Raw genomic sequence first — 115,343 nt, 5'->3', positions numbered from 1 at the left:
CTCCCGATAAATCCTCCAACCGGAGACCGACACTGTTAGTCACATAGACCGGCTTGCCCGCTAATGTGCAATAATGCCCCAACGTTTCGCCAACAGCACCGCGGCGTAAGATTTCCTGCACGGTCTGTTTATCCAGTCCGCGGCGCAGGGCCATTTTTTCTGCCCGGCCGATACTGTGGACCAGAATATCCGCTTTTTTAATCATCTGCGCTACCGCCGGCAGATTGGAGTCACTGGTTAGAATAGCTTCCGCCACCTGCTCGCTGACCACTTCCGGCACATGCAGCAAGCGGTAACTGCCGCCCAGCTTGGCAGCCATTCTGGCGGCGATGGTGTTGGCCTGGTACTCCATTTTCTCGCCCAGACCGCCCCGGGCCGCTACAACCGTCGTCGTCGGCTGCTTGACGTAAATGCCTTCGGCAATCATCGCCATAGTCGAACCGCCGCTAACCGCAATGGTTATGTGATCTTTCAGATATTCTGCCAGCACACCGGCTGCCACCCGGCCCAGTTCACGCTGCACCATCGGTTCGGTGTCACTGTCGCCGGGGATGACAATCACTCGTTTGATACCCAGCTTTTGTGATAATTCCTGTTCCAGCGAAGAGAATCCGTGCAACAGACGCACATATTCGCCAATGTCCTGCAGACTGGCTTCCCCTTCCGGCGTCACCCGCATGCCCATCAGCGAAAATTCAACCAATCCTGCTTCTTTAAGAAAATCCACCTGAACCCGGACCGCCCGTTCGCCAATGCCCAGTATGCCGGCCAGCGCCCGACGGCCAATCGGCTCATTGTAGCGGATGTTACGCAGAATGTTGTACCGGTCTTCCATCGTGTGTATTAAATCAGGAGCAAACTTGCGATGCAGTTGCACAATTTTTTCCAAGGCCATGTCCCCTCCGGGACGTTTTCTGTCCCATAGGGGAATAATGCGTCCCATCATTATCAAAAAAATTTATCCAACCACATTTTCCATAGTATAACTTTTTCTCTTCACTTATGATCATTTCGCCATAAACTTAGCAAATCCTTCTTGTTTAAACAAAATTTTATAAGGAATCACTACTATTTTTTCCTGGATTTCCTGGCTTTATACAAGCAAACTGCAACAAAGGAAATGCCGCTATCCGCGAGGTCCGGCTGAACCTCAACCGGATAACGGCATTGTTCTTTATTACTTTATAATTTTTAAGCGATTGCCTGTTTGATGAGCGTAATCGGATGAACGGCTTTCAGTCCGGAGCCATGGGTAAGCTGCATCCGGCAGGTGCCGCAGTCGGAAGCCAACAGGTTGACTTTGCTTTCTTTGATCTTTTCAAACAAAGCGCTGCCGACTTTCATGGAAATATCGTATTTTTCTTCCTTCATGCCATAGCTGCCGGAAATACCGCAGCAGCCGGCATCGGCATCAATGACTTCCAGACCGGGAACAATTTCCATCAGATCAATGCTCGGCCGGCCAATTCCCTGGGCCCGCAAATGGCACGGCGCATGATAGACAATCCGTTCCTTGATCGGTTTGAATTTCAGGTTCAATTTTCCTTCATTGTATAGATCCAGCAAAAACTCAGTAGCATTGTACAGATATTGGGCAACTTCTTCCGTGCCCGGGATATCAAACAGCTCCTGATATTCCTGTTGCAGCATCAAATGACAGCTTGTGCAGCAGGTAACCACCGGAATCTTACGGTCAGCCCACTTCTTTAATTCGTTAACATTGACATGGGCATTTTTCTCCGCTTCAGCCAGGAACCCGCTGGCCACCATCGGCGTACCACAGCAGACAAATTCTTCCGGTACGATGACTTCATAGCCGGCAGCCTGCATGACGGCCACAAAATCCATACCGACCTGAGGATCATTATAGTTTATGAAACAGCCAGGATAAAAGACGACTTTCTTATCGCTCGGCTTCTGTTTCAGATTCTTAAACTGTTTGTAAAAGCTCTTGCTGGCATAAGCCGGCAAGGCCCGCTGGTCGGTAATGCCGATCCGTTTCATCAGCGCTTTGTTGATCGGGTTGGACAAGGCAAAGTTGGTCATGGAAGCAAACGGCGTCGCCAGTTTGCCCATCAATTCCCCATGAGCCAGCATCCAGTCACGAAGGCTGTGTTTATGGGTCTTATAGTATTCCGCTTTGGCCAATACGTTCAGCGTAGAAATCGGTACACCGCTGGGGCAGCTGATATCACAGTTTTTACAGTTGGAGCAATAATCCAGGGAAGGTTCCATATCCGTTTCGTCACCGGTGTAACGGAATCTTTGCAGGGCAGGGCCAACCAATTTCGGCCCACGGAATTTATTAGTAGCGGCCGTTACCGGACAATGCGCGACACAAGAAGTACATGAAATGCACTCGTCAGGTACATGTTGATTTTTTTTCATGATATTCTCTCCTTAATTTTTAGACCGACATGCCGGCGTGGTAGCCTGATGCCATTGCCACACCGTTGCCGGATTTTTCAAGGCAATAATCATAGCCTGGCAGATTACGTCCTGCCACAAAGAGATTGCTCACAAGCACGTTTCCATTATCATCTGCCGGTTGCAAATTATCATTCACTTTGATACCAATTTGAGCGAAAGGTTGACCGTGAGCAGCAAACAGCTTCGGGTCACCCCAGTTGCCCTGGTCCATATCACCGGCCAGCGGCAATTTGAAGATAGGCTCATAAGCCGTGCCAGGCTCGGAAATCAAGCCGCCGCCAAAGAACCCGCCCGTAGCCAGAATAAAGCTTTTGGCATAGAAGGTATGTTCCCGGGCCGCTGAACTGACGATAACTCCTTTACATACACCATTTTCCACAACCGAACCGGTAATATTCACCTGTTCGGCCACGGCAACACCCATTTTCTTAACATAACTCATGAGCAGGCTGCGCAAACGGTAACCGGTTACTCCCGGCGGCATGCCTAAGAGTTCCACGAGCTTGCATTTTAAAAGTCCTTCCAGTTCATCACGAACGGCATAGGTCGGTTTGCTGCCCAGAACCGGCGGCACCAGAACAACCGCACCCGGTTTCACCACACCTCTGAGCTGGCTGACAAACTGACTCCGGCCGGCCGGCGAATCCATCCAGCGGGCTACGTCAAGGGCGTTGAAGTCCCGTCCTTGTTCGTCCTGCTTAATGTCAACCATGACTACTTCATACTTTTTATCATAACCGGGAATGCGGGCCAAGCCTTTGGCAATGACCTGCGGATAATAATCTTTCAGTTTTTCGAAACCTACCACCACAACCTGCTCGGCTTGTTCAATCACCGAAGCATCCATGGTTTTCGGAATCAGGCCGGTCGGTTTTAACGTTCCGGCGGCTGTCGGCAAGAAGGAGTTTTTATCCAGACCGCCGGCATATTCAAAGCCTTCTTCTTTACAGATATCGGACAGGAACTGGGCTGCTGCTGCCACTTTTTCCGCTCCCAAACGGGCATACGGATGTGTCTTCGGCAATTGAGCCAGTCCGGAATTAAAATCAGTTACCATCGTTTTATCAGGCAAATACCCTAGCAAATCGACAGTGCCGCTACCAAAGGCAACAGCGCCTGTACCTTTAGCCATCAGCATGACCTTTTTACCGCGTTTAACGGCGGCGGCTGCGGCTACAAGACCGGACATGCCGGCTCCCATAACAATTACATCATATTCTTTCATGATGAAATCTCCCCATCTATGTTTAAAGTCGCTTGATAAATCCCGCGCATTAATTCCATTTCCCGCAGTTGGTTGCCCCACAGCGCAGCCCGGATGCCGCTCCAGCGGGATTGCAAGAAGCCCTGCAGCAATTCGGAAGAATTATCATTGTCCAAAAGATTATTGGTAACCACGACACCAACGCTGCGGAAGCCGCAGAATGAACCCTGGCAGGTTCCCATACCCATACGGGTCTTACGGCGAATATCGTCCAAATCATAGCTGGTATCCTCTGCCGCCATTTCTTCCACTTCGGCCAGCGTAACCATTTCACATTCACAGACCAATTGGCGGGTTTCCGGTTTCGCTTTCATACGGTTAACCACATTGTCGAACTTGGTTCCCAAACGGGACATAGCCACTTTGGTGCCATAAGAAGGGAAGTACTTCTTAGCCTCGGCAATTTTTTCCGCCGGCTGATCTTCCACCAACGGTTCCACCGCCGTACGGCACTGGGCCGTCACGTTAAGCTTCTTACAGACCACATCGGTCATTCTTTCCGCCATCAGACGATAGGTAGTCAGCTTGCCGCCAACGATAGTAACAAGGCCTTCCATACCTTCTTTGGCGTGGTCGATAATGGTGAAGTTACGGGAGGCATTCCGGCCTGCCGCTTCCGGATTGGCGCTGTACAGCGGCCGGGTACCGGAGAAGGCACGTAAAATACGGTAATGATAAATATCTTCAAACAGGCCTTCGCCAATTTTCAATAATTTGATAACATCTTCGGTCCGCGGAATGGTGTCGTCAGGACGTTCAGCCGCTTCGGAAGTTGTCCCCAAAATAGTAATGGAACCATGGGGCACAAAAATGTCGCCATCCGAAGGAGGACGCAGACGGTTAACCACCCGGCTGGTGAAACGATGGTTAAAAGCAACCAAAGTACCGCGGTCCGGTTTTACATTAACATGCAGTCCAGCCATGGCCACAATTCTTTCTACCCAGGAACCGGCTGCATTGACAATACATTCGCAGGCAATCTGATCTTCTTCGCCGGTCCTGGTATTGCGGATTTTCACCCCGGTAACCCGGCCATTGGCCTGTTCAATACCGATGACTTCGGTATAAGTCATCACCTGACCGCCATACCGTTTAGCCGACATGACATTTTGCCAGGCCAGACGAAAACCGTCAACCGCCGAATCAGGCACCCGGTATACCGACAAAGCCCGGCTGGTTAAGTTGGGTTCGAGGCGAACTGCTTCCTCCGGACTGATTTGAATGGTAGAGATACCTACTTTATTACAGGATTCCACCCATTTTGCTTCAAAGCTTGCATCATCTTCCGGCAGGCGAACGAAGAAACCCTCCGTTTCCTCCACACAGTGCCGGCCAATTTTGCGCAGAATCATATTTTCTTCAATACATTCTTGTGCCGACTCGGCATCCTTTACGGCATAACGGCCGCCACTGTGAAGCAGGCCATGGAACCGCGAACTGGTTCCATAAACTAAATCGCGTTGCTCCAGCAAAATGGCTTTTACACCGCGCATCGATAAGTCGCGTAACACACCCACACCGGTAGCGCCGCCGCCAATAACCACAACTGTCGTCTGCTGCATTAATAAGACTCCTTTCGTCTGTCTGACAAACATTAATAATATGATATGATTTATAAAAAAAGATTTTCAGCCATAGCACTAGCCTAGTACCTTGCGTCACTTAAATACACGGAGATCCTGCAGTCTTTTCTTTCCCTTTTCGTTGTCGTCGCCTTACATATGTCAGCTATGCACGCTCCGCCGCCTTGGGAGTCAAAAAATCCTTACAAGTTTTTCTCATGCTTTAAGTCACGCAAGGTACTAGCGTCATGACTCAATAATCTTTATTTCCATATAGTATAGTATAAACTTGTCTGAGAATAATAACCGGTTCTTCAGCTTGCCCTGTTTATGAACGTAATGATTTCATAACAAAAAAAAGTCCCAAAAGAAACTATGCCTCCATAGTGTATCTCCTGGACTTCTCTTCAACTCTCATGTCCCCAATATTATAGCAATAATTGTTGCTTATTGTAGTACTTGTTTCTATAAACATAATATAATAAAATTCGTCATCCTGCAATATAATATTTTTAACAAGTGTCAACCTTCAGAAAACTTGTAACAAATTTTAGAGGTATAAGGCAGCCCCTCACTCCACATGTATCGGGACCGCCTTATACCTTTTAGCTGTTACAAATTACTTAGAAGGTTTTCATTAATATAGGAAGGATTTTATTCTTCGTCCCAGTCCATCGAACGTTTTACTGCTTTTTGCCAGCCACTATAGAGTTTTTTAGCTTCTCTAACGTCCATAGCCGGAGCGAAGGATCTATCCAGTTTCCAGGTCTTCACAAGCTCCTGTTTGCTTTGCCACACGCCAACAGCCAAACCGGCCAGATAAGCGGCGCCCAGAGCGGTCGTTTCAATGATTTGCGGACGGTCAACCGGAACAGCCAGAACGTCAGCCTGGAACTGCATCAGGATATTGTTGGCAACGGCACCGCCGTCTACCTTCAAGGCCTGCAGTTTAATGCCCGAATCAGCTTCCATGGCGCTTAATACATCTTTGGTCTGATAAGCCAGTGAATTCAAAGTAGCGCGAACGATATGAGCCCGTTTTACACCGCGGGTCAAACCAAGAATAGCGCCTCTGGCTTTCATGTCCCAGTACGGAGCACCCAAACCAACAAAGGCCGGTACTACATAAACGCCTTCAGCATCATCTTTTACTTTGGCAGCTACATATTCGGAATCCGGAGCGTCTTCAATCATCCGCAAGCCGTCACGCAGCCATTGAATAGCCGAACCGGCTACGAAGATACTGCCTTCCAGGGCATATTCCACTTTGCCGTCAAGACCCCAGGCGATGGTGGTAACCAGACCGTTGTTCGATTTGAACAGCTTATCGCCGGTATTCATCAGCATGAAGCAGCCTGTGCCATAGGTATTCTTAGCCATGCCTTCTTCAAAACAGGTCTGACCAAAGAGAGCAGCCTGTTGGTCGCCGGCAGCACCGGAAATGGGCACTTCTGCACCAAGGAATACGCTGGGATCGGTTTTGCCATATACTTCACTGGAAGGACGAACTTCCGGCAGCAGGCAGGCAGGAACGGTAAGAGCTGCAAGCAGTTCTTCGTCCCATTTCAATTCCTTAATATTATACATCAAAGTACGGGATGCATTGGAGTAGTCAGTTACATGCACTTTACCGCCGGTTAATTTCCAGATTAACCAGGTATCCATGGTGCCGAACAGCAATTCGCATTTTTCGGCTCTTTCCCGCACGCCGGGCACATTGTCCAGAATCCATTTTACTTTCGTACCGGAGAAGTAAGCGTCAACAACCAGACCGGTTTTATCGCGGAAAGTCTGTTCCAGACCTTGCGCCTTCAAGTCGTCGCAGATGGAAGCGGTCTGACGGGATTGCCATACAATCGCGTTATAAACCGGTTTGCCAGTGGCTTTGTCCCAGATAACGGTTGTTTCCCGTTGGTTGGTGATACCGATAGCGGCAATGTCCGTCGGCTGCAGGCCGGCTTTAGCAACGGCTTCGGCAGCTACGCCAATCTGGGTGCTCCAGATTTCTTCCGCATTGTGTTCAACCCAGCCCGGTTTAGGGAAGATCTGAGTAAATTCTTTTTGCGACACGGCAACTATATTAGATTCATGGTCGAATATAATTGCTCTCGAGCTAGTTGTTCCCTGGTCCAACGCCATAACGTACTTTTTACCCATGTTCATCTACTCCCTTGTATTTATATTTTTTAGTTTGAACTAAAGATTATAAACCAGCATCATAAGGGTGTTACATTTATAAACAACTTTCTTAGATAAGACCAATGGCCTTAGCGAATACATAGGCAATTGCGGCACCAACGAACGGTCCTACAACCGGTACCCAGGCATAACCCCAATCGGAAGATCCTTTACCGGCAATCGGCAAAATAGCATGGGCAATACGAGGTCCCAGGTCACGGGCAGGGTTCATAGCGTAACCGGTAGGTCCGCCAAGGCTCAAGCCAAGAGCAAAGATTACCATGCCAGCCAGGTAAGGGCCAACTCCCGGAGGGATAGCACCTACTGCCGGGGAGAACAGAGCAAAGAAGCTGAACATCAACATAAAGGTAGCAATAATTTCTGTCAGAAGATTTGCTTTCAAGTCCCGAACAGCCGGGCCGGTAGCAAATACGCCTAATTTGAGACCGGGATCTTCAGTAATTTCCCAGTGCGGCAGGTAAGCCAACCAAACAACAACCGATCCGGCAATAGCGCCAACCGTCTGCACTACCATCGTCATGATCGCCTGATCCAGAGTATAAATTCCGCCTCTCAGATATTTAGCCAACGTAACCGCGCAGTTTAAGTCCGCCTGCGGAGCACCAAGGGATACAGCAGTGAAAACACCGGCAAATACAGCAAGAGCCCAGCCTGTGGTTATAACAATCCACCCGCTGCCTTGACCTTTGGAGTCTTTGAGCAACACATTTGCAACAACGCCTGCACCAAAAATAATCAGTACTGCAGTTCCAAGGAATTCGCCTAACAAGTTAGTCATCGTATTTCCTCCTCAATAATTTTTATAATTCCGACTTCCAAACCGTTATACCCAACTATCCTCCCTTCCTGTAAATTTGTATCAAAGAAGCTCTGCACAAAGCCGCTTCCCGTTACCTGAATTACATGCAACCTTCATATCCTTCTCAAATTTATCTTAACCAATTCAGTCAGATATTTTTTAAAAATCTTAGTAAAATTTCTTAAATACTTAATTTACCAGCTTTTCGAAAAAAGAAATCCGAAAAATAAGCATGGCGTAACCAAACTATTTTTCGGACTTCTCTAGTACTCTAGCGTCCCAGATATTAATATTGGTTCATACACTGAACAGACGTTCAGTCTTTCGGTCCTGCCTTTTCCCTGAACACATCAAAATGCACAAATGACATCTTTCTACTCAAAAATGTTCATTTTACCCCATTTTCTATGGCCTTTTTTTGAACAAACGTTCCAACAAACAATTTTAATTTTCAGAGAAAGCATTTTTTCAATACTAAGATTATTCTGTATACACTTTTGAATTCCTGCTTGAATTTTAAAAAAATTATAATTTTTTTATTTCTTTACAAAAAAGTCCCGGAAAAAGGTAATTTTAATGGCTTCCCGCTCTCCTCCCTCTCTCTTTTCCAACAGTAAGCGCCCACAAAAAACAAGGGAGACACTCTTTAAAACAGCTAACTATCTTAAGTGTTTTAAGAAGTGTCTCCTAGTGCATAAACGTACACAATATATATTTATTTTTTTGTTATGTATAAACTAATGATTCCAGATGACCGGGCAATGTCTTATTGGCCTTTGTCAGGATAAGTGAAGTTCCACAACTCCCGTTTACTTGTGCTGACAGCATAGACTCCGTTCTTGATCGCCTCAACGACTTCCTCTTCGGTTTGCATTAGGCCACCGGCCAAGACAGGACGGCCAACTTCAGACAGCAGCCGCTGAACAACCGAACGCGGCACCATCCCCGGCAACACTTCAATGGCATCCGGTTTAAGAGCCTTCGCCGCCTGAATTCCTGTGCGCACAGCCTCGGAGTCCATGCAAAACAGCCTTTGAATAACAATCATACCGTCTTCATGGGCCATTTTGCCAATTTGCGTTTTGGTGGTGATCACGGCCGAGACTCCCTGACGGGCCAGAAAATTAATACCCGGCTTATCCCTCCCAATTCCCTCCAGTAAGTCCAGGTGTAAGATCAACCGCTTTTTGTACTGTTTGGCCTGTTCCAATAGACTTGACACCGTATTAATATCCCCGAACAGCACAATAACTCCCGGAGCTGCGGTATTTGACATAGCGTACTTAAAATCCTGAATTGTACGAACTGCCGGAATAATAGGTCCATTGACAATCGTCTTTAAAATTCCAGGAACCTGCAATCCCATCCCCTCACATTCCTTCTTTGTGTAATAACATAGTGTTACAATAATAAATATGATTATTATGACGTTATTACACCCTTTCTCCAAAGGTGCACATTTTTCCTGCCTTCAATATCTCTATTTTTCACTTTGAACCGTCAATTGAGTGAATATACTGATAAATAACTGAGAAAGATTACATATAAAGGAAAAGTTCTTTGATAAAACGTCTTGACACCTCATATGTTAGATAATATTATCTAATTAATAGTGACTATGCTATGCAAATATTCCTAATTTTCCAAAACTACAGTCTGGATATCATACAAAAAAATAATGACCTGGCAAAACAGAGATAATCCAGGCTCCCGTTCTTAGTCCGGCATATAGCCCGTTAGTAGAAGGAGCTTGGATTTTGCATCTAAGCGTTGGGACTGGCTGCCAAAGGTTTTCCCCTGCGATTTATTTTTGTCTGGTTTGGTGCCGCTACGCCGGCACTTTAATTAGAGCATAACACAAAGTACGAGGAGGCCGTTCGCATGAAAAAAATCATTAATGTTCCGGAAGAAGTAGTACAGGACATGCTGCAAGGTATCACAGCCGCTCATCCGCAATATGTCAAGCAAGTGGAAGGAACCAGTGTATTGGTCCGCGCGGTAAAACCGGAGAATAAGGTCGCTTTGGTAAGCGGCGGCGGCAGCGGTCACGAGCCGGCCCATGGCGGGTTTGTCGGCAAAGGGATGCTGGACGGCGCTGTTGCCGGTGCCGTATTCACCTCACCCACTCCTGACCAGGTATATGAAGCAGTCAAAGCCGTCGATACCGGCAAGGGTGTCCTCCTAATCATCAAGAACTATACCGGCGACGTCATGAACTTCGAAATGGCCGCCGAAATGGCTCAGGCTGACGGTATACAGGTGGAAAAAGTCATCGTCAATGACGATGTCGCCGTAGAAAATAGCACCTGGACGATTGGCCGCCGCGGCATTGCCGGCACGATTTTGGTTCACAAGCTGACCGGTGCCAAAGCCGAAGCAGGCGCCGATCTGGCCGAAGTAAAACGAATTGCCGAAAAAACCATCGCTAATGTGCGCTCCTTTGGCATCGCCCTGTCAAGCTGCACCGTTCCGGCGGCAGGAAAACCGAGCTTTACCCTGGCCGACAACGAAGTCGAAGTAGGCATGGGTATTCACGGCGAACCGGGCACACACCGCGAAACGCTTCGTACGGCTGATGAAACTGCCACTTATCTGGTAGACAAAATTCTGCAGGATATGCCTGTCAAAGCCGGTGAGGAAGTTGCTGTACTCATCAACGGCCTAGGCGGCACACCGGCCATGGAATTATATATTGTAAACAAAAAAGTATCCGAAATTCTTAAAGACCAGGGTATTAAAACCGTCAAAACCTATGTCGGCAATTATATGACATCCCTGGAAATGGCCGGTTTTTCCATTTCCCTGCTCAAGCTGGATAGCGAATTAAAAGAGCTGCTGCTGGCTACGGCTGACACCCCCGCTCTTGTCCAAATCTAAAGGAGGCCCAAGGTACATGAATACTGCTATGTTAACGCTCATCGACGCAGCAAAAGAAAAAATACTTGCGCAAAAGGAATGGCTGACCTCGCTGGACGCCGCCATCGGCGACGGCGACCACGGCATCAATATGGCCCGCGGCTTTGAAGCGGTAGCAACTAAAGTCCGGACTTTGCCACCGGAAGCCGAATTGCCGGCTATCTTAAAAACGGTAGGAATGACACTAATTTCCACCGTAGGCGGTGCCTCCGGTCCGCTGTACGGCACAGCCTTTTTACGGGCGGCCGATCAGGCATCCAAAAGCGCCGGCCTGCCCGCCGCCGCTCTTCTCGGCAACATACTGGCCGGGGCACTGCAGGGAATCAAGGACCGCGGCAAAGCCACAACCGGCGAAAAAACAATGGTTGATGCGCTGGAACCGGCTTGCGTAGCCTATGACAGAGGCCTGACCGAAGGGAAACCCCTGCCTGTTTGCCTGGAAATGGCTTGCGAGGCCGCCCGCCAGGGCGTGGAGTACACCAAAACCATCATTGCCACCAAAGGACGGGCCAGCTATCTTGGCGAACGCAGCCTGGGACATCAGGATCCGGGAGCCACCTCTCTCTGCCTGCTTCTGGAAATACTGTCCGACTTTGTAAACCGGCAGGAGGTAAAATAATTTGGTAGGGTTAGTAATTGTGTCACATAGCAGCAAAATTGCGGCAGGAACTTGTGAAATGGCCTATCAAATGGCCAATCCCGAACAAAAAATCATTGCCGCCGGCGGTACGGCCGACGATGGCATCGGCACCGATGCTGTAAAAATCGCCGCCGCCATTGAAGCTGCCGACGACGGCAGCGGCGTCTTGATTACTGTTGACCTGGGCAGCGCCGTCTTATCGGCAGAAACGGCCCTGGAACTCATTCCCGAAGAGATCAAGGCGCGGGTTAAAATTGCCAACGCCCCGCTCGTGGAAGGGTCGATCACCGCCGCCATTCAGGCCTCATTGGGCGTATCGCTGGAAGAGGTATGCCAAACAGCCGAAGATGCCCGCCAACTGCAAAAGTTCTCCTAACGATTCAATAAAAACAACAAAGGCTTCGCCTAACCGGCGAGGCCTTTGTTGTTTTCTTCATATATTCATTCAGTATTTTTCTAAAAAAGTAAAGAATAACTTCGCGATAAAAATTTGCGGCGGTTTCTCTTCGTTCCCCTTCGGCCTTTTCCGGAAAAATACGTTCCGCAGGATGAAAAATTGCCGGCTTACGTTAAGAAAATCCGCGCTGTGCCCTTTGGGTATTTGTTTGAGCGAAGCGAGTTTACGGATTTTAGTAAGCCGGCAATTTTTCAAGTATTTTGGAGGACAGGCCTAGACCATTTGCTCCTTTTGGGTCAATGCCAAAAGGAGGCCCGTTCTATCATACAAACCGTACTGCAAACAAGCAAAATTCCCCTGGTATAACCGCTATCCGTCAAAAACATAAAGGGCATATTATCTCTTATTCTAACTCAATATAATTATTCAACGTTGAACCCGGCATGGCCATGGGGGTAACGAAATCGGTCTTTGCTATATTAGCCACGATGACATGGGGCCTCCGGGAGGCCAGCGCCTGGGCAAAGGCTCCTTTAAATTCCTGCGCCGTATTGACCGCCACACTGTCGACGCCAAAGCTTTTGGCATATAGCGTAAAATCGACCGTGGGCGGCAAACAGCAGGCAGAATACCGCTTATTATACAGAGCATGCTGCATCTGGCGGATCATCCCCAGCCCGCTATTATTGATAATGACGGAAATAATCGGCAAACAGTGCGCGGCAATGGTATACAGCTCATTGCCGGTCATTTTCATCCCGCCGTCGCCGGCAATATGGATAACCCGCTTGCCGGGAACGGCAAACTGGGCCCCCATGGCGGCAGGCAAACCGTAGCCCATAGCGCCCAGCCCGCCGGAAGTCAGCCAGGTCCGCGGCTTTTCCAGCTTCAGGTGCTGCGCCGCCCACATCTGATGCTGTCCTACATCGGTGGCGAAGACAAATTCCTGACCGGCCGTTTCTTCCGCCATATGCTGCATAATCCAGGGCGCATTCAGACTGGCTTCGGAATACACGGGGGCAAATTCCTCCTGCCAGGACCGGATGGTATTGAGCCATTTATCCACCGGACCCGGCTGGGCATACTCGGTAATACAGCTTAATATTTTCTTCAGATCCCCTGGCAGGCCGATATGAGTCATGACATTTTTATCAATTTCCGCCGGATCCACGTCAATGTGAATCACGCTTTTCTGCTCACCGTACCGCCGGCGATCACCGGTCACCCGGTCGCTGAAGCGGCAGCCGACAGCCAGAATGGTATCGGCATAATGGATGGTACTGTTAGCCGCCTTATGGCCATGAAGTCCGGTCAGGCCCAAAAAGCGCGGACGGGAAGCCGGAAAAGCACCCAGGCCCATTAAGGTGCTTACCACCGGCAACCGGCACTTTTCCGCCAGGGCCAGCACTTCGGCGCCCGCCTCCGCCTGGATGACGCCGCCGCCGACAATAATAACCGGCCGCCGGGCCTCCTGAATGATGGCACCGGCTTCCCGGAACTCTCTTTCCATCCCGCCGGGAACCTGCCACTCACGACCGGGTGACGGCGGGGCCTCGTAAAAATCCAGTTTGGCGCTCTGGATGTCGCGGGGAATATCAACCAGCACGGGACCCGGCCGGCCGCCGCGGGCGATATGGAAGGCATACCGGATGATTTCCGGCAGTTTCTGCACGTCTTTGACCTGAAAATTATGCTTGGTTATCGCCATGGTCATACCGACAATATCAATTTCCTGAAAAGCATCCTGGCCGATCACGCCGGTCGCCACCTGACCGGTGATGGCTACTACCGGAATCGAGTCCATATAGGCTGCGGCCAAACCGGTAATCAAATTGGTCGCCCCCGGCCCGGAAGTGGCAATACATACACCCACCCGGCCGCTGGCCCGGGCATACCCGTCGGCAGCATGGGCGGCTCCCTGCTCATGAACGGTAAGCACATGCTTCAGGGCAGGACTATCGCAGAGAGCGTCATACAGCGGGAGCACCGTTCCTCCCGGATAACCGAATACCGTATCCACCCCTTGTTCCAATAAGCATCTAATAACTGCCTCTGCACCGGATATTTTCATGCCAATCCCCCCTTGCCCGTTTACAGCAAGAGACGGTTTTCCAACCGCCTCTTTTTCAACTTGCATCCGGCCCTTACGGCGTCATCGGCAAGCTGTCGTCGTTCTTATTTCCAGCCGGATAGCTGTCCGGTCAGACCAAACGCGGCGTTGCGTTATTTTTTGTCTAGTTTGCTGCCGGTGACTACCGTATACCGGTTTCGTTACTTGTCTCCGGTACACCGCAGACAGCCAGCATTTTGTTGATGGCACCGACATAAGCCTTGGCGCTGGCCTCAATGACATCAGTGCTTAAGCCCCGGCCGCTGAAGGAACGGTCATCGCATTCCACCCAGACAATAGCTTCGCCCAGGGCATCTTCGCCGGAAGTAACGGCTTTAATAGTATAGTCCTGCAGGCTTACCTTAAAACCTACGGCTGCCTCGATAGCTTTAAACATCGCATCGACCGGTCCGTCACCGCAACTGGCGTGTTCGACCACACCATTGCTGGTTTCCAGCCGCACCGTCGCCGTAGCCAGCATCTGATTGCCGCTGACCACATGGTGATAAGACAGGCGGTACCATTCGGGTTTTAAGCTCACTTTTTCATTGACCAGCGCTTCAATATCACGGTCAAACACCATCTTTTTACGGTCAGCCAGTTCTTTGAAACGGACAAACAGCATATTGACGGTATCACTGTCCAGTTCAAAGCCCAGTTCTTTCAACCGGTCCTCAAAAGCATGACGGCCCGAATGCTTGCCCAGCACAATGGCATTACGGCTAATTCCGACCGTTTCAGGACGCATGATTTCATAAGTAAGCGAGTTGTTGAGCACGCCATGCTGATGAATCCCCGATTCATGGGCAAAAGCGTTTTCGCCGACAACCGCCTTATTGGGCGGCACGGAAATACCCGCCAGAGTGCTGACCAACCGGGAGGTGCGATAAATCTGCGTCGTGTCGATCCGCGTCTCGGCCTTGTAAAATTCCTTGCGGGTGTGCAGGGCCATCACAATTTCCTCCAGCGAGGCATTGCCGGCCCGTTCGCCCAGCCCGTTCATGGCACATTCCACCTGGGTGGCGCCGTTTTCAATCGCCGCCAGCGAATTGGCTACTGACATGCCTAAATCATCATGACAGTGAACACTGATGGCGGCCCGGTGAATATTGGGGACATGGTCGCGGATGTATTTGATGAGCGCGCCGAATTCGCTGGGCGAAGTGTAGCCCACTGTATCGGGAACATTGATGGTGCTGGCGCCGGCGTCGATGACCGCCGTATAAATTTGGCACAAAAAGTCCCAATCGGAACGGGAAGCGTCTTCTGCAGAAAACTCGACATCCTCCACAAACTTCCGGGCATAGCGTACAGCCTCTTCGGCTCTGGCCAATACCTGTTCCCGGCTCATTTTTAATTTATATTCCATGTGAATGTCGCTGGTGGCGATAAAGGTGTGAATCCGGGGCCGTTCAGCCTGCTTCAGTGCGTTGACCGCAGCATCGATGTCTTTCTGCCCGGCCCGGGCCAACCCGGCAATCGCCGGTCCGCCTTTTATTTTGGCGGCAACCTGACTGACTGCGGCAAAATCACCGGGGGAAGCGATAGGGAAGCCCGCTTCAATGACATCCACCCGCAGTTTGGCGAGAGCCTGAGCAATCTCCAGCTTTTCATCCACTTCCAGGCAGACACCCGGCGTCTGTTCCCCATCACGCAACGTGGTATCAAATATTTTTATCACGGGTATATCCATCTGCATCCCTCTCTTCGTTAATATATTCAAAAATGGAAAGCGCCAGACGATATGAACGAAAAGTCAGCAAAGCTTCGCAGCATTCATATCGTCATGGCGCTATACCGTCCTATCCGTACTAGGGAACCACTGATTTATTCACACCGCGCATCCTGGCGGATCTTTTTCCGCCTGACTGCGTCAGCAAAACCTTGAAATAGTGACCGCTATTCCTGCGGTTTAGTTCCTTGTCAGCCGAAAAAATCTCTCGCCAGGCTAGCAGGCTCATTAAATCAGCGGTTCCCTAATCTTACTTTTTCAGCCAGGACATCATGGACCGTAGTTTTTTACCAACCACTTCAATTTGCTGTTCCGCTTCTTTTCGCCGAGTGGCGGAGAATTCCGGCCGGTTTGCCTGATTTTCCAAAATCCAATTCTTGGCGAATACGCCGTTTTGAATTTCGGACAAAACTTTTTTCATTTCCGCCCGGGTTTCCTGAGTTACAATGCGTTTACCGATCATGTAATCACCATACTCGGCTGTGTCGCTGATTGAGTAGCGCATAGCTGCCAAGCCGCCTTCATACATCAGGTCAACAATCAGTTTCAGTTCATGGAGACACTCAAAGTAGGCAATTTCCGGCTGATAACCGGCTTCCACCAACGTTTCAAAACCAGCCTTCACCAATTCGCTGGCGCCGCCGCACAGTACGGCCTGTTCGCCAAACAGGTCGGTTTCGGTTTCTTCCTTAAACGTGGTAACCAGAACGCCGGCGCGGGTACCGCCAATACCGCGGGCGTAGGCCAACGCGGTTTCCTGGGCATTACCGGTATAGTCCTGATGCACAGCCATCAGACAGGGCACGCCTTTGCCTTCCTGATATACGCGGCGTACTAAATGGCCGGGGCCTTTCGGTGCTACCATAAACACGTCTACATTAGCGGGAGGCACGATTTGATTGAAATGAATGTTAAAGCCATGAGCAAATACCAGAGCCGAACCTTCCTTTAGGTTGGGGGCGATTTCGGTGCGGTATACCTGAGCCTGCCGTTCATCGGGAATCAGAATCATCGTGATATCGGCGGAAGCCACGGCTTCGGCAACCGGCGCCACTTTCAGTCCCTCCTGTTCGGCCTTGGTCCAGGATTTGCTGCCTTTATATAGACCAATGACCACATTGACGCCGCTGTCTTTCAGGTTAAGTGCATGGGCATGGCCCTGACTGCCGTAACCGATAACCGCTACCGTCTTATGTTGAATCATTTCCCAGTTTGCATCTTGATCATAGTACATTTTCGTCATGAGTGTATCTCTCCTCGTATTGATATATTGTATTTTCACCCCGTGCCAAACCGATAAGACCGGTACGGATCATTTCCAACAATCCGTATGGCACAAGAAGATCCGCCAGTGCATTGATTTTATCCTCGTCGCCGGTAATCTCCAGGGTCAGGGTCGTTTCCTGCACATCCACCACATTAGCCCGGAATACCTCGGCAAGCTTCAGTACCTCGGTACGCTTGTCGCCGGCCCGGACCTTTAATAAGGCCATTCCCCTGGTGACAGAAGAAGTCTGTGACAGACTTTGCACAGCCACCACTTCCACTAGCTTTTCCAGTTGCTTGGTCACCTGATCCACTACGGACTGATCGCCGCAAACGGCCGCCGTAATGCGTGAGTACTCCGGGTCCTGGGTTACACCGACCGTGAGGCTGTCAATATTGAACCCCCGCCGGGAAAACATGCCGGCAACCCTGACCAGCACGCCGGGCTGATTCTGCACCAGAATGGATAACACCTGCCTCACCGTATCCCTCCTTTTCCAATTCAAAAAACCGCCCCTATTGACTTTCGTCAATAGGGGCGGTTAAACCGCGGTACCACCCTACACTGTACTCAAACGCCGGCTCTTCAAGCCAACTTCCGGTCAACGCCCGGCAGGCGCCTTTATCTAACCGCAATGCGGCCTCAATAAAGGAGTTCGTGGGTGAGCTATCTCAACAGGTTGCACCGGTTCACAGCAGCCACCGGCTCTCTGCAGCAAGCTTTGTTGATTTATCCCAGTCATCACTTTTCACCAAACCTGCCTATCTGTTAGGCAAGTTTGTAACATTGAATACATTATCCCAGGACATGTGTCATTTGTCAATACATTTTACAAAAATTTTACTGCAGTTCATGCTCCCGCACCATTCCCGCCGAATCGCAGGCCACCGATTTTACCCCGGATATCGCCGCCAAATTAGCCAGTATACAGTTCATATTGTGTTTATCCGGCAATTGCAGCAACAGATGAAACAGCAGATGATGATTGTTTTCTTCGATCTTTAGGTCGCGGATGCTGACCCCATGACCGCCAAGACAGGCCCCAATAGCCCCGATCTGCTCCGGCCGGTCCTCGCTGGTGACAACTATATTGATAAACTGCTTACTGTATAGTCTTGCCTCCATGCGGGTCAAAATAACCAAAATACTAAACACCAATACGGTAGTCATCAACGCGCTGACATAAAAACCGCCTCCCGCCGCCAGTCCCACGCCGGAAACAACCCATAAACTGGCCGCCGTGGTTAATCCTTTGACGGTAAGTCCCTCTTTCATAATGCTGCCGGCTCCCAGAAAACCGATGCCGCTCACTACCTGGGCCGCCAGCCGGGCCGGATCGGCATTGGTTTTCCCCTGGACCATTTCGTAAAGACTGATGGACAGGATCATAATCAGGCAGGACCCGATACTAACCAGCGTGTGTGTTCTAAGCCCGGCCGCCTTATGCTTGGCCTGCCGTTCATAGCCGATAATTCCTCCCAGGATACCGGCCACCAGCAGCCGTAAGGCGATTTCACCATCTGTAATCACACCAACCCGCCTCCCCCACCGGCCATATCCCCATCGCGGCGATAGAGCCGGCTATTTTGCTTTTCTGTTACTATATACCAAATACTAAGCGAAAATACAAGTTTTTATGCAGATATGCAAAAACAACAGGGTATACATAAACCTCCACCGTCTACGCATCCCCTGTTTTTTTTATTATTTTCACTTTTTCAGCAAGATAAACTCAACCGCTCCCAGAGCAGGTACATTCCGGAAAAAACGCAAATAGTCCTGAGTGTGGCAACTGACCCGCACTTGCAGACCTGCCAGCGCGAGCTTTTCCAGCAGGTCGGCAAAACCTGGCGCCACGCCGTCATGAACGGCCTGGCACTTCGTAAGATCGAGGCTGAACTGCCCGGCGCCGCTGGCGGCCCGCTCCGCCGTCAACCGGGACAATTCGGCAAAATCCCGCTGCACAAATTGCCGGACTACCGTGACTTTTAAGCTCTCGCTATCCTCCTCCGCAGCAAAGGCAGCAGTATGGGGCAGGGAAATAGCCGCTAAATCCACGCCGGGCGGCAGCTTGTCCTCCGGCTCAGCCATCCGGTTGCCCAGCCGTTCGGAAACAAAATCACCGCATGTCCGGTTTTCCAAAATATCATTGATTACACCAATCAGCCGTTCTTCCTTAAAAGGTTTAAGAATGTAGCTTTTAGCCCCGTATTGCAAGGCGTCAAACACCTTGTGCTGCTGTCCCAGCGCACTGACAATCATCACCCTCGCTGCCGGGTCCAGGGCGACAATCTGCTTTAGCGCTTCAATGCCGTCCATCCCAGGCATGGTAATATCCATAGTTACCAGATCGGGCCGGTGCTGCCGGTAGGCTTCCACAGCCTGCACGCCATTACCGGCTTCCGCCGCTACGGTATGCCCGTTTTTTTCTAACATGCCACCAATCGTTCTACGCATGATCAATGCGTCATCTACCACCAGTACTTGCGCCATATGCGTCCTCCCTCTCCTTGGTTAAGGATATTAAACTCAATGCAATCGGTCCTGCGTTTGTCTGTATTTGCCACAGGCGAACGGCCGCAGCGGCATATTTGGCCGAAGCACCCTCCGCCCAGATGGTAACAGGGGTTCCCATGCTGAGCGGCACCTGACCGCCGGGCAAAAGCTGCAGTGCATTGCCGGCAATTGTATTACAGACTTCGGAAAACACGCTTTCCACCAGCATCTGCTGCTCTTCGGCAACCAGGCCGTCAGGCAAAAAATCGCCGGCCAGTTGCCGGGCAAAACCGGCGCTGCTGCTAAACATCACCCGGCCAGGCCAGGCGCCCTGAAAGTCGATAAACGAGCTGAGCTCCTGCATGGGAATCATATTGCACTCCGCGGCCAACTCCTGTACTGCTTCCACCTGTATCCGGTATTCCTCGGACAAGTACCTGCCGGTCTGGTGCTGCAGTTGTTCGGCAAAAAACGTTACGTCAAAGCCTTCCGGCAGTTCCAACGGTTCCAATGGCAGGACAAACGTGAAGGTCGTACCTTTTTTCTCTTCGCTGACAATATGAATCTGCCCGCCCAGGCGATCGACCTCTTCCAATACGGCAGACAGCCCTACCCCGCGTCCGGCCAGCTCATCCACGGTTGCGGCGCTGGAAAACCGGTCGGCCAACACCAACCGCAGCGTTTCCTCCCGGGATAGGCCCTGTAGCTGCTCCGGCCTGGCCACGCCTTTTTGAATGGCGACTTCCTTAATGGCCAGCTCATCCATCCCCCGGCCATCATCGCTAATGGCAACCACCAGACGGCCGTCCTCCTCTCTGATGCTGCAGCTAATCCGCCCCCACTCCTCCTTGCCCATCGCCAAACGTTCCTCCGGTGTTTCCAGACCGTGGGCGACGGCATTGCGAAATACGTGAATCAGCGTCTTGGCAAAATCGTAATAACGGTCCGGGTCGAGCCAAACCGGCTGCCCCTGAATAATCACCGGTCGCAGCAGCTTATTATACCGTTCCGCCAGCGACAGTGTGTATTCCGGATATCTTTGCAGTAAATCGGTAAACGGTTTATAGCGAAGGCGGCGCAGCTCCGACAGCAGCCGTTTGGCCTGGCCGGCCGGCAGGATTTGCAGCACCCTTTCCTCCAGTTGCTTTAAGCGGCCGGCCTCGATAATAATTTTGTCCTCCTCCTGGAAAAACCGCTCGCCCAAGACATTGGTCAGCAGCCTGATCTCGTCTTCCAGCCAGCCGTATAAAACCAGCGGGGAATAACGGGTAAAGAGCCGGGTAAGTTCAAACTCAGCCAGATCGTTTTCCAACAGATTTCGCAGTTTTTCCAGCTGCGACTCCAGCTCATGCAGCCTGGCGGCCAGCGTCTGCATATCCAGTTGAGCAAAAATCCCCTTCCAGGTATGCACCGCCCGGAAAATCATATCCACCCGCTCTGCTGCCGTCCGGCTGGACGCCAGAATCGCCGACAGCTCCTCCCGGCAAAAAATGCCGTAATCCTGTCTTGCCTTGGAAAACTCGTGGTAGCCGGTTACGGCATGAACCACCATGGAAAGGATATTCCGTTCCTGCTCAATCTGTTCCGCCATGCAGCGCTGCTCGGTAACATCGGTCAGGATCAGCAGGATTTGCCGGCCATAGGGCTCCAGCGGCGACTGAATCAGCTTATAGGCCGCCTTGATATATGTATCGCCCAACAGGATTTCCTCCGGCAGCAGGGAAATATAATTGTCCCGTAAAAAGGTATCCTCTTCTTTAAAAATTTTATTAAACAGTGCTTTGAGAAAATTCTGCTGCTGCTCGTCGCCGGGATAAAACAGGGCCGGCACAAACTCACCGCCGATTTCCCGGTTGAACAGCATGACGCATTCCGCGCTATACTCGCCGGCCACTTTCAAATCACCGGCAAAGGTCAAAAAGCCCTGTCCGGCGTTATCCAGCAGATTGCGGATTTTACCGACCATCTCGGATAAATCCTGGGTCTTCCGCTCAAGCTGGGCCTGCACAGCCAGTTGCCTGACCTGCGCCTGTTCCAGCTCGTCCCTTTGTAGACGGATTTCCTGCTGTGATTCCCGCAAATGATCGACGGCCTGCTGCAGGTCGGCGGCATTCACCTTGATGCAGTGAGCCATCCAGTTCATATGACGCATCAAGACCTGCCACTCATTTTCATCCTGCTGGTCATTGGTGGAGTTACCCACCGGCAGGTGCACATCGTACCGACCTTCCTTTACCGCCTGGCAGAACTGCTGCATATTTTCCAGTTTGCTGCCGAAAATCCATTGTTTGACCAGTCCCGGGGTAAATAAACCCACAAGAATAGTCCCGATTAACGTCATGGTCATGGCATACTGGAAACCGCTATGAGCCTCCAATCCAGTCCGGCCGGCAAACCAGAACAAACTGACCAATGGCATGAAGCCAAAGAAAAAGACGACCACCATAAGCTTACTGCGGATCCGCACCCTATCCCCACCTTTTCGGCATTTCATTTTTTTGATAATAATTATCATTATCAAAATTACCCTTATATTCTCACAAATAAACCGCATTATGTCAAGCCTTTTGATATAAATTCCCGTAAAACAGGAACAACGAAAGAGAGCCGTCTTCCTGCTATGGAGGAAAACGGCTCTCTGCGATAATTCAATTAATTGTCTTGCCAGACTCGTGTCAATGCGTTTCCACGGCAGGCGCTTTTTTTCGGGACTGCGTGTCCGGCATGAATAGCGCGATAACGGCCAACACCACCAGCACAGCCACAATGATTTGGTACACGTCACGATACGCCAGAATACTGGCCTGATGCAGAAGCTGCTGATAAATCTGCCCCATGGCCGAACTGGATGCTTGCGAAGCAGGCACGCCAAGATTCTCGACCGTTCGGGTATAAGAGGCCAACGACTGCACATAGGCCGGATCGGCACTGGTCAAATGCTGCACCAAATTGGACTGCTCGATTTGCTGCCGGTGGGCCAGCATGCTTGTCACCAGCGAAATGCCGATACTGCCGCCCAGATTGCGCATCAGAGAGACAATGGCCGAGGCATTACTGCTTTTCTCCGGCGGAATTTGAGAAAAGGCCAGCGTGCTGGCCGGCACGAAGAGAAACGGCAGCCCGACCATTTGTAAAATACGGACGGCAACGAAAGTGGTATAATCGGTCTGCGGCGTAAGCAAACTGGTGGCCCACAAGCCGGCCGCCGTTGTCAGCATGCCGAAGGAAACCAAATAGCGGGCCTTTATCTTGTTCACCAGCCGGCCGGCAAAGGGCATCATGCACAGGACGGCAATACCGCTGGGCGAAATAACCATGCCGGACAAAGTGGCGTTGTAGCCAAAATTGCTCTGCAGCAGCATAGGCAGCAAGGTCGACGAAGAATAGAGCGCAAACCCGACAAAAAAGATCATTAAACAGGGCATGGAAAAGCTTCGAAGGGAAAACAGTCTTAAATCGACAATCGGTTTCTTCTGCTGCAGCAGCCAGAAGACGGCCAAAATCAAGGCAACAACGGTAATGCAGGCAAAAATGATAATGAACGAGCTGTCAAACCAGTCTTCCTGTTGTCCCTTGTCCAGCACGATCTGCAACGCACCAAGTCCCAAAGCAACCAGACTGAGACCAATGTAATCAATTGATCCCACTTTTTTCCGGCGGGCACTGGGTGGATCGACTACCAGCAGCTTAACAAGAGACACCGCCAACAGACCGACAGGCACATTCATAAAGAAAATCCAGCGCCAGTTAAAATTGTCGGTAATGTAGCCGCCCAGCGTCGGTCCCAAGATAGGCGCCAGCACGGTGGTAATTCCGGTAATGGCAAAGGCCATACCCAGTTTCTCCGGCGGGAAGCTGTCCTTAATAATTGCTTGCTGGGTCGGCTGCAAGCCACCCCCGGCCAGGCCCTGCAACAGGCGGAAAACAATCAGCATCGGCAAGGACGAAGCGATGCCGCATAAAAATGAAGTCAAGGTAAAGCCCAGAATACAGACAAGAAAAAAGTTCTTACGCCCCATCAGATCAGACAACCAGCCGGAAAGAGGCAAAACAATACCGTTGGCCACCAGATAAGACGTGAGCACCCAGGTGCTTTCATCCGAACTGGCGCCAATGGAACCAGCAATCTGCGACAAGGCCACATTGGCGATGGTGGTATCCAGAACCTCCATGAAGGCCGCCAGACTGACCGCCATGGACACCAGCAGCGGATGGTGTTGTTTTACTGACGGTTCAGCCATGCTGAGGGCCTGCGCCTTCCGTGTGCACGGTGGGGATGACCGACATACCCGGTCCCAGGTGTAGCGCCTCGTCCGGCGGATTGTCAAAGGTAATTTTCACCGGAACCCGCTGCACGATTTTAACAAAGTTGCCTGTGGCATTTTCCGCCGGGAACAAGGAGAAATGGGCGCCTGTTCCGGCCTGCAGGCTGTCCACTGTCCCGGTCAGCTTTACATCGGGGAAAGCATCAATCCGGATATCCACCTTTTGGCCCGGCACCATGTGTTCGAGCTGGGTTTCCTTATAGTTAGCCACCACCCACAGCTCAGTCCCAACCAAAGAAGAAAGCTGCTGTCCGGCCTGGACATAGTTACCCAGTTCCACACTGCGTTTGGTAATGCGTCCGTCAATGGGCGCGATAATCTTCGTATTGGCCAAATCGCTTTCAGCCTGGGCCAAATCGACTTCAGCCTGTTTTACCTGTGCCTGAAGCTGCTCACTGGTTTGCTTAGCAGCATCAATCACATTGGGAGCCGTGCTGGCCGAACGAAGATCGGCCTGAGCTTTGTCCAGAGCCGAGCGGGCGGCCTTTTCCGTTTCTACGGCGGCGTCAAGCTGCTGCCGCGAGCAGGCGCCGCTGTTAAACAGCGCTTCCATCCGCCCGCGATCGCTGTAAGCTTTATCCCAGACGGCTTGGGCCGAAGCGACCTGCGCCTGGGCACCTTCGATGGAGGATGGCGCCGATATGGACGTCGTTGCCAACTGACTGCGGGACGCACTGGCTGCCGCCTGCGCTGCGGCCAGTGCTGCCTTGGCGCGATCCCGTTTAATGATATAGTCGGTGGGATCAATTTCCAGCAACACATCACCGGCTTTAACCAGTTGGTTATCCGTCATATGGAGCGCTTTCACATAGCCCTGCACCTTCGGACTAAGCACCACCGTTCGCCCCTCAATGGTAGCGTTGTCGGTGGAAACTTCACCGCGCTGCAAATAATAATAAGTCCCTACTCCGCCAAGCAAAATCAATAGTACAATGCAAACTTTTACCATTTTAGCACTTATTTTCATATACACTTCACCTTTATCTATCAAATTAACGACTCACGGCAGCCGGCACGGATTCCGGCCGGTTGTGAGCAATGCCGTACAGATAAATCTGCAGGGCTTGTTTGGCGTACTCGCTGTTGATCCCGGATGGCAAGGGAGTCAGCTTACTGACCAGGGGCTTGCTAATAAAGTAGAAATTCAAAATGCCCACAAACGCTATAGCAGCATAGGTAATATCCACTTCCGACCGCAAGCTGCCACCATCGATTCCCTCCTGCAGCGCAGCCAGCACAAACCGGTACACCTGGGAAAGATGTTTTTCAATTACCTCTCTGCCATAATCAGTCGGATTATTTACTTCAGCCATCATAAACCGGACCAAAAACGGCCGTGCAGCGTGGATGTGAAAGACCTGCTCGGCATAAAAACTGAGCCGCTCGATCGGCGAAGTCAGTTCCTCGCTCTGCGCCGAGTTAAGAGCCTGCCGGATGGGAACAAACTGTTCCTCCAGCACCGCCTGATACAGGCCGCCCTTACCGTTAAAATGATAGGAAACGGCCGACACGTTCATTGCCGCCGCATCGGTTACGTCGCGGACGGAAACCCCGGCAAAGCCCTTGGTGGCAAACAGCGGCGTAGCTATTTCAATCAATTTACCTTTGCATTCGCTTCGCATCAAATCTACTCCTTATAGTTCACAACATTAAAACAAACGTTTGTTTTAATGTAGCACTATTTGTCAGCCCTTGTCAAGATTTTTCTTTCCGCCCGCAAAGCCACGGCTTTTTTCCACTAAACGACCCATAAAACAGCGGCCCTATTTTCAAAGGATTTGAAGTTTGGCCCCAAAGCGCCGTCCGGGGGAGTTTCGGTATTTTACAAACAAACTTAGTATTACAAAGTGATTATAACGGGATAAAATAAAATCGTTATAAAAAATTTCTAAAATTTTTATAAAAATTCGAACCGACGCCATAGACAGAAAAAACCGGCGCCCAGACTACCGTCTGTTATCGCCGGTTTTTCTTTCAGGACCACTGATTTACTCAATCTATCGGCACGATAAAAAAATTTTTTACCTGGCAAGTAGCCGAAACCGCAGGAATAGTCACACTCTTGCATGGTTTTGCTGACTCAGCCAGGCAAAAACCGCTTTAGCGGGACACTTAATTATGGATAAGGCCATGTTTTCTTCAACCGCCAGCAGCATCACAACGTTTAGTAACGCTTGCGCTTGCTGGAGGCTGCAATATTCATTTCTTCCCGGTATTTGGCTACCGTGCGGCGCGATACGGTAATCCCCTTCTCCTTCAATATATCTGCCAGAGCTTGGTCACTTAGCGGCCGCGTCGCGTCCTCCTTGCCAATCAGTTCCTTGATTTCCCGTTTCACATTGGCCGAGGCCACATCATCGCCGTCCGAACCTTGCACACCGGCGGTAAAAAAGGACCGGAGACTGAACACACCGTACGGCGTATCTACGTATTTGTTGGCTGTGGCCCGGCTTACGGTAGACTCATGGATTTCCAGCCGGTCGGCCACCTTTTTCATCGTTAAGGTCTTTAATTCCTGTGGTCCCTGGTCAAAAAAGTCCCGTTGAAAATGAATGATCGCTTCCATAACACGCAGCAAAGTGCTGCGGCGCTGCTCAATGCTCTTAATCAGCCACACCGCCGCATTGACCCGGTTCTCGACGAACTTCTTGGTCGTATCGTCAGCGTCCCGCACCGCCCGGCGGTAATACGGACTGATGGTCAAATGAGGCAGATCGTCGTTCAGTAAAATGACATATTCACCGTTCACCTTCTCCACCGTCACGTCAGGCACGATATAGCTGGCCGGCGCGCCGCCAAAGGCCCGTCCCGGCTTGGGATCGAACGAACGGATGATGTCAACGGCCTGCTGCACTGCCTGCACGGTGGAACCGGTCTTTTCGGCAATCAGCTTAAACTTGCCGGCTGCCACCTCGTCGAGATGGTCTTCAATAATCCGGCGTATTAAGTGGCTATTGTCCGGCGTTGCAATATTTTGAAAACTATAATTAATATTCCGCTGTTCCAGCTGAATAGTCAGACACTCCCGCAAATCGCGCGCTCCGATGCCGGGGGGATCAAAACTCTGAACTAATGCCAGCACCTGCTCCACAATGGGCGGTTTCATGCCGGTGGCCTGAGCGGCTTCCTTTATAGTGCAGCTTAAATAGCCGTTGCTGTCAATGCAGCCGATCAAATATCTTCCCACCGCCAATAACTCCAGACGGCGCAGTGACAGATGAAGCTGCAGTTCCAAATGCTCCTGCAACGAAACGGTATTGGCCACAAAGAATTCGAGCGATGGTTTTTCCTTTGTCCCCGGTGAACTATAGCCCGGATCGGTACCGTCATTAAAAAACTCCGCCCAGTCGAAATAGTCGCTCAAGGTGGTATCCGTATCGGAGTTTTTCTCGGTCTGTCCATAGTCCTCCAGCTCCTGTTCCGCCGGCGAACGGGCCTCCGTTTCTAACATGGGGTTTTCCAGGATGGCCTGCTCAACCATAGTGGATAAATCCTGCGAGGAAAGCTGCAAAATCTCTATCGCTTGCCTTAATTGGGGCGTCATAATTAACTTCTGGCTCTGCTCCAGTTTAAGTCCAAAATCTAAGTGCATATCCTCCCCCCCCTTTACCTGCTTATTCTGTTTCGACAACGCCAGGTGTTTTACCTGCCGTGGAAAATGCCGATTTATACCGTCCACGCAACAAAGGGGCGGAAAATCCGCCCCTCCTGCCTGGTAACCACTGATTAATTCACACTGCGCGTCTTAACGGATCTTTTTCCGTCTGACTGGGATGGCAAAACCTTGAAATAGCGGCACTATTCCTGCAGTTTTGTTTTTTGCCAGACGGGAAAATCTCTCGCCAAGCCGACAGGCTTACTTAATCAGTGCTTACCCAGGGGATGTTTTAAGCTGCCCGTAATGTCCCTGACGGTAGTTTAAATACACCCCCTCCAGGTGGTGACACCCTGTATTGTAATACGACAAAGGCTATACGTCAAATCGCTTAAGCATAGCCAGCCTGGCCTGAATCATCAATGCGCACTCAACCCGTTTTTTTTGCAGCTCGCAGCCCAGTTCATAAGGCTGGTCAATCCGGTCATGAAACAACTGCGCATTGGCATGGCAGCCGCCACTGCAGTAAAATCTGGCCCAGCAATTGCGGCAGGCTTCTTTGTTCAGCACATGCATCTGGCGGAACTGGTCCGGCAGTTCCTTGTTCTGCACGCCGTCAAATACGTTGCCCAGCAGGTAATCCTCCCGGCCAACAAACTGATGGCAGGGGTACAAATCACCGTCGGGAGTTACCGCGAAGTATTCGTGACCGGCGCCGCAGCCGGAGAGCCGTTTGGCCACACAGGGGCCATGGTGGATATCCATGTTGAAGTGAAAGAAGTTAAAACCCTTACCGTCCAACATACGGCGGATATATTCCTCCGCGAGCAGTTCATACTGTTCAAACAGCACCGGCAGATGCTCCTCGGTCAACGCGTAATCGACATCCTTGCCGACCACCGGTTCGACCGACAACTGGTCAAAGCCCATGTCGGCCATAGCCAGCACATCGGCGGCGAAGTCCAGATTATTGGCCGTAAAGGTTCCCCGCAGGAAATAGTTTTCCCCGTGGCGGGATTCAATCGCCCGGCGAACATTGTTAAGCACCGGCTCAAAGCTTCCCTGTCCGCCGGCAAAAGGTCGCATCCTGTCGTGTACCTCACGCCGTCCGTCCAGACTCAGCACCAGGCTGATATTATTGTCGTTCAGGTACCGGATGATTTCATCCCGCAAGAGTACTCCGTTTGTAGTCAGTGTAAGCTTGAAAATCTTGCCGGTCTCTTGTTCGCGGCGGCGGACATAGTCCACTACATGCCTGACCGTTTCCATATTCAGCAGCGGCTCACCGCCAAAAAAGTCGATTTCACAATGACGGCGCGGCCCGCTGTGCTCAATGATAAAGTCTACCGCCCGCTCACCGATTTCCTTGGGCATCAGACTGCGGCCGTGGCCAAAATCGCCGGTGCCGGCAAAACAGTAAGTACAGCGCAGGTTGCAGTCATGGGCCACATGAAGGCACAATGATTTAACAATCGGTTTTTCACTAAAGGTTGGCGGTACCTCCAGTTCAGAGGAAAATAACAGCCCCTGTTCGATCAACTCATGCAATTCACCCAGGATTTCCCTCACTGCTTCTACACCATAAGTGAGCGCATAGGCAGCTATTACCGCTTCATCGTTATCGCCGGTAAACACATCCAAAATATGATACACCGCTTCATCAACGATATGCACGGCCCCGCTGTTGATATCCAGCAGCACATACACACCATTGATATAAAATTTATGAATTAATTGATTATGTTCCATTATTTCACCTTTCCCCGCCAGTACTGGTAAGCCCTACCAGCGAGATTTTATTTCCTTCCGGCCGGGTAAAAATAAGTCCCTTACCGTAACGGCAAGGGACTGACCGGAACGCCAATTATTTCTGGCAGACCTGATTGCCAACCGTGCAGGACGTTTTGCAAGCGGACTGGCAGGAAGTCTGACATTCTCCACAGCCACCGGTATGTACGGTATTTTTTAAAGAAGCTGTATTCGCGGTAAAAATATGTTTAGCCATTGTAAAAATCCCTCCTCCAAAAGAACAATATGTTTCCTTTACTTATTTTATACGCTTTTGTAATGTTAGGCAAGCATAATCATGATACCGGCCCGCTCCCCCCATAAACTATGCAGGCAAACAGACCGGCCATGAGCTAACTATTTTGCTGTACTGGTTTGCTGTTCCGGTATGATCAGCAGTTTAACCGGCAGATTGGAAGCGCCCGGCGGACTGAATGTCAGCCACAGCGACTGCCCCGCGTCATAGGTTCCCACGTAAGAAGCCTGGCCGTCCTCGGTGCGACCGCCGATCGACAACCGGTCAGCAGGAGTATTAACGGGGCTTTCCGTTACCTGACGGTATTTAATCCCCATCGCCCCGGCATACTCGCCGCCCCGCGGATTGAGATACACCGAAAGCCTGTCGGCATGTTCCGACGGCAAAAACAGCTTATACACCACGCCATAATTTCCGTAATTTTGCACCCGTGAGCCGTCGGTGGCATCAATGCCCCAGAGATACTGGTCAATTTTATTGTCGGCCAGCGTCAAAACCACCGGTCCGTCAGTCGCCGCATCATATACTTTGCCGGGAATAAACAGACGGTCCCGGCCATCAAAGGTCCCCCGCAGCCGGTATTGGTCGGGCGGCAGCACGTTGGCCTGGGAAAGGAAGCGTTTAATACTTATATCCTTCGGCAGCATCATCACGCTGACCAGCACCGGCTGGTCGGAAGTAAAATCAAACATACCGTTTAACAGCATATTAGGCTTTACCACCGTATCCACCAGGCTGACCTGACCGTGAGCCGGCACCGTCAGATTCTGAATGTCCAACCCTTTCATATACTGGGTCTGCACAGCCTTGCCGATATCCAGATAATTATAGCCGGGACCGCTGATACCTTTTTGATATACGGTGATTTTAGCCGGCTGATCGCCCTGATTTCTAAATACCACGGCGATCCGTTTATCTATCTTGGTGTCATTAACATGGTGAAAAAACAGACGGGCATCACCCTGAACCACATCCTGGTATGTAATGCCGTCGGCCGGCACCATTTCCGGACTGTCGGATAAGAGCAGCTTACCGCCGTAACCGGAGGCGGTAACCTGCAATTCCGGCTGTACCAGCGGGTCCAGCGACAAACTGACTGTTTGGCCGGCGGCTAACGCCACAGCCGCTCCACCTGTTAACAGTATACTCATTGCCACAACTTGGGCTATTTTAGTAAAGCTCTTCACTATGTACCTCCCCCTTTACCTTAGTGCCGAAACCAACCTTGTGAGCAGAATTTACTGACAGTCAAAACTTCGCCGTCAACTTCCAGTTTCAAAGCTGGTACAGCATTAGTGGTCTGTCTACTTTGAAAAGGTAAAAGAACTCGCGGGAATCTTTTTCGCAAGGCAAGTCGGCGGCACACATATCGGAATAGGAAAGCCAACAACAACGAAGCGCTGCGGGAAAAGCTCCCGGGAAGTAACTATGATTTCAAAATGGACAGACCACTAGTATTGTCACTATTATAGCAAACCATCTGAATTATGTAAAATTGCCGGCCAGGCTCTCCTAATGAGCCTGGCCGGCAATTTTACAACGTATTTACGCCTGCGGCACGATTTGCGGCATCGATGGACTGGTTGGCCAAATCAATGGACTGTCCCAGCGTATTCAAGCCCTGCACCGAATTATGAAAGCCCATGCTGTTCGAGGCGGCCAGAAAGTCCCAATACCACTGGGCCCGGCGCAACAGTTCACGGGACTTATCCAGCTCCTCCCGGTTGACTCCCGGCATAGTCGCAGCCTTGGCAATGGCGGCATGTCCCCTGGCCACCAGCAAGCCTGCCGTATGCTGTAACTGCCATACATTGTCCTGGGTGGCCTTTACCTGATTATACAATTGATCGCGGTTTTCCGTATGACAGGGAAAACAGGAATCCTCGATAGTTCTCAGCGGACTGGTTATCCAGTGGGATGAGTATTTTCTGCCATTTTCCCGCATATAAGGCATGTGACAGTCGGCGCAGGACACGCCGAACTTACCGTGAGTGCCGTTCTGCCATTCCTCAAAATCGGGATGCTGCGCTTTTAGTACAGGGACCTGCGAGTCGGGCTGAAAAAAATCCTGGCCAAAACCATTGGGTTTCGCCGCATAATATTGATACATCTCCTGCGGTGTTACTCCCTTATCCCAAGGGAAAATAACCTGCGAGGAGCCGGGGGCGAAGTAATATTCCGCATGGCACTGACCGCAGACAAAACTGCGCATTTCCTCCCGGCTGGCCTTGGTCACATCATAGCCGCGCCGGGCCATAGCTTCGATGAAGGCCGGATTGATAACCCGCAGGCTCATAGTTTCCGGATCATGACAGTTGGCACAGCTAACGGGATGCTGCGACCGGTTCAATAGCTCCTCCAGCGGCTTATTGGCGTAAGACCAGCCCATTTCATTATAAAAAACTTCCAATTGCGGTGTTTTACAGGTAATGCAGGCTCCTTTGCTGGTCGGTCCGATGCGCTTTGATTCCCGCAGATCTTCCAGCGAATAGGGATGCCCCCGGTCTTCCGTATAGTCCTTGCTAAAAGGATTGCCCTTGAAGTTTGTATAAATTTCCGGCTGCCGGTCGGCCTTCTGCTCTTTAACACTGCCGCCATAGCCGGTGGGAGAAGGAGCGGACTCCAGATTCTTCTGAAAACTTTTATACTGGAGCGGATAGCTTTTCCCCCATACGGCCGGATCATATTCACCGGCGGGGATAGCTGCTACCTTAAAGCCAACCGGCGGTTTCAGCGCCCACACCCGGATTACCACAGCACCAAAAACTACGACCATGGTGGTTAAAAAGGCAATGAGAAACTTTTGTGGTTTATTCACTGCTCCATCCCTCCCGCACTGTGATTCCGGCCATGAATCAGGGCCCGGTGACACTTGATACAGTCCTGCCCGCCCTGTCCCATAGCCGTGTTTTCCACTGTCGAGCTGTGACAGCGCAAACAGTTCCGGTCAATAATATCCCGGCCCTCCTGCGTCAGAATCAGGGCCGCCGGATAGTCGCGCAGCGTTTCGTGATACACGTCCCGGTTGCCTGTTTTCATTTTAGTCACCAGCTTTTCTGCCAGGCTGTCATGGGGCAGATGGCATTCGGTACAGGTGAATTGTTTGTGATTGGACTGACGCCAGGTCGCCGCCGGTTCGATCATCGAATGGCAACTGCCGCAAAATTGCGGTGAATCGGCCCAGGCATAGCCCGCCCCGGCAATGGTTACTGCGACCATAGCTCCGGCCGCACCAAACAGAATCAGTTTGATGGTATCGCCGGCAAGGAATTGCTGAAAATTCAATGGCTTGTCCCCTCCTTTTCATAACACCGGCACAGGCAGCGCCCAGGCCGTGCTTAGGAAGCATAGCTGTGCAGACCGGGCAGGAGCAGGTTCACGCCGACAAAGGTAAACAGCACGGCTAAAAAGCCGGCAATGGCCCAGTTCATCGCCTGTTTACCCCGCCAGCCCAGTACAGTCCGGCCATGAAGATATACGGCATAGATACACCAGGTAATCAGCGACCAGGTTTCCTTGGGGTCCCAGCGCCAGTAGGAACCCCAGGCATATTCGGCCCATACGGCGCCGGTCAAAATCAGCAGGGTAAGAAAAGGAACGGCAAAAACAATGGCCTGATTAGTCAGGCGCTCCAGCGTCTCCGGGGTCGGCAAAATTTCCTGCAGGGCACCGGCCTGGTCGTCTGTCTCCAGGCGGCAGCGCCAGCGGTACATCAGCGCCAGGGCAAAGGATAGCGCCAGGGCACCGTAGGCAATGACAGCCGTCAGAACGTGCACCGTAAGCCAGCCGCTCTTTAAAGCCGGCATCAGCGGTTTGCCCTCCTGATAAAAAACAGCGAACAAGGCGGTCAAAAAAAATACCACCGGCAGGACAAAAGCGCCCAGTGCACGGCTTTGACAGCGATGCTCCAGATATAGATACAGTAGCACCGTGCCCCAGACAAAAGTCATGCCAAACTCGTACATATTGGCCATCGGCAGATGTCCGCTTTCGATCGTCCGAATAACCAGCGCCGCCGTCGTCAGCAAAAAGGCGGCGGCGGTAACCTGTGTCGCCCGGTAAGCCAGCCGGGCCTTAAGGCAGATCAGGTTACCCAGGTACAAACAGCCGGCACAAAAATAACCGGCAAAAGACAGGATAAATAATTGTGTTTCCCACCAAACCATCGTTTCAACTCCCTTGTATAATTATGGCACGCAGTTTTTTACCCAGTTCTTCCGCTTGCCCGCCTGTCCCGCCAAACCGTACGCAACTACCGCCCTGGTCCGGCTCAATGGCCAGCCATAAACAGCGATAACGAACATAGAGCCCCAAAAAGAAACCGACCGTCATTAAAACAAAGCCCAGCCAGACCAATGACATGCCGGGATCATGCTTAATCTGCACTCCCGAAAATGGTACCGTGCCGGTAAAGGTTACCGTTCCGCCCCCCGGCCCCAGCGCAACCGGCTGCCCCAAAGCCGCCGCACCCCAGGACTGCGCCTCTCCTCCGTTATAGAGGATATACAGCACATAAGGATTTTTTGCCTGCCCCATGACTGGCAACTGGTCCCGGAAGTGACGGCTGTCAGGCACATAACCTACCGGTAGAATGGCCATATTCGGACTGCCGGTAAGCGAAAGGAGTTCCTGCTCCGCTACGGCGGCCTGTTGTACCACCTGTCCGGCGGCATCGGCCACGACCGTTTTGATGGCTGTGCCGTAGGAAGACTGGTACAGCCTGACCCCGTGATATTCCAGGGGATGATTGACCTTCACAGCCTGCCGGAGCACTTCACGGCCACCGGTTTCAATGCCGATATCGCTAATCCAGTCGGAAACCGAACCGTCCGGATAATATTCGGTGGAAAATTGATGGAGCCGAACAGCAAAAGGCTCCTGGCCGGCCGTAACGGTGTAAGCGCCGCCGACCGGCAGCTTGACGGTCATGGTATAGCCGTACCAACTGCCCCAGACCGCCCCGCAGGCAATGAGCAGCACCGATACATGAGCCAGCAGAATACCCCAGCTGCCGGCAATCCCCTTATCGGCGCAAATTTGTCTGACCGGACCGGCAGTCTGACATTTCAGCCGCATGTTCTGGCGGCGCAGAAAGTGTTCACACCGTTCCGCCACCTCAGCCGGGGAAGTGGTGGCCGACACCCGGTAACTGCCCGGCATATGCTCCAGCTTCTCCGGCACTGCCGCCGGACCGTCCCAGGTCAGCCGCCGCCAGGCAGGCAAGCGGCGCAGGCTGCAGCATACCAGATTCAGGCATAACAGCCCCAATAGTCCGTTATACCAGCCGCTTCGGTAAATAGCGGGCAATGCCGTACCGGCGGCCATCGCCCCGGTCAGCAGCAGCAGCAGCATTAGCCCCAGCCGCATAGACCCCACAAACAGCCAAAGTTGTTTCCACTCCCATTTTCTCCGATCATTCATCACCGTCCGGTATGACATGACGCACCTCTTATTGTTACGATTTACTTCTCTGTTAGTATTTATTTTTTTCCAATAAAAAATGCTTTGACTTAGTCAAAGCATCAGAATTTCTATATTTTATAGTCCCAGTTTTGTAAATACTATTGCCCGCCAGAGCCGCAGTTTGAATTCCCACAGACCCCACCGGGAATTGGGAATGTATACCCGCTTGAGCGCATAGGGCTTGTCCCCGCCCCGGTTCAGACCGGCTTCTCCCGTACAGGCGCCGATATAACCGGCCTCTTTCAACAGCTTTTCCGTTTCTGCCGTATAGCCGCCAAAGGGATAGGCGAGAAACTCCACCGGTCGACCGATATGCTGCTCCAACACCGCCTTAGACTCGGTGATCTCCTTACGCTGCTCATCCGGACTCAGCGTATCCAGTTGCACATGGTTGGCAGTATGAGAGCCAATCTCTATCCCACGCCGCTGCATCTCCAGAATTTGCGGCCACGACAGATAACCCGTATACTGTTCCACATAGCCGCTGACGACAAAGACAGTGCCTTTCATCCCGTGGCGCTCCAGCAAGGGCAACGCCTCGGTATAGTTATTGTCATAACCGTCGTCAAAGGTAATAACCACCGGTTTAGCCGGCAAAACTCCCTGGCCGGCTGCAGCGGCGGCAAATTCTTTCATCGATATGGTCGTATAACCTTCATCGGCCAGGTATTGAAGCTGCTTATCAAATTCAACCGGCGCTACCGCATAGGGCGAAGTGTCCTCACAGATTTTATGATATTCCAGAATCAGCGTCCCCTGGGCAGGATAGAGCAGCCAGACAAGGCCTGCCACTACTAGCGCCGCCGCCCATATAGCCAGTTTATTCGTGCGTTTCATGATTTCCTCCAGTTTCCAACTCTCCAGGGAGTGTCTGGACACTATCCGAAACACCCCCTGGCGGTGCTTTTCGCACCATACTTCGTTAAAATTCTTTGAAATAGGAACCACTATTTCTGCAAAATTTCGCCTCGTCTGGTACAAAAATCACTCGTCATGAACCATTCCGTTAGTATCCGAACACTCCCTAGCAATCTCTTCCAGCTTTCGAAGCCGGTGATTAATGCCCGATTTGCCTACCTGACCGCCCATAATCGCCACCAGCTCCTGCAGGGTAGCGTCAGGATGCTCCAGGCGGACTTCGGCCATTTCGCGTAAGCCTCTGGGCAGTTTGGCCAGACCGACAGCCTGGTCAATGCGCCTGATATTTTCCACCTGCCGGACGGCGGCATTGACGGTTTTTTGCAAATTGGCCGTTTCACAGTTGACCAGCCGGTTTACCTGGTTGCGCATGTCTTTTACCACCCGGACATTTTCAAAGTCCAGCAGAGCGTTGTGGGCACCGACAATTCGCAGCAGCGAAGTGATAGCGTCGCCGTCCTTCAAGTAGACAATATGATCGTTCTTCCGTTCGGTCAGGCGCACGGGCAGATGAAAATTCTTCATCAGCCGGACCAGCGTTTTGGCGAAATCCAGATTGCCCGTAACCAGTTCCAGATGGTAATCGCCCTCCGGCTTGTTCACCGAGCCGCCGCCTAAAAAAGCGCCGCGCAGATAAGCCCGGCGGCAGCAGGATTTACGCAGCAGGCCGATGTCGCGGCCCACATTGAGATTGTCGCCGCGCATAATGCCCAGCGCCGCCAAGAGCTCGGTCACAACCGGCGACGGAACTACCTTAAGCAGATAGGAATTATTTTTTTTCAATCGTCGGCCGCGGGTAACCGTCACCTCGGTCTTAACTTTAAAGCCGCTTTTGATCAAGGTCAGCACCTTGCGCGCCACCGCCGCATTTTCGGTCGTAAAGGTAATGCCCAGATTGCTGTTGCCGCCGATCAGCATGGTGCCGCCCATTCGCATCAGGGAAGCCAGCTCGGCAATGTGGCAGCAGTTTTCCTCGCCGGCGATCCGGGCCAGCTCGTTTTTTACTTCACTAGAAAAAGAAGACACCTACCGTCACACCTGCCTAATCATCCAAATCTTTTAACTCCTTGATATTTTCCCCGATCAGATAGTAATCTAAGAGCCGCATCCGCTCCGAATTGACGGTCAGCTTATACACCATGGAAATAATCGCCCGCGACAGTTTCAGCGGGTCATGGCGCACCAAATTGGTTTCACTGATTATATTGGCTTTCAGCACCTTAATCCCCATCGCTTCGATCGCCTCGGCGTCGACTACCACCGGAAAGGCTCCCTGGCTGGCATAAACTTCCCGCAGGGCCGGCGCCACCTCCTGGGAATTGACCACCACATAGTCAATAACGCCGGGCCCGACATGATCGAGCAGCGCCCGCACATGATCGGCCGCTGAATACCCGTCGGTTTCCCCCGGCTGCGTCATGACATTGCAGATATATATTTTGACCGCCGGCGTCTTACGCAGCGCCTCGGCGATCCCATGAACCAAGAGATTGGGCAGTACGCTGGTATAGAGGCTGCCGGGCCCCAACAGCACGGCGTCGGCCTCGCGCAGCGCCTCCAGCGCCCCCTCCACCGGTTCGGCATCCTCCGGATTGATAAATATCCGCCTGATCTTCTTGCCGGCCAGCGGAATCTGCGATTCGCCCTCCACAATGCTGCCGTCCTCCATCTCAGCTTTTAAACGGACGGTCTGCACCGAGGCGGGCAGCACCTTGCCGCGCACCGCCAGAACCTTGCTCGACTCCTTTAAGGCCTGTTCCACATCGCCCAGTACTTCGGTCATCGCAGCGATAAACAAATTGCCAAAACTGTGTCCGGCCAGGCTGCCATCGCCGCCAAAACGGTGCTGGAACAGTTTTTCCATCAGCGGTTCGGTATCGGCCAGCGCTACCAGGCAGTTGCGCAAATCGCCCGGCGGAATCATCCCCAAATCCTCCCGCAGCCGCCCCGAAGAGCCGCCGTCGTCGGCGACAGTCACAATAGCCGTAATGTTGCTGGTCACGCTTTTAATACCGCGCAGCAGTACCGATAATCCTGTGCCGCCGCCGATGACCGTAATGGTCGGACCCTTGTTCAGCTTGCGTTTCTGAAAGATAATTTCCACCAGCCGGTCAGGGCCGTCGGGAATGAGCACACTGATGACCGAGTGAATAATCTGACGCGTGGCCAAAGTCATAATCGTCAGACCCAGCGCAATAATCGCTATGCCGGCGATCGTGGTCACGGCATAGTAATATTTTCCTGTCGTCAGGTACACCATCCGGAAAATGGCTTCTTCCACCGTACCCACATATTTATAGTTAAACACAATGGCCAAACCGATGCTCGCCGCAATAACGCCCAGGGAGAACAGCAGCAGCCAGCGTTTCAATTTCATACCGGGGTACAACCACTTCAAAAAATGCATAATTGCATTACACCTCTGCTTTTAATCGCATACTTCAGCCATCTTTATCAGGTGGCCCGGCATATGACTCATTATGCTCCTCCACCTCGTTCTTCTGCACATCGCGATGCTCGATATTCACCTTATACCCCTTGCTCCGAAGGCCTTCATAAATCTTGTGGGCCACAAATACCGAGCGGTGCATCCCGCCGGTACAGCCAATGGCAATCACCAGATTGTTTTTTCCCTCCTGGATATAGTTAGGCACCAGAAACTCCAGCAAAGCGGACAGCTTTTCCATAAACTGCTGTGTAATCGGCCATTTCCAGATATATTCGCCCACCATTTCCACTGTGCCGCTCTTCTTGCGCAGCGATTCCACATAAAATGGATTGGGAAGAAACCGCACGTCAAACATCATATCGGCATCCAGCGGCATTCCATGCTTAAAACCGAAGGACACTACGGTGATCGACATCCGTTCCTGAGCACACTCGCAGGCAAACAGTGAAATCACCTTATCGCGCAGTTCAGCCGTCGTCGTCACCGAAGTGTCGATAATATGATTGGCCCGGCCCCGCACCGATTCCACCTTCTCCCGCTCACTGGCAATGCCGGCGCTGATGCGGCCGTGCGGCGCCATGGGGTGCCGCCGCCGGCTTTCCTTATAGCGGCGGATCAGGGTTTCATCGGAAGCCTCTAAAAATAAAATTTCATATACGTAGCCCTGGGTCTCCATTTCCTCCAGCACCTGAATCAGGGTGCCGAAAAATTCACGGCCCCGGATATCCACGACCAGCGCCACTTTATTGACCTGGCCCGCCGACTGAGTGCACAGTTCGGCAAACTTGGGGATGAGCGCCGGCGGCAGATTATCCACACAAAAATAGCCGATATCTTCCATGGTGCGGACGACCTGTGTCTTACCCGCCCCGGACATGCCTGTAATAATGACTAAACGGACATCTTGCATGCTATCACCTCTTTCAAACCTAATGACTCGTACCGCCCGGTATTCTCCCTAAAAGGTCACCGGATTCAGGCGGTTAGTGCGCCGGTTGAGATGGGCAAGGAGCTTTTCAACCGACGAATTTAACATGGCGTCAGGCGCCACATCGTTTTCAGCCAAGAGCTGGAGCGCCTCGCTAAAATCACCGATATGCAGGGCAAAATGGCTGTCGGTGCCGACAATCATTTTAGCGCCGTACTGCCTGGCCAACTGGATGATCCTGCCGCAGTAGGGGCGGCTTCCCTTGCGGGAACGCACCAGCGAACTGTTATTGACCTCCAGGGCGACATCATACGCCACGGCGGCCTTAACTACGGCTTCGGCATCAATTTGCAACGCCGGATTGCCGGGATGTACGATGACATCCACCCAGGGATTTTTGATGGTATTAATCAACATAGCCGTATTTTCCTCCACCGTACCGGCCGTAAAGCTTTCACTGTGGAAACCGGCCATAACGACATCCAGTTTGGATAAGCGTTCATCCGGCAGGTCCAGACTGCCGTTCTGGTCGATGATATTGGCTTCAATACCCCTTAATACCCGTACGCCGTACAAAACTTCCGGCAGGGCAACAAGATTGGCAAAATGGTATTCATGCGGTCCGCCCGGCATATTGGGCCCGTGGTCGGTAATACCGATCAGCGCCAGTCCCCTGTCGGCCGCCGCCTTGGCGTTTTCCAGCACCGTGCTGTAGGCATGACCGCTGGCTACGGTATGAATATGCAAATCTGCAACAAGACACATAAGCTTCTCCTCCTTTAAAACACTTCCCGGCACTCTGACTGAATTTAAAATTAGAGTACCTAGCCTCCGGAAAACCGGCGGCTTTTTTTATCGCAGACAGATCCTGCAGGACAGGGTCTGTCGTAGCCTGCCAATACATTAAGGAACCGCTGATGCAATAACCTTGCCGGTCTGACGGGAGATTTTCCCCGGGCGGGGAAAGCTTCACCAGGATGTACAGTGTAAATAAAGCGGTGGTTCCTAAAGCTATCTACAATTATAGGGCAAAGTATCTAAAAATGCAAAAAAACGCCATCGCTCCGGAAAAAGCCCCAAAGAAAATAGCCGGTACTTGCCCGGCTTGCTTCCGGTCCGTACCAGCTATTGTTAGGGCGTCTAGCGGCCCAGGACATATTTTTCAATTGCCTCGGCCACGCCGTCCTCGTCATGACCCCGCGTGACCGCCTGCGCTGCCGCTTTCACTGTATCGGAAGCATTGCCCATGGCTACACCCAGCCCGGCATACTCAATCATGTCCAGATCGTTCTGCGAGTCGCCGACAGCCATGACCGCATCCCGCCCGATTTGCAGCTTGTTAGCCAGAAAATCCAGCGCCCAGCCCTTGTTTACGCCCAGGCAGGTCATTTCCAGATATTGCGGTTTGGATATGGCCATACTCAGCCGTTCGCCAAAACCGGCCTGCAGCAGTTGCCGCCGGATTGCCTGAATAGTCTCCGGCTCGGCAATAGTCAGCATTTTGCTGGCTTCCCCCGGCACCGAATACAGCTTGTCGCCTACCACCTCGGCCTTGACGCCGGCCGTCTCCTCATAGAAGCGGACCCGCTCATTGCTTTCCTTCACATACAGCGAATCGCCAATATGCAGTTGAAGATACCAGCCATTGGCGCGAAACAGCGCCAGCACCTCATCCATCACCGGCCGCGGCACCGGCCGGCTGGACAGCACCTCCCCGGACAGACTGGACTTGATCAGCGCGCCGTTATAAGTAATAATCGGCACATCCAGCCCCAACTGCTGAGCATACGGCAGGGCCGAAATATGCATCCGGCCGGTAGCCACTGTCACCATGACCCCTTGTGCCACGGCATCCTGTATAGCCCGTCTGGTCCGCGGTGAAATGATCCGCTTCGAGTCCAGCAGCGTATCGTCCAGATCCAAAGCGACTAATTTAATTTTCATCATGATCATCCTTTCCTCGCCGGCTCCACCCGTTCGGCTTGCAGCTTTTTATCCCGAATGGTTTTGGACAGCAGCGAACTGCATAAAGACTGAATAAAAATCCCCAGCCCTACCAGCGGCAAGCTGGAAATTTCAAAGCCGGGCAAAATATAGACAACTAAGCCCAGGCCGGCCAGATTTAAACAGAAAGTAGCCGGCAGCAGCTTTTGCCAGTGCCAAACCGGCCCGGTTGGAAACAACAAGGTTCTCAGCAAGCCATTAGCCATCCCCAATACCAAGGCCGCCAGCAGCATCCCGCCGAGAGTATCGACAAAAATACCGGCCAGATGGCTCAGCATAAGGTAAATTAGCAATGCGTTCATAACTGTCCGCAGCAAAAAACCGCTCATGACATCCTCCCACCGGAAACCGAGTAAACTGCAAAACCACTGCAGCTCCTTCATTTTCTTCGTAACCGCAGTAGTTTATCAACTCTATTTATTATATCCTGCCGACTGGCTGAAAACCAGCTTATTTTCCCCCAGGGAAGAGAGGCGTCTCTTCCGGCGACTCCAGCAAAAGCAGCGCCTGTTTTAGTTCCAAACCGCCGCCAAAGCCGGTTAGCCCGCCATGGCTGCCGATAACCCGGTGGCAGGGAACCACAATAGGCGTTCGGTTGATATGCAGGGCGCCGCCGGCGGCCCGGACAGCCTTAGGCGAACCGGCCGCCTCAGCAGCCTGCCGGTAGGTACGGGTTTGTCCATAGGGAATGGTGGCCGTATACGACAAAATAGCCTTCTGAAACGGCGTATAACCGCTCCAGTCAACAGGTACGGTAAATTCCACGGGAAAGCCCTGCCAGTAAAGCTTCAACTCCTGCAGCAACTGGCCGGTATAGGGATGCGGTTCCTCCCCCCGTTCTCCTTTGCAGTTATCTATCGACATAATAGCCGCTTCCTGGTCCGGCTTAGGAAAACTCAGCTCATACAGGCCTTTTGCCGACCAGACCGCCGCCATCCAGCCCCAGGCTGTTTCCAGTAAATCATACTGCATGTCTTTCCACTCCGTTTCACTTATTTAATAAAAATTTTCGCCATATTGATTTTTAAATCCTCTTTCATGCATGAAAATATCCGATTGGTTCATGCTATAAGTAAAGCCGCATTACAGCCCATTATGCAATCGCCCCGTGGCCGGGCAAAATTTATCTGGGAGGTCTGAATATGTCATTGCTCGATAAAGTCAACGCAGAAACCCGCAATCTCGTCAACATGTTCTTTGACAAGGAGCCGCTCAACTATTTAGAAGCTGCCAGCCTGTACGGGGTCGTCGCCCAGGGCCGGCTCAACATCTCCATACTGGAAATCATGTATAATCACGCCCAGGATTCCGAGTTAAAGGCGCTGATAAAAGAAGCTCTTGAGTATGACACGGAAAACTTAATCGAACAGTCGGAGGAGCTGCTGGAGGAAAACGGTGCCTCCCTCCCCACATTAAGCTTTAAAAAACGGACGCTTCACAAATCGCCGCTGGACATCCCCCATGACGCAAGAGCCACTGACCGGGAAATCGCCCTCTATCTGGCGTCCCTCGCCAAAGCGTCGCAAGCAGCACTGTTGGGGGCCTTGCACCAGTCGTACCAGCTTGAAGTGGCCCTCCTCTACCGCGAGAAACTGGATGCCGGTCTGGACTGGGATTACCGGCTGCTGCAGCTGGCCCTGGACCGCGGTTGGCTGCCCCACCTGTCCAAGATCACGCATTAAACAAAAAATTGCCGCTCCTGCTGGAGCGGCAATTTTTATCGTATGTATTTATTGCTGTTCAAACTGATCCTTGCCCACGCCACAGAGGGGGCAAACCCAGTCGTCCGGAATGTCTTCAAAACGAGTTCCCGGCGCAATACCGCCGTCCGGATCGCCTACCTCTTCATCATACACATAATTACATACTGTACATACCCATTTTGCCATCGTAAACATCCCCTTCTCAATTTTATTATAGGAGCACAAACCGCGGTGTCCGGCCAAACCGGTCACAACAGCGCGCCTGCTACCATCTAAGGGCGTCCCGTTCCTTACCAGTTTCGGCTGGAACCGCCGCCACCGCCTGAGCCGCCGCCAAATCCACCGCGACCGCCCGAGCCGCCACCACCACCGCCGCCGCGGAACCGCAGCAGCGACAACAGCAGCCAGGTAATGCTGCCGCCCAGAAACACCCAGTCAAAGATAAACAGCAGCAACAGCAAGCCTGCCGCCACGGCTTTCATCCACCAGGGCAGCACCGCCCAGGCAGAGTCCTGGTGTACGGCACCGCTCTTTGCCACTCCTTTGCTGCCAGCGGGAAGCTCCAGGCCGTATTCGGCGGCCGTAACGCTGGCCAAAGCCAGATAGCCGTTCAAGATTCCCTTATCATAGTCCTGCTGGCGAAAAAAAGGCAGCATGTACTCATCCTGAATCCGCCCGGTTTTCGCATCAGGCAGGGCCCCTTCCAGGCCATAGCCCACTTCGATTCTGGCTTTGCGGTCCTCGGTGGCAACCACAAGAACGACACCGTTGTTTCGTTCCTTATCACCTACGCCCCATTGGCGCAGTATAGCCAGTCCATATTCCTCCGGCGCGGCATCGCCAAAGCTCTTCACCGTCACCGCCATCAGCTTGGCCGTGGTCTTTTCCTGCAGATAGCTCCCGACCTCGTTAATGCGGTTTTTGGTGGCGCTGGTCAACACCCCGGCGTTATCCTGCACATATACATTGTTCGCGGGAGCGGGCGGTATCTGTGGCTGCGCCCAGGCTACGGCCGCGATGACCAGCAAAGCACCCGCCAACAGACAAGCCAGCCATTTTTTCATAAAAATCCTCCGTTTTCGCGCTAGTACTCCACCAACCTGCAAACAGAAGTTGATAATTTTCCCCGTCATCATCTTTGTGCGTCAGAGTTGGCAGTGCTCGCTAAAACTGGACCGAAGGCACCTGTTTCGCTCCTTCTTCCACCTTGAAATATTCCTTGGGACCAAAGCCGATGATGCCGGCAAAAATACTGGTCGGCAACGACCGGATTTTTACATTGTACACTTGCACCGCGTCGTTATAGTCCTTGCGGGCCACCGCAATCCGGTTCTCCGTGCCGCTCAGCTCGTCCTGCAGGGCGAGAAAATTCCGGTCAGCCTTTAGATTCGGATAATTTTCGGCAACAACCAGCAGACGGCTTAAAGCACTATTGACCTCGGCATCGGCCTGCGCCTTGGCAGCAGGTCCCTGCGCCCCGGCCAGTTTGGCCCTGGCGTCAGCTACAGCCTGAATGGCAGCCTGTTCATGGGCGGCATAGCCTTTGACCGTATTTACCAAGTTGGGAATCAAATCGGTCCGCCGTTGCAATTGGTTATCAATCTGACTCCATTTCCCGTTAACCTGCTCATTTAAACTGATCAGGCCATTATAAGCACTCACGCCCCAGACAACCACCAGGGCAATGACTACAAGTACAATCCATCCTGCTTTATTCATAATGCGGTAAAGTCAACCTCCCTTTTTTAATGTTTCCTTTGCCTCTCTATTTTACTACTATTTCAGCCTGCTTGACAATGCTTAACCGATTCTGCCGCCGATAACGGCTAACGGTACAAGCCTAAGCCCTGGAATAGAGCCGGCCATTTTCCGTAAACCGCCGCATTGCCGCCACGCGCCCTACAGCCGTCAGAGTCTTCCACCATCAATTCCACCGGGTTACGGCCGGCCCGGTGCCAGTACTAGTGTATCCCGCCTGCCGGTGGCTATGCGGTCGAAGCCGCGTGGCTTTCGTCCTGCCTTTCTCTCCAGCCGGCAATCGGTAGAGCTAATGACAAAAAGGGAAGCGGGAGAACAGTCTCCCGCTTCCCGAAAAGAGCCCGCCATGATCTGCGCGCCGGTCAATGGCAATCGCTACACACCTATACGCAATCTTTCGACCGCGCACAAGCATTTTGCCACTGCCACCGGCCTTTGCCCGACCGCCCGGAATACCTGCCGAGCCTGCCGCAATCGCCAAACTGCGACAGACCCTTTGTAGCGGTCGTCCCGGTGACCCTCCGGCACCCCGGACGATCTTGACTCGACCGCCAGCCATCCCTTTCGACCCCGCGACAACAGTTGGGCTGCCGCACAGCCTTACGGAACCGCTGACGATCTTCCCGCCGACTGCTGCCGAGCCGCCAGACCCGACAGCAATCTTTGGCCGAACCATGCCGAGCTCCCTTTGAAACCCGGCACCGCTCTTGGCTCAACCATGACGAACCCCGTTCACTACTAGTATGGCTTAATTTGGAGTTATCATACTATGCATTCGGCGCCGCCGGATCACGGCGAAAAAAGGCATAAACCGCTTCCGCCGCCGGCCGGGTCATGCCCGGTGCCGCCGCCAGTTCTTCCACCGCGGCCTGTTTGATCTTAGCCAGACTGCCGAATTCCTGCCACAGCGCCTTGCGGCGTTTCTCCCCGATTCCCGGAATGTGGTCAAGTACCGACACCATGTTCCGCTTCGACCGTAATTTCCGGTGATAAGTGATGGCAAAGCGATGGGCTTCATCCCGGATGCGCTGCACCAGATAGAGCGACTGGGAGTGGCGCGGCAAAATCAACGGATCGCTGTCACCCTCCCGGAAAATATACTCGAACTCTTTGGCCAGGCCAACCACCATAACCTCATGCAGACCGGCGCCGCGAATAATCTCCAGGGCCGAACTGAGCTGCCCCTTGCCGCCGTCAATGATGATGAGGTCGGGCATGGGAGCGTTGCCGCCCCTGTAGCGCCGTCCCACCACCTCCTGCATAGACTTGAAATCGTCCGGCTTGCCCTCCACCGTACGCAGCTTAAACCGCCGGTAGTCCTCCTTCTTGGGCAGGCCGCCTTCAAAAACGACCATGGACGCCACCGTTTCCGCCCCCTGAATATGAGAAATGTCAAAACATTCGATGCGCTCCGGCAGGCCGTCCATCGCCAGGTAGCGGCCCAATTCGCGGACGGCGCCCTCGGTGCGGTCGGCCTGATCCTGAATTTTAAGCGCCTGTTCGTTAAGCACCAGCAAAGCGTTGCCTGCCGCCATCTGAACCAGATCCTTCTTCGTGCCTCGCTTGGGCACCTCCAGCCATACCTTGCCGACCCGCAGGCCGCTCAACCACTCGGTCAGCAGTTCCTGTTCGGCCAGTTCCAGAGGCAGCAAAATTTCGCGGGGTATAAAGGTGGACTGGCTATAATATTGCTTGAGAAAAGCCGTCAACAAATCGGCATCTTCTTCCTCCTCGCCGCCGCTGAGCAGGAAATGATCCCGCCCCACCATTTTGCCGCTGCGGATAAAGAATACCTGGACGCAGATACCGGCGGCCGACCGGGCCAAGCCTATCGCATCCTGGTCGCCGGCGCCTGTTACGATATTTTGTTTTTCTGTAATCTTCTCCACCGCCTGCAATTGATCACGCAGCCGGGCAGCCTGCTCAAATTCCAGATTTTCCGCGGCCTGCTCCATTTTCCGGCGCAGGCTTTTCACCATATCCTCGCTGCGCCCTTCCAAAAACAGGCAGACTGCCTTAATCATGTCGCCGTACTCAACTTCATCCACCTTGCCGGCGCAAGGCGCCAGGCAGCGTTTGATATGGTACTGCAAACAGGGACGCGGCGCGTCCAGCCGCCGGCAGGTCCGCAGCGGAAACAACCTTTTTAACAGCTTCAGCGTTTCGTGCACCGCTCCCGCATTGGTATAAGGACCGAAATAGCGGGCACCGTCTTTCACCACCTTACGGGTGGCATACACTCTGGGAAAGGATTCGTTCAGAGTGACCTTAATATAAGGGAAACTTTTGTCGTCCCGCAAGCTGATATTATATTTAGGGCGATGTTTTTTGATCAGGTTGCATTCTAAAATAAGCGCCTCCATCTCGGAAGCGGTTACAATATATTCTAAGTCGGCAATGCGGGCCACCATGGACCGCACCTTCGGCGAATGATTGCGACTGGACTGAAAATAGGAGCGAACCCGGTTTTTCAGCACCACCGCTTTGCCGACATAAATAATCTTTCCCTGGTCGTCCTTCATCAGGTAAACGCCTGGCTGATCAGGCAAATGGGACAGTTTTTCCGTTAAATCAGTATGCATGCATTCCTCCCCGGCAGGGACTGCGTCATTCGTGCCGCTGCCGTCTGTATTGTCATTGTACCAGCAATTGCTGCGTTTTGCCAGTTGCTCACCCGCTATATAAAATTATCCCATAAGTTCATTGTATACATGTGTAAAACCGCTTGTATAAATGCCGCCAATCATCTATAATGTCTCCGTTAGAGTCTGGTTGCGAATCTAACAACCGGGCATACTAAGACTGCAAATGGGAGGTCTATACCGATGTTCAAGCGTGTATTAATTGCCAATCGCGGTGAAATCGCGATACGAATCATCCGGGCCTGCCAGGAGCTGGGAGTTGAAACAGTCGCTGTCTATTCCAGTGCAGATGCCGATGCGGTACATGTAAAGCTGGCAGATCAGGCCATCAATATTGGCCCGGCCGACGCCACCCGCAGTTATCTCAATGTGGCCGCTATTTTAGATGCGGCTCAACTGGCCGAAGTAGACGCCATTCACCCCGGTTATGGCTTTTTATCGGAAAACGCCGACTTTGCCGAGGCTGTCATTAAAGCCGGCTTTGTGTTTGTCGGTCCCCGTCCGGAAACTATCCGCAAAGTGGGCAACAAGGATGCGGCCCGCGAACTGATGAAACAGGCTGGCTTGCCGATGGCCCTTGGCAGCGATCCTGTCCACAGCCTGGAAGAGGCAGTCAGCACGGCAGCCAAAATAGGCTATCCCGTGATTATCAAACCGATTGCCGGCGGCGGCGGCAAATCCATGTTCGTGGCCCAAAATGAAGCGGATATTCACACGGCGGCGCTCAAAATTGATTTTACCACTGCCGGCTTTTATTTAGAAAAATATATCGCCAATGCCCGCCATATCGAAGTACAGATCGTGGCCGACAACTACGGCGACATCATTCATCTTGGAGAACGGGAATGCTCCATTCAGCGGCGCAATCAGAAAATTCTGGAAGAAGCGCCTTCCTGCGTCATCACGCCGGAAATGCGTCAAAAGGTGGGAGCCCTGGCCATCCGGGCAGCCAAAAGCGCCAATTATACCAACATTGGCACTGTCGAATTCCTGATGGACAAAAACACCTGTGAATTTTATTTCATGGAAATCAATCCCCGTATCCAGGTGGAGCACGCCATTACTGAAATCACCACCGGCGTGGACCTGGTGAAGACGCAGCTTCGCATCGCCGCCGGCGATCCGCTGCCCATCCGTCAGGAATACATGAAGTTTAACTGTCATGCCATTGAATGCCGGATTAACGCAGAAGACCCTGATAATTTCTTCCTGCCTTCGCCCGGTGAAATCACCTTTTATCACCAGCCCGGCGGTCCCAATGTCCGGGTAGACGACGGCGTCTGCACCGGCTCGATTGTCCAGCCGTACTATGACTCGATGATCGCCAAAATCATTACCTGCGGCCGAACCCGCGGCGACGCCATTAAGACCATGCGGCGGGCCTTATCCGAATTCCGGATTGTCGGCGTGAAAACCACTATTGATTTTCACCGGAAGCTGCTGGATAATCCCTATTTCTGCAGCGGCGATATTGACACCCAGTTCATCGCCAAACGGATGACACCTTCCTCCGAAGATTAATATAAGCCAACGCAGGCAAGCTACTCCAGCTTGCCTGCGTTTTTTTGCGTCTATATCACAATTTATTTCGGTCTTTCGTTCTCTCCGTTGACTTTTTCCGGAAACATACGTTCCGCAGGATGAAAAATTACCGGCTTCCGTTAAGAAATCCGCCTGTGCCCTTTGGATTGCTGTTTGAGCGAAGCGAGTCTACGGATTTTAGGACTTTCTGATCATAAGTAAGGACGACTAAGGCTTGTGTCTTCGTCCCTAGGGACTCGACACAAGCCAAGTCTTTTCTTAAGTTTTTGGGAGAACAGGCCTAGCCTTTTGCCTCCCTTTGTGGCAATGGCAAAGGGACGACATGCTATTTCGCCATATAAACAGGCTGTTCCAAACCAAGTGATTTGGAACAGCCTGTTTTTTATGCCTGCCGTTCCTCCCGGATGCCCCGTTCCAGTACCGGTGCCAGAAACTGTCCGGTATAAGATGCCGCAGTGGCGGCAATATCCTCCGGCGTTCCCTTGGCGACAATAGTGCCGCCGCCGGAACCGCCCTCCGGCCCCAGGTCAATCAAATAATCGGCCGTTTTAATCACGTCCAGATTATGTTCAATCACCACGACGCTGTCACCGCCATCCACCAGGCGCTGCAGCACCTCCAGCAAGCGGTGAATATCAGCCGTGTGCAGACCGGTGGTCGGCTCGTCAAGAATGTACAGCGTCTTGCCGGTGCTGCGGCGGGCCAGCTCGGTAGCCAGTTTGACCCGCTGGGCCTCGCCGCCGCTCAGCGTGGTAGCCGGCTGTCCCAACTGAATATACCCTAAACCGACATCCTGCAGGATTTGCAGTTTGCGATGGATCTTCGGGATGTTTTTAAAAAACTCCACCGCTTCGTCAACTACCATATCCAGCACCTGGGCGATGCTCTTGCCCTTATACTTGACCTCCAGCGTTTCCCGGTTATAGCGCGCCCCTTTGCATACTTCACAGGGAACATACACGTCAGGCAGAAAATGCATTTCAATCTTAATAATCCCGTCGCCCCGGCAAGCCTCGCACCGCCCGCCCTTCACGTTGAAGCTGAAGCGGCCCGGCTTGTAGCCGCGTACCTTGGCCTCCGGCGTCTGACTGAACACGTCGCGGATCACGTCAAACAGGCTGGTATAGGTCGCCGGATTGGAGCGCGGCGTCCGCCCGATCGGCGACTGATCGATATCAATAATCTTGTCAATATATTCAATACCGCGAATTTCGTTATGCTCGCCCGGACGCTGGCGACTGCCGCCATACAGCCGGGACGCCAGGCCTTTATATAAAATTTCATTAACCAGCGTACTCTTGCCTGACCCGGAAACACCGGTCACGGCGGTAAAAACACCCAGAGGGAACTTGACGTTGATCTTTTTCAGGTTATTTTCCCTGGCGCCGACTACTTCCAGCCACTTGCCGTTAGGCTTGCGCCGCACAGCCGGTACGGGAATATATTTGACGCCGCTCAGGTACTGGCCGGTTACCGAATCCCGGCAAGCTTTAATCTCTTCCACCGTACCCTGGGCGATGATCTGCCCGCCGCCGGAACCGGCGGCCGGACCGATGTCAACAATATGGTCGGCGGCATACATGGTATCCTCGTCATGCTCGACTACCAGCAGGGTATTGCCTACATCCCTTAAATGCTTGAGCGTGGCCAGCAGCCGGTTATTGTCCCGCTGATGCAGTCCGATACTGGGCTCGTCCAGAATATACAGTACACCGACCAGACCGGAGCCGATCTGGGTCGCCAGACGAATACGCTGCGCCTCGCCGCCGCTTAGTGTCCCGGCCGCCCGGTCCAGCGTCAGATAATCGAGACCCACATTGACTAAAAAGCCCAGGCGGGCATTAATTTCCTTCAAAATTTGACGGGCAATGGTCATTTCCCGTTCGGTCAACACCAAAGCAGCAAAAAAATCCCGGCACTCAACGATGGTCAGCCGAGTCACTTCATAAATATTCTTGCCGCCCACCCGGATAGCCAGCGTTTCCGGCTTGAGACGCGCTCCTTTACAGGCCGGGCACGGCTTGGAGCTCATATACTCCTCAATATCTTCCTTTGACCAATCGGAAGCTGTCTCCCGGTAACGGCGGTTTAAGAGGGGAATGACTCCTTCAAAGGGCAGATGGTAGCGCTTGGTCTCGCCGTACATATTCTCATAGGTAAAGGTGAATTTCTCCTCCTGAGAGCCATTCATGATCAGTTGCTTCAACTCTTCACTTAAACTGTCCCAGGTACTGTACAGCGAAGCGCCGTGGTGAGTAAGCACGGCTTCCAACTGACACATAAAGTAGGAATTCAGGTTTTTGCTCAGCGCCGCGATCGCACCGTCAATAAACGCCTTGCTGCCGTCGGGAATGACCAACGACGGGTCAATTTCCATGTTATTGCCCAAACCGGTGCAATCAGGGCAGGCGCCGAAAGGATTGTTAAAGGAAAACATACGGGGCGCAATTTCCGGTAGACTGATGCCGCAATCCACGCAGGCAAAATTCTGGCTGAACGTCACTTCCTTATCGCCCACCAAGTCAACCAACACCACGCCTTTGCCCAGTTGCAGCGCCGTTTCCAGCGAATCGGCCATCCGCTGTCCGATTCCGTCGCGCACCACCAGCCGGTCAATCACCACTTCAATGGTATGCTTTTTATTCTTTTCCAGCGCAATTTCGTCGGTCACATCCTGTACCTGACCGTCAATTCGCACCCGGACATAGCCGTTTTTCCGAATATCTTCGAGAATCTTTTGATGCTCGCCCTTTTTGCCTCGCACCACGGGAGCCATAACAATCAGCTTGGTCCCCTCCGGCAGCGCGGTCAGTTGATCGACCATCTGCTCCACCGTCTGCTGACTGATGGCCTGGCCGCATTTGGGACAATGGGGCCGCCCGGCCCGGGCAAACAAGAGCCGCAAATAGTCATAGATTTCGGTAACCGTCCCCACGGTGGAACGGGGGTTACGGCTGGTGGTCTTCTGGTCAATAGAAATGGCCGGCGACAATCCTTCGATATAGTCCACATCCGGCTTGTCCATCTGCCCGAGAAACTGACGGGCATAGGACGACAGCGACTCGACATAGCGCCTCTGTCCTTCGGCATAAATGGTATCAAAGGCCAGCGAGGACTTGCCTGACCCGCTCAGGCCGGTAATTACCACCAGTTGATCCCGTGGCAGTTCAATATCAATATTTTTTAAATTGTGCTGTCTCGCACCTTTTATGATAATCTTTTCCTTCACTTTCGCATTCCTTCCCTGTATTTGATCAATCAGCCGGAAACCACTGATTAATTCACCCGGTGCAGCCTGACGGATCTTTTTCCGTCTGGCTGGCAGGCCCATAAAATCAGCGGTTCTCCTGTGATCGTTATTTTGCTTTCTTCCGGCCCGCCGGCTTAGGCTGTCCGGCCCGTTCCTTCAGCTCGACAATCATGTCGCGCAGCTCGGCGGCCCGTTCGAACTCCAGCTTCTTGGAGGCTTCGCGCATTTCCTTTTCCAGCTTGCCGACCAGTTCCAGCATCTCTTGTTTATTCAAATTACCAATCCGGTCGGTCTTGTATTCCGCCGGCAGTTCGGCTACCTTGGTGGTCTCAATCAGGTCTTTAACCCGCTTTTGCACCGTCTGGGGCGTAATGCCGTACAGCGTATTATACTGCTCCTGAATATCGCGGCGGCGGTTGGTCTCGGCAATGGCCCGCCGCATGGAATCGGTAATCCGGTCGGCATAAAGAATAACCTTGCCGTTGACATTACGGGCCGCCCGGCCGATCGTCTGGATCAGCGAGGTTTCGGACCGTAAAAAGCCTTCCTTGTCGGCATCGAGAATGGTAACCAGCGACACCTCGGGCATATCCAGACCTTCCCGCAGCAAATTGATGCCGATCAGCACATCAAATACGCCGGCCCGCAAATCCCGGATAATCTCGCCCCGTTCAATGGTGGCAATATCCGAATGCAAATACCGCACCCGGATACCGGTTTCCTTTAAAAATTCGGTCAGATCCTCCGCCATTTTCTTAGTCAGCGTGGTAATCAGCACCCGCTCGTTGACGGCGGCCCGCAGCTTGATTTCGCCCAGCAGATCGTCCATCTGGCCCTTGATCGGCCGGACCTCAATCTCCGGATCGACCAGGCCGGTAGGCCGGATAACCTGCTGCGCCACCTGGCTGGCCTGCTCCATTTCATAAGCGGCCGGGGTGGCCGATACATAGACAATCTGACGAATCCGCTCTTCAAACTCGTTAAATTGCAACGGCCGGTTGTCAAAAGCCGACGGCAGGCGGAAGCCGTTTTCCACCAGCGATTGTTTGCGGGAACGGTCGCCGGCATACATCGCCCTGAGCTGCGGCAGCGTCACGTGAGACTCGTCAATGACGATCAGGAAATCGTCAGGGAAAAAATCAATCAGCGTGAACGGTGATTCGCCCGGTTTACGGCCGGTCAGATGGCGGGAATAGTTTTCAATGCCTGAACAATAGCCCATTTCCTGCATCATTTCCAGGTCATAATTGGTCCGCTGCTCCAGGCGCTGCGCTTCCAGCAGTTTGCCTTGCGCCTTAAACAGGGCCAGCTGCTCGGCCAGTTCGGCTTCAATATTCACCATGGCCCGCTGCATGGTTTCACGGGAAGTGACATAGTGAGAAGCCGGATAGATGGCAATATGCTTGCGTTCGGCCAGCACCTCGCCGGTGAGGGTGTCAATCTCCAGAATGCGTTCCACCTCGTCGCCGAACAGCTCGACGCGAACGGCCTTCTCGCCGTAGGCGGCAGGGAAAATCTCGATGACATCGCCCCGGACACGGAACTTGCCGCGGACAAAATTTATATCGTTCCGTTCATACTGGATGTCTACCAGCTTGCGTAAAATATCGTCCCGGTCCCGGATTTGCCCCTGACGCAGCGACAGCACCAGATCACGGTATTCATCGGGCGAACCTAAACCATAAATGCAGGACACGCTGGCCACAATGATGACGTCCCGCCGCTCAAACAGCGAGCTGGTAGCCGAATGGCGCAGCTTGTCGATCTCATCATTGATCGAAGCATCCTTTTCAATGTAGGTGTCGGTGTGGGCAATGTAAGCCTCCGGCTGATAATAGTCGTAATAGCTGACAAAATACTCCACCGCATTGTTGGGGAAAAATTCTTTAAACTCGCTGGCAAGCTGAGCCGCCAGTGTCTTATTATGGGCAATCACCAGGGTCGGCTTCTGTACCTTTCCAATCACCTGAGCAATGGTAAAGGTCTTGCCGGTGCCGGTCGCCCCCAACAGGACCTGCGTCCGGTCACCCCGTTCAATCCCCTTTACCAGGGCCGCAATCGCCTCCGGCTGATCGCCGGTCGGCTGAAAGGGAGCCTCGATTTTAAAGGGGATGCCGCCTTCGGTATCTATGGTGGGTCTATGCAATTTAGGGACTATGGCCATCGTAATCATCCTTAACAAGCATTAATATCAATTAACAATTATTATATCACGCATCGAACAAACTTTCTATACAGCCGCAGTAATAAGATAACAAGAAGCGCTTCTCCTTATCCCCGCTTCCACCAGAAAATGGTGAATTCACCATCTTTGTCTATGCCTCTGCTGCCAGCCAAACAGCTTCTTGCTGGTTCAATCGCCGAAATGCTCCCGCCTATGACAAAAGCGGCGGAACAGGTCCGCCGCTTTTTTTATAGCTTGCTTTTAATAATTTCCAAAGCCTTATCCAGTTGAATATCGGTGGTTACCGGCTGATTTTGCGGCAATTCCACCTTCACGTCGGGCTCAATGCCGATCCCGTTGATCGAGCGGTCATTGGGCGTCAGGTATTTGGCAATGGTCAATTTGATCGCGCCGCCGTTCAGGCGCATCAGCGTCTGCACCGAACCCTTGCCGTAAGTCTTGGTTCCGACCAGCGTACCGGCCCCGGTATCCTGAATGGCCCCGGCGACAATCTCCGAGGCGCTGGCACTGCCGCCGTTAACCAGCACGACGACCGGATACTTTACGGCCGCCAGATCGGACTGGTGCGTTTCGCGGTTCCCCTGACGGTCAACAACCGACACGACCGGACCTTTGGGCACAAACTTGGAAGCCACTTTCACGCTTTCCTCCAGCAGCCCGCCCGGATTATCCCGTAAATCGAGAATAACGGCCTTCATGCCCTGCTGCTCCAGTTCCTGATACTTCTGCACAAAGTCGTTGCCCGTATTTTCATTAAACATGGAAATACGGATATATCCAATCTGTCCCGGCAGCATTTTTCCGGCTACCGTCTTAATCTGAATGCTGGAACGGGTTACGGTATAATCCTGCACCGGTTCGGCGCCCCGTTTGATGGACAGGACAATTTGCGAACCCTCGGGGCCTCTGATCTTGTTGACCGCTTCGTCCAGCAGCATGTCTTTCGTATCCTGCCCGTCAATTTTAACAATCTGGTCACCGCTCTTAATGCCGGCCTGTTCCCCCGGCGTTCCTTCAATCGGCGATACTACCATCAACTGTTTATCCTTCATGCCGACCACAATGCCTACGCCGCCGAAGGAACCTTCCGTTTCAATCATAAATTCCTTATACATTTTGGGATCCATGTAAATGGAGTGGGGATCGCCCAGCGAACCGACCATCCCTTTGATGGCTCCGGCCACCAGGGTATCGGTTCCCGTCTCTTCCACATACCGGCTTTTGATAATCTGCATGGCATGAAATATCTGCCAGGTACCGGCCAGATCCGCCGCATTAATATTCAGCAGATACAAATACCCTCCGGTGGTTGCAAAAAAGGTCAATACGACCAATAATACGGCTCCCGCAATCGTCTTACGCCGACTCAAATACCAACACCTCAATTCGCATCAAGGAAAGTTCGAGGCCGGCCCCTTACTATAAGGTACAACAACCCCGAACTTTCATGTAAACAATCTTATGCACAATGCAATAAAAATATACGTCCTAACCGCTGCTTAACGCATAGGCACTACGGCAGATAACTCATCGGGTCAACAGGACTGCCATTTTCCCGCACTTCAAAGTGCAGGTGCGGCCCGGTGGCATAGCCGGTGGCGCCTACCCGGGAGATAGCCTGCCCCTTGGTGACGCGCTGTCCTTCACTAACCAGCAGCTCGGAATTATGACCATATAAGGTGGAAACGCCGCCGCCATGGTCGATAACAACCGCCTTGCCGTAGCCGCCCATCCAGTCGGCAAAAATTACCACACCGCTGTCGGCCGCCACGACCGTGTCTCCATAATCGGCGCCAATATCAATGCCGCTGTGATAGCGGGCAGTGCCGAAAATCGGATGTGTCCGCCAGCCAAAAGGCGAAGTAATCGGTCCGCTGGCCGGCCACATCAAAGCTCCTGATCCACCGGCCGAACCGGCATTGCCTGGCTGGATGCGACGGATCATCTGCTCAATCTGACGGGAGTTTTCCTGCAATTCCTGGTAAGCGCTTTCCGCCTGATCCCGCTCACTGATGGCGCTGTCCAGCGTTTTCTGCTGCTCCTGTTTGCGAGCGCTAATCAAGGCTTTCTTTTCCTCCGCCGCTTTTTTCAACTCCACAATGTTCGCACGGTCGGTTTCCAGCTCCGCCTTCTTAGCCAGGATCAGTTCCCGTTCGGCCTTTACCTTATTGACCAGATCAACATCCTGGCGGGCCACCCGCTTCAAAATGTCCATCCGGGTCACAAAATCGTTAAAATCATTGGCACCAAATAACACATCGAGATAATTAACCTGACCGTTTTTATAAATGTCGCGCATTCTTTTATTCAAAATTTGGCTGCGGTCGGCCAGATCGTCCTCGGCCTTAGCCAAAATTTCACCATTTACTTCGATCTTCTTTTCCGTTGCCTCTAATTGGTCCTGAATGGCCGAATACTCTTTTTGTGCCACATCCAGATCGCCCTGTATCGAACGAAGCCTTTCCGATACACTGTTAACTTGGGTCTGTGCTCTGGCAGCCCGTTCCTTTTGCTGCTGCATCTGCTGCTGCATGCTTTGCAATTCCTGCTGCTTCTGCTCCAGCTCGTCAGCCAGGGCCGGCATGACGGCAAGAACGGCTACAAGCAGTACCAGCAGCACTGCCAGATAACGGCGAATGGTCACCATGAAATCCCTCCCGCACGAGATTAGTACCGTGGCCGGATTAAAATTTTGATTAGCTCGAACCTAACCCTACTGTTTAACCCGGCCAAATGACTACACTTTCATAAACTTCTTCAGTGAGATGGTACTGCCTAAGGCCCCGATTACCGCTCCCACCACCAGCAGGAAGAGGCTGATATGATTGATAAACGGATATTGGGGAATGACCGGCAAAAACGCCAGTGACTGATAGATTTGCGATACCAGGGCGCCGTAGGTTTGACTGAGGAGCAGTACCGCTACCAGAGCACCGCCGAAGCCCAGAATCATTCCTTCAATTAAGAACGGCCAGCGGATAAACCAGTCGGTGGCACCGACATATTTCATAATGCCGATTTCCTTGCGCCGGGCAAACACGGTGATCCTGATTGTATTGGAGATAATAAACAAGGCGGCCAGGGCCAAAAAAACAATCAGAATGACGCCCAGCACCCGGATCATCCGCGCCAGATTAAACACCTGCTCGACGACTTCCTGACCGAATTTGGCATTCTCCACACCCTTTAACTTGGCAATGGCCTGGGCTGCCGGCTTCACCTGCTCGGGCTTGTCCACCTTGACCTCAAACGCATTGGGCAGCGGATTGCTGTCGCCCAGGGCGCTCAGCATACCCTGCTGATCTCCCAGCCGCTGTTTAAACCGTTCCAGCGCTTCATCCTTGCTGACAAACAGCACCTGGGAAACCCCCGGAATCTTCGTGATGCGTGTCCCTGTTTCCCTGATTTCCAGATCGTTCAAGCCATCCTCCAGATAGACGGATATTTCCACCTGTGACTCCAGAGCGGACGCCATATGGCTAAGATTGAGCACCATGACCAGAAACATACCCAGAATCAGCAACGACAAGGCCACTGTGCTGACTGAGGCAAAACTCATCAGTCCGTTCCGGCGCAGCGAGACAAAAGCCTCACGGATAAAATACTCCATTGTCCTAATCTTCATAGCCGTATACCCCCTTGGCTTCATCACGGACAATACGGCTCTTTTCAATGGCGATAACCCGCTTGCGCATGCCGTCGACCACCGTTTTATCATGGGTGGCCATCACAATGGTCGTACCGTTCTGATTAATCCGGTCAAAGATTTTCATAATTTCCCAGGATGTCTCCGGATCGAGATTTCCCGTGGGTTCATCGGCAATCACAATGACGGGATTATTCACTATTGCCCGGGCAATAGCAATGCGCTGCTGCTCACCGCCCGACATTTGCGTCGGATAATGACGTGCCTTTTGCCGCAAACCGACAAGGTCCAGCACATGGGGTACCCGTTTTTGAATTTCCCGGTGAGAACTCTCCACCACCTGCATGGCAAAGGCCACATTCTCATAGGCAGTCCGATTCGGCAGCAGGCGATAATCCTGGAACACAATGCCGAGGCTGCGCCGTAAGTAGGGTACTTCCGGCGGCTCCAGGTCGCCGACATTCCGTCCGTTGACAACCAGCTCGCCCTGGGTGGGAAGCTCTTCCCGGAAAACCAGTTTGATAAAGGTGGATTTGCCTGCCCCGCTGGGCCCGACGACAAACACGAACTCGCCTTTATCAATCTGTACATTAATATCTGAGAGGGCGACAGAACCGTTGCTGTACACTTTGGAAACGCCGTTCATTTGTATCAATAGCCACTCCCCCTTCCTCCTGAAAAACGCTTCGCAAAAAAAGCGTCGAATTTGCCCACACTGTTCTAATGATTTGACGCTTTTGGTAAAAAACCTTCTTTTCCTGTAGCATTTGCAGATATTTCCTGGTAATATCCTGCAGCTTGTCCACATTCAGGGACGGCTCCCGCGAGGTGCTTCTGCCAAGCCATCCGAGCCGCCTGGGAAAAACACAAAATTCCAAGACTTATGCCCTGTTGCCGGTGCCGGGACGTTTCCCGGCACGTTAATTTTCCAGGATGCGCCTCGCACCCACAGCTCTTGCTTAAATCTACAAAAAAGCCCCCTGACCAGGTTCAGCTTATTTCAGCAGACCGGCAATATACAGCGTCATCACGCCCAACACCGTCAAAAGCCCCAAATACCAAAGCAGCACCAGAAAGCGTTGACCTGCCGGCATGTCATAATAATAACCGGCCGTTTCGCTTTTCCAAAGCCGGACTAAGGATACGATAAAGATGAGCAGCAGGAAAAAATTCTGGGTATAAAGAAACAAGCTGCCCACAGTGATGCTGCCAAGCCACCACATGAAGGGGGAAATGGCGGCAGCAATCCGCCCGCCATCCAACGGATCACAGGGAATCAGGTTAAACAAATTGAGCAGGCAAGCCGTATAGGCCATCACCAGCATAAGCGTACTGTCAGTCCAGAAGTAAATGGCCAGACAAACGAGCGCGCTCAGCGTTCCCGCCGCCGGCCCGCCAATTGCAATATTAGCTTCCATCTTAGCCGTCTGCGGCCGTTGTTTCAAACTGATGACCGCGCCAATAAAGGGAATAAACAAGGGATTGGATACCCTGAGTCCCACTATTCTTGATGCCAGTAAATGACCCCATTCATGGACAAACAACAATAGGACAAAGCCCGCGGCAAATTCCAGGCCAAAGGCCGCCGCATAGGCAACCAGCGAGACCAGCATGGAAAGGGCCATCCCGGTCAGCGAACCAAATTTAACGACAGCCGCCAGGCTGATTGCAGCTACCGCCATCCGCCGGATCATACGGCGGCCGACATATACCACCGTACCCCATGGTCTCACGTCTTCCCCTCCCGCAGCATCCTGTACGTTGAGGCACAGGCATAAAAAAACGCCCTCTATATGCATATGCAGCAGAGTGGCGTTTTATTTGCTAAATCCCTCGCCAAGCACCTCATGGGCGTCGGCTACAATCACAAAGGCTTTTTCATCGAGTTGAGACACCAGTTCCTTTAGCTGTGTAACCTCCCGGGTGCTGACCACGCACATGACCATTTCGCCGGCCTGTTTGGTATAGCCGCCACGGGCCGAAAACAATGTGACGCCGCGGGACAAGTCGGCCAAAATGGCGTCGGCTATCGTTTCCGGTATGGTCGTCACAATCAGGAACACCTTCGCGGAACTAGGGCCTTCCTGAATCAGATCAATAATTTTGCTTGTTACAAACAGGGAAATCAAAGCGTACAGTGACAGTTCGGCACTTTTAAACACAATGCCGGCGGTAGCGATGACGAAAAAATCTACCATCATCAGGGCCTGACCAATCGGAATAGAAAAAAGTTTATTAATAATAGCCGCAATCTGATCGGTCCCGGCCGTTGTCCCCTGCGAGCGAAAAACAATCCCCAGCCCCAAACCGCTGATAACACCGCCATATAAGGCGCTGAGCAGCAAGTCATGGGTCAAGGCCGGGATATAGGGCGCACTAACGTCGATGGACAAGGCCAGGATCACAGCGCCCAGCAAGGTGTTCACACCAAAGCGCGGCCCCAGCACCTTTAGGCTGATGAGCAGTAAAGGCACATCGAAGGCAATCATGGTCAATCCGACCGGCACGCCCAGCAGATGATGCAGCACAGTGGCTAACCCGCTGACCCCTCCCGCCGCGATCTTGTTGGGAATCAAAAACATATTCAGCCCCAAGGCGGTAATAGCCGCCCCCACGGCAATCCCCAGATAGTTTAAGAGCGTTCTGTTCATTTTCCTACCTCTGTCATTTACCGATTAACTCCACTGCCAGTTCCGCACTCCGGAAGGCTTTTTCGTGGAGATCATTCATTCGCTCTTCCCAAGGCCGGTTAGGACGCTGTCTTTCCGCCAGCAGTTCCTTCACCGTAGCTATTAGTGTTTCCACTGTAATGGATTTTAATGTGCCTACCGGCTGTTCGCCCAGACATTCCAAAAAACGGTCGATTTTCGGATCATAGGAGATGCCTGCCAGGGGCACATGCATAACGGCGGCAAAGATCAGAGCATGCAGCCGGATACCGATCAGCATATCCAGATTGCCAACCAGTGACAGTAATTCATATGTGGTATATTCTTCGGTCAGAACATGAACTTCCCTGGTAGTGCGTTCCACGATTTTTTTTGCTGCGGCAAAGTCCTCCGGGCATTGCATGGGAATAAACACCACCCGGGCCCCGAATTGCTCGACAATCGCATCGGCGGCCTTCGCCAGCACCGTCTTGTAATGCTCCCAGTCCTTCCACTCCCGGACTGAAATGCCAATGAGCGGCGCCGCGCCCTCCAGCCTATGTTTGCGCAAAATAGTCCGGCCGATTTCCCGGTCTACCGGGTGCATGGCCAGCACCGGATCGGCGGTAACATGCACCGGCGGCCGGATTACCTTAAGGCGCTGCAACTCGTTGCGGGACCCTTCATCCCGTACGGTAATCATATCAGCCATGTTGCCGATATAGCGCATAGCCGCCTGGGCCAGCCGGCCGCGGACCGGGCCGATTCCCTGGGCATAGAGCATAACCGGCGTATTCAGCTTCTTGGCCAATATCATAATACTCAAATAGTAATATAAACTGCGATCACTGGTCACGTCCTGCAGCAGGCTGCCTCCACCGCTAATCAACAGATCGCTGTTGGCCAGCACGCGAATAATTTCGGGATAGTTCAAGCGATACACCGATTCTACGCCATGCCGCTGTCGGGTATCGGCAGGATTGCCGGAAAGGACAATGATGTTCATAGCCGGGTCAAGCTCGGTCAATGCCTCAATCATCGCTGCCAGCATGGCTTCATCGCCGGCATTGGCAAAGCCGTAATAACCGGATATAACAATCTGACGCACCTTACTCATGTCCCGCAGGTCTCCTTCCCAGCACAAACAGCAGATAGTGAAGGACCTGTACGCCGATTAAGGCGGCGATCCCGCAGACAATTCCCATAAACAAACCATCCAGGCCCCGGATAAAGGACATGAAAATGGGCGTCCGCATATGGGCGAAGGTTTCGGCCAGCGAGCCCTGGCCAATGGTAGCCACCACCACAAGAGCGTACCGCAGCGTCGACGGCCAGCGCCGGCAAAAAGCCATAAGCAGCAAGTAAAACGCCGGATGGCCAATCACAAACTCCTTGCCCCGCGGCCGGGCATACATGACCTGCTCCAGGAAATAGCGCAGCTTTAATTCCAGCGCCGATACCGGTACGCCGGCCGTATGGCCTGACCGTCCGATATACACCCAGGCGGCAATCGCCACAAAGGCCGCTCCCAGTAAGGTTTTTAAATAGACAGGATAGTTCAGCACTTTGCTGATTTGCCGTCCGATGCCGGCCCGGTCCAGCGGCAGTTGCTCTTCAAACAGACTGTAGCGGGTCAGGTACACCCAGGTAATCAGCACCAACGGCGCCACAAAAATCAGCTTGACGCCCCGGAAAATCTCCATTTCCAACAAAAAGCGGACATCGGCCAGTACAGCACCGACAAACAGACCGCCCATAATGGATAACAGCACGGTTACAGTCAGACCCACCGTTCCTAATACCAGCATGCGGCCCAGGCCTGTTTTAGATCCCAGGCTCTCGTTGGCTCGCCACCGGTCAAGCTGCCAAGTCATGGACAGCACGGGGAATAAAATAGCGCTCATAGTGGCCGTAGCCTGGCGGATCAGTGTGCCGCCGCCGGCCAGTACCGGCAGGCTCAGCACAACAGTAAGCACCGCCAGCAGCAAATATTGATATCGCGGCTTAAAGGGATAGACCAACGTTAAAAACAGCACTCCGGCCGCTGTCGTGCCGAAAATGACCAGCACTAACAGCAATGCCGATGGGAAGTAAGGCGGGAAATAAGTAGCCGGCCCGATGGTAAAGCTGTTTTCCAGCAAGGCATCCCTGACACCGGCAACATAGTCCAGATTGGTTTCCACCAGTGTCTTGCCCAGCTCCGGTTTTTCATAATTACGCAGCAGATTGACCCGGATATTGCGCTCCTGGTCGGTCAATACCCAGCGGTGGATGGCCTCGTCCGGTTTCAGCTTAGGCTGCTCGTCCTTAGGAATGACATATACCCGGGCTGACCGGTAGTGATTGGCGGCCGCCAGCGGCAGCAGCCCGTCCTGTTTTAAAAACTGCAGCTGCAGCGGATGCTCAATCATGTCCAACGTAAGCTGCTGTTCCTGCATCCGCTTTACCGTATGAGGCAGAAGATCCGGATAGCCCAGTACCTCGTCGCCGACGAACATGAGCGAACTGACGCCGGGAATGTCCCGGAGACGGTCAAAAACGGCATCGACGTCATCTTCCGTCACCTTGTTATAGTTAGTAGGCCGGGCCACAACATAAAACCCGTAACCGGCCGCTTCTTTCATTTCGGCAGTCGACAGGCCTAAGTTCCACTTTTCCAGTTTTTCATAGCTGGCTTTAACGGCCAGTACCGGGGCTGTGCCTTCCTCCAGCACGGCAACCCGTTCCGGACTCAACCGGCGCAGGAGATCACTCTTCACCTCGGCAAAGGTCGGGGGGTCCTGGCCCACAATGTATACATCCTCCGGCAAAATACGTCCCGCCTCAATAAAGTTCCGCCAGCGGGGATCGCTCATTGAGCCCGTCCGGTACTGCTGGAGCAGTTGGGAGCCGGGCACAGCCAGGATTTTACCGCTCTTATTCAGCTTCTCCAGTGTGGTCTCATATACGGCCAGCGAGGTAATCCCCGCATCCTTGAACTTGTGCATCAGCTCCGGCACGGGAACGCCTTCAATTTGCGCCAGCCCGGTAATATCCTCATAATCCATGACCAGCTCAACCCGCGAGTTGTTCTCCTCCAGGCCGTGACGCTGCCAGCCGATAGCCAGTGCTGCCAGGAAGCCGACAGCTATGCATAAAATAAGTAGTTTATTATATCTGTATTCCGTCAACAATCTCTCCACCTTTACCAAATAACTCCAAAAGAAACATAATATAAAATTCGTCTCCTGTCCAGGGGAACCCTCCTGCAGCACTTTGTCAGTCTTAATCCGCGCCGATAAAGTACTAGCGAGGGCGATTATCCGTGTGGAGAGTCACTTTGCCATGCTCCATAACAATATCGCGAACACCGACATTGAAGGGAAGCTTCTTTAAATCAACCAGCGGAATTTCCGCCAATACCGCACCGCCTAGGTTTCCAACCAGGTTGTTGTTGAGTAAAAACCGTTCGGTGACAAACTTAATCTTCTGTCCGTCTCCGACAATTTTTCCGTCCAGGGTGATGGCCAGACTGGCAAAGCCGCCGATGGAAAAGCTGCTGCTTACCTGGACTTTTTCCGGCGTGATGGTAACAACGGCATTTTTTATGCCTTTAACCGACTGATTCAGATAGGCGGCCAGTTCTTCCGCCGTAATCACTGCCGACAGATCGACCGTCCCCACCGATTGCAGCACCACCGCCCGGCGGCTCACCAGCGCCTCCATGTCCAGCCGCACATCGGTCAGTACGGCATGGAGCTCGCTAAAGGTCAGCTTGTCGGTTTTCGCCTGAACCGCATCCAGCGTAATTGTATCAAATCCGCCGCCCAGCATCAAGAGTGCCGGCCGCCGTTCTAAACGGGCCACCACCTGACTGCTGTTGAGTACGTCCATCAGACCGTTCGAAACCGCCTGGGACAAAAGGGAAGGCAACAGCCATTCACCGGTCACAGCCAGCACCAGCAAAAGGCTCAGAATTATCGCTGCAAGGCGCTTGGACATAGACAAAAGCCCCCTTGTTATTCTTTACAAACCGCTCCGTAAATACGCTTCAATAAACAAATCCAGTTCGCCGTCCATGACAGCCTGGGTATTGCCTGTTTCCGTATTGGTCCGGTGGTCCTTCACCAGATTATAAGGATGGAACACATAGGACCTGATCTGGCTGCCCCATTCGATCGCCTGGTATTCGCCGCCCAGTTCCGCTTTTTTGTCGCTTTGCTTTTGCCGTTCCAGCTCAAACAACTTAGCCCGCAAGAGGCGCATACACTGTTCGCGGTTCTGGATCTGGGACCGTTCACTTTGGCACTGCACGACAACCCCTGTCGGCAAATGAGTCATCCGGACGGCCGAATCGGTTTTATTGATGTGCTGGCCACCGGCCCCGCCGGCCCGGAAGGTATCCACCCGCAAATCGACCGGATTGATGTTGATTTCTACCGTATCATCCACTTCCGGCATGACATCGGCAGCGGCGAACGAAGTATGTCGGCGGCCGCTGGCATCAAACGGCGAGATCCGCACCAGCCGGTGCACGCCCTTTTCGGCTTTCAAATAGCCATAGGCGTTGCGGCCCGAAATCAGCAGCGTAACGCTTTTAACCCCCGCTTCATCACCGGCCAGAAAATCCATAGTTTCCACCTTGTATCCATTCTTTTCGGCCCAACGCACATACATTCTAAGCAGCATCTGCACCCAGTCCTGGGCCTCCGTACCGCCCGCTCCGGCATGGAGGGTCAAAATGGCGTTGTTGCCGTCATATTCACCGGACAGCATCAGGGAAAGCTCCAAATGTTCAATGTCATGGTTCAGTGCTTTGATTGTCTCTACCACATCGGGATAAACGCTTTCGTCCTGCTCCTCCATACCCAGTTGCCACAAAACCGACATGTCGCTATAACGGCTTTGCAAATTCTCATACTGCCCCACGCTGTCCTTCAAGCCGGTCAATTGCTGCATGACCATCTGAGCCTTTTCCGGCGCATCCCAAAAGCCGGGAGCGCTGATCTGGTTCTCCAGCTCGGCAATCCGGTCCTGTTTGCCGGCTACGTCAAAGAGAAGCCCTCATTTCATTCAGCTTCTTGCCTAAATCCTGTATCTGTACCCGTAAATCTTCCAATAGCAAGTTATCTCAACTCCTGTAGCGCCCGCCGGGCAAGCCGGCAAGGCCGCTAATAATAGTTTTATGTTTTTCAGTAACTCTGTTTAAAAGCGGCACAACCGCCTTTCCCCGTAAACGGGAAAAGACGGGCGGCAGCGCAGGCTCCCACTACAGTTAAGTGGGAGCTTTTCGTTCAGCGGTTATTTACCGCAGCATTTTTTATATTTTTTGCCTGAACCGCAGGGGCACAGATCATTGCGTCCCACAGCATCCTTGACGGCTTGAGGTTCATGACCGGCCGCTTCACCGGCTGATTCACCGGCCGATTTTACGGCCGAGATTTCTTCGTGGCTTTCATGGGCCTGCTGCAGGTGGTCCTCCGGCTGGGTGACAATATTCACGCGATAGATGTATTTCACAATATCCTCCTGGATATTATCAATCATCTGCTGGAACATGTCATAGGCCTCAATCTTATATTCGATCAACGGATCGCGCTGGCCGTAAGCCCTGAGGCCGATGCCCTCACGCAGCATATCCATGGCGTCCAGGTGTTCCATCCACTTGCTGTCCACCACTTTCAGCATGACCACTTTTTCCAGTTCCCGCATGTTGTCTTCGCCAAACAGGGCTTCCCGGGCATTGTAGGCATCGGTGGCTATTTTAAGCAGTTCTTCCCGCAGCTCCTCCCGGCTAAACTTAGAAAGATGTTCTTCTGTCAGAGCTCCCGGCGGGGCAAACAGGCCTTCCATATATTCAATCAACCCGGCATAATCCCATTCTTCCGGGAAAAGCTTCTCGTCGGCATATAGCTCCATGCCCCGGTCGGCCAGCTTCTCAATCATGTGGAAAATATTTTCCCGCATGTTTTCACCGGTCAAAATCGAACGGCGCTGTCCATAAATCACTTCGCGCTGCTGGTTCATGACATCGTCATATTCGAGCACATGCTTCCGGATATCAAAGTTGCGGCCTTCCACCTTCTTCTGGGCCTGCTCGATCGATCTGGTGATCAGGGAATGCTCAATGGGCTCATCCTCTTCCATACCGAGCTTATCCATGATACCGGCGATGTTATCGGCCCCGAACAGCCGCATCAGATCGTCCTCTAAGGACAGATAGAAGCGGGATGAACCGGGGTCGCCCTGACGGCCGGCCCGGCCGCGGAGCTGATTATCAATACGCCGGCTTTCATGGCGCTCCGTACCGATGATGTGCAAGCCACCCAGTTCGGGAACGCCTTCACCCAGCACGATATCGGTACCGCGGCCGGCCATATTGGTGGCGATGGTCACGGCATTGCGCTGTCCGGCCTGGGCGATGATCTGTGCTTCCAGCTCATGGTATTTTGCATTCAGCACATTATGGACGATGCCACGCCGTTTAAGCTGCTGGCTTAAGTCCTCCGATTGCTCAATAGAGGTGGTGCCGACCAACACCGGCTGTCCTTTAGCGTTCAATTGGGCGATTTCTTCAATAACGGCCTTATACTTGGCCCGTTTCGTTTTATAGATCACATCCGGCAAATCCTGCCGGCTGACCGGCTTATTAGTCGGAATAACCAGCACATCCAGCCGGTAAATCTTGCGGAACTCAGTTTCCTCCGTCTTGGCCGTACCGGTCATGCCGGCCAGCTTTTCATACATACGGAAGTAGTTCTGGAAGGTAATCGAGGCCAGCGTCTGGCTTTCCCGCTCGATTTTCACGCCCTCCTTGGCCTCAATGGCCTGATGCAGCCCGTCGGAATAACGGCGGCCAAACATAAGCCGTCCGGTAAACTCGTCGACAATGACTACTTCCCCGTCCTTGACCACATAATCGCGGTCCCGCTTCATCAAGCCATGAGCCTTCAGGGCCTGGTTGAAATGGTGGGAGTACTCAATGTTTTCACTTTCGTACATATTTTTGATGTTTAACAGTTTTTCCGCCTTGGCAATGCCGCTCTCGGTCGGCGCCACGGTGTGGGCCTTTTCATCAACGGTATAGTCTTCCGTTTCTTTTAATTTAGGCACTACCTTGGCCAGCACATAATAAAGATCGGTGGATTTTTCCCCCGGTCCGGAAATAATCAGCGGTGTCCGCGCTTCATCGACCAAAATGCTGTCCACTTCGTCGACAATGGCGTAATGGAGCGGCCGCTGCACCATTTGATCGGCATGAATGACCATATTGTCCCGCAAATAGTCGAAACCGAATTCATTATTGGTACCATAGGTAATATCGGCGGCATAGGCGGCACGGCGCTGAGCAAAATCCAGTCCGTGCACGATGAGTCCCACCGACAGTCCCAGGAAATTATAGACCTTGGCCATCCACTCGCTGTCGCGGCGGGCCAGATAATCATTAACCGTAACAACATGGACGCCCCTACCGGTCAGTGCGTTTAAATACACCGGCAGCGTAGCCACCAGCGTTTTACCTTCACCGGTACGCATTTCAGCGATGTTGCCGCCATGGAGCGTAATGCCGCCCAGCAGCTGGACGTCGAAATGACGCATACCCAATACCCGGCGGGACGCTTCCCGCACTACGGCAAAGGCTTCCGGCAGCAGGTCGTCCAGGCTCTCGCCATTTTCCAGGCGCCGTTTGAATTCGCCTGTTTTCGCCGACAGTGAGGAATCACTCAGGCTCTGCAGCCCGGTTTCCAAACCATTGACCTGCTCCACATATTTCATCATACGCTTAATTTCTCTCTCGTTATCATCACCAAAGATATTCTTAAGAAACTTAAACAATTATTACCAGCTCCTTATACAGCGCTTCCCTTATCTTTTTATGACAGCGGCAGTGAGTTATTCATTGCCATAGTGCGTCTATTATACAATACACGCTATTATAAAATTTTACCAGACTATTGACACTCTGTCAAAAACAGACTGGCTGTTTTCCATCTATTATATTTATTTTTTCTAACAAACCTCATGCTTATTATATACCGCTACAGGCCATCCGATGAAAATAATTTAGCTTAATACCTTTTCAATCCTAAAACTGTAAAAATAATGGCGAGGCTATTTTTCGCGAGACAAGACGGAGGATGGCGGCATACCTGTTAGTATGCCAACTGACGACAACGAAGGCTTGCGGAAAATAGACCGTCAGTATTCACAGATTAGGGTTAATAAGGTACTAATGTTTTTGGCAACCTAACAGCTTTATAAATAAGCCCTAACAATAAGAAAGGCAGCTTAGCTATTGCTAAACCGCCAGGAAAATCAGGCTCCCTTTTCCATGGGCTCCTCTGTAGTTTTGCCCGTTACCCGTTCGATTTTGTGAGCCACCCACAGAGGATTGTGGTGTTTTACTTCGGAAAGCGGCTGGGTCCCGTCGCCAAACATAGCCTTAAATTCGCCCTGATTGTAGATGCCCAGAAACATATGTCCCACCAGGCAGGCCGTCATGGCCAGCCCGATCCATAAATGACCGAATTCGACCCAATAGACAAACAGCTTGGGGAAAAAGGGAATAAACGAGTACAGCAGCCAGCCGCTAGCCGTCAGGAAGGCACCGCCAACCAGCATAATTACTCCCATCAGCTTCTGGCCCGAATTCAGCTTATCCATCGGCATCACCGGGACTTCCCGGCCCAATAGGATTTTGTGGGGATAGCCGCCGCCAATTTTCAGCCACTCCAGATCGTGACGGCTCCAGGACAGGACCAGCCGAAAAAAAGCCACAATGCGGTCAAAGCCGGTAAACATAAACGTAAAGGCCGATATGGTCAGAATGGCCGCACTGACAATATGAATCCGCATGGCCAAATTGACAAATTCCTCACTGCCGGGCTTCTGCCAGATAATCAGGCCGGTTATGGCTGCCGGCAAAAAGCCGATCACCAGACCCCAGTGAAACAGCCGCGACGGCCAGCGATGTTTTAATACCCGGGCATGTTCTTCCTTATGATGGTTCACCACAACTTCCTCCTTATATTAATTTCGTCCGACTTAGACTAATTTAGTCCGGTCAATATACCGGGTATGCAGCAACTCCTCCGCTAAAGGTCCCAGCGGCTTGCCGGCAAATTTTTCGTACATGTTGGTCAGCGCCTGGTTGTTATGGCTCTGCCGTACCTTGGCTTTTACATCATCCCTATACAGTCCCTGGGTGCGCAGTTTGATGTATTTGCTCCGGTCCTGCACCAAATCGGTGACCACATAAGCGCCGCTCCACAGAAACGCACTGGCCACGCCGGTGGCGGCCAGAAACTCCCGCCGCGTTATTTTTACCGTTTTTTCCACATAATCATACCGTGCCATCGTAACACCTTCTCCTTCAGCTTAGGTCCAGGGCAACAAGGCCCGATACTTGTCTATCCAGGAAGTTCCCATCGGGTTGATCGGCTGTCCGCCGCCATTGATGCAACCGCCGGGACAGTTCATTACTTCAATGAAATGGTAGGGCGAGGTTCCCGCCGCCACAGCCTCGGCAACCGGCCGAAGATTAGCCTTGATACCATGGACGACAGCTACCTTAAGATGGATGTCCTTACCGGTCTTGGCATCAGTCAGTACGACTTCCGCCTCCTTGACACCCTGCAGGCCGCGGACCGGTGTATACTCCAGATTGGTCATTTCCTTCCCGGTAATAACAAAGGAGGCGGTCCGTAGTGCCGCCTCCATAACGCCCCCGGTCACACCAAATATAGCACCTGCGCCGCTATACTGTGCCAGGGGATTATCTTCATCGGACCACTCTGTTATTGCCGCGAAGTCAATATGCAATTTACGGAACAATCGTGCCAAATCCCTTGTTGTCAGTACGGTATCAACATCGGGATATTCTGAGGCCGCGCCTTGTGTTTGCCAATAGTCGGCGGCACTGTGAAATTCCGGACGGGATACTTCGAATTTTTTCGCCGTACAGGGCATGATGCCTACTACATACATGTTATCAGGCTTAACCTGCCAGATATCTCTGGCTCCGTAGGTTTTGGCGACCACTCCGGCCATCATCAGCGGTGATTTGGCTGACGAAAGGTGCGGTAAGATTTCAGGATAATTCAGTTCGGCAAATCGCACCCAGGCCGGACAACAGGAGGTAAACTGGGGCAGCGGTCCCAAGGGATGCTCCGACGGTTCACCCAGCACCTGCTGACGGATCTTCGCCACCAGTTCCATGCCTTCTTCCATGATAGTGTTATCGGCAGCGAAGTTGGTGTCAATCACTTTGAAGCCGGCCTGCTTCATTGCGCCATAAAGTTTCTTCGTCGCCAGTGTGCCGGGAGGCATTCCGAATTCCTCACCGATAGCCACTCTGACCGACGGCGCATTAGACGCCACCACCGTCACCGCCGGGTCCCTCAGCTTGGCGATAACCGTATCTACCGGGTCCACCAAATCCTGAATGGCCCCGAAAGGACAGTTGATCAAGCATTGTCCACAGGAAATACAGGTTTCATTATTAATATGATGCGTCGTGCCGTACTTGCCCTCAATGGAATTGGTCGGGCAAAACTGCTTGCACGAATCGCATCCTTTACATTTTTTACGGTCAATCTGAATGATCTCCGTATGTTCACTTTGCTGAAATCCAGTCACCGGCAGGCCCCCCGTTTAAATACATACAAATTTGGCTATACTAATATAAAGTTATATTATTGCGAACCATTTTCCATATTGTAAAACAAAATTTTGAATACAATATACACACATGTATTTTATCACAATTTGACGCGCCCAATAAAGAAAAAAATGCATAAAGGTGGTCTGATCTATGAAAAAATTGGAGATGATCGGTCAGTTGGCAGATTTGAAAGAAATAGACTATAAAAACACTCTGTCCATCTCCGTCCTGCTGGAGCTGCTGATCGAAAAGAACCTCATCACCCGCCAGGACTTCGTCCGGAAGGCCCGGGAGCTGGAAGCCGCAACTTTAGCGGAAATCATTTTGTCCCGCCGGAGCCAGACACCGGTAAGCAGCAGTCCGTCACAGCTAAATCCATAGTATTCTTATCGCGATATTTTTCGTCCAGCTTCGTTGTCGTCACCTTACCTGTACGATATGCGCGGTTCCATCGCCAAAACGGGACGAAAAAGCTCGCGCAATTCCTTCCATGTCTTTAGGTGCGGCAGACTGCCAGCCAGCAGGACCAAACAAATTTGTAAATTATCTGATAATTCCATAATAAACGCGATAAATCCCCGCCGGTTCCGAGTGGAACTGACGGGGATTTTTATACTACCAGAAGGTATAGTCTCTTCCAATAATATGATTCAGTTGGGACCTGCTGATTTCTTAGAACTCCGGTTCAATCAAGCCGTATTTCCCGTCCTTGCGGCGGTAGATAACGTTGACTTCCTCGGTCTGGGCATTACTGAATACATAGAAGTCATGATTGATCAGATTCATCTGCAGAATGGCTTCCTCCACATTCATCGGTTTCACGGCAAAGCGCTTGGTTTTCACTACCTTCAGCTCTTCGTGCTCCACCGCGTCCGGTACCGCCGGAGCCGCTGCCGCAAATTCGCCTTTGAAGATTCCACCGCGCAGTTTGCGGGCCAGTTTGGTTTTATATTTTTCAATTTGTTTTTCTAATTTTTCAATTACCAGATCAATCGAGGCATACATATCGGCGGTGGCTTCTTCTCCTCTGAGCAGCATGCCGTTAATCGGCACGGTCACTTCCACGATATGACGTCCCTTTTCCACAGTGAGGACAACAGTAATTTCACCTAGTGTTTCAAAATACTTCGTCACTTTACCGACACGTTTCGCTACGTACTCTTTTAAGGCCGGCGTAATTTCAATGTTTTTACCTCGTACATTTATTGCCATTTACCCCATCCCCTTTCCTGAGTCATATAAGTAGTATTCCCCATTGATGGAAAAATTCCTGTCGGAAAACTCTGGATTGCACATTATTTTTGTTGTTCCTTGGGAAGTTCCTCACTGTAGTCAAATAAAGAGGCCTTAGACTGATTGGCAATCAACCGGGTCAGAATGGTGTCAAAATCAGTCGACTTAAAAATAGGAATGCGCCGCAAAAGGTAGAGATTGTCCCGATCCGGATTATTCAGCCCGGTCAGCACGGTAAACGCCCCCTGATAACCGGCCGCCTGAGTCGCCTGGTATACGGGCAAATCATAAAAACCGCCAGGATAGGCAAGAAAGCCGGCCGTTTGACGGGTTAACCGTTCTATTGTCCGTTTACTGCCGCCCAGTTCCCAGGCCAGCGAGTTTTTGTCCAGTCTGGTCAAGTCAGGATGAGTCATGGTATGAGCGGCGATGTTCCAGCCTTGCTTATTCATGTCACGAATTTGAGCGGCAGACAGGCGATCAGGTCTGTCGACATTAACGCCAACCATAAACAGTACGGCCTGAAAGCCATATTTCTGTAGCAGCGGCGCCGCCTCGGTATAGTTATCCTCATAGCCGTCATCAAAGGTAATCAGCAGCGGCTTCTCCGGCAGCTTGACCGGCAGGTGCCGCATATAGGCATAGAAATCATCCAACGAGATGGTGGTAAAACCGGCAGCCTTCAGCTTGGCCAACTGCGCATCGAAGGCGGCAGGCGAAACGCCCAACTCCGGGTCCTCGCCGGGCACGCGTTCAATATGATGGTAGAGCAGGACAGGAATACCGTTTTGGTAAGCTGCCAGAGCTGTACCGGTAAAAAAAATAAGTGCTATACATAGCGATAAACTCATTTGCAAGGTTCGCTTCAGCAACGTTTTCAGCTCCCTAAAATTAATAAACCCGGCATGTTAAAAACATGCCGGGTATTGGTTAACAAGAAAATTATGCTTTAAGAACGTTAGCCGCTTGAGGTCCGCGAGCTCCGTCTACAATATCAAACTCAACTTGTTGACCTTCGGCCAAGGTTTTAAAGCCCTGGTCTTGAATAGCAGAAAAATGAACGAAAACGTCGCCGCCATCTTCTCTTTCAATGAAGCCATAGCCTTTTTCTGCACTAAACCATTTAACTTTACCAATCATTGTGAAACTCCTCCTAAAATAAACTACAGGTCTCTTTGACCACAGGATGAATTATAACACAGATGGTTATATCTGTCAATGAGCTAGGCCGATAAGGCCATTTTCTTTCAGAAATTACAAAATCTTCGATAAAAAGGTTTTAGTCCGCTCTTCCTTGGCACCGTTGAAAAAAGCCTCCGGTGTGCCTTCTTCCACGATCCGGCCTTCGTCCATGAAGATGACCCGGTCGCCGACTTCACGGGCAAAGCCCATTTCATGAGTAACCACCACCATGGTCATTCCCTCACGGGCCAGCGCTTTCATAACGTCCAGCACCTCGTTGATCATTTCCGGGTCCAGCGCCGAGGTTGGCTCATCGAATAACATAACCTTCGGGCGCATGGCCAGCGCCCTGGCAATCGCCACCCGCTGCTGCTGTCCGCCGGAAAGCTGCTCCGGATAGGCGTTGGCTTTGTCCGCCAAGCCCACTTTAACCAAGAGATCCAGCGCAATCTGCCGGGCTTCTTCTTTGGCGGTCTTACGCACCTTAACCGGCGCCAGCATAATGTTTTCCAGCACTGTCATATGGGGAAACAGGTTGAAGCGCTGGAACACCATCCCCACTTCTTCCCGCACCTTGTTGATATTGGCCTCATTGGTCAAAGGGATTTTATCCACGATAATTTCGCCTTCCGTAGGCTGCTCCAAATAATTAATACAGCGCAGCAGCGTGCTTTTACCGGAACCGCTGGGTCCGATAATCACAACCACCTCGCGTTCTTTTACATGGGCGTCAATGCCCTTCAAAACGTGAAGCTTGCCGAATTTTTTATGCACCTGTTTAATGTTTATCATCAATCTTATACCTCCGCTCCAGATAATCCACCAGGCGGGAAATCGTCAGGGTCATAATCAAATAAATAAACGCCACGGTGAGCCAAATCTCAAACGAACCGTAGGTGCGGGCAATAATCAGCTGGCCGCGGCGGGTCAATTCTTCAAAGCCGATTACGGAGACCAGGGAGGAGTCTTTCAGCATGGCAATAAACTCGTTGCCCAACGGCGGAATAATGCGCTTAAAGGCCTGCGGCAGAATAATATAACGCATCGTTTGACCCCAGGTCATGCCCAGCGAGCGACCGGCTTCCATCTGCCCACGGTCGATCGACTGAATACCGGCCCGGAATATTTCCGCCACATAGGCCCCGCTGTTAATACTACAGGCCGTTATCGCGGCGACGAACGGGTCAATCCGCTGCCCTGCCACAATAGGCAGCGCGAAATAAATAATAAAGATCTGAACCAGCAACGGCGTTCCTCTGATAAAGTCAACATAAATCAGGGACAACGTCTTAACCGCCCAGATTTTGGACAGACGGGCCATGCCGACAAACATCCCGATGAAAAAACCAAAGCCGACACTGAGCAGGCTGATCTGCAGCGTTACGCCAGCCCCTAGCAACAGCAGCGGAAAGGAGTTTAGCACCAAATTAAAATCAAAATTCATGTTCTCCACCCTTGCTCATCAATAATAAAAGTTCCGTGAGACCACTATTTATGTACATTCTGCAATAAATTATATACATGTCCGTCAAAATGTGTCAATGCTTTTCTGACCCCAGGGCGTGTTTGCAAACTAACGGAATGATCCATGTCGAGTGATTTTTGCGCCAGACAAATTAATTTTTTACAGCAATAGTGGCCCCTATTTCAAAAAAATTTAAGGAAGTATGGCACAAAAAGCGCCGTCAGGGAGCGTTTCGGATAGTTTGCAAACACGCCCTAAAACGCGCAAAAAGGCGCAATGGAAATAATTGCGCCTTTGCAATAAACAGCTTGTATTTTTTAGTGATTACGGTTTTTTGCCAAACCATTTTTCATAGATCTTGTCATACTCGCCATTTTGTTTCAGTTCATCCAACGCCTTGTTGATCTTGTCAGCAAGCTCGGTATTTTTCTTGGACATGGCTATACCATAATCCTCAGCGGTCAACGGTTCGCCAACCTGCTGGGCATCCTTGCTGCCGGTTTCTTTCATAAAATAATCATTGACCGGTTTATCATTGATCACGGCATCCACACCGCCGGCTTTTAATTCCATAAACGCCTCAGGCGGAGTGTTGAATTCACGAACCTGCGCATTTTTTATTTTCTTGGCTTCTTCCGCCCCGGTCGTACCGATCTGAGCGCCAATCTTCTTACCTTCCAGATCGCCAAAGCCTTTAATCGAACTGTTGCCTGTTTTAACCACAACGGTCAAACCGGATTTGTAATACGGCTTGGAGAAGTTCACCTTTTGAGTCCGTTCCTCAGTGATTGTCATACCGGAAACAGCCACATCGATGTTACCAGCCTCCAAAGCCGGAATCAAACCGTCAAAGCCCATGCTCTGAATTTCCACTTCCGCACCCATTTGTTTGCCGATCGCTCTGATCAGGTCCATGTCGAAACCTGCATAGTCCTTGCTTTTTTCATCCTGAAACTCAAACGGCGCAAAACTTGGCTCCGTTCCCACTTTTAAGACAGCAGTCTTGCCCTCGTTGGCCGCCGGCTTTTGTCCGCCGCAGCCAGCGAGACCGAACAGCGCCACCAAAGCAGCCACGACTACATATACAATTGTTTTTTTAGACACATTGGTCCCTCCCGTTTTCAATATTATGTAGAATCAAACGCTCACCACATAGTTATAATTATACAGGACAATGTATATTTAAGCAAGACTTTTCCCATAAAAAGAGCTGTTTTTCTCCGTAGAATGGACTTTTCCTTTTTTCTCCTTTAACAAAAGAAAGCCTGGCACAGAGCCAGGCTTTTTAGAAATACTAGGATTTGGTACCAAACCATTTTTGATAGATTTTATCAAACTCACCGTTTTTCTTGAGTTCATCAATGGCCTTATTGATTTTTTCAGCCAATTCGGTGTTCTTCTTGGCCACGGCAATACCATAGTCTTCCGAAGTCAAAGGATCGCCTACTTGCTTAGCGTCTTTACCGCCGGCTTCTTTAATGTAATAGTCGTTAACCGGCCGGTCATTGATTACGGCATCTACACCGCCGGCTTTCAATTCCATGAACGCTTCAGGCGCCGTATTAAATTCGCGGATCTGAGCGTCTTTTACTTTCTTAGCTTCGTCAGCACCGGTCGTGCCGATTTGTACGGCGATCTTCTTGCCTTCCAGATCTTTAAAGCCTTTGATAACATTGTTATCGCTCTTTACAACAATCGTCAACCCTGATTTATAATAGGGTTTGCTGAAATTCACCTTCTGGGCGCGTTCTTCCGTAATGGTCATGGCGGAAATAGCGGCATCAATATTGCCTGCTTCCAAGGCTGGAATCAAACCGTCAAAGTTCATACTCTGTACCTCTACCTTGGCTCCTATCTGTTTGCCAATAGCCTGGATTAAATCCATGTCAAAACCGACATATTCCTTGCTCTTTTCATCCTGAAACTCAAATGGTGCGTAAGCGGTATCGGAGCCTACCTTCAACACGGTTTCCTTAGCCGGTCCCGCCGCTTTCTGGCCGCCACAGCCCGCAAGCCCTAAGGCCAGTACGCACGCACTTAACATCAAACCTGCAATCAATTTCTTCGACAAATCCATTCCCTCCCCCTAATTAACGCCCCTGTTGCTTGTCATACAAGTGCATACTATGATAATACATTTGTCCGTATTATTACGCAATGACTTTTTATGAAAAAAATGAATAAACCGGCATTATATTTAGAATGACGGTTTACAACATTACAACTATCACAAAACAAACCCAGGTAATTTGTTTGTTTATAACAATTAACCATCCATATTTTACCTTGCATAATAAAGGTTCTTGCAGAGCATCAGCAAACATGAATACTACCGGCTAACGCCAAAATATAAAAAGCCCGGCTGCTGTAGCCGGGCGTAATGTCGTTGAATTAATATGATTTTTTTGCGTTAAAGCAATCGCGGCAGTAAATAGGACGATCATTGCGAGGTTTAAACGGTACTTTTGTAGTCACACCGCATTCTGCACATACGGCTTCATGCATTTCCCGTTGAGCTCCCTGGCTTTCACCGCCTTCACGGCTTCTTTTCTTCGCATCGCGGCAATCGCGGCAACGCGCCGGTTCATTTTCAAACCCTTTTTCTGCATAAAACTCTTGTTCACCGGTCGTAAAGATAAAGTCACTCCCACAGTCCTTGCATTTTAGAGTTTTGTCCTGGAACGCCATTAGAGATATCCCCTCACCCTTTTGTTTTTTAAAGCCGCATACCTTATGCAGGCTCTGTAAAAAGCTCTTGCTTAGCCGACCTGGTCTTTGACCCCACACTCGCCTGCCGGAAGGTTCGCTACTAGGAATTCAATCCCCTCACTACTACCTCTCTCGGATAAAGCATGAAACAGTGAGAGTGAGTACTCACCTGCCTCCCAGCTTTCATCCGGCAGGTCTTACCCCTAAGCCGCACCATGCTCAGAGCTTATTTAAACTCCTTACGTGGATCGTTTCGCCTGCGACTGGCATCGACTTTCAACCACAGACCTAAGCAAGAGATCTTTACCTACGATTATAGATTCCATAGCGCAAAAAAGCAAGGGGAAATATTGAATCTAACTAAATTTTAGGAACATTCTTAAAGTTTAGGCAAACTTCCCTTCAGGGCAGCACAACTCAATTGTTCACGCTGAGAGCCGTAGACAACGGCCCTTCCCTGCTGAGCCGCCCGATAGGCATGCAGGATAATGGACATGCCCTTTTTACCTTCCGTGCCGTTAACCAGCGGCTCCCGGCCGGTATGAATGCTGTCAATCATATCGGCATACAAAGGCACATGGCCCCAGCCATAGACACTCTCAATTTGTTTATTGCAGGCAGCCTGCACCTGGGCCAAATCATCCAGCCCGTCGGCAAACTGCCAGACCTTCACCTCATTAAGCGCCGTCCCGCCAATCACGACAGTGCCTTTTTCTCCCAGCACCGTCAGGGTTTCCTCCAAATTGCGGGGATACACGCAGACCGTGCCCTCCACATTGCCGATCGCACCGTTTTGAAAACGGATCTGAATGCTGCCATAATCCTCAGCTTCAATATAGGGATGAACATAATTGCCAAGCATAGCCTGTATTTCCTGCATTTCACCGCCCAGCATCCATTGCAGCAAATCAATATTATGGATGCACTGGTTCATTAGACAACCGCCGTCCTGCTCATAGGTCCCCCGCCAGGGCGCCTGTTCGTAATAGTTTTGGTTGCGGTTCCACAATATCCGGGCATTGCCGGCGATAATCCGGCCAAAACGGCCCGCTTCCACCGCCTGACGCAGCTTCTGCACCGGCAGATTGAAGCGATTTTGATGGGCCACGCAGAGTTTGACGCCTTTCAAAGCAGCAGTGGCAATCATCCTGTCGGCATCAGCTACCGACAGGGCCATCGGTTTTTCCACAATGACATGCTTGCCTGCTTCCAGAGCCGCTAAGGCTTGCTCAGCATGTTTCCCCGATTCGGTGGCGATCACCACCACATCCACCGGACACTCGGCCAACAGTTGCCGATAATCGGTATATACCGCAGGCAGGGCTGGCTGCTTTTTTTCCTGCCGCAGGGCCGTTACATACTCGCTGGCTTTGTTTTCCGCCCGGTCGGCCAGTTCGTCACACACTGCCGTCAGTACGGCCTGCGGTTCATTCTTCACTAATGCCTCAATATGCTTGTACGAAATCCGGCCGCAGCCAACAACGGCAAAGCTTAGCTTTTCCATAGTATCCTTCCCATCCTATAATCTTTCAATGTTGTCCCGTTCCGTCACAGCCTTGAAGGCATTTTTAGTATCAAAAATCAGAGCGGCATGGCGCTGAATAAAGTCATAATCAAAGCCGGTGTGCATGGTAGTGAGCAGCACCAAATCGGCAGCTTGCAGACTCTCCGCCGTCAGCTCTGCGGACTGATAGTCTTTCCCTTTGTAAGTAAAGCTGGCAACAAAGGGGTCGTGATAAACCACATTAGCCCCGTACCGTTCCAGCAGAGCGATCACATCCAGCGCCGGCGATTGGCGGCAGTCATCAATGTCCTGCTTATAAGCCACACCTAACACCAGAATACGAGCATTCTTTAAAGCCTTGCCAGAGCGGTTCAGCAGTTTCATGCTGCGCTCCAGGACAAATTCCGGCATGTAATTGTTGATTTCTCCCGCCGTTTCGATCAGACGGGTATGATAGCCGTATTCCCGGGCCTTCCAGGTCAGATAAAACGGGTCGATCGGTATGCAGTGCCCGCCAACGCCAGGCCCCGGATAAAAGGCCTGAAAACCGTAGGGCTTGCTTTTGGCCGCATCAATAACTTCCCAAACGTCAATCCCCATCTTATGGCAGAGAATAGCCATTTCATTGGCTAAACCGATATTGATATTCCGGTAAGTATTTTCCAGAATCTTTTCCATCTCCGCCACGGCCGGGCTGGAAACACGGTGGACTTTCCCTTCCAAAATGCTTTCATAAAGCGCTGCCGCCACTTCGGTACAAGCCGGGCTAATCCCCCCGACCACCTTCGGAGTGTTCTTTGTATTGTAAAATTGATTGCCTGGATCAACCCGTTCCGGCGAAAAGGCCAGAAAAATATCCTTCCCGACAATCAGCCCGGACTTTTCCAGCAGCGGCTTTACCACTTCCTCCGTCGTACCGGGATAGGTAGTGCTTTCCAGGACAATCAGCATGCCGGGATGCAGGTATTCGGCCAAGGCCGCCGTGGACTGCACCACATAGGAAATGTCGGGCTGCTGATAAATGTCAAGCGGCGTGGGAACACAAATAGCCACACAATCAACTTCCCGGATAAAGGAAAAGTCCTTGGTGGCCTTCAGCTTGCCGGCCTTTACCACCTGGCGCAGCTCATCAGGTACAATATCACCAATATAGTTTTCGCCCCGGTTGACCATGTCCACTTTCTGGTCCTGTACATCGAAACCAATAGTAGTGTAGCCGGCCTTCGCTTTTTCTACTGCCAGCGGCAACCCTACATAGCCTAACCCGATTACCCCTAGATGAGCTGTTTTATCTTTAATTTTAGTCAATATACTTTGCTTTTTCATATACTCACTTCCTTCACGCAGCCCGCTTCCAGGTGATATTGTGCACCGCAAGCCTGACAGGCAGCCGTTGTTTCTTGGAAGGAAAGTTTTTCGCCGCACTGGCAAACCCAGCCTCGCTGCCTGGCCGGATTACCAACCAAGAGAGCATAGTCGGGAACATCCTTAGTGACTACCGCACCAGCGCCGATAAAAGCGTACCGTCCGATCCGGTGACCGCAGACAATGGTCGCATTGGCCCCGATCGAGGCACCGCGGCAAAGCAAAGTTTCCCTATACTCAGCCTTACGACTGACATGACTGCGCGGATTAATCACATTGGTAAACACACAGGAAGGCCCGAGGAACACATCATCCTCACAAATCACGCCGGTATATACTGACACGTTATTTTGAATCTTTACGTTGTTCCCCAGTACGACCTCCGGCGAGATCACCACATTCTGTCCGATATTGCAATTTTCACCAATCACCGAATTAGCCATGACGTGAGTGAAATGCCATATCTTTGTGCCACTGCCGATCCGGCAGGGCTGATCTACATAGCTGGACTCATGCACAAAATAATCCTGTTCCATCCTCTTACCTCTCCGTATAAAATTGTCTGATTGCCGCAACAATGTAGTCTTGCTGCTCCACTGTCATTTCCGGGAACAAGGGCAGCGCCATCGTCCGCTGACTGAGCCACTCACTGACAGGCAGATCGCCTGGCTTATAGCCCAGCTTGTACCGCCCCATTTGGTATACCTTTTGCAGATGCAAGGGAACCGGATAGTAAATACCTGTGGTAATGCCTTTACTTTGTAAAAATTCCGCCAAACCATCCCGTTCCTCGCAGACAACCACATACAGATGATATACTGACTCTGCCTGCGGCAAGCTTTGTTGGGGGACGACTTTAGCCAATAGCCCGCAGTCTTCCAATAAGGCAGTATAGCGCAGGCTAAGCTGACGCCGTTGGTCGTTCCATTGACGCAGCTTTTCCAGCTTAACAGTCAAAATAGCCGCCTGCAAAGCATCCAACCGGCTATTCATGCCGATCAGAAAATTAAAATACTTAGTCGGGTCATAAACGGTAGCATCCGTTTGATTTTGCCCTTCAAGCCCCAACTCAACCGCTTCACCCGTTAATAGTTCATAGGCCGCTTTACCGCTCATCCCGCTGCCGTGCACCCGTAAAGCCTTTACAATCTGGGCCAGCTCGGCATCATCAGTTGTCATCATGCCGCCATCGCCAAAGGCACCTAAATTCTTGGTGGGATAGAAGGAAAAGGCGGCTGCATCGCCCAAGGAACCGACGGCCTTTACCGTCCCGTCCGCCAGTGTGTAAGTGGCGCCTACCGCCTGACAGGCATCCTCTATCACCTTCAGCTTATGTTGCCGGGCTATTTGCAGGAGCGGTTCCATATCTACAGGCTGACCAAAAATATGTACCGGCAAAATGGCTTTTGTCTTGGCTGTTATTTTTTCCGCCACCCGGTTGATATCCAGGTTGAACGTTTTGCGATCCACATCGGCAAAAACAGGGATAGCTCCTACCCGTGAAATACTCTCGGCCGTGGCAAAAAAGGTAAACGGCGTCGTAATTACTTCATCGCCGGCCCCGATTCCCATCGCTTCCAAGATAAGCACCAGCGCGTCGGTGCCGCTGTTGCAGGCAATAGCCTGCTTCGTACCGGCCAGACCGGCAAACTGCTGTTCCAGATTTTGTACTTCCTTCCCCATGATAAAAGACGTGCTATCCAGCAAGGCCCCGATCTTGTCCAGTACCTGCGGTTTAATAGCCTGCGTCTGCTGCTGTAAATCCACTAACGGTATGCGCATCGTATCAAAAGCTCCTTTACCTAACCGGCTCATACTGCCGAGCATTTCCTATTGAGTCATAATTCGACTCTTTTCTGGTAATTCCTTGATATCCTCGTTTATTATATCGAACAATGTGCTCTCCCTGTTAAATGGAAAAACCAGGAGTATCACCCTCCCGGTTTTATTGCTGTACATTTATTTTCTATGACTGTCCATCAAATCAGTTCGTACACTTTGGCCTGATCTACAGGTTTGCTGATCAGATACCCTTGCACCTTATCACAGCACAACTGTTTAAGAAATTGCCGTTGCTCCTCGGTTTCCACGCCTTCGGCCACCACCGTCAACTGCAGCCGGTGGGCCAAAGCTACCATGGTTTCCACAATGGCAGCCTGTTTATTGCTTTCCATAGCACCGGCCAGAAAAGAACGGTCAATTTTAATGACATCAATCGGTAACTCCGTTAAGTAATGCAACGAACTGTAGCCGGTACCAAAATCGTCCAATGAAATTTGTACTCCCATCGACCGTAACGCCCGCAGCTTAGGAATGACCACAGAAAAATTTTCAATTAATAGCGTCTCCACAATCTCCAATTCCAAATAACGGCTGGGAAAAGCCGTTTCGGATAAAACCAGAGCTACTTGATCAACAAAATCAGCCTGCAGCAGTTCCTTCACCGATACGTTAACCGCCAGATTAAGTTTCTTACTCTTATCCAGCAACTCTTTACCAAAACGACAGGCGGTGCGCAGCACCCATTGTCCCATATCGATAATCAGACCGCTCTCTTCGGCTACCGACATAAACTGATCGGGAAAGGCAAGTCCCCTCTCAGGATGCTGCCAACGAACCAGTGCTTCCAGACCTACCGTCGTACCTGTCACCAGATCCACAATAGGCTGATAGTGAAGTACCAGATGATTGTTGGCAATCGCCTCGCGCAGCCCTTTTTCCATGTATAAGCGTGCCAGCATCTGCTGTTCAAACCGTTCCTGAAACCACTGATAGCAGGATTTCCCCTTCCGCTTAGCCTGATGGAGAGCGATATCGGCACTTCGCATTAATTTATCAGGCTGATTGCCGTCTTGGGGATACAGGGCAATCCCGACACTGGAAGTCACCATAAAATAGTTATCATCGGCACCAAAAGGCTGATCAATTGCCTTAGGGATCTGCTTGGCCAACGTTTCCACCTCGGCAGGTTTCACAATGCCTTTCAGCAGGATAATAAACTCATCGCCGCCCAGCCGGGCTACAAAATGCTCCCCGGCAATCACCTGGAGCTGCCGGGCCACATCGACCAGCAGCCGGTCACCCTGCGCATAGCCGAAAGAGTCATTGACCAGTTTAAAGTTATCCAAATCAATAAATAAAATAGCCCCCTGAGCTGCTTGCTGCTTCGTCTCAGCCGCCAGTTGCTCTACAATAGCCATCCGGTTGGGCAAGCCGGTCAAAGAATCATAATAGGCCATATGCTGAATTTGCAATTCCCGCATTTTGTGTTCCGTGATATTGGTGAACGAGCCCGCCATGCGTACAGCCGTTCCATTCTCATCAAATAAGGCCTTCCCGCGGGCCATAACCCATAAATCCTGCCCCCGTTTGTCCTTAATCCGGTATTCGCAAAGATACACGGCCGTTTGCCCGGTTAGATGCTCCCGTAAGCAGGCATCAGTCTGGGCCAGATCATCAGGATGAATGCTTTGCCACCATAGCTTAGCCACCTCCACATCCGCTTCAGCCGACCAGGGCAATTGCTCCAACCAGCGTTTGGAAATAACCATCTGATTGGTCCGGAGATCCCAGTCCCAGATCGCATCATTGGCACCTTCCGTAGCCAAACGATAGCGTTCCTCGCTTTTCTCAATTTTCTTTTGTTTATCCCACAATTCTTCAAACTGGGCCCGCAGCTCCTCTTCCGTACTGGTAAGCTGCTCAAATAAGCCAGCCAGTTCTTCATTGCTTCTCTTTAATTCTTCCTCCGCCTGATAGCGCTCCTTTTGCATGACATCTACGGCCTGAGCCACTTCGCCAATTTCATCCTCCCGTCGCAGGATAGCCGACGACAATGTCCCAATAAAATTGCCCTTTTGCAATTCCTTCAGATGAGCCACAATTTCATCCAGTGGTCTGGTTAAGAAACGGGTAATGAAAGGAATGGTCCAAACCATTAAAATGAGTAATAACAAGACAGCCAGGCTAATGTTAACAGCCACCTGCTGATTTTTTGCCATTAATCCGGCTTTATCGGTAACGGTCGCCAGTTTCCACCCTGTCTCCGGAGAGGTCTGGAAGTGAATGAGTACGTCCCTGCCCTGCATGGTTGTCGCAAAGAACCCCTCCCGTTCTCTAATCAAACGGTGCCAGTCATGGTCCCGGTCTTCCTCACCCGAACGGGTTCCAATATCCAGCTTCGAAATATGCTGAAAATGCATATCAGGATTAGAATGGGTCAGGACAATTCCGTCTTGAGTAAACAAAAACAACGGGTTTTGATTGTTTTTATTGGAATCTCCCACAAATTCAGATAGCTGGTTCAGACTTATGTCAATTCCCATAACTCCGATAAGCTGTCCCTGTTCATCGTTTACGGTCGTGGTGGTACTGATGATAAAATTATCACCGAGAAAAGAAGGATACGGCTCAGAAAGCATAACCTGGCCGGGATTTCGCAACGCTTGCTTATACCAGGGACGATACCTGGGATTGTAGCCAGCCTTTCCCACCTTGTCTAGAGGCCACTGCAAATATCCCCCGTCTTCGGTTCCCAGATAGACATAGGCCACATTGGGGTGAGTCCAGGCATAACGCTCAAATTCGGCAAAAATTCGGCTGGCTACTGTTCCATCCGGTTTGGCATAGCCAGGCGGGATATCCTCCTGCTTATCATAAAGAACCGGCAACTCATGCTTCCCCTGTTTTACCAGTGGGTTGGCAGCAAACATCCGGGCATCTTCTTTCACGCTTTGCAGCATATTTACAATAAATTGATTGGCCTGATCCATATCCTTGCCGGTAGTCAATTGCAGTTCATTTTCCAAAGACTTGGTAATATGCAAATATGTACTGACACCAAAAATCAGTAAGGGTACCAGGGCAATCAGTAAAAAACTTAAAAATAATTTTTCCCGTACGGTTTGAAACATAGACTTCTCCGGTTTCTGCTGCATATAGACAACTACAGCCTTAATAGGGTTATTATATCATTTTTTGTCGGAAGGAAAATAAAATAAACGAGACTATCGAAAAGACACGACAGCCTCGTTTATTATCAATCACTCATTTTACTAACTTTAAATGAGTTTTCATTCTATCATTGCACAAATTCAAAGAATTTGCTGCTTGGGGTTCCCCTAGTAATCACAAGACTGTAGATAAAATTTTTCATAGTATAATGCTGGAATCAGAGTAACTGGTTAATCGTCCTTAGATCAGACATCATAATTAATCAAGCCCTGTATAGAGTAAATTTATTAACTATTGCATAAATATAATGTCAAATATAGTCCCCTAAAATACGAATTAAACAAATAACTCCAAAACTTTTCTTAAACGTATTTCAAATGAAATGTGATTCATTAGATACGATTGATTTCTAAATGAGATATACGATTTCAAAAGAACAATTAATAATAAAAGATACTGTGTCCTAATTGTATATAATCCATGGCGGACTAAGTGGGACTTTTTCAAATAATCAGCCTGATCTAAAAAAGTCAACCAATAGATCTCATCATACCCATCGACGCCTAAGAATGCATCTTCCCAATCCAAAACTACATATTGATTATCCTTTCTCATGATATTCTTATTACTCAAATCACCATGGCAAAAAATCATTGGCTCTTTTAATAACAACTCGCTATTCTGACTAAAAACCTGTTGAATACAATCAGCTATATTCTTACTAATTAATTTATTTTCAGCTAAAACTGCTAAAGCCCTGTTTCCCCAATTCATGAGTTCATTTATACTATAATCTTTTTTAAACAATTCTTTTGATATCTTACTAAACTGCGTCTTATATTGATTGGTTAATGTTTGAATTGTTACTAGCGATAATCTTTCTGTTACTGGCTCAAGCATATCCATTAGTACAATGCTATATTCTTTATCTAAAACTGCAAGGTTAATTATTGAAATATTCAAAGTCTCTTTGTATAACTTAGACAAAACTGAATATTCCTTTTTAAGATTACATTGATATCTCTCTCCATCCAGATGAGATTTAGCAATCATTTTTTTTCCGTCTACAGTAATAGCCGCTACAATTCCCAAAGTTCCTTTACAAAGGAAGGAATCTACATGAGCATTCCTTCCTTCTCTTTTTAAATACTCAATCAAAGCTGACAGCACAGCCTCTTTATGCATTTGATCGACAACGAGATTTTTTTCGAAATGATACAGCTTACTTAGCATATAGCTCACTTAAGTAAGAAATTTCATTATATCCAAAGTGTTTAGCTAATGCTTTTGTCCCTACAGCTATCTGAAACTTTTCCTCCTTTGAAAGTTCTTCTATAATTCCCCTATTGTAATCTTCCGTACTCTTTAACACAGTTCCCCAGGGAGCAATTAATTCCTTAATTTCTTTTCCGTTCCAGCTTGGATAGAGCATCGATTCATGAAATTCTACTCCAATAAATTCCGCCACATTCTGCATAAAACTTTTTTTATCAGATACTAAATCTTCATACCTAAAAATTTTTACATTCTGGGGATATAGTTTTTCATACATTTCTACAGTAGAGTGATAAATATTCCAGGTAATAAGGTATCGATCCAGAGATTGAGGAAACGGTCTGCGCTTTGTATCACGATATGCGGAAAAAGGATTACGAATAATATGTATGATTTTCATGTTGGGAAAATCCTTAATCATACGACGAGCATCAATACCAATTGCCGGCGAATAGCCAACGTGAACCATATCTTCCTGTGGTTTCATATAATAGTTTTCCCATGCAAGAAATGTTGCTTTAAAAAAAGCTTCAATCACCTGCTTTCTAAGAAAAGGAGCTTCTCCCAAAAAGTTTGTGAAGTATTCTTTTCTTTTTGCTTCTTCCATAATTAAATCAGCGTCTTTAAATTTCGATCCATTTCTTTTCCGCAAGAAGGTTTTTAACTCTTCATCAATCATCTGTTCATACAGTTCATCCGCACTTAATCCTTCCGGAAACTCTGGATATCTATATTGCACTCTTTCCACAGAAGCTAGGAAATCATTGAATTGTCGGTTGCCCAGCTGAGATTCAAAAGGATATACCAATAACTGAGGATGTCCATCTAAGTGCCGATGCGTTACATTCCCCCCATGCTCAAAGCCTGCCGATATCATAGTAAATCTAAAATCATTCATCTTGGTTCCTCCAAAGTTTAATAGTATATAGTATCTATTTCAACTAACTTATTTCTTAAGTATTGCTGCGAACCTATATAATGAGAGTATTCATCCTGTATCCCAATTCTTCTAAACGACACACCTTTGCCACTTTCTGCGATGATCTCCGCCACTGCGCTTCCCAATCCACCAATGATGCTATGTTCTTCCAATGTTATAATCGGAACCTTTCTATCAATAAGCTTCAGAATGTATTCTTTATCTAGAGGCTTTATCGTCGGCATAGAAATAAGTGCTGCCATTTTTCCTGTTTCTTTGTACTTTTGTACCAGTTTTACTCCTTCTTCCAACATATTGCTGGTAGTTATGATCGATAGATCTTTTCCTTCATTGACTGTAACAGCTTTACCGATTTCTATTTTTGTACCACTGGAGTGAATTACATTTTCTCCATTTTTTCCCAATCTAATATACATAGGACCCGTATGTTCAAAACTTTGCCTTACTATTTCCCTGGCTTCCACAGGATCGCCCGGGCAGCAAACAGTCATGTTCGGCAAAGCTCGCATAATTGCTATATCCTCTATCGCATGATGAGTAGTTCCGGCGGGACCGTAAGAATAGCCAGCACCAACCCCCACGAGCTTAACATTGCTATTCATATACGCTATATCAATCCGAATTTGCTCAAAACAACGCATAGTTACAAAGGGAATGATGCTATATACATAGACTTTTTTCCCCATCAATGCCAATCCTGCAGCCACACCAATTGCATTTTGTTCTGCTATACCTACGTTAAGAAAACGATCTGGAAACTTTTCCTGAAATTTTTCAAAAACAGAAAAACCCAGATCAGCAATGATAACATAGATTTCCTCATCCTGTTCTGCCTGTTCCATTAAACAATCTACAAATGTATTTCTCATATCTTTCCTTCCAATTCGCAAATTGCCTGTTTATATTGTTGCTCATTCGGCGATCGATAATGCCATTCTAAGGTATCTTCCATAAAGGAGACTCCTTTACCTTTCACAGTATGCGCAATGACTACTTTAGGAGCAGAACTTTTCCCTTTAAGCACATCCACAATATTTCGCACATTATGCCCATCTATTTCATGAACTTCCCAACCAAAAGCCGACCACCGCTGTGCCAGATTTGTCTGGTCTATGATTTCATTAACTCGCCCAAAAGCCTGCCAGGTATTATAATCAATAATTGCCGTTAGATTGTCCATCTTCAAGTGTCCAGCCAGCATGACTGCCTCCCACACGCTGCCTTCGTTACATTCTCCATCCCCCAATAAAACAAACACTCGATTTTTACTCTGTTTCTGTTTTAAAGCAATAGCTGTTCCTAACGCTATAGAAAGCCCGTGTCCTAGGGAGCCGCCAGAAAACTGAATCCAGGGACTAACCTCCTTATCCAGATGTCCCGGAAGAATTCCTCCATCAATATAGAATTGATCCAGATAGCTTCTGGGCATAAGGCCTCGTTCGATGAGAGTCGCGTATAGCGCTGCACTGGCATGGGCTTTACTGAGAAAGAACAAATCAAAAGACTTAGGTTGTTGAGCGTCTATTTTCATAACCTCAAAGTAAAGCGCATATAGTAATTCTACACAAGAAAGGCACGCTCCCACATGAGACGACTTGGAATAGTGTGTCATATAGATAATGTGTTTGCGAATCTCGGTGACTATATCGTTCATATAGGTTCACCCCCATCCCTTCTCCATTTCTAGCTGCTAAGAGTTATTGCGTATCCAATTAATTGTTTTTTGTATACCCACTTCAAAATCAGTTCTAGGACTCCAGCCAATTTGTTGGGTCAATTTATCGATATTTGCCTGTAAATGCATCACCTGATCTTGGCGGTACGGCAATGCTCCAAATTGTATTTTTAAGTGAGGATCTATTATATTTTTCACAATCTCAGCATACTCTCGTATCGTTTTGACTCGACCGGATCCTAGGTTAAACGTACCAACCGCTTTATCGTGTTCACCACTTAGAACGATCGCTTCTGCTGCATCTTCTACATACAGATAATCCCATAGTTGTTTTCCCGCCGTCATCACAGGACTTTCTCCTTTTAATAGGGAGCGGATTAAATCTGTTAACATCCATCCAGAGTTATCCCCCGGGCCATAAGTACTAAATATCCGAAGCCATGTTACTTCTATACCCAGTTGTTCACCGAATAGCTTAGACAACGAATGTACCGCTAGTTTACTATGTCCATAAGCAGTTGTTGGCTGCGTCATTGTCGTCTCTGAAATGATATTAGCCACCGGACCATATTCCGCTTGAGATCCTGTGCTAACCCAACGGGTACACCCTATTTCTTTTGCAATTTTTAAAGTGGCTAAGGACGAAGAGATATTTTTTATCTGCTCATAAGAATTTCTGTCTGTATTCCCTACCCCAGTCCAGGCAAGATGGTAAAATACTTTCGGCTGAAATTTTTGTAATTGATTAGTCCAAGCCATTGGAGCATTAAGGTCTCCTGTAATGACTTCCATATTCTTATGTCGAGGCAGGCGTTTTGAATTTACCGACTCCTCCCTGACGATAGCAACAACCCGCCACCCATGGTCAATGAGCTTTTTAGCTACATATGATCCGATAAATCCCGTAGCTCCCGTGACTACGGCCATGGACTTTTTCAAGAAAAATCCTCCCTGTTATCATAGCTTTGAATTTGATGCAAGCAAAGATTTCTCATATCCTGTTCTTGTTGATATAGCTTGTACCATTCCACGACTTTACTCAGTGCGGTTTTTGCATCCCATTTCGGTAACCATCCCAACTTTATATTGGCCTTGGAACAGTCTAGCTTCAAATAGTTAGCTTCATGCAATTGCTGACAGGTATTGATCTCATGAAAAGCATGGCTGCCCCATTGTTCACAAAGTGTTTTTACCATCCATTCTACTGATTTGGCGTCACTGTCGCGGGGACCAAAGTTCCAACTTTCGCCAAAAGAAGTTCCCTCTTGATAGAGCTTTTGCGCCAATAGTAAATATCCACTTAGTGGTTCCAAAACATGCTGCCAAGGTCGAATCGCCTGCGGATTGCGGATTACGATTGTTTGGTTTTTTAATAACGAGTTTATGCAATCCGGTATCAGTCTATCTTTGGCCCAGTCGCCTCCACCGATAACATTCCCGGCTCTGGCAGTAGCAATCGCAACACCATGTTTTTCATAGTCCTTCGGAGAAAAGAAGGAACTTCGATAAGAGGCAGTAACCAACTCCGAACAGGCTTTGCTACTTGAGTAAGGATCGTATCCTCCCAGAGGTTCATTTTCCCGATAGCCCCAGACCCATTCCCTATTTTCATAGCATTTATCAGTTGTTACATTTACCACAGCCCGGACGCTAGAGCACGACCGGACAGCTTCCAACAGATTGACAGTTCCCATCACATTAGTAGCGTATGTAACGGAAGGATTTGCATAGGATTCACGAACCAGCGGTTGAGCTGCCATATGAATGACAAGGTCCGGTTTGGTTTTGTGCAAGGCATGTTGCAAATCTGCCTCATTTCGAACATCGCCTTGAATCGATTCGATCAGTTTATCTAGTCGGCAAATATCAAATAAATTTGGTGAAGTAGGAGGCTGTAAAGCATAGCCCGTAACCTTTGCTCCTAATGAATGCAACCAAAGGCACAGCCATGCTCCTTTAAACCCCGTATGTCCTGTAATGAATACTCTTTTTTCTTGCCAAAATGATTTATTTACAGCACTCATGCTAACACCTTATTCCCATATTTTCCATGGAGCCTTATTACTTTGCCACAAACTTTCCAGGTTTTCCTTATCCCGAATGGTGTCCATTGGCTGCCAAAAACCATGGTGTTTGTAAGCCATGAGTTGATTTTCCTTCGCTAATCTTTCTAAGGGCTCCCGCTCAAAAATGGTTTCATCTCCTTCAAGATAGTCGAACACCGATGGTTGCAGCACAAAAAAACCGCCATTTATCCAGCCGCCATCGCCTTGTGGCTTTTCTTGAAAACCCCGTACTTCATTGTTTTCGTCTAAATCTAGTAATCCAAAACGTCCGGCCGGCTGGACAGAAGTGACCGTCGCTTGTTTGCCATGTGATTTATGATAGTCAATTAAACAGTTAATATCAACATCACTTACTCCATCACCATAGGTAAGCATAAAGGTTTCTTTTCCTATATATTCCTGTATCCGTTTTACCCGTCCACCGGTCATCGTATGCATCCCTGTATCGACCAATGTCACTTTCCACGGTTCAGCATGGTGGTTGTGTATTACTTGTTGATTTAATGTCCTAAAGTCAAACGTTATATCTGCTTCATGCAAAAAGTAATGTGCAAAATATTCTTTAATGCAATATCCTTTATATCCTAAACAAATGATAAAATCATGATATCCATAATGAGAGTATGTTTTCATGATATGCCAGAGAATTGGTCTGCCGCCTATCTCTATCATAGGCTTAGGTTTTAAGTGTGATTCTTCACTGATCCGGGTCCCAAAGCCTCCTGCTAATATCACGACTTTCATCGCTCTCCTCCTTTCAGCTTATAATTTGTTCTGCCATTTCTATATATTCAAGATACTTTTCAAATTCCAGTTCTTCAAATTCTTTATCTTTTTTCAGGTTTTCTATCTCTTTTAATAAATTTACATTTCCTTTATACCAATCATTAATTAGTTTTAAATATTCTTCTCTAGTATCTATAAATATGTTACTTTTGTACGAATCACTTAAATATTCGAAACTATCATTTGCAGACAAAAGACGAACATATGATCTTTTTTGTTCTTGAGATTGGTGTTGTCTAAAAAAACTTAAAGCGGTAGTCAAATAAACAACGTTTCCCTCTATCATTGCCTCTAACCATTGAGCTATATCAACCAACGCTCTGTATTGCCTTCCTAAATAAATTCCAAAACTTCCCTTTATAGTTTCCTTTTTCATTAGTACTGTGGTGGGTTCTCCAATTACATTTAATGTACTAAATAATATAAATCTTCCTAGCTCTTTTCCATCAATTATACTATCATTATCTACTATTTTTTGCGTTGCAGCTCTATCTGGCAAAAAATTACCTTTTTCATCAATAAGTTGTCTATACGATGTAACTAATGCGATATTATCATATTCTATAAAAAAATTCATCATCACCCTGATTTTCTCCAAATGAAATACATCATCATCCATAAGATAATTAATATATTCTCCAGAGCTTTTAGTTACTAAATTAAGTACACTTTGGATTCCAATATTACCACCGTTATTAAAATACCTAATGTTATCATACTTCTCCAAGTAAGAACTAATAACTTTTTTTGTTTCTTCATTAGTACTATTATCAGCTATGACAATTTCAATATTCCTATATGTTTGATTAATCGCACTTTCTAGTGCAATCTTAAAATACTCTGGCCTATTATAAGTAGGAATCAAAATACTCACCAAAGGAAAAATATCTTTTGAATAATGCACAAGAAAAATATTTGTTGCAATATCAAATTCTACTTTGTTTTCATTTTCCGTTAACTCAAATAAACTCCATGGTTCCTTTTGATTCACTACAGCAACTTTATAGCCTTTTTTAACAAATTCTATACACTGTGCCGAATCAAAAAAATATTTATCTATAAAAAGATCTTCACGCCATTGAATGTCTTGCTGAGTGACAAGAATGGAACCATCTAACACTTTAACTTCAATATATTTTTCTTCTTCTATATTGCCAAAAGAAACCAATGAAACCTTCTGTCCATTATCTAAATATTGTTTTCCTACTTTATTCCTTGAATCCTGCCACACTCCGCTGGTTGGTATAACCTTTGATCCCAACACACCTAAAATAGCTACTTCTGAATTCTCAAAAATATTAAGTATATCAACAATAAAATTTTTATTAAGTAAAAATAGACTATCATACAAATACACTTTATATTTTGCATTGCTTTGTTTCATAGCTATATTATAAGCTTTAGCAAAATTTTTGTCTGACACAATAACTTTTTCAATGGTTATTCCATCCGGAACAACAAGATTATCTACATACATTGCACTTTCCTGATAATAGTTTTCGTTATGGACATTCCAGATAAAACAAATTTTATTTTCGTCCATTATTAACCTCACACTTCACATTCTTGGAAAACTGCATACAAATTTTCCGGTTTATTTTGAACTTCGGTAAAATATTTTTTCGCCGTTTGCTTATCACCTAATTTATAAGAAATAATCCCTAAATTCAATAAAACATCCTGATTCATTGAATTTATTTTATATGCCTCAGTAAATAGGGTTACGGCATCTTCGATATAATTCTGTTTAAATAGAAATGCCCCTATATTATTTAAAACTTGGTCAGGATATATTATATATTGATTAGCCAGTTCTATAAGTTCTGAAATCGCTAGTATCCCGTTTCTTAAACGTTCAAAAATTCCCCCAAGAGCTTCTCGCATTTTTATTTCATTATCAATTCTACGAAGCAAAAATTTATTGGATACTGTAAACTCGTTTGGCAACCTAACATTCGAGATTAAATTATCACCAGCTAATTCGTAAATACTTTTTAGCTTTTCTCGCATTAAATTTATATCATTATCATAACAATCTGTAGCATCAAGAACGATCTGACTATATTCAAAAAGTAAATTCTTCAATTCAATTAGATATTGTTTTATTTCTTCTCCATTTTCTTTTTCATCATCTTTATTATTCCATGGTTTCCAATTATCCTCATAGAATTGTCTAAACACTTTATAATACAAACCAGCTATTAAATAGAACTTATTAGCTTGACGATTTTCTTTACTTATATTCCAATTATACTCTGAAAAATAAACTGTCTCACTAAAGTTTTTCACTATATATTCCAAAACAGTAAGAATGGAGTCAATTCTTTTCTTTAAATTAAAGGTAAAGTTATTTTGGTGCTGGCGATAAGCAATCAGTGGTTCACCAAGATACTTGATCTGCATTCCTTTTTGCATACATAACAGAGAGGTTAACGTGTCTCCTGCTGTACCATTACTTAAATAAGAGATATTATTTCTCTTGAAAAAATCTGTTTTAAATAACCCCTTCATTGTAAGAATGCCCGAACCACCGCGTTGGAACGTTTCCCGTACCACTTGCTCCGCATCATATTGGGCAAAATGCCAACAATTAATTTGGGTACTTTTCTCATCCACAATCTGCAAATCACAATAAGCATAATCCAGAAGCTCATTCTCCTCAACCACTCGAACCAGCTTTGTCACTGCTTCTTTATCGGCAAAAAAATCATCTGAATCGAACAACATAAAGTATTTCCCCTGGGCTTGTGCAATGATTTCCCGTCTCCCTAAGTCCGGGCTGCCACTGTTTTCAGAATGCTGTAAGACTCTAATTTGTTTATACTTCTTAGCATATTTCATTAGTTTCTTAAAAGAGCTATCGGTTGACTGATCATCGACAATAATAATTTCTAGATTTTTATAGGTTTGGCTCAACATGGACTGCATGCATTCATCCAGATATTTTATTGCATTAAAGTTAGTAATACCTATTGTCACCATTGGATCCCTATCAGCTCGGCTTATGCCCGGGAACGGCTTCAGTAATTTATAGATTTGCTCCATCTGCTTCGGCAACGAATACCGCTCCAAAACGAATTTTCTATATTTCTCCGGTTCATAACGATTGTCTAAAATGATATCCCTGAATTCTGCACTATTTCTAAAAATATACTCTTCCGGCCAAATACCACGGCTTTCTTTCCATGCATGAACAACCGGCTTCAATCCGGCCAACATTCCTTCACCAACAGAATAGTGAAAAGATTCTTCCAGGGAAGAAGATACAATAAAGCTCATATCCTTTAACCAGTCATTGATGTCTGGAATTCTTCCCACGAAAACCACTTTATTCTGCAGCTTCAATTCCTGAATCATATGTTCTATAGCTATTTGATAACGTAAATCCTGATGAGTACCTCGAATATATAATGTATAACCAGGATCTACTTGTAGCAAATCATAGAAAAATTGCAATAACAAGTCTATCCCTTTTCGATAGTTGATATTACCAATACAGGCGATATTTTTATTTTTCGTTTTGTTTGCCGCGATGCTAAAATTGTTACTATCTACACCATTTCTAAGAATGCAAGTTTTATCTCTAGCAATAATTTCACCAAATTGACTGAAAAATAAGTCACGTTTATGTTCTGCGACAAATATCAGCTTATCCACCACATTCCACTTGATATTAGCCGGCATATCAGTAAAAACTTCATAACCGTGAAGCCGGACGAGTACTTTTTTATGAGTAATCCCCCGGTATTCAGTGGCCGCAATAGTGGAGTCATTAGCCCACTCCAGCCACACTATATCGGCCCAGTCTATGGCCTCATATATCTCTCGTTGATTGGATACAATTACCTTTTTTACCATGTGTATCTTGGATAGTTCTCGGCATATGTCATGAATAAAACTGTCTAATCCTTTAATACATATAACCGCTATTTTATATTTAGCGGTTTTCTTCGTTACCGTATTAATAAAACCCTGTTCTGCCAATTTCCCCAGACTCTGCTCTGCTCTCTCACGCTGCTCCTGGCTATACAACGAACCAGCCAGCCGCTGATAGATCGCTCCGGCTTGGCTGTACTCTTTTTTCTGCTCATATAGATACGCCTGATTATACAGCAAATCAAAGTTCGCTTGGTCAATCGCCAAACCAGCCGCAACAGCTTGCATAGCTTTATCCGGCATACCTTGCCAGATAAATAGCACAGCCTGCATCGAAAAAGCTTCCGGATCATCTGATGCTATGGTCAGATATTGACTCAAGAGTTGTTCTGCCTTGGCATATTCCTGGTTATTCAGCAAAGTTCCAATATTTTTTTTTGTTTCTCTTCTCAATTCTTGCATTTCATCTATCATTATCATCACGCTCGCAATATGTTTTGCTCACTTCATTTTGCACCGTATTACATCTCGTTTCTAATATATTGAAGAACCACACTCTCTCTGGAGAGGAATTAATTCAGCAAAATCCTTGACTCTAACAAAACCGCTTCCAAGTCATTGGATACTAACGTTTTATATTGATCCAAGATATCTTTAGCCTCACTCATTTTACCGGATTCAATAAGTTGGCTTATAGTGGCCTTTACTTGCTTTTTGTATCCTTCAAACTCCTGTTGTTTTTCACTGGACTCACTTTTTACTTCTTTGGCCAGCAATTCAACACCACGTTTCATTCCAGGGAAAGCCTGCAAAGCCAATCGTAAGAATCTTACATATTCTTTTTGCTGCTTCGAATAACGCTGGGCGCTACACATATATAATAAAAATATTTCTTCGTCATTTTTTACTTCAAACGTCATAATCTCCGCCAATACAGCAGGCTGATAGACGAGATTCAAATATCCGATACCATCCCGGACATACCGGTCAAAGGTTTGGCGGTAAGCGTCGTCATCCAGCCCGCCTAAGAGTAAGGCACAACGGGCTAAAGATTTGCCTAGTTTATATTCCCGAATGGACGAAGCACTTTCGTACTTCGCTAAATAAAGGTAGAGCACTTTCGCTAGTCCGGTGTAATGCTTATTCACATATTCCAGGACGCAAGTGAGCCATTCCTCCTTATAATCCCTGATAATGGTTTCCAATGGATGATGCCATTTCAGGAGATAATACAAAACCCCGCTGCAATAGACCGGCAGGCTATCCAGTTTGACCGCTGCGACCGCCTGCTGCGTCCGTTCGCTGATATAACCTTCATTGTCTTCGATGATCAAATCACACAATAGACCATATTCCCGGTCAATGCTTCTAAACGCCTGCGCGACACCTAGCTTGACTTGTTCATCGCCGATTTCCCGTAGTTGCTGCATCATTTGGAACAAGAAGTCACCTTCACTCTGCGCCTTTTCCCCTACCCAGCGGTCATACCAAGCACGGAGCGCTCCATACTGGCGCAGCACTAGGTGCAGGTAAATAATATTGGGCAGATTATTTATCACATATTCCTTATAAGTCAGCTTGTCTACACAAGCCATAGCCTTCTGATACTCTTTTTGCTCTTTGTGCAGCCGCAGTAAATTGCTGTAGGCAATCTGCTCATAGCCCAGAGTATACTCGATAATCGAAACATCCTTCTCGTCTTGCACTTCCCGCTGTGCTAATAAAGCTAGATATTTCTCATAATAAATAACCGCATCGCTATAATTTTTTAATAAAGCCTGCGCCTCGGCATAATAGTAATACACATCCAAATACCCGTCCTTAATTGCCAAGGCTTCCCGGCAAATGTCTGCTACTTTCTCATACTGTCCTTCGTGCTGATAGACCAGCATAAGCTGTAGCAAGACAAACATATAATTGGGTGTCCGCTTCTCGGGCAGCAGGGAATAGGCTTTCTCCACACACTCAACGGCTTCTTTATAATCATTATGCATCGCATACGTGACCGATAGCTGGTTCCAATAATAAATATTATCAGGGTCTTTTTCCAGTTCCTGTTTTAAGATAGCTCCGGTTCGCTGGAACTTCCGTTCCATTAATTCCGTATCTGTCGATAGATACCCATAATGCAGCAAATACACCTCCGGCATGGCCAGAGCCCCGCCTTTAAATATAGGCTGATTATGGACCGAACCTTCATAGTGAAAATAACCGTCATGTTTAAACAGCCTAAAGCCAACCAGGGAGGTATAGGCCCGTGGATCATCCAAATCAGTAATATTCTTCGTCGTGAAAGCCACCGTGCCATATTGCTTTCGTTGCGGCGACTGTAAGAAACCAATGAGCGGCTGGGGGTTGCAGAGCACCTCATCGCCATCGATGATCAATATCCATTCGCCTCGCGCATAGTCGATCGTTACATTGCGCATATCGGAAAAGTTATTCTGCCAAGAATGAAAATATACCTTATCAGTGAAACGTTTAGCAATTTCCACTGTAGCATCTTCCGAACCAGTATCGACAATAATAAGTTCCGACGGGAAAGCATCACGCATCGATTGGAGGCTTGCCAAGCAGCGTTCCAGATACTTTTCTTCATTTTTTACCATCATACAGATACTAAGCCTAGGTTTCATAAAAAAGCCTCCCGAGACATGTATTGATTATTTACAAACTATATACAAAACTACTTTATAATTCTCTATATAACCTGCAATCCCTTTAGTTCTAGATTTAAAAAAGAGACTCTGGAAAATTCCAGAGTCTCTCTTAAGTTGTACCATCTTAGCCTTGCAGCAATTGAAGAACCGATTGCGGCTGTTGGTTTGCTTTGGCAAGCATCGCCGTAGCAGCTTGTTGCAGAATGTTGTTCTTCTGGTAAGTCATCATTTCGGAAGACATATCTACATCGCGGATGCGAGCTTCCGATGCAGTAATGTTTTCGTTCGAAGTATTCAGGTTGTCAATCGTATTGGTCAAGCGGTTTTGATAAGCGCCAAGCTGCGAACGCTGAGCCGATACAGAGTTGATTGCCTTGTCAATGGCAGTAATCGCCTTATTGGCATTGGCCTGGGTGCTGACATTGATACCGGCCTGTACCTGAGCATTGACTGCTACATCCTTGTTGTTAAGAACAGCAGCTGTTGAAACCGTCGATTTAGCAACAAAGCTAGCCGTAGCAGCTGAACTTCTGCTGCCTACCAGTTTGCTGTCAAAAGCCAGAGTCACAGTCTTATCCAAATTGGTATCACCAATCACCACGCTGGTATCGCCCTTGTGTACGGTAACGTTAGAACCGATATTCGCACCACCCTGTTGAAGTTGGAAGGTTGTCTGGGCAGCTTTCACGCTGAAAGCAAATGTATCACCAGCCGCAACAGTAGCCGCGCCAAACTTAATACCGATACCGTTAACAGACACACCACTGGTAGCCGTGAAGGTTCCGTTTACTGTTGTCCAGCTAACACCATTATCGGTAGAGTAAGAAATACTGTTAACTGCAGTGGCTGTTGTACTAACACTGGCAACTTTGACCAAGTAGTTCGCATCCGTTGTACCGGTGTATCCGTCAACACCTACAAGGGTTATACTTGCTGCCGACCCTGCATTCTTATAAGTTTGTGTTTTACCAATGCTAATAGTAGCTGCTGTGTTACTGATTAATTTAACATCATATTTTTTCTTGTCATCCAAACTCCTAGATACATTGGAAATGTTAACAGTAGCAGTGGCGCCGGAATTATTCTTAACCGAAGCTGCCGTAACAACATTGCCTGCAACACCTAAAGTTTGAGCATCCATAGCGCTGACCGAAACTGCTATGTTCTGATTGGCATTAGCACCGATATGGAACGTATCGCTTAAGCCACCGGCCAACAGGTTCTGGGTATTGAACTCAGTCGTATTGGAAATACGGCTGATTTCTTTAGCCAACTGGTCCACTTCGCCTTGGATCTTTTGACGGTCATCGGCAGTATTAGTATCGGAAGACGATTGTACTGCCAATTCTCTCATTCTTTGCAGAATGCTATGAGTTTGGTCCAAGCCGCCTTCTGCCGTTTGCAGTAAGGAAATGCCGTCCTGCGCATTGGAAGAAGCCTGTTTCAAGCCGCTGATCTGGCCTCTCATTTTTTCTGAGATAGCAAGACCTGCAGCGTCATCGGAAGCGCCGTTAATGCGGTAACCGGTGGACAGTTTCTGCAAGGATTTGCTGGTTGCCTGGGTATTCTTGCCCAATGCATTCAACGTATTGATAGCTGAAAGATTGTGATTGATAATCATGTTGATATTCCTCCCTGATTTTTTATACTTTGGGCATCCATGCCCAAAATTTTACTTAAGCAGCTTTTAGCCACCCCGGCCGGTTGTGTTAAAAGCTGCATTGGTAACCCTACTATAGTTATCGTAATACTTGTCCAGTATATTAATAGACAAAATGAAAAAACTTGTAGTTTCTTTGAAAAATCTGACGGATAGTGTTGCGCGATGCAAGGTACTATGTATTTCGATTCAGAAACGTACCGGTAAAGCTTGACACCCCTTCATAGGCCTGAGAAATGTTTTCCCTGTTGCGCAAGCCGTTAAAAACCATCTGAAAGGCCATCATCATAGCTTGGTTGGCTTGTTGTATTTTCTGCAACAAACTTTTTCCTTCAGAAGAAGCATAAAAGGGATGATTCTCTTGTACCTTTTGCAGCTCAATTTGTAACATTTCACGCTGATCCAGCAGGGATAAAAACATATCCAGGTCATTTTTTTGCAGAAACTTCTTCATTTCTTCGGTCAAGAACAGGTAATCCTGCCACTTGGCCTGCAATTCTTCGTCGTTCATTTCACTTGCCTACTGCTTTCGCCTGACGCACTTGTTTGATGACCTCCACCCAGGTATCGCGAAATTCAGTCAACAGCTTTTTAGCCTCTTCCAACTGTTCAACATCTTTCTGGATATTTCCTTGAACCAACCGATACAGGATATACTCTTCCAGCCGTAGCCAGTCATGGGAAATTTCATACTGCGTATCGGTGGATGTCATCAATTCCCGCACAATATCCTGAGCCCGCATATTCTTCCTATGCGCCTTTTCTATATCCTTTTGCCCAATCGCCTGAATGCTCTCAGTAACAAACCGGATGGCGCCGTTATATAGCATTAAGGTCAGTTCTTCCGGCGATGCCGTCATAATTTGCTGCTGCTTGTACACATTAGCCATATTGGCTGCATTCATGCTAAATCCCCCTTACTTCTATTCCTCAAAAATCTGTTTAGCTGTTGCCTAACAGAGATGATAGATAACTAGTCTGCTGGCTCAATTTACTCAGCGCTTGTTCCATCGCGTTAAACTGAGAATAATACTGATTTTCCTGAGCAACCAGTTTTTTATTCAGCGCTGTCATATTCGTAGTTAATTCTTTATTTTGTTTCCCCAAGACACTGGTGATATCATTCGTTAAGGAGGTTGATGTACTAGCTCCCGCCTGCTTAACAATTTCTGAGCTGGCATCTTTTAAAATACTGCTCAGTCGGACAGCTATCCCATTCTCATTGGTGTTTGAGCCAGTGGTGCCAAAAATTTTATAGACCACATCAGGGTCTTTTTCCAAAGCGGAGCGTAACGTATCCTCAGCCACATATAGTTTCCCTTTTTCCGTCCAGTCCACGCCTGTGGCAATGCCAATACTGGCGGCACTTTTGTATTGGCCGGTTAAGCCGGAAACGGAAGATGAAAATGCACTTCGCATAGCTTCCGCCATAGGCTTTAAAATGGAATCATTATGCAGCAGACCTGTCTTAGCTTTTGTCGTCCAGGCCGAAATATCATCATCACTCATAGCTTTTTTCTGATCATCACTTAACGGTTGATAGTCCGAATCGTAGGTTTCACTGACTTTGGTATTAACTGCACTTAGCAAGGTATTGTAATCATCAATGAAGGTCTTTACACTGCTGATAATCTTATCAATATCATTAGCAATATTGACCGTAGAAGTACCGGTTCCCAATAAATTGTAAGTGACATTAGCGACTGTAAATTTATTAGTGGACTGAGTTATAGCTACACCATCGAGAACAGCCTGAGCATCCTGTCCGTTTTGATTGACCAGTTTCAATGCATTGGTCATAAAGCTAAGAGCACCCGAATCACTGCCGGATAAATCCAGTTGCTTATCCCCGCTGTATGATTTAAGAGTAAACTTGCCATGCTCAAAGCTGGCAATAGCCAGCTGTTTCCCGTCAGCACCGGTGAGTGAGTTGATTTGACTAAGAAAGCTAGACATGGACGTTGTTGTCGCATCAATCGTCAATGATTTTGTTGTGGTACCGTCAGACAAATTCAATGTAAACGTACTCGGCCATCCTAAGGTACTGCTCAAACTGGCATTTTGATTAAAGCCCACCGTATCACTACTATTAACACCAGTTTCTGTGATTGGCGTTGAATCATCTGCAATACTGCCCAGCTTTAACTGGTTTTTCAAAAAATTAATTGCGGCAGTATCACTGCCAGCCAAACTAACCGGTTCCGTAGTCAAGGCTTTTATCGAAAAAATCCCGTTCGCATCCATGCCGGCGCTTACCGCTTGATTGCCATTACTATCCTTGATATTGTTGATCTGCGTCACAATATCATTCAGTGATGTCTTAGCGGTATCTACCAGGATACTGGCCTGTGCGGTTCCCACTCCCACCTTTAAGGTAAAGCTGCCTGCCAGTCCGTTAAACTGCCCGGCTAACGCCGCTGTATCGGAAAATCCCACCGTTCCGGCGCTGCCGATTCCGGCATTGGTAACATTGGAGACTGCGCTCAGTTTCAGATTATTGGTAATAAAGTTCAATCCCTGTTGACTGCTGCCACTAAAGTCAATGGCTGCACTGGAGCCCGTAGTATTGGTATATAGGAAAAACCGGTCCTGGGTAGCATCATACGTGGCCGTAACTCCCGCGCCGGCCTTATTAATGGAGCTAACCAGATCATTAATGCTTTGCGAAGAATTGACCGTAATTGACTTACCATTAATGTTAACGGCAAAGGTTCCGCTAACACCAAATTGCGAAGCCAACGTGCTTTTGCTATTTCCCGTAGTGATTTTAGCCGTACTGCTCTGGGTTACACCGCTGGCCAGTTGTGTAACTTTAATACTGTGGTTTACATTGGCAGCATCCCCGGTAGCCGTAACCGACACTACCGAACTATTGCTGGCAGCAACCGTTTTGGGCGCCAAAGTGCTTTTCATCTGAAAATTGAATACCTTCTGATTCCGGAAGGTATCAACGCTGGTCGCCAGCGTATTATAAGCTTCCTTTTTCCACCCCAGAATCGTCTGCTGCTGTTCCAGTTTTGTATAGGGCTGCCGGGCAGCAGTCATCAGCTTTTGCACCATAGAGTCAACATCAATGCCTGAACCGCTAAGACCGTAGGTACGCATTACGTTGCTGCTCGTTCCACTTACACCGCTTGACATAACTTACACCTCCTCGTGTAAAAAAACTGCATTAGGCCTTCTTATCCAGTAAAGCCCCCACCAAATCACGAATCTTCGCCAAAGTATCCAATAGTTCTTTGGGCGGCGCTTCTCTCAGGACTTTGTTCGTTTTGGTGTCCACCACCTGCACCATTAACTGATCGGTTTTTCGATGCAACACAAAACGCAAATCCGTATTGATGGACTGCATAAAATCATTAAGTCCGTCCGTGATTTCTTCCACATTCTTTTTACTTAGCTGATCCTTATTCTCATCCTTATTTGTTGCCTGATCGTTACTTGTCGTCTCAGAACCATTTACAGCAGTAACTACCACATCCGGAGTCTTTACCACAGCCGTTACATCCTGTTGCAACGGCTGCGCATTCACCGCAGGCCACATAGCCGTTGCAACAGCTGCCGCTGATGAATATCCTTTAATATCCACAATCGACCTCTCCCCCCGTTTAAGCCTTACTCTCTGCGCAAGAGCTAGCCCTTTACCTTCAGCTCCTTTAACACATCTATGATTTCAGCCTTGGCCGGTGCGGCCGCCTGCTGATTTTCCATAACGATGGAATCATAGATTTCACCCCGGTATATTTTCACATCCCTGGGAGCATCGATGCCAATCCGGATATTATCTCCCTTGATGTCCACAATGGTAATCACAATGCTATCACCGATGACAATCCGTTCCCCCGCTTTGCGTGTAAGCGCCAACATGTTTATTCACGCTCCTTGCCGGGTTGCTTGGCAAACCCGTCCGGAAAGAGCCGGTGCCGGGTGGTATACTTCGTCTTTTCCAATACCACCTGGATAGCCGTCCTGGTCTGACAGTTGATCACTACCGGTGCCAATAGATTGGCCGTCATTTCTTCCGGATTGTCGGGAACGCTGACAATATTCATGATTTGCGGCGGATTTTTTTCGCTAAAGCCCAGCTCCTGAACCAGTTCATCGGGCAGCTCAAACTCATAATCCTGAAAAAAAGGAAAGGGCTCTACAATAATAAAAGTTAAATTGGGTTCTGCCATCGACTGCAAAAATGTAAAAGGATTGTTTTCTTGATGAGGAAGATAAGCAAACTCCCTTTCTTCCAGAAAGCCAGGCAAACCATAAGGGAAGTGAAGAACTTGTTCCTCGGAGATTTCCATATCACCTAACCGGGTAGAACGAACCAGCATATGATTACACCTCGCGTAAAATTCTGTTATATTTCCATGTTAATGCTGCTATCGCTGACCTGTATACGTACCTGTGGATATTGCAGCATCGTCAAATTTACACTGCCCCGTTCCAGCTCACTGTCAGCGATGCCGTTAACGAACTGGATGGAAAGCTGCCCTGGTTCCACTTTGACCTGTGCCTCGTGCGGCGTATAGTGAATGTTTGGAGAGGCCACCGGTGCCAGTGTAAGATCGGACATTTTAGAAGGAAGAGCAGCCTTGGCTAATTGCGCTAAGGGGTTACCCTTATGTTCAATTTCCGACAACATAACTCCTTCCCGGGCAATTTTGCCGATAAAATCCTGCAGCGCTTGCATACCTTTTCTGGCATTTTCCCGGTCAAAGTCCATAAAGTTCCTGTTGCCCCGGGAATAGTTGCTGGGATATTGGTCAATTGACAAGTCTCCCGCAGGCTGGCTAAGTTCCAATTTAACCGGTTCAGAAGAAATCTGAACCTTCACTTCGGTAGTTTTCAGCCGCAAAAAAGGGTCTTGAATATCCAGCCGGGCTTTAACATTCTGTTGGGAAATCCTGAGTTGAAGCATCTATAATCAACTCCCTGCTCATTGTGCCGGCTATCTTAGAAAATCCACCAGCGACGGCGGCATGATCCGCCCGCCTACCGCCAAGGCGGCTCGATACAAGGTTTGGCTGGTATTAAAATCGGTAATGGCTTTGGCTATATCAATACTACCGTTACTGGCAATATCTGTCTGAATAACCGAACTTTGATTTGCCATCATACTGGCAGCCATTTCATACATCGACATCCGGGTGCCTAGCTGGGTCTGCGCCTTAAGCTGCATGTTGTGGTCGTCCAGCACGTAGTTTGTCGCCACGCCGGATAGCCATTTCACATCCGACTTGGTATCCTGCGGCACCTGGAAGGAGTAGGTATTCCCAACAGCGTTATCCGCATCGGCAGCAATATTCAGTTGAATTCCGTTCGTTAATCCAACGACCGCCGGATTTCCTGCCGTCAGCGATGGCACAGCCGTCCAGGTTGTTCCCTGATCTGTCGTAAACTCGGCACCCGTAACCTGACCGGTGGTGTCTACCCCTGTGACACGGATACTATAATTTGTCGCTTCTGTCTTGGTATATGTACCCGTTACCGTAGCGGTTCCGCCGGCGCTATTGCTCTGCTTCACCGTAGGTGCTGCCTGGGGCACCCGGAAAGAATATACATCGCCGGTGCTGCCCACAGTATGAGCCGTATTACCGCTGCCGGCAGCAATACTAAAGGTAACCCCCTGTCCCAGATCAATAACCGTCGGACCCGTGGCACTGCCGACAGTAAGGTTAGCCGCCGGCACACTTGTCCAGGTATTGCCGCCATCCATCGAAACAGAAGCTCCATCTACTACTCCACCTGGCGCACTGTCAATACGAACATTATAACTTTGGTATCCGACCCCTGTATAGGTACCGCCAACTGTCCCAATCCCACCGTTTGAATTAGTCTGGCTTATGGTAGAGGTTTTAGTAAGTTCATTTTTGATATCAAGCAAATGATTCAATACGGATAACGTGGATCGGCCAAAAGTATTTTCCGCCGGGCCGAAAACATCTACTCCCGTCAGATTTACACTGTCTTGAGTAGGATCGGCTGCACCATTCTTAATCGGCATGGATAATTTGGTATCATCTCCGTTGTAAACAACCACTTCTTTACTTAATCCTGACTGGGGATCTTGGATAGTGGTCCGCACAAAGGGTTGCGTCGTGTCGTTTTCTCCGCCAAAAACATAGCGGTCGCCCAGTTGCGTATTGCCTAGCTGCACCACCTGGTTGATCAGTTCGTCAACCTGATGACCAATGGTATTTAGCGCATCCTGCGGCTTGGTATCATCGGCGCTGACTACCAATTCTTTGAGTTTAATCATCACCGAACTCAAGTCAGTCATAGCGCCGTCCGTTGTATTCATCCAGGATTGGGCATCCTGGAGATTTTGCGTATATTGTGTGTTAATACCCAAATTAGTCTGATACCGAAGATCCCGTGAAGCTTTTACCGGATCATCGGACGGACGGTGAATAGCTCTGCCGTCGGTCAATTGCTCCTGTAGCTTATTTTGCTGCTCCAGAGATGTATTAAGGCTGTTCAGGAAATTATAACTCATCATATTGGTAGCTATCCGCAAAGTACTTCACACTCCTTATCTGCCGACTGTGCCGGTACCATTGATTAATTTATCAAGCATTTCGTCCATCGCGGTCAGTACCCTAGCCGCCGAACTGTAGCCTTTTTGGAACCGGATCATATTCGTCAGTTCCTCATCGGTACTTACTCCCGAAACCGAAGCCCGCCAATTAGTCGTCTGGTTCACCAGTGTCTGCTGATTGGTGGTCAGCCGCTTTGCGTTTTGACTTTGAACTCCCAGTGAGGTAACCACTGTGGAATAGTAACCATCCAGCGTTTTATTTCCCAACAGCGCACTGGTGTCGTTTTTTAACCGTTTACTTAAATTCACCGCATTATCACCGCTGGCCACATTACCCTTTGACAACGTAAAATTGTACTGGTCGCCGGTTTGGTTGGAAGCCGATGCCGCCACGTTCAAATTCACGGTAATACCATTAATCGTCATGGTATAAGGACCGGCGCCCGCTATATCGGTCGACGTACCCCAGGTTTTTCCGCCATCGGTCGAAGTAGAATAGGAAACTTTCGTCACAACTCCGGCAGCAACGGTAAGATTTACCTTTACCGACGTAGCCGTGTCGCCATTTGTATAGTTACCGGTTGCTGAAGCAATACTCGCTGCCCCGCCGCCGGTATTGCTTTGCGTCACCGCAATTGCGTTGGCCGAGGTTTTGGCAGCAATCTTTGCCAAACCGTCTGTCGTAAACAAAGCTTGATTCACCGCCAGTTTGTCAATCCAGTCGGCTTTAGTATAAGACGCCGTAGCTGTTGCGTCACTATAATCAGCTGACGCATCGCCAAAGAAATTATTCCCGGTACTGTTATTCGTACCATAGCCAGTCTTATGCACGGCATTAAAATCAGTTAGCAAAAACTGGCTCATGGTGCTTAGATTGTTAAGATAGCTTTTTATACCGGTCGAAGCATTATCCCGCATATCAATCATGCTGCTCAATTCGCCATTGGTAAAGTTAAGCACCTGTCCGGTTTGCGCATCGGCAACATTCACAAGGCTATAACCATAATCAGCATCCTTTGAGGATACCGTCTTCAATGCAGTGTAGTCGGTAGCGCTAACCAGGGTCGTACTGGCACTCTGGATAATATACCGGCCCGAACTGTCCTCAGTGACCCGGACATCCACCATCCCCGACAGGTCGTCTACCAAAGCGTCCCGGCGGTCACGCAAATCGTTGGCATTATCGGTGCCTCCCGCCTCGACGGCAAAAATCTGCTTGTTAAGACTGCTGATTTCCGACGTCAGTTGATTGATGCTCTTTACTTTTGTCGTAATTGTATCGTTAATATCGCTTACCATATCAGTCAACTGGCTGGCTGCCGTTTGAATGGTATTAGCCAAAGTCACGCCCTGTTCCCGCACGGCCATCCGCGTTCCATCGTCGGAAGCGCTGGTCGCCAGCGTCTGCCAGGAATCCCAGAAATCATTCATTACCGACTGTACGCCGGTGTCTGATGTATCGTTCAGAATGGTTTCCACTTTGCTTAACGAGTCCTGTTTCGACTTGCCGGCATTCAGGGTGGAAATGCCTTCCCACATTTGCTTGTCAATTAAAAAATCACGGATCCGGGTAATGGATTGCACATTAACCCCGCTGCCCTTTTGCATGGTGCCGTTATTGGAATAAAGGGTATCCGGAGTTGTCGTGACCAGATTCACCGTCTGCCGTGAATAGCCGGTTGTATTGGCATTGGAAACGTTGTGACCTACCGTATCCAAGCCGGCCTGCTGAGCCGCCAGACCGCGTATAACTGTATTCAAGCCGCCAAAAGTAGAATTCATGAAATAACCACCTCTATGCCTTCTGATCAACCAGCATCCGGGATTGCACGCTTTTCCCGGCCTGGCCCTGCGCCGCATAGACGGGACCGGTGCTGTGTTGTGTCAAAATATTTATGTTATAATCCACATAGGCCATAGCCCGCTGAATCAGCTTGGTATTGAGCTCATTCGTTGCTTTAATTTCCTGCAGCGCGGCACCCAGCTCATCGCCCAGGCGGGATAACTGTTCCGCTATATCGCTACCGGCTAAATCCTTGATTTCGGTTAGCGTCAGCTTATCCGTCTGCAGTCCGCTTTTAGCAAGAATATCCTGGGTAATGCCCGTTCTCGTCTTTTCCAGCTTGCCTGCCTGCAGAATGAGCTGCTCCTCTTCCTTGGTGATTGTCTCCAGTTCATTAACCTTACCGGCTACCAAGGCATCCTTTTTCCGTTTGCCCAGTGCCAGAATGTTGGTATACACTTGCAGCATATCGGTCAGAAGCACCGTTAATTTATTGCATAACTCTTCCACCGTTATTCTCTCCCTAACAATATTTATTGGCTAAAAGCCCAGCATCTTTTCGGCAACCGCCCGGGCATCCATTTTATAGGTGCCGGATTGAACCCGTTCGGACAGATCATTCACCTTATCCTGCCTTACGCCGGACATGCTTTGCAGGCTTGACAGATACTGACCAAACTCCTGGGCATTAGCGGAAAGGATAACTTCATCCTGTGATTTGGCCGCCTCCGGTTTTTCCTGCTTAACTCCCTTATTCAGCTTGTTTTGTTCTCCGTAAACTTTTACGATACTTTGTACTTGTTTTCCTGAAATAATCACGCTAACGCACCTCGCACTTTCCAATGCCTTGATCATTTAAACTACTTTGACTAACACAAGGCACCAGATTTTCCTCTATATAAGTATCGAAAAAAAAAGCAAGGATATTAATCCCTGCCCAAAATCGTTTATCTCTCATTTTCATCGGTTTTATAAGATTATATCTTATTTTCTCCATGTATCGCCTAATTACGGTTTTCTTTTTATTTTTTATCAAGATTGCTGTACATCCGACCGGCTTTTTTAAATTCCAGCGATTTCTGCGCTTCCTTTTCCGCTGACTGCTTCATCTGGTTGATGATATTTTTACTACAGGCCGCGCATACCCGGCCTTCCACAATCGGAGCACCACAAGACTCACAGGCATAGCTAATTTCAAAATCGCCCATAAACCGGCCCTTACGCATCATGTGCAGGATAGTTCTTTCCTTTACGCCTGTGGACTCATGAATTTCTTCGATCGAGGCGGCATTGCCCGATTCCCGCAAAAAATCAACAATCTTTATTTCGTCCCGCTCTTCCTGCTCCACACAAGCCGGACACATTCCGGCAGGACTATCCACAAATATTTTTCCGCATTCCGGACAATTTTTCAAGCCCATAATACCGACCCCTTCCCCGTTCTGGCAACCGCCAGTGTGTGCTTTCAAACTAATTGAATAATCCATGTCGAGTGATTTTGCACCAGACAAGTTAAATTTCCACAGGAATAGTGGTCCCTATTTCAAAAAATTTAACGAAGTATGACCCAAAAAGCGCCGTCAGGGAGCGTTTCGGATAGTTTGAAAACACGCTCTAATCTGTATTCTTATTATAATGGTTTTTCCCTGCTTGTACCAGTCTGTTTTGACAGTGTCTGCACAATTCGTCAGTTTTTTTTTCAAACAAGCAGGATTATATCACTTTTTGGCTAAATTACATTATATTTGACTTTATGAGGAAAGGCAGTTTGTCGTGTATATGCTTACCTTAATGCACCCTCCTGAAATCTACGCGAATACAGAGACTTTGGGCGCCATGATGACCAATCTCATGCATCTGATCGAACTGAAAAGCACCAACTTATATTTGCATAGCCACCAGGTGGCCAACTATGCGGTAAGCGTTGCCGCAAAAATGCGCCTGCCCCGGGAAGAAATTGAGCGGATCCGTTGCGCGGCTATGCTGCACGACCTGGGACAGATCACTGTGCCCAGTGCCATTCTGGCTAAAATGCCCTATCTCTCGACGCGGGAACTGAGCGTTTACAAAAACCACTGTAACGCGGGCAGCAACATGCTGGAAAACATCGCCTGCTGCCAGGAGCTCATCCCCTATATCCGTTATCACCATGAGCGCTGGGACGGCAAAGGCTACCCTAAACGGCTGAAAGGGGTTAACATTCCCCTGGGCGCCCGGATTATTGCCGTAGCCGACCATTACGACCGGTTCATCAATCCCTGTACGCAAAATTGGGCTAAGACCAAGGAAGAGGCTGTCCGGGAACTGTTGAGTCTGTCCGGCATGGCCCTTGATCCGGAAGTGGTCAGAGCCTTTATCGACGCCTTGGGCTAGCCACCGGCCAAGGCCAGACCGCTCACCCGAACTGCGCCGGCTTGTTTTAACGCTTGGGCGCAGGCGTCCATCGTAGCGCCGCTGGTGAAAATATCGTCGACCAATAAAATATGCCGGTCTTTGACCTCCTGAGGGCGCGTTACGGAAAACGCGCCTTTTACATTGCGCCGCCGCTCCCCCAGACTCAGCTCCCACTGGGGCTGTGTATCGCGCCGCCGCACCAGCAAATCAGGCTGCCAGACTCCGGGAAAGGCCTCCCGGCACCAGGGTTCGAAAATCCGCTCCGTCTGGTTATAGCCCCGTTCTTTAAGCCGGCCGGCGGCAAGCGGCACCGGAATTACCCATTCATAAGCCGGCAGTGTTTTTCCGGCCAAAGCCCTGTCCAGCAGCCAGACCAGTGCCGCCACCTGTCGCTCGTCCCGGCGGAATTTCATATCGTGCAACAGCCGCTTAAGGCCATAGGCATATTCGTATAATATCAGACAGTCATCGAGCGCCCGCAGCCGCCGTACCTGCATGGCCGCCTCCAGCGGCGGCCGGCTGATGACATGGAGACAGCGGGTACACCAGGCTCCCTGTTCGGCTACAGAGCTACGACAGGCCGGACACTTCGGCGGATAGACAAGATCCAGCCAGGCAAGCCACAGCTTTTTCAGCACAAGGTCTCACCCCGCAGGCGCTCGGCCAGCAGCGAGTAACGTTTCTTAGTCCGGTCATTGGCCAGTGCGGTATGAAGCGCCGCCTTGGTCCCCAGCAGCACCACCCGCTCCTTGGCCCGGGTCACCGCCGTATACAAGAGGTTGCGCTGCAGCATGATATGATGCCCCGGCACCAACGGCATTACCACTACCGGATATTCACTGCCCTGACTTTTATGCACACTCATCGCATAGGACAGCTTAAGCTCGTCCACCTCGCCGTGCTCATACACCACCTCATGCTCCGGGTAGCGCACCCGTACCCGGCCCTCCTCCACTGCCGCCACATAGCCGATATCGCCGTTAAACACACCCTTGATATAGTTATTGCGGGTTTGCATCACCTTGTCACCTTCCCGGATGGATTGATGCAAGCCGTTAATTTCTTCTTTTCCCTCCTGCCGGGGGTTCAGGGCCTGCTGCAACAGCTTGTTTAAATTTTCCACGCCGCAGTCCAGGCGGTGCATAGGTGCCAGAACCTGCACCTCCTGCAGCGCATCGTAGCCTTCTTCCGGCAGTTGCCGGCAGCACAGATCGACTATTTTCTGCGCCGTTAACTCACTTGATGCCATTTCAATAAACTGAAACTCCAGACTGCTCGTCACATCCGGCGGCTGTCCCTTATTAATCCGGTGAGCGTTTAACACAATCATGCTTTCGCCAGCCTGCCGGAACACTTCAGTCAGCCGGACCACCGGCACACTGCCGGAACGCAGAATATCTTTCAACACCGAGCCGGGGCCTACCGCCGGCAGTTGGTCAACATCACCGACCAGAATAACCCGGCAGCCGTCAGGCACTGCTCTTAGGAAATACCCCATCAGCGCAATGTCCATCATTGATACCTCGTCAATAATGACCACATCGGCATCCAAAGGATTGTCCTCATCGCGGGCAAACAACGCTGCTCCCTCGGCGCCGCCGGTCGCCTCCAACAATCGGTGCACGGTGGAAGCCTCCCGTCCGGTCGTTTCCGCCAGCCGCTTGGCCGCCCTGCCGGTTGGCGCCCCCAGCAGGATTTTAAACCCGGCCTGCTCCAAAACAGCCAAAATCCCCTTGACAACCGTGGTTTTCCCCGTCCCCGGACCGCCGGTCAGCGTCAGCACGCCGTGCTCCAGCGCCGCCTCGATAGCCTGCCGCTGGGCAGGGGCCAGTTGAATGGCGGCAGCCGCCTCCCAGTCGGTAACAATTTGACTGAAATCGCTGTGAGGAGCCTGTTTGGCCTTGTCCTTTAGTTCCAGCAAACGCGCGGCAACCCGCTTTTCAGCATAGTACAAATACTGAGGATAGATGAGCACCATGCCGTGAAAATCCTCGGTACACAGACGGCCTCCTTTAATCAGCGAGGACAGGTGGACGGCAATTTCGGCACTGTCCGCCAGCAGCAGCTTGGCCGTTTCCTGCACCAGCAGTTCCTCAGGTACACAGCAGTGACCGGCCTGGGCCGTCTGCAGCAGGGCAAAATCAATTCCCGCCGTCAACCGGTCGGTGTGATTTTTCTCCACCCCCAGCGACCGGGCGATCTGATCGGCGGTGCGGAAGCCGATGCCGTCCACTTCGGCCGCCAAACGGTATGGATTGTCCTGCAGCACTTCCACCGAGAAGGAACCGTACTGGGCATAAATCTTTGCCGCATAAGCACCGGTGACGCCATGGCTTTCCAGAAACAGCATCAGTTCCCGCATCTCGGACTGTTCGCCAAACGAAGCACGGATCATCTCGGCCTTCTTGCTGCCAATGCCCTCGACTTCCACCAGCCGGTGCGGCGCAAACTCAATGACTTCCAGCACCTTCAAGCCAAAACTCTTGACCAGCCGGGCCGCCATAGCCGGACCAATCCCTTTGATGGCACCGGAAGCCAGGAAACGCTCCAGTCCCTTAACATCGGTCGGCGCAACTCGCTTGCAGGAACCTACCTTGAACTGCCGGCCAAACCGGGCGTGTTCTACCCACTCGCCGCTCAGCTCCAATTGTTCACCCACCAACGGCGACGAAATAGCTCCCACCACGGCGACGGTCGTACGGCCCTCCAGCGGCTTAAGCTTCAGTACGCTAAAGCTGCCGTCCTCGCTCTGAAATGTTATGGTTTCAACGATACCTTCGAGTTTTTCCACACCCATACTCCTATTGCATCTAACGCATGTCTTCAAACAATCAAAATCACCGGTTATTAACCATTCTGTTAATTTGAAGACACACCTCAGTTAATCATTATGGTCTACTATTCGCAGGTTCTTGGAAAAAATCCTGCCCGTAACGGAACATATGTACTAACCAGCTATTTGACCCTCTTGCGGGAATACCGGCGAAGGGTTAGAATAAACCTATATGTTTCTCCTGCTGTGCCGCCAGAAAACGAATCACTGTGTCCGGCCGGCAAGCGCCAGAAAACTTCATTTTCCAATAGAAAGGATTTTTCATTATGTTTACTTATCAGACCGCCGGCGTTTGCTCCACGGCCATTTCCTTCGACATTAAGGACAACCGGCTCAGTCAGGTATCCTTCACCCGCGGCTGTCCCGGCAATCTCCAGGCCATAGCCAAACTGGTCGAAGGCATGGAACTGGAGGAGGTCATTACCCGCCTGAGAGGCATCCGCTGTGGCAACAAAACAACATCCTGCGCCGATCAGTTGGTCAGTGCCCTGGAAGAGCACATAAAGACTGCGGGCCAAAGTAAAGAGACTGCCTAATATGGCAGTCTCTTTACTTCAGCTTGTTGAAAAAGTATATAGTATGAAAATGGTTTTTGAGGGTCCATGTAGAATTAATTCTGCATGGACCTAATTTTGTTAGGAGGTAGAGTATGCTTAAAGAACGAGCACCTCAGCAGATGAAATTCGAATTAGTTTGTATTGATCAATTAGTTCCTGAAGATCACCTGCTTAGAAAGATAGATAAATACATAGATTTTTCGTTTATATACGAGAAGACCACCCCCTACTATTGTCAAGATAATGGACGACCACCCGTAGATCCGATTGTCCTTTTCAAAATGATCTTTATTGGCTATCTTTATGGCATCCGTTCCGAGCGACAGCTCGAAAAAGAA

100 protein-coding genes and 1 pseudogene (1 of these 101 running past the window's edge) are annotated in these 115,343 nt (G+C 49.7%); 9 read left to right on the top strand and 92 right to left on the bottom strand.

What is annotated here, in order from left to right; genetic code table 11:
• The 7 genes from F3H20_RS07480 to F3H20_RS07450 all read right to left on the bottom strand — a co-directional run.
• Positions 1-889, bottom strand: partial view of a sugar-binding domain-containing protein gene (locus F3H20_RS07480; RefSeq protein WP_149734316.1) — the 5' portion only. Its footprint begins 137 nt before the window's first position; only the first 889 of its 1,026 coding nucleotides appear in the window; its start codon is at positions 887-889; its stop codon lies off the left edge, out of view.
• Between the two features lie 302 nt (positions 890-1,191).
• Positions 1,192-2,388 carry an anaerobic glycerol-3-phosphate dehydrogenase subunit C gene (locus tag F3H20_RS07475; protein ID WP_149734315.1) on the bottom strand — a complete coding sequence of 399 codons (1,197 nt, stop codon included), beginning with the start codon at positions 2,386-2,388 and terminating at the stop codon, positions 1,192-1,194.
• A 19-nt stretch (positions 2,389-2,407) separates the two neighbouring features.
• Positions 2,408-3,655: an anaerobic glycerol-3-phosphate dehydrogenase subunit GlpB gene (gene glpB, locus F3H20_RS07470; protein WP_149734314.1), complete on the bottom strand. Its 1,248-nt coding sequence runs from the start codon at positions 3,653-3,655 to the stop codon at positions 2,408-2,410.
• Positions 3,652-5,256 carry an anaerobic glycerol-3-phosphate dehydrogenase subunit GlpA gene (gene glpA, locus F3H20_RS07465; RefSeq protein WP_149734313.1) on the bottom strand — a complete coding sequence of 535 codons (1,605 nt, stop codon included), beginning with the start codon at positions 5,254-5,256 and terminating at the stop codon, positions 3,652-3,654. The genes glpB and glpA overlap by 4 nt, the downstream gene beginning before the upstream one ends.
• Positions 5,257-5,910: 654 nt before the next feature.
• On the bottom strand, positions 5,911-7,413 hold the full coding sequence (gene glpK / locus F3H20_RS07460; protein ID WP_149734312.1) for a glycerol kinase GlpK: 1,503 nt from the start codon (positions 7,411-7,413) through the stop codon (positions 5,911-5,913).
• Between the two features lie 91 nt (positions 7,414-7,504).
• Positions 7,505-8,233, bottom strand: coding sequence for an MIP/aquaporin family protein (locus tag F3H20_RS07455; RefSeq protein WP_149734311.1), 729 nt, complete (start codon positions 8,231-8,233; stop codon positions 7,505-7,507).
• A 787-nt stretch (positions 8,234-9,020) separates the two neighbouring features.
• On the bottom strand, positions 9,021-9,620 hold the full coding sequence (locus F3H20_RS07450; protein ID WP_149734310.1) for a glycerol-3-phosphate responsive antiterminator: 600 nt from the start codon (positions 9,618-9,620) through the stop codon (positions 9,021-9,023).
• A gap of 515 nt (positions 9,621-10,135) precedes the next feature.
• Between F3H20_RS07450 and dhaK the strand changes: the two genes are divergently transcribed.
• The 3 genes from dhaK to dhaM are packed head-to-tail and all read left to right on the top strand — an operon-like array spanning position 10,136 to position 12,186.
• The gene (gene dhaK / locus F3H20_RS07445) at positions 10,136-11,131 is read left to right on the top strand and encodes a dihydroxyacetone kinase subunit DhaK (RefSeq protein ID WP_149734309.1); all 996 of its coding nucleotides are present in this window, start codon (positions 10,136-10,138) and stop codon (positions 11,129-11,131) included.
• Between the two features lie 16 nt (positions 11,132-11,147).
• Positions 11,148-11,789, top strand: coding sequence for a dihydroxyacetone kinase subunit DhaL (dhaL, locus tag F3H20_RS07440; protein ID WP_149734308.1), 642 nt, complete (start codon positions 11,148-11,150; stop codon positions 11,787-11,789).
• A gap of 1 nt (position 11,790) precedes the next feature.
• Positions 11,791-12,186, top strand: coding sequence for a dihydroxyacetone kinase phosphoryl donor subunit DhaM (gene dhaM / locus F3H20_RS07435; protein ID WP_091744314.1), 396 nt, complete (start codon positions 11,791-11,793; stop codon positions 12,184-12,186).
• 424 nt (positions 12,187-12,610) lie between these two features.
• On the opposite strand, the gene ilvB is transcribed toward dhaM, so the two are convergent.
• From ilvB to F3H20_RS07300, 26 genes are all read right to left on the bottom strand, one after another.
• Positions 12,611-14,278 carry a biosynthetic-type acetolactate synthase large subunit gene (gene ilvB, locus F3H20_RS07430; RefSeq protein WP_223191668.1) on the bottom strand — a complete coding sequence of 556 codons (1,668 nt, stop codon included), beginning with the start codon at positions 14,276-14,278 and terminating at the stop codon, positions 12,611-12,613.
• Between the two features lie 181 nt (positions 14,279-14,459).
• On the bottom strand, positions 14,460-16,010 hold the full coding sequence (locus tag F3H20_RS07425) for a 2-isopropylmalate synthase (RefSeq protein ID WP_149734307.1): 1,551 nt from the start codon (positions 16,008-16,010) through the stop codon (positions 14,460-14,462).
• 289 nt (positions 16,011-16,299) lie between these two features.
• Positions 16,300-17,292 (bottom strand): ketol-acid reductoisomerase, encoded by a 993-nt coding sequence (gene ilvC / locus F3H20_RS07415; RefSeq protein ID WP_149734305.1) that lies wholly within the window; start codon positions 17,290-17,292, stop codon positions 16,300-16,302.
• On the bottom strand, positions 17,273-17,797 hold the full coding sequence (gene ilvN, locus F3H20_RS07410) for an acetolactate synthase small subunit (RefSeq protein ID WP_091744321.1): 525 nt from the start codon (positions 17,795-17,797) through the stop codon (positions 17,273-17,275). Before ilvN ends, ilvC begins: the two co-directional genes overlap by 20 nt.
• A 359-nt stretch (positions 17,798-18,156) precedes the next feature.
• Positions 18,157-18,843, bottom strand: coding sequence for an MgtC/SapB family protein (locus F3H20_RS07405; protein ID WP_149734350.1), 687 nt, complete (start codon positions 18,841-18,843; stop codon positions 18,157-18,159).
• 183 nt (positions 18,844-19,026) lie between these two features.
• The gene (locus tag F3H20_RS20425) at positions 19,027-19,809 is read right to left on the bottom strand and encodes a response regulator (RefSeq protein WP_149734304.1); all 783 of its coding nucleotides are present in this window, start codon (positions 19,807-19,809) and stop codon (positions 19,027-19,029) included.
• Positions 19,784-22,279 carry an ATP-binding protein gene (locus F3H20_RS07395; RefSeq protein WP_188128231.1) on the bottom strand — a complete coding sequence of 832 codons (2,496 nt, stop codon included), beginning with the start codon at positions 22,277-22,279 and terminating at the stop codon, positions 19,784-19,786. Before F3H20_RS07395 ends, F3H20_RS20425 begins: the two co-directional genes overlap by 26 nt.
• Positions 22,280-22,487: 208 nt before the next feature.
• Positions 22,488-24,053, bottom strand: a complete 1,566-nt coding sequence (locus tag F3H20_RS07390) for a DHA2 family efflux MFS transporter permease subunit (protein WP_149734302.1) — start codon at positions 24,051-24,053, stop codon at positions 22,488-22,490.
• Entirely contained in the window at positions 24,046-25,104 is a 1,059-nt protein-coding gene (locus tag F3H20_RS07385) for an HlyD family secretion protein (RefSeq protein ID WP_149734301.1), read from the bottom strand. The genes F3H20_RS07390 and F3H20_RS07385 overlap by 8 nt, the downstream gene beginning before the upstream one ends.
• Before the next feature lie 25 nt (positions 25,105-25,129).
• Entirely contained in the window at positions 25,130-25,759 is a 630-nt protein-coding gene (locus F3H20_RS07380) for a TetR/AcrR family transcriptional regulator (protein ID WP_149734300.1), read from the bottom strand.
• 542 nt (positions 25,760-26,301) lie between these two features.
• A complete protein-coding gene (rpoN, locus tag F3H20_RS07375) occupies positions 26,302-27,729 on the bottom strand; it encodes an RNA polymerase factor sigma-54 (protein WP_149734299.1) in 1,428 nt (475 codons plus the stop codon).
• Positions 27,730-28,107: 378 nt separating this feature from the next.
• Positions 28,108-29,481, bottom strand: a complete 1,374-nt coding sequence (gene scfB / locus F3H20_RS07370) for a thioether cross-link-forming SCIFF peptide maturase (RefSeq protein ID WP_149734298.1) — start codon at positions 29,479-29,481, stop codon at positions 28,108-28,110.
• A 115-nt stretch (positions 29,482-29,596) separates the two neighbouring features.
• Positions 29,597-29,737, bottom strand: coding sequence for a six-cysteine ranthipeptide SCIFF (scfA, locus tag F3H20_RS07365; RefSeq protein WP_091744339.1), 141 nt, complete (start codon positions 29,735-29,737; stop codon positions 29,597-29,599).
• Between the two features lie 140 nt (positions 29,738-29,877).
• On the bottom strand, positions 29,878-30,963 hold the full coding sequence (locus tag F3H20_RS07360) for a copper amine oxidase (RefSeq protein ID WP_149734297.1): 1,086 nt from the start codon (positions 30,961-30,963) through the stop codon (positions 29,878-29,880).
• 347 nt (positions 30,964-31,310) lie between these two features.
• Complete coding sequence (locus tag F3H20_RS07355; RefSeq protein ID WP_149734296.1) at positions 31,311-32,594, bottom strand: ammonia-forming cytochrome c nitrite reductase subunit c552; 1,284 nt, start codon at positions 32,592-32,594, stop codon at positions 31,311-31,313.
• A complete protein-coding gene (locus tag F3H20_RS07350) occupies positions 32,591-33,061 on the bottom strand; it encodes a cytochrome c3 family protein (protein ID WP_149734295.1) in 471 nt (156 codons plus the stop codon). The genes F3H20_RS07355 and F3H20_RS07350 overlap by 4 nt, the downstream gene beginning before the upstream one ends.
• A gap of 53 nt (positions 33,062-33,114) precedes the next feature.
• Positions 33,115-33,942, bottom strand: coding sequence for a c-type cytochrome biogenesis protein CcsB (gene ccsB, locus F3H20_RS07345; RefSeq protein WP_149734294.1), 828 nt, complete (start codon positions 33,940-33,942; stop codon positions 33,115-33,117).
• Between the two features lie 4 nt (positions 33,943-33,946).
• On the bottom strand, positions 33,947-35,215 hold the full coding sequence (locus F3H20_RS07340) for a cytochrome c biogenesis protein ResB (protein ID WP_149734293.1): 1,269 nt from the start codon (positions 35,213-35,215) through the stop codon (positions 33,947-33,949).
• A 99-nt stretch (positions 35,216-35,314) separates the two neighbouring features.
• Complete coding sequence (locus F3H20_RS07335; RefSeq protein ID WP_149734292.1) at positions 35,315-36,076, bottom strand: polysaccharide deacetylase family protein; 762 nt, start codon at positions 36,074-36,076, stop codon at positions 35,315-35,317.
• A gap of 147 nt (positions 36,077-36,223) precedes the next feature.
• The gene (whiA, locus tag F3H20_RS07330) at positions 36,224-37,183 is read right to left on the bottom strand and encodes a DNA-binding protein WhiA (RefSeq protein ID WP_149734291.1); all 960 of its coding nucleotides are present in this window, start codon (positions 37,181-37,183) and stop codon (positions 36,224-36,226) included.
• 16 nt (positions 37,184-37,199) lie between these two features.
• Positions 37,200-38,564 (bottom strand): gluconeogenesis factor YvcK family protein, encoded by a 1,365-nt coding sequence (locus tag F3H20_RS07325; RefSeq protein ID WP_091744353.1) that lies wholly within the window; start codon positions 38,562-38,564, stop codon positions 37,200-37,202.
• Positions 38,565-38,598: 34 nt separating this feature from the next.
• The gene (rapZ, locus tag F3H20_RS07320) at positions 38,599-39,516 is read right to left on the bottom strand and encodes an RNase adapter RapZ (protein WP_149734290.1); all 918 of its coding nucleotides are present in this window, start codon (positions 39,514-39,516) and stop codon (positions 38,599-38,601) included.
• Between the two features lie 48 nt (positions 39,517-39,564).
• On the bottom strand, positions 39,565-40,299 hold the full coding sequence (locus F3H20_RS07315) for a phosphatase (RefSeq protein ID WP_149734289.1): 735 nt from the start codon (positions 40,297-40,299) through the stop codon (positions 39,565-39,567).
• A gap of 375 nt (positions 40,300-40,674) precedes the next feature.
• Positions 40,675-41,481, bottom strand: a complete 807-nt coding sequence (locus tag F3H20_RS07310) for a Cof-type HAD-IIB family hydrolase (protein ID WP_223191667.1) — start codon at positions 41,479-41,481, stop codon at positions 40,675-40,677.
• Between the two features lie 2 nt (positions 41,482-41,483).
• Complete coding sequence (locus tag F3H20_RS07305) at positions 41,484-41,867, bottom strand: phage holin family protein (RefSeq protein WP_188128230.1); 384 nt, start codon at positions 41,865-41,867, stop codon at positions 41,484-41,486.
• 121 nt (positions 41,868-41,988) lie between these two features.
• Positions 41,989-42,510 carry a methylated-DNA--[protein]-cysteine S-methyltransferase gene (locus tag F3H20_RS07300; protein WP_149734287.1) on the bottom strand — a complete coding sequence of 174 codons (522 nt, stop codon included), beginning with the start codon at positions 42,508-42,510 and terminating at the stop codon, positions 41,989-41,991.
• A gap of 170 nt (positions 42,511-42,680) precedes the next feature.
• Between F3H20_RS07300 and F3H20_RS07295 the strand changes: the two genes are divergently transcribed.
• Positions 42,681-43,220 carry a DUF3231 family protein gene (locus F3H20_RS07295; protein ID WP_149734286.1) on the top strand — a complete coding sequence of 180 codons (540 nt, stop codon included), beginning with the start codon at positions 42,681-42,683 and terminating at the stop codon, positions 43,218-43,220.
• Positions 43,221-43,268: 48 nt separating this feature from the next.
• Here F3H20_RS07295 and rd read toward each other — a convergent pair whose 3' ends face one another.
• From rd to uvrC, 5 genes are all read right to left on the bottom strand, one after another.
• Entirely contained in the window at positions 43,269-43,427 is a 159-nt protein-coding gene (gene rd / locus F3H20_RS07290) for a rubredoxin (protein ID WP_091744365.1), read from the bottom strand.
• A gap of 104 nt (positions 43,428-43,531) precedes the next feature.
• On the bottom strand, positions 43,532-44,305 hold the full coding sequence (locus F3H20_RS07285) for a TPM domain-containing protein (protein ID WP_149734285.1): 774 nt from the start codon (positions 44,303-44,305) through the stop codon (positions 43,532-43,534).
• A 100-nt stretch (positions 44,306-44,405) separates the two neighbouring features.
• Entirely contained in the window at positions 44,406-44,960 is a 555-nt protein-coding gene (locus tag F3H20_RS07280; RefSeq protein WP_091744369.1) for a LemA family protein, read from the bottom strand.
• A 328-nt stretch (positions 44,961-45,288) separates the two neighbouring features.
• Positions 45,289-45,675 carry a hypothetical protein gene (locus F3H20_RS07275; protein WP_223191666.1) on the bottom strand — a complete coding sequence of 129 codons (387 nt, stop codon included), beginning with the start codon at positions 45,673-45,675 and terminating at the stop codon, positions 45,289-45,291.
• A 91-nt stretch (positions 45,676-45,766) separates the two neighbouring features.
• Entirely contained in the window at positions 45,767-47,581 is a 1,815-nt protein-coding gene (gene uvrC / locus F3H20_RS07270; RefSeq protein WP_149734284.1) for an excinuclease ABC subunit UvrC, read from the bottom strand.
• 243 nt (positions 47,582-47,824) lie between these two features.
• Here uvrC and F3H20_RS07265 point away from each other — a divergent pair, with 243 nt between their 5' ends.
• Positions 47,825-49,162 (top strand): acetyl-CoA carboxylase biotin carboxylase subunit, encoded by a 1,338-nt coding sequence (locus tag F3H20_RS07265; RefSeq protein WP_149734283.1) that lies wholly within the window; start codon positions 47,825-47,827, stop codon positions 49,160-49,162.
• Between the two features lie 403 nt (positions 49,163-49,565).
• On the opposite strand, the gene uvrA is transcribed toward F3H20_RS07265, so the two are convergent.
• From uvrA to F3H20_RS07185, 16 genes are all read right to left on the bottom strand, one after another.
• The gene (uvrA, locus tag F3H20_RS07260) at positions 49,566-52,412 is read right to left on the bottom strand and encodes an excinuclease ABC subunit UvrA (RefSeq protein WP_149734348.1); all 2,847 of its coding nucleotides are present in this window, start codon (positions 52,410-52,412) and stop codon (positions 49,566-49,568) included.
• Positions 52,413-52,539: 127 nt separating this feature from the next.
• The gene (gene uvrB, locus F3H20_RS07255; RefSeq protein WP_149734282.1) at positions 52,540-54,597 is read right to left on the bottom strand and encodes an excinuclease ABC subunit UvrB; all 2,058 of its coding nucleotides are present in this window, start codon (positions 54,595-54,597) and stop codon (positions 52,540-52,542) included.
• 248 nt (positions 54,598-54,845) lie between these two features.
• Positions 54,846-55,988, bottom strand: a complete 1,143-nt coding sequence (locus F3H20_RS07250; RefSeq protein ID WP_149734281.1) for a S41 family peptidase — start codon at positions 55,986-55,988, stop codon at positions 54,846-54,848.
• Positions 55,989-56,131: 143 nt separating this feature from the next.
• Positions 56,132-57,265, bottom strand: coding sequence for a murein hydrolase activator EnvC family protein (locus tag F3H20_RS07245; protein WP_149734280.1), 1,134 nt, complete (start codon positions 57,263-57,265; stop codon positions 56,132-56,134).
• Between the two features lie 90 nt (positions 57,266-57,355).
• Positions 57,356-58,243, bottom strand: a complete 888-nt coding sequence (ftsX, locus tag F3H20_RS07240) for a permease-like cell division protein FtsX (RefSeq protein ID WP_149734279.1) — start codon at positions 58,241-58,243, stop codon at positions 57,356-57,358.
• Positions 58,233-58,919, bottom strand: coding sequence for a cell division ATP-binding protein FtsE (ftsE, locus tag F3H20_RS07235; protein WP_149734278.1), 687 nt, complete (start codon positions 58,917-58,919; stop codon positions 58,233-58,235). Before ftsE ends, ftsX begins: the two co-directional genes overlap by 11 nt.
• A 340-nt stretch (positions 58,920-59,259) precedes the next feature.
• Positions 59,260-59,997: a site-2 protease family protein gene (locus tag F3H20_RS07230; RefSeq protein WP_149734277.1), complete on the bottom strand. Its 738-nt coding sequence runs from the start codon at positions 59,995-59,997 to the stop codon at positions 59,260-59,262.
• An 84-nt stretch (positions 59,998-60,081) separates the two neighbouring features.
• On the bottom strand, positions 60,082-60,915 hold the full coding sequence (locus F3H20_RS07225; RefSeq protein ID WP_149734276.1) for a YitT family protein: 834 nt from the start codon (positions 60,913-60,915) through the stop codon (positions 60,082-60,084).
• A gap of 13 nt (positions 60,916-60,928) precedes the next feature.
• The gene (gene csaB / locus F3H20_RS07220) at positions 60,929-62,020 is read right to left on the bottom strand and encodes a polysaccharide pyruvyl transferase CsaB (RefSeq protein WP_149734347.1); all 1,092 of its coding nucleotides are present in this window, start codon (positions 62,018-62,020) and stop codon (positions 60,929-60,931) included.
• Between the two features lies 1 nt (position 62,021).
• Entirely contained in the window at positions 62,022-64,082 is a 2,061-nt protein-coding gene (locus F3H20_RS07215) for a DUF5693 family protein (protein ID WP_149734275.1), read from the bottom strand.
• Between the two features lie 115 nt (positions 64,083-64,197).
• A complete protein-coding gene (locus tag F3H20_RS07210; protein ID WP_149734274.1) occupies positions 64,198-64,893 on the bottom strand; it encodes an LmeA family phospholipid-binding protein in 696 nt (231 codons plus the stop codon).
• 24 nt (positions 64,894-64,917) lie between these two features.
• Positions 64,918-66,016, bottom strand: a protein-coding gene (prfB, locus tag F3H20_RS07205) for a peptide chain release factor 2 (protein ID WP_188128229.1) whose coding sequence is annotated in 2 segments (ribosomal slippage) — positions 64,918-65,943 and positions 65,945-66,016 — 1,098 coding nt in all. Because the reading frame shifts where the segments join, the coding sequence is not laid out codon by codon here.
• Positions 66,017-66,192: 176 nt separating this feature from the next.
• Positions 66,193-68,727 (bottom strand): preprotein translocase subunit SecA, encoded by a 2,535-nt coding sequence (gene secA / locus F3H20_RS07200; RefSeq protein WP_149734273.1) that lies wholly within the window; start codon positions 68,725-68,727, stop codon positions 66,193-66,195.
• Between the two features lie 480 nt (positions 68,728-69,207).
• Entirely contained in the window at positions 69,208-69,903 is a 696-nt protein-coding gene (locus F3H20_RS07195; protein ID WP_188128228.1) for a cytochrome b/b6 domain-containing protein, read from the bottom strand.
• 33 nt (positions 69,904-69,936) lie between these two features.
• Positions 69,937-70,248 (bottom strand): iron hydrogenase small subunit, encoded by a 312-nt coding sequence (locus F3H20_RS07190; protein WP_149734271.1) that lies wholly within the window; start codon positions 70,246-70,248, stop codon positions 69,937-69,939.
• 21 nt (positions 70,249-70,269) lie between these two features.
• Positions 70,270-71,529, bottom strand: coding sequence for a [FeFe] hydrogenase, group A (locus F3H20_RS07185; RefSeq protein WP_149734270.1), 1,260 nt, complete (start codon positions 71,527-71,529; stop codon positions 70,270-70,272).
• Between the two features lie 175 nt (positions 71,530-71,704).
• On the opposite strand from F3H20_RS07185, the gene F3H20_RS07180 reads away from it, so the two are divergent.
• Entirely contained in the window at positions 71,705-71,935 is a 231-nt protein-coding gene (locus F3H20_RS07180; protein WP_149734269.1) for a hypothetical protein, read from the top strand.
• A 291-nt stretch (positions 71,936-72,226) separates the two neighbouring features.
• Here the strand turns inward: F3H20_RS07180 and hpf are convergent, their stop codons facing one another.
• The 36 genes and pseudogenes from hpf to F3H20_RS07000 form a co-directional block, all read right to left on the bottom strand.
• Entirely contained in the window at positions 72,227-72,766 is a 540-nt protein-coding gene (gene hpf / locus F3H20_RS07175; protein ID WP_149734268.1) for a ribosome hibernation-promoting factor, HPF/YfiA family, read from the bottom strand.
• A gap of 83 nt (positions 72,767-72,849) precedes the next feature.
• Positions 72,850-73,659 carry a polysaccharide deacetylase family protein gene (locus tag F3H20_RS07170; RefSeq protein ID WP_149734267.1) on the bottom strand — a complete coding sequence of 270 codons (810 nt, stop codon included), beginning with the start codon at positions 73,657-73,659 and terminating at the stop codon, positions 72,850-72,852.
• 70 nt (positions 73,660-73,729) lie between these two features.
• Entirely contained in the window at positions 73,730-73,927 is a 198-nt protein-coding gene (locus F3H20_RS07165) for a cold shock domain-containing protein (protein ID WP_091744409.1), read from the bottom strand.
• 114 nt (positions 73,928-74,041) lie between these two features.
• Complete coding sequence (locus F3H20_RS07160; RefSeq protein ID WP_149734266.1) at positions 74,042-74,761, bottom strand: amino acid ABC transporter ATP-binding protein; 720 nt, start codon at positions 74,759-74,761, stop codon at positions 74,042-74,044.
• Positions 74,748-75,413, bottom strand: coding sequence for an amino acid ABC transporter permease (locus F3H20_RS07155; protein WP_149734265.1), 666 nt, complete (start codon positions 75,411-75,413; stop codon positions 74,748-74,750). The genes F3H20_RS07160 and F3H20_RS07155 overlap by 14 nt, the downstream gene beginning before the upstream one ends.
• A 345-nt stretch (positions 75,414-75,758) precedes the next feature.
• On the bottom strand, positions 75,759-76,538 hold the full coding sequence (locus F3H20_RS07150; protein WP_149734264.1) for a basic amino acid ABC transporter substrate-binding protein: 780 nt from the start codon (positions 76,536-76,538) through the stop codon (positions 75,759-75,761).
• Positions 76,539-76,728: 190 nt separating this feature from the next.
• The gene (locus F3H20_RS07145) at positions 76,729-77,505 is read right to left on the bottom strand and encodes a basic amino acid ABC transporter substrate-binding protein (RefSeq protein WP_149734263.1); all 777 of its coding nucleotides are present in this window, start codon (positions 77,503-77,505) and stop codon (positions 76,729-76,731) included.
• A 320-nt stretch (positions 77,506-77,825) separates the two neighbouring features.
• Complete coding sequence (locus F3H20_RS07140; protein WP_149734262.1) at positions 77,826-78,122, bottom strand: zinc-ribbon domain containing protein; 297 nt, start codon at positions 78,120-78,122, stop codon at positions 77,826-77,828.
• 400 nt (positions 78,123-78,522) lie between these two features.
• Entirely contained in the window at positions 78,523-79,647 is a 1,125-nt protein-coding gene (locus F3H20_RS07135) for a Gfo/Idh/MocA family protein (protein ID WP_149734261.1), read from the bottom strand.
• 15 nt (positions 79,648-79,662) lie between these two features.
• Positions 79,663-80,973, bottom strand: coding sequence for a nucleotide sugar dehydrogenase (locus tag F3H20_RS07130; protein WP_149734260.1), 1,311 nt, complete (start codon positions 80,971-80,973; stop codon positions 79,663-79,665).
• Positions 80,970-81,548, bottom strand: a complete 579-nt coding sequence (locus F3H20_RS07125; RefSeq protein ID WP_149734259.1) for an acyltransferase — start codon at positions 81,546-81,548, stop codon at positions 80,970-80,972. The genes F3H20_RS07130 and F3H20_RS07125 overlap by 4 nt, the downstream gene beginning before the upstream one ends.
• Before the next feature lie 4 nt (positions 81,549-81,552).
• Positions 81,553-82,794, bottom strand: coding sequence for a DegT/DnrJ/EryC1/StrS family aminotransferase (locus F3H20_RS07120; protein WP_149734258.1), 1,242 nt, complete (start codon positions 82,792-82,794; stop codon positions 81,553-81,555).
• 197 nt (positions 82,795-82,991) lie between these two features.
• Entirely contained in the window at positions 82,992-85,925 is a 2,934-nt protein-coding gene (locus tag F3H20_RS07115) for an EAL domain-containing protein (RefSeq protein WP_149734257.1), read from the bottom strand.
• Positions 85,926-86,301: 376 nt separating this feature from the next.
• The gene (locus F3H20_RS07110; protein ID WP_149734256.1) at positions 86,302-87,198 is read right to left on the bottom strand and encodes a phosphotransferase; all 897 of its coding nucleotides are present in this window, start codon (positions 87,196-87,198) and stop codon (positions 86,302-86,304) included.
• Entirely contained in the window at positions 87,188-88,138 is a 951-nt protein-coding gene (locus F3H20_RS07105) for a sulfotransferase family protein (protein WP_149734255.1), read from the bottom strand. Before F3H20_RS07105 ends, F3H20_RS07110 begins: the two co-directional genes overlap by 11 nt.
• Positions 88,139-88,155: 17 nt before the next feature.
• A complete protein-coding gene (locus F3H20_RS07100; protein ID WP_149734254.1) occupies positions 88,156-89,049 on the bottom strand; it encodes a transketolase family protein in 894 nt (297 codons plus the stop codon).
• Positions 89,046-89,834 carry a transketolase gene (locus F3H20_RS07095; RefSeq protein WP_149734253.1) on the bottom strand — a complete coding sequence of 263 codons (789 nt, stop codon included), beginning with the start codon at positions 89,832-89,834 and terminating at the stop codon, positions 89,046-89,048. Before F3H20_RS07095 ends, F3H20_RS07100 begins: the two co-directional genes overlap by 4 nt.
• Before the next feature lie 36 nt (positions 89,835-89,870).
• Positions 89,871-90,794 (bottom strand): NAD-dependent epimerase/dehydratase family protein, encoded by a 924-nt coding sequence (locus F3H20_RS07090; protein ID WP_149734252.1) that lies wholly within the window; start codon positions 90,792-90,794, stop codon positions 89,871-89,873.
• Positions 90,791-91,879, bottom strand: a complete 1,089-nt coding sequence (rfbG, locus tag F3H20_RS07085) for a CDP-glucose 4,6-dehydratase (RefSeq protein WP_149734251.1) — start codon at positions 91,877-91,879, stop codon at positions 90,791-90,793. Before rfbG ends, F3H20_RS07090 begins: the two co-directional genes overlap by 4 nt.
• A gap of 9 nt (positions 91,880-91,888) precedes the next feature.
• Positions 91,889-92,665 (bottom strand): glucose-1-phosphate cytidylyltransferase, encoded by a 777-nt coding sequence (rfbF, locus tag F3H20_RS07080; protein ID WP_149734250.1) that lies wholly within the window; start codon positions 92,663-92,665, stop codon positions 91,889-91,891.
• Positions 92,666-93,203: 538 nt separating this feature from the next.
• A pseudogene (locus tag F3H20_RS07075) lies at positions 93,204-94,250 on the bottom strand (glycosyltransferase); the annotation flags it as partial.
• An 8-nt stretch (positions 94,251-94,258) separates the two neighbouring features.
• The gene (locus tag F3H20_RS07070) at positions 94,259-97,057 is read right to left on the bottom strand and encodes a glycosyltransferase (protein ID WP_188128227.1); all 2,799 of its coding nucleotides are present in this window, start codon (positions 97,055-97,057) and stop codon (positions 94,259-94,261) included.
• A 98-nt stretch (positions 97,058-97,155) separates the two neighbouring features.
• Positions 97,156-99,219, bottom strand: a complete 2,064-nt coding sequence (locus tag F3H20_RS07065) for a glycosyltransferase (RefSeq protein WP_149734247.1) — start codon at positions 99,217-99,219, stop codon at positions 97,156-97,158.
• 148 nt (positions 99,220-99,367) lie between these two features.
• Entirely contained in the window at positions 99,368-100,864 is a 1,497-nt protein-coding gene (locus F3H20_RS07060; protein WP_149734246.1) for a flagellin N-terminal helical domain-containing protein, read from the bottom strand.
• A gap of 214 nt (positions 100,865-101,078) precedes the next feature.
• Complete coding sequence (locus F3H20_RS07055) at positions 101,079-101,414, bottom strand: hypothetical protein (protein ID WP_149734245.1); 336 nt, start codon at positions 101,412-101,414, stop codon at positions 101,079-101,081.
• A gap of 1 nt (position 101,415) precedes the next feature.
• On the bottom strand, positions 101,416-101,808 hold the full coding sequence (gene fliS, locus F3H20_RS07050) for a flagellar export chaperone FliS (protein WP_149734244.1): 393 nt from the start codon (positions 101,806-101,808) through the stop codon (positions 101,416-101,418).
• Between the two features lie 37 nt (positions 101,809-101,845).
• On the bottom strand, positions 101,846-104,044 hold the full coding sequence (gene fliD, locus F3H20_RS07045; protein ID WP_149734243.1) for a flagellar filament capping protein FliD: 2,199 nt from the start codon (positions 104,042-104,044) through the stop codon (positions 101,846-101,848).
• A 31-nt stretch (positions 104,045-104,075) separates the two neighbouring features.
• Complete coding sequence (locus F3H20_RS07040; protein WP_149734242.1) at positions 104,076-104,492, bottom strand: flagellar protein FlaG; 417 nt, start codon at positions 104,490-104,492, stop codon at positions 104,076-104,078.
• A gap of 44 nt (positions 104,493-104,536) precedes the next feature.
• A complete protein-coding gene (gene csrA / locus F3H20_RS07035; protein ID WP_149734241.1) occupies positions 104,537-104,770 on the bottom strand; it encodes a carbon storage regulator CsrA in 234 nt (77 codons plus the stop codon).
• Positions 104,771-104,772: 2 nt separating this feature from the next.
• Positions 104,773-105,231 (bottom strand): flagellar assembly protein FliW, encoded by a 459-nt coding sequence (fliW, locus tag F3H20_RS07030; protein ID WP_149734240.1) that lies wholly within the window; start codon positions 105,229-105,231, stop codon positions 104,773-104,775.
• Positions 105,232-105,257: 26 nt separating this feature from the next.
• Entirely contained in the window at positions 105,258-105,818 is a 561-nt protein-coding gene (locus F3H20_RS07025; protein ID WP_149734239.1) for a DUF6470 family protein, read from the bottom strand.
• A gap of 30 nt (positions 105,819-105,848) precedes the next feature.
• Complete coding sequence (flgL, locus tag F3H20_RS07020) at positions 105,849-107,417, bottom strand: flagellar hook-associated protein FlgL (protein WP_149734238.1); 1,569 nt, start codon at positions 107,415-107,417, stop codon at positions 105,849-105,851.
• Positions 107,418-107,432: 15 nt separating this feature from the next.
• On the bottom strand, positions 107,433-109,220 hold the full coding sequence (gene flgK / locus F3H20_RS07015) for a flagellar hook-associated protein FlgK (protein ID WP_149734237.1): 1,788 nt from the start codon (positions 109,218-109,220) through the stop codon (positions 107,433-107,435).
• A gap of 13 nt (positions 109,221-109,233) precedes the next feature.
• Positions 109,234-109,731, bottom strand: a complete 498-nt coding sequence (locus F3H20_RS07010; RefSeq protein ID WP_149734236.1) for a flagellar protein FlgN — start codon at positions 109,729-109,731, stop codon at positions 109,234-109,236.
• A gap of 30 nt (positions 109,732-109,761) precedes the next feature.
• Complete coding sequence (gene flgM / locus F3H20_RS07005) at positions 109,762-110,040, bottom strand: flagellar biosynthesis anti-sigma factor FlgM (RefSeq protein WP_149734235.1); 279 nt, start codon at positions 110,038-110,040, stop codon at positions 109,762-109,764.
• A 203-nt stretch (positions 110,041-110,243) separates the two neighbouring features.
• Positions 110,244-110,708 carry a flagellar protein gene (locus F3H20_RS07000; RefSeq protein WP_223191665.1) on the bottom strand — a complete coding sequence of 155 codons (465 nt, stop codon included), beginning with the start codon at positions 110,706-110,708 and terminating at the stop codon, positions 110,244-110,246.
• Between the two features lie 292 nt (positions 110,709-111,000).
• Between F3H20_RS07000 and F3H20_RS06995 the strand changes: the two genes are divergently transcribed.
• Positions 111,001-111,594, top strand: a complete 594-nt coding sequence (locus F3H20_RS06995) for an HD-GYP domain-containing protein (protein WP_223191664.1) — start codon at positions 111,001-111,003, stop codon at positions 111,592-111,594.
• Here F3H20_RS06995 and F3H20_RS06990 read toward each other — a convergent pair.
• Both F3H20_RS06990 and recD2 read right to left on the bottom strand, forming a co-directional pair.
• On the bottom strand, positions 111,591-112,253 hold the full coding sequence (locus tag F3H20_RS06990) for a ComF family protein (RefSeq protein ID WP_149734233.1): 663 nt from the start codon (positions 112,251-112,253) through the stop codon (positions 111,591-111,593). The two genes, F3H20_RS06995 and F3H20_RS06990, sit on opposite strands and share 4 nt — an antisense overlap.
• Positions 112,247-114,406, bottom strand: a complete 2,160-nt coding sequence (gene recD2, locus F3H20_RS06985) for an SF1B family DNA helicase RecD2 (RefSeq protein ID WP_149734232.1) — start codon at positions 114,404-114,406, stop codon at positions 112,247-112,249. The genes F3H20_RS06990 and recD2 overlap by 7 nt, the downstream gene beginning before the upstream one ends.
• Before the next feature lie 308 nt (positions 114,407-114,714).
• On the opposite strand from recD2, the gene F3H20_RS06980 reads away from it, so the two are divergent.
• Together F3H20_RS06980 and F3H20_RS06975 are read left to right on the top strand one after the other, a co-directional pair.
• Entirely contained in the window at positions 114,715-114,984 is a 270-nt protein-coding gene (locus tag F3H20_RS06980) for a TIGR03905 family TSCPD domain-containing protein (protein ID WP_149734231.1), read from the top strand.
• Positions 114,985-115,097: 113 nt separating this feature from the next.
• Positions 115,098-115,343: transposase (locus F3H20_RS06975; protein ID WP_149734230.1), on the top strand; the 246-nt coding region annotated here is incomplete at its 3' end.

The sequence above is a fragment of the Propionispora hippei DSM 15287 genome, assembly GCF_900141835.1.
GTDB classification, from domain to species: domain Bacteria; phylum Bacillota; class Negativicutes; order Propionisporales; family Propionisporaceae; genus Propionispora; species Propionispora hippei.
Note: the sequence above shows the minus strand (reverse complement) of the source record. Positions and strands in the feature narration are given on the sequence as shown.

Bases quoted from the DNA above. Each gene is read 5' to 3' on its own strand.
- F3H20_RS07135 (WP_149734261.1), bottom strand. From the start codon at position 79,647: ATGGAAAAGCTAAGCTTTGCCGTTGTTGGCTGCGGCCGGATTTCGTAC.
- F3H20_RS07000 (WP_223191665.1), bottom strand. From the start codon at position 110,708: ATGGATTATTCAATTAGTTTGAAAGCACACACTGGCGGTTGCCAGAAC.
- F3H20_RS07315 (WP_149734289.1), bottom strand. From the start codon at position 40,299: ATGTGTCTTGTTGCAGATTTGCATATTCATACCGTAGCCAGCGGTCAT.
- ccsB (WP_149734294.1), bottom strand. From the start codon at position 33,942: ATGGTTTGGTGGGAAACACAATTATTTATCCTGTCTTTTGCCGGTTAT.
- hpf (WP_149734268.1), bottom strand. From the start codon at position 72,766: ATGGCAATAAATGTACGAGGTAAAAACATTGAAATTACGCCGGCCTTA.
- F3H20_RS07245 (WP_149734280.1), bottom strand. From the start codon at position 57,265: ATGGTGACCATTCGCCGTTATCTGGCAGTGCTGCTGGTACTGCTTGTA.
- glpB (WP_149734314.1), bottom strand. From the start codon at position 3,655: ATGAAAGAATATGATGTAATTGTTATGGGAGCCGGCATGTCCGGTCTT.
- F3H20_RS07130 (WP_149734260.1), bottom strand. From the start codon at position 80,973: ATGAAAAAGCAAAGTATATTGACTAAAATTAAAGATAAAACAGCTCAT.
- F3H20_RS20425 (WP_149734304.1), bottom strand. From the start codon at position 19,809: ATGGCGCAAGTACTGGTGGTAGATGACGCATTGATCATGCGTAGAACG.
- ftsX (WP_149734279.1), bottom strand. From the start codon at position 58,243: ATGAAGATTAGGACAATGGAGTATTTTATCCGTGAGGCTTTTGTCTCG.
- F3H20_RS07265 (WP_149734283.1), top strand. From the start codon at position 47,825: ATGTTCAAGCGTGTATTAATTGCCAATCGCGGTGAAATCGCGATACGA.
- F3H20_RS07060 (WP_149734246.1), bottom strand. From the start codon at position 100,864: ATGATTATCAATCACAATCTTTCAGCTATCAATACGTTGAATGCATTG.
- F3H20_RS07335 (WP_149734292.1), bottom strand. From the start codon at position 36,076: ATGAAACGCACGAATAAACTGGCTATATGGGCGGCGGCGCTAGTAGTG.
- F3H20_RS07165 (WP_091744409.1), bottom strand. From the start codon at position 73,927: ATGATTGGTAAAGTTAAATGGTTTAGTGCAGAAAAAGGCTATGGCTTC.
- uvrC (WP_149734284.1), bottom strand. From the start codon at position 47,581: ATGCATACTGATTTAACGGAAAAACTGTCCCATTTGCCTGATCAGCCA.
- F3H20_RS07115 (WP_149734257.1), bottom strand. From the start codon at position 85,925: ATGTTTCAAACCGTACGGGAAAAATTATTTTTAAGTTTTTTACTGATT.
- rpoN (WP_149734299.1), bottom strand. From the start codon at position 27,729: ATGCACTTAGATTTTGGACTTAAACTGGAGCAGAGCCAGAAGTTAATT.
- rfbG (WP_149734251.1), bottom strand. From the start codon at position 91,879: ATGAGTGCTGTAAATAAATCATTTTGGCAAGAAAAAAGAGTATTCATT.
- scfA (WP_091744339.1), bottom strand. From the start codon at position 29,737: ATGGCTAAACATATTTTTACCGCGAATACAGCTTCTTTAAAAAATACC.
- F3H20_RS07155 (WP_149734265.1), bottom strand. From the start codon at position 75,413: ATGAATTTTGATTTTAATTTGGTGCTAAACTCCTTTCCGCTGCTGTTG.
- F3H20_RS07380 (WP_149734300.1), bottom strand. From the start codon at position 25,759: ATGCGAAGCGAATGCAAAGGTAAATTGATTGAAATAGCTACGCCGCTG.
- F3H20_RS07390 (WP_149734302.1), bottom strand. From the start codon at position 24,053: ATGGCTGAACCGTCAGTAAAACAACACCATCCGCTGCTGGTGTCCATG.
- F3H20_RS07125 (WP_149734259.1), bottom strand. From the start codon at position 81,548: ATGGAACAGGATTATTTTGTGCATGAGTCCAGCTATGTAGATCAGCCC.
- F3H20_RS07110 (WP_149734256.1), bottom strand. From the start codon at position 87,198: ATGCTAAGTAAGCTGTATCATTTCGAAAAAAATCTCGTTGTCGATCAA.
- F3H20_RS07190 (WP_149734271.1), bottom strand. From the start codon at position 70,248: ATGGCACGGTATGATTATGTGGAAAAAACGGTAAAAATAACGCGGCGG.
- F3H20_RS06980 (WP_149734231.1), top strand. From the start codon at position 114,715: ATGTTTACTTATCAGACCGCCGGCGTTTGCTCCACGGCCATTTCCTTC.
- fliD (WP_149734243.1), bottom strand. From the start codon at position 104,044: ATGTCAAGCGGTGTAAGTGGAACGAGCAGCAACGTAATGCGTACCTAC.
- ilvB (WP_223191668.1), bottom strand. From the start codon at position 14,278: ATGAAAATATCCGGTGCAGAGGCAGTTATTAGATGCTTATTGGAACAA.
- F3H20_RS07055 (WP_149734245.1), bottom strand. From the start codon at position 101,414: ATGAACGACGAAGAATTGCAGGCCAAGTGGCAGGATTACCTGTTCTTG.
- F3H20_RS07225 (WP_149734276.1), bottom strand. From the start codon at position 60,915: ATGAACAGAACGCTCTTAAACTATCTGGGGATTGCCGTGGGGGCGGCT.
- F3H20_RS07070 (WP_188128227.1), bottom strand. From the start codon at position 97,057: ATGATAGATGAAATGCAAGAATTGAGAAGAGAAACAAAAAAAAATATT.
- F3H20_RS07160 (WP_149734266.1), bottom strand. From the start codon at position 74,761: ATGATAAACATTAAACAGGTGCATAAAAAATTCGGCAAGCTTCACGTT.
- F3H20_RS07305 (WP_188128230.1), bottom strand. From the start codon at position 41,867: ATGAGCGGTTTTTTGCTGCGGACAGTTATGAACGCATTGCTAATTTAC.
- F3H20_RS07280 (WP_091744369.1), bottom strand. From the start codon at position 44,960: ATGAATAAAGCAGGATGGATTGTACTTGTAGTCATTGCCCTGGTGGTT.
- F3H20_RS06995 (WP_223191664.1), top strand. From the start codon at position 111,001: ATGCTTACCTTAATGCACCCTCCTGAAATCTACGCGAATACAGAGACT.
- F3H20_RS07475 (WP_149734315.1), bottom strand. From the start codon at position 2,388: ATGAAAAAAAATCAACATGTACCTGACGAGTGCATTTCATGTACTTCT.
- glpK (WP_149734312.1), bottom strand. From the start codon at position 7,413: ATGGGTAAAAAGTACGTTATGGCGTTGGACCAGGGAACAACTAGCTCG.
- F3H20_RS07095 (WP_149734253.1), bottom strand. From the start codon at position 89,834: ATGAACGATATAGTCACCGAGATTCGCAAACACATTATCTATATGACA.
- F3H20_RS07285 (WP_149734285.1), bottom strand. From the start codon at position 44,305: ATGAAAAAATGGCTGGCTTGTCTGTTGGCGGGTGCTTTGCTGGTCATC.
- F3H20_RS07425 (WP_149734307.1), bottom strand. From the start codon at position 16,010: ATGGATATACCCGTGATAAAAATATTTGATACCACGTTGCGTGATGGG.
- glpA (WP_149734313.1), bottom strand. From the start codon at position 5,256: ATGCAGCAGACGACAGTTGTGGTTATTGGCGGCGGCGCTACCGGTGTG.
- F3H20_RS07100 (WP_149734254.1), bottom strand. From the start codon at position 89,049: ATGAGAAATACATTTGTAGATTGTTTAATGGAACAGGCAGAACAGGAT.
- scfB (WP_149734298.1), bottom strand. From the start codon at position 29,481: ATGGAACATAATCAATTAATTCATAAATTTTATATCAATGGTGTGTAT.
- rapZ (WP_149734290.1), bottom strand. From the start codon at position 39,516: ATGCAAGATGTCCGTTTAGTCATTATTACAGGCATGTCCGGGGCGGGT.
- F3H20_RS07340 (WP_149734293.1), bottom strand. From the start codon at position 35,215: ATGTCATACCGGACGGTGATGAATGATCGGAGAAAATGGGAGTGGAAA.
- F3H20_RS07325 (WP_091744353.1), bottom strand. From the start codon at position 38,564: ATGCATTTTTTGAAGTGGTTGTACCCCGGTATGAAATTGAAACGCTGG.
- ilvC (WP_149734305.1), bottom strand. From the start codon at position 17,292: ATGACGAAAATGTACTATGATCAAGATGCAAACTGGGAAATGATTCAA.
- csrA (WP_149734241.1), bottom strand. From the start codon at position 104,770: ATGTTGGCGCTTACACGCAAAGCGGGGGAACGGATTGTCATCGGTGAT.
- F3H20_RS07275 (WP_223191666.1), bottom strand. From the start codon at position 45,675: ATGGTTCGGCCAAAGATTGCTGTCGGGTCTGGCGGCTCGGCAGCAGTC.
- dhaK (WP_149734309.1), top strand. From the start codon at position 10,136: ATGAAAAAAATCATTAATGTTCCGGAAGAAGTAGTACAGGACATGCTG.
- rfbF (WP_149734250.1), bottom strand. From the start codon at position 92,665: ATGAAAGTCGTGATATTAGCAGGAGGCTTTGGGACCCGGATCAGTGAA.
- fliW (WP_149734240.1), bottom strand. From the start codon at position 105,231: ATGCTGGTTCGTTCTACCCGGTTAGGTGATATGGAAATCTCCGAGGAA.
- F3H20_RS07025 (WP_149734239.1), bottom strand. From the start codon at position 105,818: ATGCTTCAACTCAGGATTTCCCAACAGAATGTTAAAGCCCGGCTGGAT.
- F3H20_RS07455 (WP_149734311.1), bottom strand. From the start codon at position 8,233: ATGACTAACTTGTTAGGCGAATTCCTTGGAACTGCAGTACTGATTATT.
- F3H20_RS07105 (WP_149734255.1), bottom strand. From the start codon at position 88,138: ATGAATGATTTTAGATTTACTATGATATCGGCAGGCTTTGAGCATGGG.
- F3H20_RS07450 (WP_149734310.1), bottom strand. From the start codon at position 9,620: ATGGGATTGCAGGTTCCTGGAATTTTAAAGACGATTGTCAATGGACCT.
- flgK (WP_149734237.1), bottom strand. From the start codon at position 109,220: ATGAATTCTACTTTTGGCGGCTTGAATACAGTTATACGCGGTCTGGCG.
- F3H20_RS07300 (WP_149734287.1), bottom strand. From the start codon at position 42,510: ATGCAGTATGATTTACTGGAAACAGCCTGGGGCTGGATGGCGGCGGTC.
- uvrB (WP_149734282.1), bottom strand. From the start codon at position 54,597: ATGGCCATAGTCCCTAAATTGCATAGACCCACCATAGATACCGAAGGC.
- F3H20_RS07120 (WP_149734258.1), bottom strand. From the start codon at position 82,794: ATGCGCATACCGTTAGTGGATTTACAGCAGCAGACGCAGGCTATTAAA.
- F3H20_RS07385 (WP_149734301.1), bottom strand. From the start codon at position 25,104: ATGAAAATAAGTGCTAAAATGGTAAAAGTTTGCATTGTACTATTGATT.
- rd (WP_091744365.1), bottom strand. From the start codon at position 43,427: ATGGCAAAATGGGTATGTACAGTATGTAATTATGTGTATGATGAAGAG.
- F3H20_RS07310 (WP_223191667.1), bottom strand. From the start codon at position 41,481: ATGATGAAAATTAAATTAGTCGCTTTGGATCTGGACGATACGCTGCTG.
- F3H20_RS07140 (WP_149734262.1), bottom strand. From the start codon at position 78,122: ATGGCGTTCCAGGACAAAACTCTAAAATGCAAGGACTGTGGGAGTGAC.
- F3H20_RS07295 (WP_149734286.1), top strand. From the start codon at position 42,681: ATGTCATTGCTCGATAAAGTCAACGCAGAAACCCGCAATCTCGTCAAC.
- fliS (WP_149734244.1), bottom strand. From the start codon at position 101,808: ATGAATGCAGCCAATATGGCTAATGTGTACAAGCAGCAGCAAATTATG.
- F3H20_RS07180 (WP_149734269.1), top strand. From the start codon at position 71,705: ATGAAAAAATTGGAGATGATCGGTCAGTTGGCAGATTTGAAAGAAATA.
- F3H20_RS07210 (WP_149734274.1), bottom strand. From the start codon at position 64,893: ATGTCCAAGCGCCTTGCAGCGATAATTCTGAGCCTTTTGCTGGTGCTG.
- F3H20_RS07065 (WP_149734247.1), bottom strand. From the start codon at position 99,219: ATGAAACCTAGGCTTAGTATCTGTATGATGGTAAAAAATGAAGAAAAG.
- dhaL (WP_149734308.1), top strand. From the start codon at position 11,148: ATGAATACTGCTATGTTAACGCTCATCGACGCAGCAAAAGAAAAAATA.